The 114,129-nt window shown below is 50.9% G+C and carries 109 protein-coding genes (2 of these 109 only partly in view); 59 read left to right on the top strand and 50 right to left on the bottom strand.

What is annotated here, in order from left to right:
* Positions 1–220, bottom strand: the 5' portion of a protein-coding gene (gene gshA / locus ACR64Q_RS16030) for a glutamate--cysteine ligase (RefSeq protein ID WP_313732436.1). It extends 1,367 nt beyond the left edge of the window; 220 of the gene's 1,587 nt are visible here — the first part of the coding sequence; the start codon lies at positions 218–220; its stop codon lies off the left edge, out of view.
* Positions 221–459: 239 nt separating this feature from the next.
* Between gshA and recQ the strand changes: the two genes are divergently transcribed.
* A complete protein-coding gene (gene recQ, locus ACR64Q_RS16025) occupies positions 460–2,592 on the top strand; it encodes a DNA helicase RecQ (protein ID WP_313732435.1) in 2,133 nt (710 codons plus the stop codon).
* On the opposite strand, the gene ACR64Q_RS16020 is transcribed toward recQ, so the two are convergent.
* The 3 genes from ACR64Q_RS16020 to ACR64Q_RS16010 are packed head-to-tail and all read right to left on the bottom strand — an operon-like array spanning position 2,561 to position 3,768.
* The gene (locus tag ACR64Q_RS16020; protein ID WP_020484958.1) at positions 2,561–3,025 is read right to left on the bottom strand and encodes a DUF1249 domain-containing protein; all 465 of its coding nucleotides are present in this window, start codon (positions 3,023–3,025) and stop codon (positions 2,561–2,563) included. The two genes, recQ and ACR64Q_RS16020, sit on opposite strands and share 32 nt — an antisense overlap.
* A 2-nt stretch (positions 3,026–3,027) precedes the next feature.
* Positions 3,028–3,432, bottom strand: coding sequence for a 6-pyruvoyl trahydropterin synthase family protein (locus tag ACR64Q_RS16015; protein WP_313732434.1), 405 nt, complete (start codon positions 3,430–3,432; stop codon positions 3,028–3,030).
* Between the two features lie 36 nt (positions 3,433–3,468).
* Complete coding sequence (locus tag ACR64Q_RS16010; protein ID WP_020484960.1) at positions 3,469–3,768, bottom strand: PilZ domain-containing protein; 300 nt, start codon at positions 3,766–3,768, stop codon at positions 3,469–3,471.
* Between the two features lie 248 nt (positions 3,769–4,016).
* On the opposite strand from ACR64Q_RS16010, the gene ACR64Q_RS16005 reads away from it, so the two are divergent.
* The 5 genes from ACR64Q_RS16005 to ACR64Q_RS15985 all read left to right on the top strand — a co-directional run bounded on the left by ACR64Q_RS16005 (position 4,017) and on the right by ACR64Q_RS15985 (position 10,293).
* Positions 4,017–5,030 carry a tryptophan--tRNA ligase gene (locus ACR64Q_RS16005; RefSeq protein ID WP_313732433.1) on the top strand — a complete coding sequence of 338 codons (1,014 nt, stop codon included), beginning with the start codon at positions 4,017–4,019 and terminating at the stop codon, positions 5,028–5,030.
* A gap of 107 nt (positions 5,031–5,137) precedes the next feature.
* Positions 5,138–5,896: a YdcF family protein gene (locus tag ACR64Q_RS16000; protein WP_313732432.1), complete on the top strand. Its 759-nt coding sequence runs from the start codon at positions 5,138–5,140 to the stop codon at positions 5,894–5,896.
* Between the two features lie 93 nt (positions 5,897–5,989).
* On the top strand, positions 5,990–7,807 hold the full coding sequence (locus ACR64Q_RS15995; protein WP_313732431.1) for an ABC transporter ATP-binding protein: 1,818 nt from the start codon (positions 5,990–5,992) through the stop codon (positions 7,805–7,807).
* A gap of 342 nt (positions 7,808–8,149) precedes the next feature.
* Entirely contained in the window at positions 8,150–9,193 is a 1,044-nt protein-coding gene (locus ACR64Q_RS15990; RefSeq protein WP_313732430.1) for a hypothetical protein, read from the top strand.
* A 590-nt stretch (positions 9,194–9,783) separates the two neighbouring features.
* A complete protein-coding gene (locus ACR64Q_RS15985) occupies positions 9,784–10,293 on the top strand; it encodes a GNAT family N-acetyltransferase (RefSeq protein WP_026601985.1) in 510 nt (169 codons plus the stop codon).
* Positions 10,294–10,371: 78 nt separating this feature from the next.
* Here ACR64Q_RS15985 and ACR64Q_RS15980 read toward each other — a convergent pair whose 3' ends face one another.
* The 4 genes from ACR64Q_RS15980 to ACR64Q_RS15965 all read right to left on the bottom strand — a co-directional run bounded on the left by ACR64Q_RS15980 (position 10,372) and on the right by ACR64Q_RS15965 (position 15,427).
* On the bottom strand, positions 10,372–10,860 hold the full coding sequence (locus ACR64Q_RS15980; protein ID WP_026601984.1) for a peroxiredoxin: 489 nt from the start codon (positions 10,858–10,860) through the stop codon (positions 10,372–10,374).
* A 364-nt stretch (positions 10,861–11,224) separates the two neighbouring features.
* Positions 11,225–11,902: a ribose-5-phosphate isomerase RpiA gene (rpiA, locus tag ACR64Q_RS15975; protein WP_026601983.1), complete on the bottom strand. Its 678-nt coding sequence runs from the start codon at positions 11,900–11,902 to the stop codon at positions 11,225–11,227.
* A gap of 259 nt (positions 11,903–12,161) precedes the next feature.
* Positions 12,162–13,190 carry a UDP-3-O-(3-hydroxymyristoyl)glucosamine N-acyltransferase gene (gene lpxD, locus ACR64Q_RS15970; protein ID WP_026601982.1) on the bottom strand — a complete coding sequence of 343 codons (1,029 nt, stop codon included), beginning with the start codon at positions 13,188–13,190 and terminating at the stop codon, positions 12,162–12,164.
* An 8-nt stretch (positions 13,191–13,198) separates the two neighbouring features.
* Positions 13,199–15,427: a fused MFS/spermidine synthase gene (locus ACR64Q_RS15965; protein WP_313732429.1), complete on the bottom strand. Its 2,229-nt coding sequence runs from the start codon at positions 15,425–15,427 to the stop codon at positions 13,199–13,201.
* Positions 15,428–15,756: 329 nt separating this feature from the next.
* Here ACR64Q_RS15965 and ACR64Q_RS15960 point away from each other — a divergent pair, with 329 nt between their 5' ends.
* The 3 genes from ACR64Q_RS15960 (at position 15,757) to ACR64Q_RS15950 (ending at position 18,430) form a co-directional block, all read left to right on the top strand.
* Positions 15,757–16,497: a hypothetical protein gene (locus ACR64Q_RS15960; RefSeq protein WP_313732428.1), complete on the top strand. Its 741-nt coding sequence runs from the start codon at positions 15,757–15,759 to the stop codon at positions 16,495–16,497.
* Positions 16,498–16,589: 92 nt separating this feature from the next.
* A complete protein-coding gene (locus tag ACR64Q_RS15955) occupies positions 16,590–17,114 on the top strand; it encodes a hypothetical protein (RefSeq protein WP_026601979.1) in 525 nt (174 codons plus the stop codon).
* A 62-nt stretch (positions 17,115–17,176) separates the two neighbouring features.
* On the top strand, positions 17,177–18,430 hold the full coding sequence (locus tag ACR64Q_RS15950) for a glutamate-5-semialdehyde dehydrogenase (protein ID WP_313732427.1): 1,254 nt from the start codon (positions 17,177–17,179) through the stop codon (positions 18,428–18,430).
* A 269-nt stretch (positions 18,431–18,699) separates the two neighbouring features.
* On the opposite strand, the gene ACR64Q_RS15945 is transcribed toward ACR64Q_RS15950, so the two are convergent.
* Positions 18,700–19,179 carry a hypothetical protein gene (locus tag ACR64Q_RS15945; protein ID WP_036275815.1) on the bottom strand — a complete coding sequence of 160 codons (480 nt, stop codon included), beginning with the start codon at positions 19,177–19,179 and terminating at the stop codon, positions 18,700–18,702.
* A gap of 829 nt (positions 19,180–20,008) precedes the next feature.
* Here ACR64Q_RS15945 and ACR64Q_RS15940 point away from each other — a divergent pair.
* Positions 20,009–20,140, top strand: coding sequence for a hypothetical protein (locus tag ACR64Q_RS15940; protein ID WP_269319474.1), 132 nt, complete (start codon positions 20,009–20,011; stop codon positions 20,138–20,140).
* 116 nt (positions 20,141–20,256) lie between these two features.
* Here the strand turns inward: ACR64Q_RS15940 and ACR64Q_RS15935 are convergent, their stop codons facing one another.
* A complete protein-coding gene (locus tag ACR64Q_RS15935) occupies positions 20,257–21,621 on the bottom strand; it encodes a cytochrome P450 (RefSeq protein WP_313732426.1) in 1,365 nt (454 codons plus the stop codon).
* Positions 21,622–21,685: 64 nt separating this feature from the next.
* Between ACR64Q_RS15935 and ACR64Q_RS15930 the strand changes: the two genes are divergently transcribed.
* The 3 genes from ACR64Q_RS15930 (at position 21,686) to ACR64Q_RS15920 (ending at position 27,598) form a co-directional block, all read left to right on the top strand.
* Positions 21,686–21,817, top strand: coding sequence for a hypothetical protein (locus ACR64Q_RS15930; RefSeq protein WP_269319473.1), 132 nt, complete (start codon positions 21,686–21,688; stop codon positions 21,815–21,817).
* A gap of 325 nt (positions 21,818–22,142) precedes the next feature.
* Positions 22,143–26,039: a PAS domain-containing hybrid sensor histidine kinase/response regulator gene (locus ACR64Q_RS15925; protein ID WP_313732425.1), complete on the top strand. Its 3,897-nt coding sequence runs from the start codon at positions 22,143–22,145 to the stop codon at positions 26,037–26,039.
* A gap of 248 nt (positions 26,040–26,287) precedes the next feature.
* Positions 26,288–27,598, top strand: coding sequence for an alpha/beta hydrolase (locus ACR64Q_RS15920; protein ID WP_155931109.1), 1,311 nt, complete (start codon positions 26,288–26,290; stop codon positions 27,596–27,598).
* A gap of 152 nt (positions 27,599–27,750) precedes the next feature.
* Here the strand turns inward: ACR64Q_RS15920 and ACR64Q_RS15915 are convergent, their stop codons facing one another.
* From ACR64Q_RS15915 to ACR64Q_RS15900, 4 genes are all read right to left on the bottom strand, one after another.
* The gene (locus ACR64Q_RS15915) at positions 27,751–28,488 is read right to left on the bottom strand and encodes a hypothetical protein (RefSeq protein ID WP_313732424.1); all 738 of its coding nucleotides are present in this window, start codon (positions 28,486–28,488) and stop codon (positions 27,751–27,753) included.
* Positions 28,489–28,509: 21 nt separating this feature from the next.
* Complete coding sequence (locus tag ACR64Q_RS15910; protein ID WP_026601972.1) at positions 28,510–30,081, bottom strand: PQQ-dependent sugar dehydrogenase; 1,572 nt, start codon at positions 30,079–30,081, stop codon at positions 28,510–28,512.
* A 336-nt stretch (positions 30,082–30,417) separates the two neighbouring features.
* Positions 30,418–31,026, bottom strand: a complete 609-nt coding sequence (locus tag ACR64Q_RS15905; RefSeq protein WP_026601971.1) for an NUDIX domain-containing protein — start codon at positions 31,024–31,026, stop codon at positions 30,418–30,420.
* Positions 31,023–32,132 (bottom strand): PQQ-dependent sugar dehydrogenase, encoded by a 1,110-nt coding sequence (locus tag ACR64Q_RS15900; RefSeq protein ID WP_020484992.1) that lies wholly within the window; start codon positions 32,130–32,132, stop codon positions 31,023–31,025. The genes ACR64Q_RS15905 and ACR64Q_RS15900 overlap by 4 nt, the downstream gene beginning before the upstream one ends.
* Positions 32,133–32,244: 112 nt before the next feature.
* Between ACR64Q_RS15900 and htpX the strand changes: the two genes are divergently transcribed.
* The 5 genes from htpX to ACR64Q_RS15875 all read left to right on the top strand — a co-directional run bounded on the left by htpX (position 32,245) and on the right by ACR64Q_RS15875 (position 36,652).
* Entirely contained in the window at positions 32,245–33,120 is an 876-nt protein-coding gene (htpX, locus tag ACR64Q_RS15895) for a protease HtpX (protein ID WP_026601970.1), read from the top strand.
* A 43-nt stretch (positions 33,121–33,163) separates the two neighbouring features.
* Positions 33,164–33,391, top strand: a complete 228-nt coding sequence (locus ACR64Q_RS15890; protein WP_313732423.1) for a DUF2835 domain-containing protein — start codon at positions 33,164–33,166, stop codon at positions 33,389–33,391.
* A gap of 197 nt (positions 33,392–33,588) precedes the next feature.
* The gene (locus tag ACR64Q_RS15885) at positions 33,589–34,599 is read left to right on the top strand and encodes a catalase family protein (protein WP_026601967.1); all 1,011 of its coding nucleotides are present in this window, start codon (positions 33,589–33,591) and stop codon (positions 34,597–34,599) included.
* An 85-nt stretch (positions 34,600–34,684) separates the two neighbouring features.
* The gene (locus ACR64Q_RS15880) at positions 34,685–35,977 is read left to right on the top strand and encodes an MFS transporter (protein ID WP_026601966.1); all 1,293 of its coding nucleotides are present in this window, start codon (positions 34,685–34,687) and stop codon (positions 35,975–35,977) included.
* A gap of 531 nt (positions 35,978–36,508) precedes the next feature.
* Entirely contained in the window at positions 36,509–36,652 is a 144-nt protein-coding gene (locus tag ACR64Q_RS15875; protein WP_197026947.1) for a hypothetical protein, read from the top strand.
* Positions 36,653–36,682: 30 nt separating this feature from the next.
* Here ACR64Q_RS15875 and ACR64Q_RS15870 read toward each other — a convergent pair whose 3' ends face one another.
* Positions 36,683–37,900 (bottom strand): MFS transporter, encoded by a 1,218-nt coding sequence (locus tag ACR64Q_RS15870; protein ID WP_026601965.1) that lies wholly within the window; start codon positions 37,898–37,900, stop codon positions 36,683–36,685.
* 196 nt (positions 37,901–38,096) lie between these two features.
* On the bottom strand, positions 38,097–39,209 hold the full coding sequence (locus tag ACR64Q_RS15865; RefSeq protein ID WP_026601964.1) for an NADH:flavin oxidoreductase/NADH oxidase: 1,113 nt from the start codon (positions 39,207–39,209) through the stop codon (positions 38,097–38,099).
* 241 nt (positions 39,210–39,450) lie between these two features.
* Between ACR64Q_RS15865 and ACR64Q_RS15860 the strand changes: the two genes are divergently transcribed.
* From ACR64Q_RS15860 to ACR64Q_RS15840, 5 genes are all read left to right on the top strand, one after another.
* Entirely contained in the window at positions 39,451–40,689 is a 1,239-nt protein-coding gene (locus tag ACR64Q_RS15860; protein ID WP_409521191.1) for a glutamate-5-semialdehyde dehydrogenase, read from the top strand.
* Complete coding sequence (gene nadD / locus ACR64Q_RS15855) at positions 40,689–41,330, top strand: nicotinate-nucleotide adenylyltransferase (protein ID WP_026601962.1); 642 nt, start codon at positions 40,689–40,691, stop codon at positions 41,328–41,330. The genes ACR64Q_RS15860 and nadD overlap by 1 nt, the downstream gene beginning before the upstream one ends.
* Entirely contained in the window at positions 41,331–41,672 is a 342-nt protein-coding gene (gene rsfS, locus ACR64Q_RS15850) for a ribosome silencing factor (protein ID WP_026601961.1), read from the top strand.
* Between the two features lie 114 nt (positions 41,673–41,786).
* On the top strand, positions 41,787–42,473 hold the full coding sequence (locus ACR64Q_RS15845; protein WP_313732422.1) for a hypothetical protein: 687 nt from the start codon (positions 41,787–41,789) through the stop codon (positions 42,471–42,473).
* Positions 42,463–43,644 carry a flagella assembly protein FlgT middle domain-containing protein gene (locus ACR64Q_RS15840; RefSeq protein WP_313732421.1) on the top strand — a complete coding sequence of 394 codons (1,182 nt, stop codon included), beginning with the start codon at positions 42,463–42,465 and terminating at the stop codon, positions 43,642–43,644. Before ACR64Q_RS15845 ends, ACR64Q_RS15840 begins: the two co-directional genes overlap by 11 nt.
* Here ACR64Q_RS15840 and ACR64Q_RS15835 read toward each other — a convergent pair.
* The gene (locus ACR64Q_RS15835) at positions 43,634–44,140 is read right to left on the bottom strand and encodes a glutathione peroxidase (protein WP_026601958.1); all 507 of its coding nucleotides are present in this window, start codon (positions 44,138–44,140) and stop codon (positions 43,634–43,636) included. The two genes, ACR64Q_RS15840 and ACR64Q_RS15835, sit on opposite strands and share 11 nt — an antisense overlap.
* Before the next feature lie 319 nt (positions 44,141–44,459).
* Positions 44,460–45,140 carry a hypothetical protein gene (locus ACR64Q_RS15830; RefSeq protein ID WP_026601957.1) on the bottom strand — a complete coding sequence of 227 codons (681 nt, stop codon included), beginning with the start codon at positions 45,138–45,140 and terminating at the stop codon, positions 44,460–44,462.
* Between the two features lie 742 nt (positions 45,141–45,882).
* On the opposite strand from ACR64Q_RS15830, the gene ACR64Q_RS15825 reads away from it, so the two are divergent.
* The 4 genes from ACR64Q_RS15825 to ACR64Q_RS15810 all read left to right on the top strand — a co-directional run bounded on the left by ACR64Q_RS15825 (position 45,883) and on the right by ACR64Q_RS15810 (position 51,845).
* Positions 45,883–46,590 (top strand): PEP-CTERM sorting domain-containing protein, encoded by a 708-nt coding sequence (locus ACR64Q_RS15825; RefSeq protein WP_026601956.1) that lies wholly within the window; start codon positions 45,883–45,885, stop codon positions 46,588–46,590.
* 282 nt (positions 46,591–46,872) lie between these two features.
* Complete coding sequence (locus tag ACR64Q_RS15820; RefSeq protein WP_313732420.1) at positions 46,873–48,690, top strand: S8 family serine peptidase; 1,818 nt, start codon at positions 46,873–46,875, stop codon at positions 48,688–48,690.
* Between the two features lie 234 nt (positions 48,691–48,924).
* Positions 48,925–50,712, top strand: a complete 1,788-nt coding sequence (locus ACR64Q_RS15815; RefSeq protein ID WP_313732419.1) for a S8 family serine peptidase — start codon at positions 48,925–48,927, stop codon at positions 50,710–50,712.
* A 377-nt stretch (positions 50,713–51,089) separates the two neighbouring features.
* Positions 51,090–51,845, top strand: a complete 756-nt coding sequence (locus ACR64Q_RS15810) for an HAD family hydrolase (RefSeq protein WP_313732418.1) — start codon at positions 51,090–51,092, stop codon at positions 51,843–51,845.
* 25 nt (positions 51,846–51,870) lie between these two features.
* Here the strand turns inward: ACR64Q_RS15810 and ACR64Q_RS15805 are convergent, their stop codons facing one another.
* From ACR64Q_RS15805 to ACR64Q_RS15790, 4 genes are read right to left on the bottom strand one after another with little or no spacing between them, the layout of a single operon-like run.
* Positions 51,871–53,052, bottom strand: coding sequence for a molybdenum ABC transporter ATP-binding protein (locus tag ACR64Q_RS15805; protein ID WP_313732417.1), 1,182 nt, complete (start codon positions 53,050–53,052; stop codon positions 51,871–51,873).
* A gap of 56 nt (positions 53,053–53,108) precedes the next feature.
* On the bottom strand, positions 53,109–53,537 hold the full coding sequence (locus ACR64Q_RS15800; RefSeq protein ID WP_313732416.1) for a TOBE domain-containing protein: 429 nt from the start codon (positions 53,535–53,537) through the stop codon (positions 53,109–53,111).
* Between the two features lie 56 nt (positions 53,538–53,593).
* Positions 53,594–54,361 carry a molybdate ABC transporter substrate-binding protein gene (gene modA, locus ACR64Q_RS15795; RefSeq protein ID WP_313732415.1) on the bottom strand — a complete coding sequence of 256 codons (768 nt, stop codon included), beginning with the start codon at positions 54,359–54,361 and terminating at the stop codon, positions 53,594–53,596.
* Positions 54,362–54,397: 36 nt separating this feature from the next.
* Positions 54,398–55,894 (bottom strand): alginate export family protein, encoded by a 1,497-nt coding sequence (locus ACR64Q_RS15790; RefSeq protein WP_313732414.1) that lies wholly within the window; start codon positions 55,892–55,894, stop codon positions 54,398–54,400.
* 320 nt (positions 55,895–56,214) lie between these two features.
* On the opposite strand from ACR64Q_RS15790, the gene ACR64Q_RS15785 reads away from it, so the two are divergent.
* The 4 genes from ACR64Q_RS15785 (at position 56,215) to ACR64Q_RS15770 (ending at position 58,856) form a co-directional block, all read left to right on the top strand.
* Positions 56,215–56,964, top strand: coding sequence for a TOBE domain-containing protein (locus ACR64Q_RS15785; RefSeq protein ID WP_313732413.1), 750 nt, complete (start codon positions 56,215–56,217; stop codon positions 56,962–56,964).
* A 253-nt stretch (positions 56,965–57,217) separates the two neighbouring features.
* On the top strand, positions 57,218–57,793 hold the full coding sequence (locus ACR64Q_RS15780) for a hypothetical protein (protein WP_313732412.1): 576 nt from the start codon (positions 57,218–57,220) through the stop codon (positions 57,791–57,793).
* Positions 57,794–57,829: 36 nt separating this feature from the next.
* A complete protein-coding gene (locus tag ACR64Q_RS15775; protein WP_020483003.1) occupies positions 57,830–58,138 on the top strand; it encodes a rhodanese-like domain-containing protein in 309 nt (102 codons plus the stop codon).
* Positions 58,139–58,148: 10 nt separating this feature from the next.
* Entirely contained in the window at positions 58,149–58,856 is a 708-nt protein-coding gene (locus tag ACR64Q_RS15770; protein ID WP_020483002.1) for a dinitrogenase iron-molybdenum cofactor biosynthesis protein, read from the top strand.
* Positions 58,857–58,955: 99 nt separating this feature from the next.
* Here ACR64Q_RS15770 and ACR64Q_RS15765 read toward each other — a convergent pair whose 3' ends face one another.
* Positions 58,956–59,603, bottom strand: a complete 648-nt coding sequence (locus ACR64Q_RS15765) for a DUF2959 domain-containing protein (protein ID WP_313732411.1) — start codon at positions 59,601–59,603, stop codon at positions 58,956–58,958.
* A 377-nt stretch (positions 59,604–59,980) separates the two neighbouring features.
* On the opposite strand from ACR64Q_RS15765, the gene ACR64Q_RS15760 reads away from it, so the two are divergent.
* On the top strand, positions 59,981–60,142 hold the full coding sequence (locus ACR64Q_RS15760) for a hypothetical protein (RefSeq protein WP_197491552.1): 162 nt from the start codon (positions 59,981–59,983) through the stop codon (positions 60,140–60,142).
* Between the two features lie 229 nt (positions 60,143–60,371).
* On the opposite strand, the gene ACR64Q_RS15755 is transcribed toward ACR64Q_RS15760, so the two are convergent.
* Positions 60,372–61,682 (bottom strand): replication-associated recombination protein A, encoded by a 1,311-nt coding sequence (locus tag ACR64Q_RS15755; RefSeq protein ID WP_313732410.1) that lies wholly within the window; start codon positions 61,680–61,682, stop codon positions 60,372–60,374.
* 88 nt (positions 61,683–61,770) lie between these two features.
* Here ACR64Q_RS15755 and accA point away from each other — a divergent pair, with 88 nt between their 5' ends.
* From accA to ACR64Q_RS15670, 17 genes are all read left to right on the top strand, one after another.
* Complete coding sequence (accA, locus tag ACR64Q_RS15750; protein ID WP_020482998.1) at positions 61,771–62,745, top strand: acetyl-CoA carboxylase carboxyl transferase subunit alpha; 975 nt, start codon at positions 61,771–61,773, stop codon at positions 62,743–62,745.
* A 66-nt stretch (positions 62,746–62,811) separates the two neighbouring features.
* On the top strand, positions 62,812–64,140 hold the full coding sequence (gene tilS / locus ACR64Q_RS15745; protein ID WP_313732409.1) for a tRNA lysidine(34) synthetase TilS: 1,329 nt from the start codon (positions 62,812–62,814) through the stop codon (positions 64,138–64,140).
* 31 nt (positions 64,141–64,171) lie between these two features.
* Positions 64,172–64,366: a hypothetical protein gene (locus tag ACR64Q_RS15740; RefSeq protein ID WP_020482996.1), complete on the top strand. Its 195-nt coding sequence runs from the start codon at positions 64,172–64,174 to the stop codon at positions 64,364–64,366.
* Between the two features lie 2 nt (positions 64,367–64,368).
* Complete coding sequence (locus tag ACR64Q_RS15735; protein WP_020482995.1) at positions 64,369–64,566, top strand: hypothetical protein; 198 nt, start codon at positions 64,369–64,371, stop codon at positions 64,564–64,566.
* 13 nt (positions 64,567–64,579) lie between these two features.
* Positions 64,580–66,052: a diguanylate cyclase domain-containing protein gene (locus tag ACR64Q_RS15730; RefSeq protein WP_313732408.1), complete on the top strand. Its 1,473-nt coding sequence runs from the start codon at positions 64,580–64,582 to the stop codon at positions 66,050–66,052.
* Between the two features lie 128 nt (positions 66,053–66,180).
* Complete coding sequence (locus ACR64Q_RS15725; protein ID WP_026601941.1) at positions 66,181–67,809, top strand: CTP synthase; 1,629 nt, start codon at positions 66,181–66,183, stop codon at positions 67,807–67,809.
* 2 nt (positions 67,810–67,811) lie between these two features.
* Entirely contained in the window at positions 67,812–68,645 is an 834-nt protein-coding gene (gene kdsA, locus ACR64Q_RS15720) for a 3-deoxy-8-phosphooctulonate synthase (RefSeq protein ID WP_026601940.1), read from the top strand.
* Between the two features lie 9 nt (positions 68,646–68,654).
* Positions 68,655–69,938, top strand: a complete 1,284-nt coding sequence (gene eno / locus ACR64Q_RS15715) for a phosphopyruvate hydratase (protein ID WP_026601939.1) — start codon at positions 68,655–68,657, stop codon at positions 69,936–69,938.
* A 118-nt stretch (positions 69,939–70,056) separates the two neighbouring features.
* Positions 70,057–70,326: a septum formation initiator family protein gene (locus ACR64Q_RS15710; protein ID WP_026146944.1), complete on the top strand. Its 270-nt coding sequence runs from the start codon at positions 70,057–70,059 to the stop codon at positions 70,324–70,326.
* 3 nt (positions 70,327–70,329) lie between these two features.
* Positions 70,330–71,025: a 2-C-methyl-D-erythritol 4-phosphate cytidylyltransferase gene (ispD, locus tag ACR64Q_RS15705; RefSeq protein ID WP_026601938.1), complete on the top strand. Its 696-nt coding sequence runs from the start codon at positions 70,330–70,332 to the stop codon at positions 71,023–71,025.
* A complete protein-coding gene (gene ispF, locus ACR64Q_RS15700) occupies positions 71,022–71,495 on the top strand; it encodes a 2-C-methyl-D-erythritol 2,4-cyclodiphosphate synthase (protein ID WP_026601937.1) in 474 nt (157 codons plus the stop codon). The genes ispD and ispF overlap by 4 nt, the downstream gene beginning before the upstream one ends.
* Positions 71,496–71,615: 120 nt before the next feature.
* On the top strand, positions 71,616–71,927 hold the full coding sequence (locus ACR64Q_RS15695) for a hypothetical protein (protein ID WP_313732407.1): 312 nt from the start codon (positions 71,616–71,618) through the stop codon (positions 71,925–71,927).
* 122 nt (positions 71,928–72,049) lie between these two features.
* Entirely contained in the window at positions 72,050–73,087 is a 1,038-nt protein-coding gene (gene truD / locus ACR64Q_RS15690; protein ID WP_313732406.1) for a tRNA pseudouridine(13) synthase TruD, read from the top strand.
* 110 nt (positions 73,088–73,197) lie between these two features.
* Positions 73,198–75,348: a type I secretion system permease/ATPase gene (locus ACR64Q_RS15685; RefSeq protein WP_313732405.1), complete on the top strand. Its 2,151-nt coding sequence runs from the start codon at positions 73,198–73,200 to the stop codon at positions 75,346–75,348.
* 2 nt (positions 75,349–75,350) lie between these two features.
* Positions 75,351–76,709, top strand: a complete 1,359-nt coding sequence (locus tag ACR64Q_RS15680) for an HlyD family type I secretion periplasmic adaptor subunit (RefSeq protein ID WP_026601933.1) — start codon at positions 75,351–75,353, stop codon at positions 76,707–76,709.
* Between the two features lie 21 nt (positions 76,710–76,730).
* Positions 76,731–77,378 carry a response regulator transcription factor gene (locus tag ACR64Q_RS15675; protein ID WP_313732404.1) on the top strand — a complete coding sequence of 216 codons (648 nt, stop codon included), beginning with the start codon at positions 76,731–76,733 and terminating at the stop codon, positions 77,376–77,378.
* A 32-nt stretch (positions 77,379–77,410) separates the two neighbouring features.
* Entirely contained in the window at positions 77,411–78,703 is a 1,293-nt protein-coding gene (locus ACR64Q_RS15670; protein WP_026601931.1) for a TolC family outer membrane protein, read from the top strand.
* Positions 78,704–78,863: 160 nt separating this feature from the next.
* On the opposite strand, the gene ACR64Q_RS15665 is transcribed toward ACR64Q_RS15670, so the two are convergent.
* The 5 genes from ACR64Q_RS15665 to ACR64Q_RS15645 are packed head-to-tail and all read right to left on the bottom strand — an operon-like array spanning position 78,864 to position 84,829.
* Positions 78,864–79,076 carry a formate dehydrogenase subunit delta gene (locus ACR64Q_RS15665; protein ID WP_020482981.1) on the bottom strand — a complete coding sequence of 71 codons (213 nt, stop codon included), beginning with the start codon at positions 79,074–79,076 and terminating at the stop codon, positions 78,864–78,866.
* Between the two features lie 3 nt (positions 79,077–79,079).
* Positions 79,080–79,919, bottom strand: coding sequence for a formate dehydrogenase accessory sulfurtransferase FdhD (fdhD, locus tag ACR64Q_RS15660; protein ID WP_026601930.1), 840 nt, complete (start codon positions 79,917–79,919; stop codon positions 79,080–79,082).
* Positions 79,920–79,933: 14 nt separating this feature from the next.
* A complete protein-coding gene (gene fdhF / locus ACR64Q_RS15655) occupies positions 79,934–82,786 on the bottom strand; it encodes a formate dehydrogenase subunit alpha (protein ID WP_026601929.1) in 2,853 nt (950 codons plus the stop codon).
* 22 nt (positions 82,787–82,808) lie between these two features.
* Positions 82,809–84,353, bottom strand: coding sequence for a formate dehydrogenase beta subunit (locus ACR64Q_RS15650; protein WP_026601928.1), 1,545 nt, complete (start codon positions 84,351–84,353; stop codon positions 82,809–82,811).
* Positions 84,353–84,829, bottom strand: a complete 477-nt coding sequence (locus tag ACR64Q_RS15645; RefSeq protein ID WP_020482977.1) for a formate dehydrogenase subunit gamma — start codon at positions 84,827–84,829, stop codon at positions 84,353–84,355. The genes ACR64Q_RS15650 and ACR64Q_RS15645 overlap by 1 nt, the downstream gene beginning before the upstream one ends.
* A gap of 238 nt (positions 84,830–85,067) precedes the next feature.
* Here ACR64Q_RS15645 and ACR64Q_RS15640 point away from each other — a divergent pair, with 238 nt between their 5' ends.
* Positions 85,068–85,259 (top strand): (2Fe-2S)-binding protein, encoded by a 192-nt coding sequence (locus ACR64Q_RS15640; protein ID WP_081607912.1) that lies wholly within the window; start codon positions 85,068–85,070, stop codon positions 85,257–85,259.
* Positions 85,260–85,345: 86 nt separating this feature from the next.
* Here the strand turns inward: ACR64Q_RS15640 and ACR64Q_RS15635 are convergent, their stop codons facing one another.
* The 5 genes from ACR64Q_RS15635 to ACR64Q_RS15615 are packed head-to-tail and all read right to left on the bottom strand — an operon-like array spanning position 85,346 to position 87,793.
* On the bottom strand, positions 85,346–86,317 hold the full coding sequence (locus ACR64Q_RS15635) for a peptidylprolyl isomerase (RefSeq protein ID WP_313732403.1): 972 nt from the start codon (positions 86,315–86,317) through the stop codon (positions 85,346–85,348).
* A gap of 14 nt (positions 86,318–86,331) precedes the next feature.
* A complete protein-coding gene (locus ACR64Q_RS15630) occupies positions 86,332–86,595 on the bottom strand; it encodes a BolA family protein (protein WP_020482975.1) in 264 nt (87 codons plus the stop codon).
* Positions 86,592–86,894 carry a YciI family protein gene (locus ACR64Q_RS15625; protein WP_313732402.1) on the bottom strand — a complete coding sequence of 101 codons (303 nt, stop codon included), beginning with the start codon at positions 86,892–86,894 and terminating at the stop codon, positions 86,592–86,594. Before ACR64Q_RS15625 ends, ACR64Q_RS15630 begins: the two co-directional genes overlap by 4 nt.
* Positions 86,894–87,436, bottom strand: coding sequence for a septation protein A (locus ACR64Q_RS15620; RefSeq protein ID WP_026601926.1), 543 nt, complete (start codon positions 87,434–87,436; stop codon positions 86,894–86,896). The genes ACR64Q_RS15625 and ACR64Q_RS15620 overlap by 1 nt, the downstream gene beginning before the upstream one ends.
* Positions 87,437–87,463: 27 nt before the next feature.
* Positions 87,464–87,793 (bottom strand): hypothetical protein, encoded by a 330-nt coding sequence (locus ACR64Q_RS15615; RefSeq protein ID WP_313732401.1) that lies wholly within the window; start codon positions 87,791–87,793, stop codon positions 87,464–87,466.
* Positions 87,794–87,905: 112 nt separating this feature from the next.
* Here ACR64Q_RS15615 and ACR64Q_RS15610 point away from each other — a divergent pair, with 112 nt between their 5' ends.
* From ACR64Q_RS15610 to ACR64Q_RS15595, 4 genes are all read left to right on the top strand, one after another.
* On the top strand, positions 87,906–88,211 hold the full coding sequence (locus ACR64Q_RS15610; protein ID WP_020482971.1) for a DUF1244 domain-containing protein: 306 nt from the start codon (positions 87,906–87,908) through the stop codon (positions 88,209–88,211).
* Positions 88,208–88,939 (top strand): class I SAM-dependent methyltransferase, encoded by a 732-nt coding sequence (locus ACR64Q_RS15605; protein ID WP_313732400.1) that lies wholly within the window; start codon positions 88,208–88,210, stop codon positions 88,937–88,939. The genes ACR64Q_RS15610 and ACR64Q_RS15605 overlap by 4 nt, the downstream gene beginning before the upstream one ends.
* 62 nt (positions 88,940–89,001) lie before the next feature.
* Positions 89,002–90,720, top strand: coding sequence for an SPOR domain-containing protein (locus ACR64Q_RS15600; RefSeq protein WP_313732399.1), 1,719 nt, complete (start codon positions 89,002–89,004; stop codon positions 90,718–90,720).
* A 2-nt stretch (positions 90,721–90,722) separates the two neighbouring features.
* The gene (locus tag ACR64Q_RS15595) at positions 90,723–91,622 is read left to right on the top strand and encodes a 5'-nucleotidase (RefSeq protein ID WP_313732398.1); all 900 of its coding nucleotides are present in this window, start codon (positions 90,723–90,725) and stop codon (positions 91,620–91,622) included.
* On the opposite strand, the gene ACR64Q_RS15590 is transcribed toward ACR64Q_RS15595, so the two are convergent.
* A complete protein-coding gene (locus tag ACR64Q_RS15590) occupies positions 91,600–93,006 on the bottom strand; it encodes a hypothetical protein (RefSeq protein ID WP_483823346.1) in 1,407 nt (468 codons plus the stop codon). The two genes, ACR64Q_RS15595 and ACR64Q_RS15590, sit on opposite strands and share 23 nt — an antisense overlap.
* Positions 93,007–93,243: 237 nt before the next feature.
* Between ACR64Q_RS15590 and lnt the strand changes: the two genes are divergently transcribed.
* Both lnt and ACR64Q_RS15580 read left to right on the top strand, forming a co-directional pair.
* On the top strand, positions 93,244–94,767 hold the full coding sequence (gene lnt, locus ACR64Q_RS15585; protein ID WP_483823345.1) for an apolipoprotein N-acyltransferase: 1,524 nt from the start codon (positions 93,244–93,246) through the stop codon (positions 94,765–94,767).
* Positions 94,768–94,809: 42 nt separating this feature from the next.
* Positions 94,810–96,318, top strand: coding sequence for an alkaline phosphatase (locus tag ACR64Q_RS15580; RefSeq protein WP_313732395.1), 1,509 nt, complete (start codon positions 94,810–94,812; stop codon positions 96,316–96,318).
* A gap of 607 nt (positions 96,319–96,925) precedes the next feature.
* Here the strand turns inward: ACR64Q_RS15580 and ACR64Q_RS15575 are convergent.
* The 13 genes from ACR64Q_RS15575 to ACR64Q_RS15515 all read right to left on the bottom strand — a co-directional run bounded on the left by ACR64Q_RS15575 (position 96,926) and on the right by ACR64Q_RS15515 (position 110,320).
* On the bottom strand, positions 96,926–97,054 hold the full coding sequence (locus tag ACR64Q_RS15575; protein ID WP_020482963.1) for a hypothetical protein: 129 nt from the start codon (positions 97,052–97,054) through the stop codon (positions 96,926–96,928).
* 855 nt (positions 97,055–97,909) lie between these two features.
* A complete protein-coding gene (rimI, locus tag ACR64Q_RS15570) occupies positions 97,910–98,464 on the bottom strand; it encodes a ribosomal protein S18-alanine N-acetyltransferase (RefSeq protein ID WP_020482961.1) in 555 nt (184 codons plus the stop codon).
* Complete coding sequence (locus tag ACR64Q_RS15565) at positions 98,445–99,275, bottom strand: uracil-DNA glycosylase (RefSeq protein ID WP_313732394.1); 831 nt, start codon at positions 99,273–99,275, stop codon at positions 98,445–98,447. Before ACR64Q_RS15565 ends, rimI begins: the two co-directional genes overlap by 20 nt.
* A gap of 13 nt (positions 99,276–99,288) precedes the next feature.
* Positions 99,289–100,833, bottom strand: a complete 1,545-nt coding sequence (locus ACR64Q_RS15560; protein ID WP_026601918.1) for a 2-isopropylmalate synthase — start codon at positions 100,831–100,833, stop codon at positions 99,289–99,291.
* A gap of 279 nt (positions 100,834–101,112) precedes the next feature.
* Positions 101,113–102,084 carry a glycosyltransferase family 2 protein gene (locus tag ACR64Q_RS15555; protein ID WP_026601917.1) on the bottom strand — a complete coding sequence of 324 codons (972 nt, stop codon included), beginning with the start codon at positions 102,082–102,084 and terminating at the stop codon, positions 101,113–101,115.
* A gap of 235 nt (positions 102,085–102,319) precedes the next feature.
* Positions 102,320–103,189 carry a glycosyltransferase family protein gene (locus ACR64Q_RS15550; RefSeq protein WP_026601916.1) on the bottom strand — a complete coding sequence of 290 codons (870 nt, stop codon included), beginning with the start codon at positions 103,187–103,189 and terminating at the stop codon, positions 102,320–102,322.
* Positions 103,190–103,359: 170 nt separating this feature from the next.
* Entirely contained in the window at positions 103,360–104,244 is an 885-nt protein-coding gene (locus tag ACR64Q_RS15545; RefSeq protein ID WP_026601915.1) for a hypothetical protein, read from the bottom strand.
* 272 nt (positions 104,245–104,516) lie between these two features.
* Entirely contained in the window at positions 104,517–105,368 is an 852-nt protein-coding gene (locus ACR64Q_RS15540) for a CHAD domain-containing protein (protein WP_026601914.1), read from the bottom strand.
* 3 nt (positions 105,369–105,371) lie between these two features.
* Positions 105,372–106,112 (bottom strand): CDP-diacylglycerol--serine O-phosphatidyltransferase, encoded by a 741-nt coding sequence (gene pssA / locus ACR64Q_RS15535; protein WP_020482954.1) that lies wholly within the window; start codon positions 106,110–106,112, stop codon positions 105,372–105,374.
* 84 nt (positions 106,113–106,196) lie between these two features.
* The gene (locus ACR64Q_RS15530; protein WP_026601913.1) at positions 106,197–106,976 is read right to left on the bottom strand and encodes an outer membrane protein OmpK; all 780 of its coding nucleotides are present in this window, start codon (positions 106,974–106,976) and stop codon (positions 106,197–106,199) included.
* Between the two features lie 67 nt (positions 106,977–107,043).
* Positions 107,044–108,060 carry a ketol-acid reductoisomerase gene (gene ilvC, locus ACR64Q_RS15525; protein WP_026601912.1) on the bottom strand — a complete coding sequence of 339 codons (1,017 nt, stop codon included), beginning with the start codon at positions 108,058–108,060 and terminating at the stop codon, positions 107,044–107,046.
* A 32-nt stretch (positions 108,061–108,092) separates the two neighbouring features.
* Entirely contained in the window at positions 108,093–108,584 is a 492-nt protein-coding gene (ilvN, locus tag ACR64Q_RS15520) for an acetolactate synthase small subunit (RefSeq protein ID WP_020482951.1), read from the bottom strand.
* Positions 108,584–110,320, bottom strand: a complete 1,737-nt coding sequence (locus ACR64Q_RS15515) for an acetolactate synthase 3 large subunit (protein WP_313732393.1) — start codon at positions 110,318–110,320, stop codon at positions 108,584–108,586. The genes ilvN and ACR64Q_RS15515 overlap by 1 nt, the downstream gene beginning before the upstream one ends.
* 153 nt (positions 110,321–110,473) lie before the next feature.
* Between ACR64Q_RS15515 and ACR64Q_RS15510 the strand changes: the two genes are divergently transcribed.
* Both ACR64Q_RS15510 and ACR64Q_RS15505 read left to right on the top strand, forming a co-directional pair.
* Positions 110,474–111,163 (top strand): 4'-phosphopantetheinyl transferase family protein, encoded by a 690-nt coding sequence (locus ACR64Q_RS15510; protein ID WP_313732392.1) that lies wholly within the window; start codon positions 110,474–110,476, stop codon positions 111,161–111,163.
* Between the two features lie 265 nt (positions 111,164–111,428).
* Positions 111,429–111,845 (top strand): hypothetical protein, encoded by a 417-nt coding sequence (locus ACR64Q_RS15505; protein ID WP_313732391.1) that lies wholly within the window; start codon positions 111,429–111,431, stop codon positions 111,843–111,845.
* Here ACR64Q_RS15505 and ACR64Q_RS15500 read toward each other — a convergent pair.
* Together ACR64Q_RS15500 and ACR64Q_RS15495 are read right to left on the bottom strand one after the other, a co-directional pair.
* Positions 111,842–112,549, bottom strand: coding sequence for a response regulator (locus ACR64Q_RS15500; protein WP_313732390.1), 708 nt, complete (start codon positions 112,547–112,549; stop codon positions 111,842–111,844). The genes ACR64Q_RS15505 and ACR64Q_RS15500 overlap by 4 nt on opposite strands.
* On the bottom strand, positions 112,546–113,898 hold the full coding sequence (locus ACR64Q_RS15495) for a sensor histidine kinase (protein WP_313732389.1): 1,353 nt from the start codon (positions 113,896–113,898) through the stop codon (positions 112,546–112,548). The genes ACR64Q_RS15500 and ACR64Q_RS15495 overlap by 4 nt, the downstream gene beginning before the upstream one ends.
* 193 nt (positions 113,899–114,091) lie before the next feature.
* Here ACR64Q_RS15495 and ACR64Q_RS15490 point away from each other — a divergent pair, with 193 nt between their 5' ends.
* Positions 114,092–114,129: the start of an SRPBCC family protein gene (locus ACR64Q_RS15490; RefSeq protein WP_313732388.1), read on the top strand. The gene runs 379 nt beyond the window's last position; the window shows 38 of its 417 coding nt (coding positions 1–38); the start codon lies at positions 114,092–114,094; the stop codon falls past the right edge of the window.

Genomic DNA, 114,129 nt, shown 5'->3' with positions numbered 1-114,129 from the left:
TAAATTCCAGCAGCGCTTCCGAATAATCGGTGGTGATGTAGGGGTGGATCAACGCCGAACCGAGCGCCGTGGGATGAGGTGTTTGCGCGATCTCGCCATGCTCGGTGATGCGCAGGCTTTCTTTCTCGATGCCTTTCAGGCCTTGTTTTAACAGGTATTGTTGATCGTTATCGATCAGATATTTAAGACGGTCGGGTAAACGGCAGTAAGTAATGAGCATAGAAAATTAGGCGCCTTCCGCGGCTTGGGTAAGCGCGGCATTATATAGGGTGGATTTTGATTTATTGAAATCGGCGTGCTGTAAAGTGAATCAAGGAGATTGGGGATGTGCGTGACTATTTCAAGGCGAAGAAGGCTGTGGCGGATTTAGCTTGTTCGGGCGTTTGCGGATGATGGTCTGATCTATGGTCTAATACCTCAACGATTTTTTGCCGGTTTATATTTAGCAAGTAATGATTTATGACCAATAACGCCGCCCTGCAAACCCTGCATAGCGTGTTCGGCTACGACAGTTTTCGCGGCCAGCAGCAACAGATTATCGAGCAATTGATCGGCGGCCGGGATGTGTTGGTATTGATGCCGACCGGCGGCGGCAAGTCCTTGTGTTATCAGATACCGGCCTTGGTGATGGACGGCGTCGGCATCGTCATTTCGCCGCTGATTGCCTTGATGCAGGATCAGGTCAGCGCCTTGCACCAAGTGGGGGTGCGGGCTGCCTATTTAAATTCGACGCTGGCGTTGGAGCAGGTGCGCGAGATCGAACAGAAGTTGCAAAACGGCGAGTTGGATTTGCTGTACATCGCGCCGGAGCGACTATCCAACGCCAGAACCCAAGCCCTGTTTGCCCGTTGCAAGATTGCTTTGTTCGCGATAGACGAGGCGCATTGTGTGTCGCAATGGGGGCATGATTTTCGTGCCGATTACTTGTTATTGTCGGTGTTGCATGAGCAGTTTCCGCAAGTGCCGCGCATCGCTTTAACCGCCACCGCCGATGAACGCACCCGCCAGGAAATCATTACCCGGCTGGCGCTGGAACAGGCCCAGGTGTTTGTCAGCGGTTTCGACCGGCCGAATATTCGCTATCGGATTATTCAGAAAGACAATGCCAGGCAGCAACTGCTGACATTTATCCGCAGCGAACACCCCGGCGATACCGGTATCGTCTATTGCCTGTCGCGTAAAAAAGTCGAAGAAACCGCGGAATGGTTGAATGACAAAGGCCTGAAAGCCCTGCCGTATCACGCCGGTATGGAGCATCGCGAACGGCAGAAAAATCAGCACCAGTTTTTGATGGAAGACGGCTTGATCATCGTCGCCACCATCGCTTTTGGCATGGGTATCGATAAACCCAACGTGCGCTTCGTGGCGCATCTGGATTTGCCGAAAAGCGTGGAAGCTTATTACCAGGAAACCGGCCGGGCCGGCCGTGATGGTCTGCCGGCCAATGCCTGGATGGCTTACGGCTTACAAGACGTGTTGACCCTGCGGCAAATGCTCAGCACCTCCAATGCCGACGAGGCGCATAAGCGGGTAGAGTTACACAAACTGGATGCGATGCTGGCCTTGTGCGAAATGGTCAGTTGCCGGCGACAGGCGCTGCTGGCTTACTTTGGCGACATACTCGAACAGGGCTGCGGCAATTGCGATACCTGTCTGGAACCGGTGGAAACCTGGGACGGCAGCGTGGCCGCGCAACAGGCCCTGTCGTGTATTTATCGTACCGGCCAGCGTTTCGGCGTGACGTATTTAATCGATGTGCTGCTAGGCAAATCCGACGACCGCATGCGCCAATTCGGCCACGACAAACAATCGACGTTTGGTATCGGCAAAGCGCTGGACGAGAAACAATGGCGCTCGGTGTTTCGGCAATTGGTGGCCAAGTCTTTGGTGGAAATCGACTTTGAAGGCCACGGCAGCCTGAAACTGACCGATGCTTGCCGGCCGGTGTTGCGCGGCGAGCAAACCTTGATGCTGCGCAAGGATGCGCAAATCGCCAAAACCCGGCGCGAAAAAACTGAAAAGCGCCAACCGGGTGGGGCGGCGGACAGTGCCTTGTGGAACGCTTTGCGCGCCAAACGCAAAGAGCTGGCTGATGAGCAGGACGTGCCGCCCTATGTGATTTTTCACGATGCCACTCTGATGGCGATGGTCGATGCCCGGCCGCGCAATCATCAGCAACTGAGCATGTTGTCCGGCATCGGCCAGCGCAAGTTGGAATTGTACGGCGATGAGTTTTTGGCGGTCTTAGCTGAGTTCGACGACGAACCGCCGGTATCGGCGACCGATACCGTTGCGGAAAGTCTGGATTTATTTCGATTGGGTTATAGCGTCGAGCAAGTCGCCAAGCAACGCAGCCTGAGTGAGGACACCATTTACAATCACATGGCCAAAAGTCTGGAGTTGGGGCTGGTGGCGCTGGGCGATGTGTTGAGTTTGTCGCCGGCGGAAGTCAGTGAAATCGAGGCGGTGTTGTTAAGTTTGCCGGAAGAGCAGCGCAACGCCTTGAAGCCGGTTTACGAGCAACTGGGCGGCGCTTATAGCTATGGGGTATTGCGTTGCGTCAGAGCGGCTTTACAGCAGCAACTTGGCTGAATTTGCCGTGGCTGAAACGGTATTCAGTCTTTAGGCAATGGTCCAGCCATTTTTGCAGGAAATAGTTTAAGCGCCATTTGTAATTGCGGATTTCCACCAAGCTGCCGGGGTTTTGATAGACCTTGTCAACCGCCGGCCGGTCGATGTCGCGCAGCACTTCCGCCAATTGCGCATCCAGATAAATCCGAATTTTTACTGCCGGCACGATTTGTTCCGATAGCTGTTGATCGAAGCAATGGCTGAGTTCGATAGTCAAGGTGTAGGGATTACGTTCCAGCACTTCCAGATATAACGCCGGTTTGTTCTGCGTCAGGCCGACGGCGGTTTTATCAAAAGAACGCAGATTCGGAATCAGCCTGAACAGCTTTTGATAGTTGGATTCGCAGATCTTTTCCAGACAAAGCGCCGTGTTGACCGGTTGCACCAAGCTCATCGTCACTCTTCCCGATAGCAGGCATTGGCGCTGGCGGTTTCCCACAACACCACTTGATCGACATTAAAGCCTTGTTGTTTGACGTGTTGGTAGATCATCTTGCTTAGCACTTCGGCGGTGGGATGTTCGTCGATAGCCAAAAACTGCTCGTTGTTGGCGACCAGGGCCGGGATGATAGGGTCGTCTTTATGCAGCAAAAAGTTGTGATCCAGCACCTTGTTTATAAACCCATCCACACAGTCTTTCACGTCGGAAAAATCGCAAACCATACCCTGATCGTTGAGGCTGTCTTGTTTGATGGAGATGCTGGCTTTGACACTGTGGCCGTGCAAGTTGCGGCACTTGCCCGGATGGTTCATCAGGCGGTGGCCGTAGCAAAAATAAACTTCTTTGGTGATGATATACATAGCGTGCTACGTCCTTGTGAGAAACGGGGGCTGTCCTTAATTGCCTTTGATGCTTTTGATCGAGGCGGCTATTTCAAAGCTGCCGTCGCCTTGTTTGACGCTACGCACCACTTCGATGAAGGCCGTCATCGGTGGGGTGATTTGGGTTTTTGGCATGATGCTGACTTCCATGGCCAGACCGATCTCGAATGGCCGTTCGGCAATAAACGATACGCCGGCGCCGCTTAGCGTCGTGCATCTGCCGGTGCTGACCTCGCTGGAATCGGCCAGCTTATAGGTAATGTCACAGTCCACATCCATACGGATGTAATCGCGTTTTTCATCATGATTCAGCATTGGCTTCCCCCGATTCGGATTGGCAGTAGTTGGGTAAAAAATCAGTCGCAGGGAGTTTACTATAAAAAACCGCCGCTCTGGTTAGGAAATAGTGGCTCATATCGCCCGAATCAGCGGATTTTTTGGGTGGGCTGTGACGCAGTTGGCATCCAGGCAAAAGGCAAGTCCGGCGGTTTTATTGCCTGACTATCCCAGGCTATTTGTGTAAAATTCCGCCACTTTTCAATCCAGACAGCGTAGGCAGCAGCATGAGCAAATCCATTGTCCTTACCGGTATCACCACCACCGGCACGCCGCATCTCGGCAATTACGCCGGGGCGATTCGGCCGGCAATCAATGCCAGCAAAGACGAGCACGTCAGACCGTTTTATTTCCTGGCCGATTACCATGCGCTGATCAAATGCAGCGAGCCGGCGCGAGTGAAACAATCCAGTCTGGAAATTGCCGCGACTTGGCTGGCCTTGGGTTTGGACACTTCAAACGCAGTGTTCTATCGCCAATCGGATGTGCCGGAAATCCTGGAGCTGACCTGGATGCTGACTTGCGTTACTGCCAAGGGCTTGATGAACCGCGCCCATGCTTATAAAGCCGCCGTCGCCGAAAATGAAGAAACCGAAGGCAACGATCCGGATAAAGGCATCACCATGGGTTTGTTCAGCTACCCGATCCTGATGGCGGCGGATATTTTGATGTTCAACGCTAACAAGGTGCCGGTGGGCAAGGATCAGATCCAGCACATCGAAATGGCTCGCGACATCGCCAGCCGCTTTAATCATATCTACGGCGAACATTTTGTTTTGCCGGAAGCGGTGCTGGACGACAATGCGGCTACCTTGCTGGGCCTGGATGGCCGCAAGATGAGTAAAAGCTACAACAACACCATCCCCTTGTTCGAGCCGGAAAAGAAACTGCGCAAGCTGATCAACAAAATCAAAACCAATTCCCTGGAACCCGGCGAACCGAAAGACCCAGAAGGCTGCACGCTGTTTGGTATCTACCAGGCATTTGCGAATCAGCACGAGTTGGATGCCGTCCGTCAGCGTTACGCGGAAGGCATCGGTTGGGGCGAGATGAAGCAGGTGTTGTTTGAGAAAATCAACGACGAAATCGCCCCGGCCCGCGAGCGCTATGAAGCCTTAATGGAAGCACCGGAACATATCGAGCAACAATTGCAGGAAGGCGCCGAGAAAGCCCGCGCGATCACTAGGCCGTTTATCAACACCTTGCGGGAAGCGGTGGGGATCTCCAAATTGGCGATGTAAGGGGAGAAAGTCTGTAGAGACGCAAAATCTTGCGTCTCTAGTTCACTCCCAATAGGGCTGGTCTATAGCCCTATCGACTGATACTTGCTCAAGGATGATCGTACCCAATGTCCATCGTCGCGATCTACGTTATCAAGCTACTGTTGTTGCCGCCAACCTCTTTGGCAATGCTGGCGCTGGCCGGCTTGCTGTTGGGCAAGCGTAAAAGGGGAAAGAACATGGCGATAGTCTGTCTGGCACTGTTGTGGTTACTGAGTTTGCCGATTGTCGTTAAGCAATGGGCCTTACTGTGGGAGCGGATTCCGCCGCTCTCTAGCCAAGCCGCTCAGCAATTCAAACCGCAGGCCTTGGTGGTGATAGGCGGTGGCATTGAATACTCGGCGCCGGAATATCCAGAGCAAGTCACTTTACATGTCAGAACCTTGCTGCGCGTGCGCTATGCCGCCAAGTTGGCCGGGGAGTTGGGTTTGCCGATTCTGGCTTCCGGGGGCGGCACGCTGGAACCGGACGATATTCCCGAAGCGGAGTTGATGGCACAAACCCTGGATAATGAGTTTAAAACTCCCGTGGCCTGGCAGGAACCTCGCAGCAGCAATACCGCCGAAAATGCCCGCTTCAGCCGCGAGGTATTAAAGCAGTTCGGCATCAATAAAATCGTCCTGGTTACCCAGGCCTACCATATGCCGCGCGCTGCTTTGGAATTTCGCAAAGCTGGTTTCGAGGTGTTGCCTGCTCCGACGGCGTTTATCGGCCACGCGGGCGAAACCCGTTTATTGGATTGGTTGCCATCACCAAGCTCTTGGGCCAACAGTTTTTTGCTGGCGCACGAAATGATCGGTATGTGGTGGTATCGGATTCGGTACTGATTTAACTGCCGGCTGGGTCTGGCCTGTTCATCAACGGCGCGGCCGCCGGGCAATTGGCTATAATGGCCGGCAGCTTTCTTATTTGATGCCATCATGCCCAAATCGTCCACCAAGGAAGGTCTCCGCCGCGCGGCGGATGCTCCGCCATTACCTGCCAATCCCTGGCGTTTTATTCTATTTTGCCTAAAACCGTTTCGTTGGCTGTTGCTGTTGATGCTGATACTGGAAACCGGTCAGGCCGCCGGCAGCATTCTGGTGCCGTATGCGATTAAAGCCTTGATGGATGCGGTCGCCAATCAGCCTATCCCCGTTGGCGATTGGCTGGAGACTTTCAAACAACCCTTGCTGCTACTCGCCGGTCTGAATCTGGCCGAAATTATATTCAGCCGCAGCAGCGGCGCGGTTCTGATCATCATGGGTCCGCGCTTGCGGCAGGGCACAGCGCGGTCTTTGTTTGCCTATTTGCAAAATCACGCGCCGCGCTACTTTGGCAATCATTTCGCCGGCGCGCTGGCGCATCGCATCAGCGAAACCGCGATGAGCGTCAATCACACCACTTGGTCCATCATCTGCGATTTCTGGCCGATAGCGGTGACATTCACGGTGTCGGTGACGCTATTGCTGGGGGTGCATCAAGGCCTGGGTTTGTTCGTCGCCGCCTGGGTGTTGATGTATGTGCTGATCTCGTATTGGCTGGCGACCCGCTGCCAACCTTACGCGCAAGATTTTGCCGCAACCCGCAGCATGGTCAACGGCAAGATCGTCGATGCTGTCACTAATATTCTAAACGCCAAGCTATTCGCCCGCTTGCAGCACGAACGCGAGTATCTGGATAGCTTTCTGGACACCGAACTAAAAAGCGCCCGCCGCACTTTTTGGTATATGGAGCGGGTACGCTGGTTTCAATTTACCGCCGCTGCCATCCTGAAAATCGGCACCATCGGCTATGCCTTGCAACTGTGGCAAGCCGGGGAAATCAGTGTCGGCGCCTTTGCCATGAGCACCGGCTTGGCAATCTTGGTAATCGGCGATGCCCGCAATTTGAGCCGGCGCTTCCTGGAGTTTTTCGAATACGTCGGCAACGTCGCCAACGGCGTGGACACCATCATCCAAAGCCACGAAATCATCGACGTGCCGGACGCCAAACCCTTGCAAATCAACCAAGGTCGCATCGAATTTAAAGACGTCTGCTTTAGTTACGAACTGGGGCGGCAGGTTTTCGACCATCTGAATGTAGTGATAGAGCCTGGGCAGCGGGTGGGCTTGGTCGGCTTCTCCGGTTCCGGCAAATCCACCTTTGTGAACCTGATTCTGCGCAATTTCGAGCCGCAAGCCGGTCAGATTCTGGTGGATGGCCAAGATATTTTACTGGCGACCCAGGATTCCTTGCATGCGCAAATCAGTCTGATTCCGCAAGATCCCAGCCTGTTTCATCGCAGCCTGAAGGAAAACATCGGCTATGGCAAACTGGACGTCGACGACGCGCAAATCGCCTTCGCCGCCAAACTGGCGCATGCCGAAGAATTTATCGCGGCGATGCCGGAAGGCTACGAATCTCTGGTCGGTGAGCGCGGCGTCAAACTGTCCGGCGGTCAACGCCAACGCATCGCCATCGCCCGGGTGATGTTGAAAGACGCCCCCATCCTGATCCTGGACGAAGCTACCTCCAGCCTGGACTCGGTCACCGAAAAAACCATTCAGGAAAACCTGGACCGCGTCATGGGCCGCAAAACCGTCATCGCCATCGCCCACCGTCTCTCCACCATCGCCCATCTGGACCGGGTGTTGGTATTTGATCAAGGCCGGATAGTCGAGGATGGCAGTCATCAGGAATTGTTGGACAAGCAGGGCTTTTATTACCGGCTGTGGACCATGCAGGCGGGTGGGTTTTTGCCGGATGAGGTGGTTTAGTCGATTGAAATTGGAAATCAAAAGTAGGGTGGGCAATGCTGTTCTGCCCACCGGTTCATCGGCGTAAGTTTAATTCCGCGCGGGCAAAAATGCATGCTCACACTAAAAGGTGTTAACTCCTAGAAGCTGAGTGTTAGGGATGATATAGTTTTTCGCTAAGCTTATGGGTGTCGTATTTTTCATCGCTACTTGGGTGGGGGTGTATTTACTTTTTAATCAAAAATCAATCACTTAAGCGAAAACAACTGGAGTTATACGACAAATGCGTGGGATTATTGGACACCTGATTTCGTATACATTACGTTATGCATCTCGACCTGAGGGTCCTAAGGACCGTATGAAATGAAAGGCAAGACAGTTCCTATTGCGGCGCGGATCCGCTGGTTCGGAAATCAGTCGGGTAAGGTTCTTTCAAGGTTTATCAAAAGTATCTGGGGGCCATCAGTGGCGTTATTGGGGGTAGCGCTAATCTGGCTGTATGTGGCAAATGACATTCCCCTACCAACCGAGCAGACCGTCGAAAAGTATGGTGTCTATGGTGATAGTTTTGGAAGAATCACATCGCTCTTCACGGCCCTAGGTTTTGGCGGCTTAGTCATCACTTTGTTGCTGCAGCAGCGACAGATTCGCGCACAGGAAGAGGATGCCAAGCAAAATCGTCAGAATGACGAAAAGGGTCGTTATGAAGAAATATTGTTCAGGCTTTTAGATATTTATCGCCAGACGCTTTCGGACGTTCGAGTGGGCGACGCATCGGGGCGCAACGTGCTGAGAATGGCCTTGGACAGAGTGGACTCTGCTGTCGTGGAAGAGGGAGTGAACGGTCTGCCGCGTGACATTAAAGGCAGGTGGGACAGTGGCTCGCTTACAGAGAACGATAGGGAACGCATCGACTATCTGCAATTCCGAAATTTCAAGATTGTGGCAACTGAAATTCACCCTCAGGCCCGTCTGGTAGATACTTTTGAAGTTTTACTTGAACATATGCTTCGCGGAGCGCCGGATCACTTGCTTATCGACGCATATAGAGAACTGGTGTTCGCCCAAATCACGTTCCTCGAATGTCGTTACTTCTTTTTGGTGGCGCTCTCTCATCCGAGCAGGGCCCGGCTTAGGGACCTCTTGGGCAAAACTGGATTCTTTAGTCGAATTTCGCGCTCTCAAATCCATCAGCTTCACCGCGATATGTATAAAGAATATTGGGGGCAAATGCTGGAACAACGTGAATTGCCAGCGAGCGTTCCGATGTCGGCCGGACGCATCAAGCGTGCGTTACGGGCACATAAAGCGAGTAGCCTCGATGGAATCGAGGTTTCGAAAGCCAATATCCTTCAATTGCCGATATGTGTATGGTGGTCGGTAAGCCGACGCCCTCGATTCCGCTGACGCTGCATCGAGGCTACAATGGCCGGACTTCAATCGACGTTAGGAATGGAGATGGTGGCGTATCGGCGCAATTTTTGACTGGCTCCCAAGCTCTGGCTTGGGAGCCTTGGTCTCGGAAGCTATTGCTTCCAGTCGAGTCGGGAAGCGGAGCTTCCGAGATAGAGTTCCCAAGCAGGAGCTTGGGAACCAGGCAATCGAAATTCTCCAGCCGAAGCAAGCCTCGATGGAATCGAGGTTTCACAGGCCAGTTCCTTTCAATTGCCGATGTTGATTTGGTGCTTGGAAAGCCGACGCCCTCGATTCCGCTGACGCTGCATCGAAGCTACAATGGCTTGACTTCAATCGACTTAAGGAATAGAGATAGTGGCGTATATGTCCGGCGTGGTTGGTTGTCTTTAAACTGGGCTGGCGAGAGTTTTGCGGATCGGAGTTTCGGTGAACCCTAGGCGTGCGGATGGGCGACTCGGCAGGCCGCCCGGATGCAGTTTCTTCCCAGTGCCTGTCTATGTAGTAGTTCAGATCGAAAACCGTATATCATCTGCATGTACAGATAGTTGGACAAACAAAAAACCTGATTCCTTATTTCGCCTATGTCGATACGTCTAGCAACTCCCACCGATGCCAGTGCAATTGGTCAAATTCGCGTGGATGCTTGGCGAGCCGCTTATCAGCCCTTCATGCCGCTGGAATATTTGGAGTCTTTAGATCCTTCAGCAAACCTGGATTCGCTAGCGGAACGGCTAAGTAAGCCAACAAAGGAATTCATGGTGTTCGTCGCCGAGGACAAAGGCAATACGCTTGGATTTTCAATTATCGGCGCACCGCGTTATTTGACACAGGAACTGACTGTTGAACTTTGGGCGCTTAATGTATCGCCTGCTTATTGGCGTCAGGGATTTGGGAGAAAGCTAGTGGATCATTCGGTTGCGGAATCATCCTGTTTAGGTTTTTCCCGCATCGAACTTTGGTGCATCCAAGGCAATTCTCCAGCCGAAGCTACGTATGCTGGTTGCGGTTTTACACGTACCGACATAAAACGCACATCTTCCGCGTTGACTGGACATCCATTAAACGAAGTTCTTTTCTCAAAGATGCTTTAAGATCGTGTGTAAGCGGTGCGGTTTGTTTACTCACCGCACCATATACGCCCTTAAGCTGGGTAAATCTTTGTCGTCGGGTTATGCCTCAGCCGGCGCACTCAAACCCTTAATAATATCCAACACCGCCTGCGCATGCCCCTCATGGTTAACGCCATACATGGCTTCGATCAGCTTGCCGTCTTTGCCGATGATGAAGGTCGAACGGACGATTTTCCATTTTTTCACGCCTTCTTTTTCCACTTCCTGCCAAACGCCGTAAGCCTCGCAGAGGTCGCCGGAGGTGTCAGCTAGCAGTTGTACGTTCAGGCCGTACTTGGCGATAAAGTCGCGGTGGCTTTGGCAATCGTCTTTGCTGACGCCGATGATCACGGTATCTTGGGCATCGAATTCGCCGGCCAGCGCGGTGAAGTCGTTGGCTTCGATGGTGCAACCGGGGGTGTCGTCTTTGGGGTAGAAGTACAACACGACAATTTTTTCGTCTTTGTAATCGGAAAGATAGATCAATTTGTTGTCTTGATTGGCAGATCTAAAAAAAGGCGCTTCTTGGTTTTTTTCTAATTGTGACATGCGGTTCTCCTCTTGATTTCGACCGGATAAGCTCCGGTGCTTGGGCTGTCGGCGGCGTTTTGCGGCGCCAGGTTTTCACGACGCTGGGTCGTTGAAACTGCGAGACTCATTTGCGTAAAAGCCGAATGCGACGATTATGTACCAACTGTTTAGCCGGCTTCTACCACAAAAGCGGTGGGATAAAGGTGAGTCGATGGGGGCTCAATATGTTGGACGGTTCCGTAAAAAACCTAATCCTGTCGTTCCCGCGAATGCGGGAATCCAGAACAATCAAAAGACTGGATCCCCGCATTCGCGAGGATGACGGGTGTTCTAGGGGCTCTTGAGCGAATGCCTTGATGGGGAGAGGACACTGGCTTTACTCTCAAGCCCATTGTTCGTCCACTTGCCCATCATGTCCGCAAAATACTGCACGGGTCAGGCCGCAAAATATCCCGTGTTCGACAATGCCCGGAATTGCATTCAACTGATCGTTCAGGGTTTTGCCGTCCAGAGTCGATTCGAAGGCCACGTCCAGCACCAGACTGCCGTGCGAGGTAACCACCAGCCCGTCTTGATTGGCCGTTTGCCGCAACGAGCCACGGCCGCCAATCGCTGCAACACTGCGCTGCACCAGTTGCCAGGCAAATGGGCTGACTTCGACGGGAATAGGGAACTTCTCGCCGATGCGATTGACCTTCTTGCTGGCATCGATTAATACCAGAAACTGATCAGCAGCCTTGGCCAGCAGTTTTTCCCGGACCAGATCGTAACCGCGGCCTTTCAGCACAGTCAGGTCGGGAGTCACTTCGTCTGCGCCATCGACATATAAATCCAGGCCGTCGATATGTTCCATACCCAGTAAGGGTAATCCTAGTTGTTTGGCTTTGTTGGCGCTGACTACCGAACTGGAAACTACCTTGAATTTCAAGCCTTCCTGGCTTCGTCGACGCGCCAAGGCTTCGATAAAGAAATTGGCGGTGGAGCCGGTACCCAGCCCCACTATCATGCCCGGTTTGACGTGTTGTACCGCGTGTTCCGCGACCCGTTGTTTGTCGTTCATGATCCGATCCTATTGAGTTAATTAGAAATCTGTCGTGTTGATTATTCAGCGAATCACAAAACTCTACAAATCGCCGCGAAATTGCTCCCTCTCCTGATGGAGAGGGTTGGGGAGAGGAGAATTAAATCAGCAAAATGTCTTGTTTAATCCTCTAACCCTAGTCCTCTAAGCAACTGCTCCAAGCAATGCACTGCCTCCTGCATCCATGCAGTCGTCCAGCAGGAGAGGGTGCGTTGTGCTTCTCGCTGAATAATTACGTTTACTCTTCCAATTTGAGAACCCGAGCTTCCAGCGCTTTAAATTTTTGCATCAGTTCCGGCAATTTGGCCAGCGCTGCCAACTCCTTCCAAGCCACTTTGCGGTCTTTGGCCGGGCTACCGAATACTTGGGCGCCTGGGTCAATGTCGCCGGAGATGCCGCTGCGGGCCATTACTACCGCCCGTGCACCGATTTTGACGTGGTCGGCTACGCCGGTGCTGCCGGCCAGGATGGCGCCGTCTTCAATGACGCAGGAGCCGGAGATACCGGATTGACCGCAGATGATGACGTTGCGGCCGACGATGTTGTTATGCCCCAATTGCACCAGGTTGTCGATCTTGCTGCCCCAACCAATCTTGGTCGCGCCCAGTGCGCCGCGGTCGATGCAGGTATTGGCGCCGATCTCGACGTTATCGTCGATTTCCACATGGCCGACATGCGGCACTTTAACGTGCTGGTTGTCTCGGAATTTATAACCAAAGCCGTCGGCACCGATGACAGCACCGGCGTGGATAATCACATTGTTACCGATGATGCTGTGGTCATAGATGACGGCATTGGGGTGAATATGGCAGTGTTTGCCTATCATCACATGATTGCCGATACGGGCGCCGGCTTCGATGGTGCTGCTGTCGCCGATGCTGCTTTGTTGACCAACCGTGGCGAACGGGCCAACGTGTACGTCATAACCCAGTGTGGAGGTGTCGGCCAAAACCGCATGTTCGGACACCTGGCGTTTAAACACCGGTTCCGGATGTAGCAACTTAACCGCATTTAAAAAGCTGATCTCCGGGTCTTTACAGACTAGCAAGGTCAGGTTTTCCGGGATTTCGCCGTCTACCAGTTGCTCGGCGATAAAACAGGCCGAAGCCTTGGAGTCTTTTAGATATTTTTTGTATTTACCGTCGCTGAGGACGGTGACTTGATGGGGAAGGGCGGACATGATGTCCGCCGCAGAATTAATAAAGGTTGTCGAGTCGCCGCCCTGGGCGGTGGCGTCGCAACGCTGGGCAAGGTCCGTAATGAGCATGTCCTATCCTATTTCCAAATGCCAATAATATGAGTGAAGTCGTCGGTCCACGGTTGCAAACCAAACGTCAGCGGCAGTTTCTGCCAGTGCCCGAGCCGGCTTTGCTGCAAGCGTTGCAGGCGCTCGGGCTGTTTTGCGATCACCACCCAGTCGGTGGCGATGACTAGAGGGACATCGGTTTCCGGTTTAAATTCCTGCAACAAGGCCGCCAGATGCAATTGATTGACATGGTCGGCCATGACTTTTTTCAAGGCCAGATGGCGGTTGGTGATATGAAAAGCCAGTAAACCGTTGTCTTTCAGCTTGTTAAAGTATAGCTGCAAAGCCTCGCGCGTCAGCAGATGCGTGGGTACTGCGTCGGAGCTGAAGGCGTCCATAATCAATAAATCGAAGCTGCCATCGGCTTCCTTCAGCAGCGATTGCCGGGCGTCGCCGACGATCATTTCCGCCTGCTTGTTGCAGCGGCTTAGATAGGTAAACCAGGCCGGGTTTTGCGCCACTTCCACTACCAGCGGGTCGATTTCATAGAATTTCCAAAGCTGGCCTTCCTTGTTATAGCAGGCCAGTGCGCCGGCGCCCAAACCCACCGCGCCGATGTGCCAATGCTGATTTTCCTTGTCAAATTCGGCAAACAGCTGGCCGATGGGGCCGGGGCGGCTGTAATAGGTTAACGGCGTGGTGACGTTGGCGGCGGTCAAGCGTTGCGCACCGTGTTTGGTGGTGCCGTGATATAACTCGCGGACGGTTTCCGGCCGTTGGTTTTCATCGGGGATGACGGTGTCGCGCACCGACATCACGCCAAAAAAGCTGCGCTCCTGGTAAATGGTGTTGGAGGCCATACTGTGCAAGCCCAGCGTGAACAACAAAATCACCCCGGTCAACGCGCCCAAACCGATGGGGCTATGCCGTAGCGAATAACTCACGCCGGCCAACAGAATCAGCGCGCCGCCGATTAAGTCCAAGTAATCGAACAGCTGCTCGGTAGTGAAATAAATCGTCAGGCCGATGATTAATAACAACACCGGAAAAATCGGCTGCAAAAACCATTTGCCGTCGAAAAAGCCGGGACGCAGCAGCAAGGCGGCGACGATCATGATGGGATATTCGTATACCGCATTAAAGATAAACGGCGCGACGAAGGTATTGAACAAACCGCCCAGCATGCCGGCAAACGACATCACCAGATAAAAGCGAGTCAGATATTGCGGATGTGGGCGGCTTTTAGCCAGTTCGCCGTGGCAGACCATCACCGCTAGGAAGAAGGCCAGCAGATGCAAAATCAAATCCAGCCAATAGGGCAAGGTGGCCGGGTTGATGAAGGAATAAGCGATGAATACCGTCAATACTGCCGGTTGTGCAGCCAGCATCCAAGGCCGGATGCGCTCGGCCCAGGTGCTGAACACCAGGATGAAGGTCAGCAAATACAAGGTCAGTGGCACGATCCACAGCAAGGGTACGGCGGCGATATCGGTGCTAATGAACTGCGTCAAGCCCAGCAACAAGCTGGACGGTACGAAAGCCAGCGCCAGCCAGCGCAGTTGTTGCAGCGTCGACGGCGGTTCGATGCCGGCGTCAGTTAAAACGTCCTCGTCTTCCTTATCTGCTTGGCTGCGCCAGAAGCTGACGGCGCAAACGACAATCAACGCGCACAAGCCAATATAGCCGCCGCTCCAGATCAGTTTTTGATTGGCCAAACCCAGGTTAGGCTCGATTAGGAACGGATAGCTCAACAAAGCCAGCAAACTGCCGGCGTTGCTGGCGGCATATAAATAGTAAGGATCGTCGCTACTATGATGACCGCTATGCGAAAACCATTTTTGCAGCAGCGGCGCGGTGGTGGAGACCACGAAAAAGGGCAGGCCGATTGCCAGGAATAAAGTCCACACCAGCCACAAAGTCGGGTCGCCGTCGGTCGGCGGTGCGGAATTAGGCGGCAGCGCTACCGGCAGGGCAATCACGCTGAAAACCAGCAAGGCGGTATGAATCTGAATCTGCCTTTGGCTACCCAGCCGCGAACTCAACCAATGCGCATACAAGTAGCCTAGAAACAGCAGCGTTTGGTAAAACACCATGCAGGTATTCCACACCGCCGGTGTGCCGCCCAACAGCGGCAGCAACAGCTTGCCGAACATCGGCTGCAACACGAACATCAGCGTGGCGCTGATAAACAGGGTGGCGGCGAATAAAATAACGGGAGAAATCAAAGCTTTGGCGGTGGGTTGCGGAGTGTTATTCATTGTAATTATGCGAGTTCCGTACGTGTCCTGGCCCAATGATAAAGCATTTGGCTTTTAAAGTGGTTTTGGATGAGGGTGTGCGGGTGCGGTATCTGGCATTAGACGGGCTGGTGCGTCGGAGAGATTAGCGCTTTTTCTGTCAAATCGGAAAGCGATGTCTATGCTTTTATTTCAGCGTTTTAGATGCGATGTGGTTATCGATCCTTATGTTTCTGAGCGACTGTATTTTTTTGACTCATTTGTTCGGTCTAAATTGTCATATAACATTGGAAGCTGAAAGATAGTCAATAACTATAAAACCGTTTATTAAGATTTATGGAAGACTAAAAATGACCTTGGAATTTAAAATTCAGGCTTGGCCAATTGTTCTGAATGCCCTAAAAACGGCTTGGATAACTAAGAAAGTATTCTTCAATGTAATTACGCTACCGACTTTAATTTTATTAGTTTATTCTGCATTAATATTTAATTACGCTAAAAATATTGGATTTCCATTGGCTTTGTTATTTATGGGCATACTTGGTATCGGTTTGTCCTGGCTTGCAATAATATGTCATCGTCTGGTTCTTGTAAGTGATTTTAAGGTATATAACAACATTGACTTCAGAATGGGTGTGCGATCGGCTAAGTTTTTAGGGATGCTTTTTCAGGTATTTATAGTCGTGAGTCTTGTCGAAGCAATTGTTTTTATGAGTACGTTGTTTATGTTTAACAGGAACTTGCCCTCGATTGGCCTGGAGGATGTAAAGTTTTGGATAAAACTATTTTCTCATGTTTTAGGCGGATATATAACTGCAAGGCTAAGCTTGGTGTTTCCCGCTATCGCAATCGACAAAAAAGTGAGTTTAAAATGGTCTTGGGTTATTACCCGCGGTAATGGTTTTAACATGTTTGCCATAGTCTGTTTGTTTCCGCTATTTTTTAATTTTATTATTACAATGCTTTGGCGTGAAAACGCTACTGACATTGAAAATGCCGTGTTATCAATTGCAATGTTTTTTGTTACGGCCATTGAGGTTATCGCTCTTTCACTTGCTTTCAAGGAATTTGAGAGCTTTTATAGTCAGTAGGATGCGGTAAATAATGTGCACCGCATCGTTCGCGATTGGTGCGGTTAGTAAATTCATCATGCCCTCCGTACCATTTCATTGATTTAAAAGCCATGAACGAAACAACCCTTGTCCTTTGCAAGAAACCAATTATTGGCCTAGCGATGTGGCTTATGTCTATGTGCGTGACAAATCAGGCCCTTAAGGACGCTTTTATTGATATATCCAAGAAGGGGGCTGTCCTCGACCAGAACATCGACGTACCCATGGACGAAAGATATTCCCTAATGCTTCTGTTTAGGTCCACTGAAAAATATGATCTGTCCAATCCCCATAGATCTTTTTTTTCATATTTTTGTGCCTATCCCCAAGAGCAAGTTGAACCGTGGAGAAGAACAAGTCAGAAATTGGCACTGACAGTTGACATCGCAACTATCGATGGGCAATCCATTAGCCACACCGTTTTTGAACCTCTTTGCGAGAGTAATCCTGGTAACGAGAACAATGTTGCTCTTGGCTACATTCAAATGAAGGCAGGTAAGTATAAAATGCAAATAACCAACAATTTCCGCGCTTCTGTTACAGGAGATGGGAAGGTGCAAATTATCCTCCGAGGTGCTGGCGCGGGTTACCCATAATTCCTACACCAGATGAAATCGGGCAAAATCAGCAGCCTCAAAAGCAATCGATCTGAAAAAACATGACTACCAACCCCATCCAAACCATCGCCCAACAAAGTCGCGCTGCATCTCGCCAACTAGCATCAGCCTCCGAATCGACGCGCAATCTGGCGTTGGCGAAAATGGCCGAGGCGCTGGAGTCGGTCAGGCAGCAGGTGTTGGAAGTCAACGCCCGGGAAATCGTCAAGGCCCGTGACGAAGGGCAGTCTGATGCGATGGTCAAGCGGCTGACGATAGACGACAAAACCTTTAATTACATGTTGTCGCGCCTGAAAAAAGTGGCGCAGTTGCCGGACCCGCTGAATCGGATACTGACCGGCCACACCAATCCGGCCGGGCTGCGGGTTTATAAAAAATCGGTGCCGCTCGGCGTGATCGGCATCATTTACGAGTCGCGCCCCAACGTCACCACCGATGCCGCCGGAGTGTGCATCAAAAGCGGTAACGCGGTGATCTTGCGCGGCGGTTCGGAAGCGTTGCAAACCAATACGATACTCACCGATGCGATGATTGCCGGCGCCGTCGCCGCTGGTCTGCCGGAACATGCAATCCAAATCATCCGCACACCCGGCCACGAAGCGGTCGGCGAGCTGTTGAAAATGGACGAGTACATCGACGTGTTAATCCCGCGTGGCGGTAAAGGCTTGATCAAGCGCATCGCCGAAGGCACGCGGATTCCGGTCATCAAGCATTACGACGGCATTTGTCATTTGTATCTTGCTGCCGATGCCGACCCGGAACAAGCCGTTGCCTTGGCCGTGAATTCCAAATGCCAAAGTGTGCAAGTCTGTAACGCACTGGAAACCTTGCTGGTGGACTGCGCATGCGCCGCACAGCTATTGCCACTACTGCAAACCGCATTTGCTGAAAACCATATCGAATTGCGCGGCTGCGAACAAACCCAAAAACTGTTACCCGATGTAGCCCCAGCGACAGAGGAAGATTGGCATAGCGAATACCTGGCGCCCATTCTGTCGGTGAAGGTCGTGGACGGCATTCAACAAGCCATAGACCATATCAACCACTACGGTTCCGGCCACACCGACGGCATTGTCACGCAAAGCCTGAGCCTGGCCCGGCAGTTTGAAGAACAGGTGGATTCGGCGTCGGTGATGATTAACGCTTCGACCCGTTTGTCGGGCGGCGGTGACTACGGTTTGGGCTCGGTGGTGGGTATCAGCACCGACAAACTCCATGTGCGCGGCCCGGTCGGACCGGATGAGCTCACCACCTACAAGTGGGTGGCGTATGGGGATGGGCATTTGCGTGGCTAGGGTGCAAAAGCGGGAGCCCCAATCGCAAGCTCAATACGCCGGTGCTTACTGCTTTTCGTAATATTCGTTGTCTGGCAATAAATACAGGCTTTTGGAGATGGATATTGCCTATTTCTATCCCTTTTATTAACCCGGCCCTATTCATCACTGGTATTCCGTTCCGGCTGAGCACGTCGAAGCCCCGGCTGGTGTGCCATTCGATAAACTCAGTACCCGCAAGGGCATATAGGCGGACGGTATTTAAGGGCCGGGTTAATAATGCCGTGTGTTTAAGGTGCGACGGGTTCCGGCGTTGTTAGTCTGTTATCTACTCTACTGATACTGTGCTGACGCTCAATAGACTCGGTTAAGTTATAGCCGTTGTCGTTAAATAGATCGCCGATAAAAAACAAGCGCATATCGATAATCCAGCCTATTTTTCTTTGTTTATTGTTTTCGACAATAATAGTCGCCAGCTTTTGGTTGTTATCAATAACCTGCGTCACAATTGTCTTTGGATAATCAGGATCTTCTTTTAAAGCCCCGGATACTATGCGCTGAGCTGATTCTATGGATAGTATCTGGGTGGTATTAGGTGTTGCGGTGTTTTTATCGTTTATTAACGATTGCGCTTTAAAATAACCAATATCATAAGCCAGTTTAGAAATCAGGCTAATGACAATAGCCACGCCCCAAACGGACAGGCCAATTTTTAATCGTCTTCTAACGCGAGGATGAGATAGTCTTTGCAGAAAAACTCTAAATTTCATTTTTATTTTGGTTATATGGCTTTATTTGCCACTGTTGATATTAAGGGTTGGTAATTTTGGCAAGAAATCAATCAGAAAATACGGCACCGATCAATTCGATGCATTCTGACGGCTTCTGGCCGGACAAGTTCAAGAGATTGACTACTAAAACAAGCCGGATAGCAAAGCGTTTTGTGCAAGCAGCAGTGTGAACGGCCAGCATGACAATTGCTATCTCCGGATGAAATAGTTTAGCAACATGTACATTCAGGTAATACCGATTAGCTTAATTTGGCGGCCATTTGGTAGCGAGCGGCTGTCAAAAATCCCTAATGTCTTAAGTTTTTTCCTAATCCAAAGTACCGTGCTGCTTGCCGTATTTTAAGTGACGCCTCTCGGAATATTTTGATTTTTCAAAAGCTTATAAGCGTGTGGCACCGCCGGTCTGTTGCGGCTTTTAGCGTTGTTTCGGTCTTTGCGACTGCTGCACACGCTGAATTGCGCCCGGTAATTTAGTTTGCAAATCGGCCAATGGCAGGAGACGGCACCAAAATATTTTAGTGTATTTTCGGAAGATTTTAGATGCCTGCGTGGCCGTGGAATAGGCTTTTGCGTTGAGGCAGGCGGAAGCCCCCTGGGTAATTTTCAAGTCCAATCAAGATAGTGAGCTATGAAAATTCGCCGTTGTCGCGTCTGGAAATCTTGCTTACTGGTTTCTCTGAGTAGCCGTTTTTAAACCGGTGGCGATTGTTGTTACAGAACATGCCATGGTCGAGTCTTGACATTATTTTATCGCATGGAACTCTTTATGCCGTATTGCGAATCTTAATCTAACTCAGGGTAAAAAATCATGAAAATTAATAAAAATATACTAATTGTTTTGGTTGCTCTGTTTCTCGGCGGTTGTGGAGATCAGTGGTGGTGTGGTGATGACGGTTGTAATGCAGCTTCTTCAAAATCAATGGTTAGATCAACAGAATGAAATCAGAATAGTTGGTTTTTATTTTTTGCCGATGCAACTAATTTTATTCTAATAGTTGTTGCTCATTACCAGAGTGCAATGGCAAATATAAAACCCAAAATATTTTTTTTAAAAAATTATTTGTAAGGAATAATTCTGCCAACAACCGGCTGATCAGGCTTTAACGTGATACTAAAGGCTTCTTTAGCGGTAATATTGGTTTCAAAGCTAAATTCTCTGATAAAGCTGGCGATGATCAACAACATTTCCAGCTCAGCAAAATGTTTGCCTATGCAATTATGCACACCGCCGCCGAACGGAAAAAAGGAAAATTTGTGCCGTTCCGGCGCCGCGGTTTCCAGGAATCTATCCGGATTAAACTGTTCCGGTGTCTGCCACAGCCGGGGGTGATGGTGAGTGGTGTGCATGCTCAACAACACCGTAGTGCTTTTTGGAATGCTATAGCCGCTTAGTTCAATGTCCTGCACGGTTTGCGTCGACAGTGCCGACGTCGGTGGATAAAGGCGCAAGGTTTCGTTTAACGCGGCCTTGGTATAGCGCAGTTGGCTCAGGTGGGACGCGCATAGCGGCTCTTCGGGTAACTGGCGGATTTCCGCGGCAATCTTGGTGCGCACATCGGCATGCTTGCCGGTTAAATAAAAAAACCACAACAAGGTGTTGATCGTGGTTTCCTGGCCGGCAAAGAACAGATTAACGGCTTCGTCTTGCAGTAGTTCGTCAGGCATTGTGTAGCCGGTACTTCTGTCGCTAGACTGAATCAACAGCGATATCAGGTCTTGCCCCGGATTGTGCTGTTTTTCCGCAATTTCTTCGCGGATAAAGGCTTTCAGATAATCGACCGCGGCATGATAGCGCTTGGATTTCAACGGAATAAAGCGTTTCAAGCGGCTGCCAAAGATAATTTCGCTACCCAACTGTACCGGTAACTCCCGGCAGATTACTTCGATAACCTTGATCAGCTCCGCGCTATTGCTAATGCTGTCTACCGATTTGCCGAGCAGGGTGCGGATAAAAATTCGCTGAATCAGATTTTTCATCGCCAAGGTCAAATTGACTTGGCCACCGGCCGCGTTTTTCAAGTTGCCCGCCACGGCGGCGGCTTCCTCGATCATAATCGCCTCGTAATGCTTAACCGCCTCTTTGGTAAACAAGGGCTGCATCAAACGGCGCTGCTTGCTCCACACTTCGTTCTGGCTGTTAACCAAACCGTTGCCGAACAGTACCTGTTTGGCGTCGTAAAGAAAGTCCCGGTTCAACAAGCCTTTGCCTTCCAGGTTAAAGATTTGTTCGATGTGTTCAGGGTTACAGACGAACAATATTTTTCTGCCGAAAAGTCGTCCCAGCACCAGATCCCCGTACTGATTGTGGATCCAGGCCAAGGTCGCCAACGGCCGCCAGATCAACTGCATCATCGGTAGAATTACCGAATGTTCCGGTAACGAGGTTTTTTGGGGTTGGGTTTGCGATGTCACGTGTGCCATTGTGTTGAAGCCGTCAATTATCGGGGATTGTAATTGTTCAACGCGAATTACCACAAACCCATCGTTGCTGGCCAAAGCCTTTCGCGGCGAACTGGTCCCGCAAGACCCCAACGACGAACCAGCCAGCGAATTGTTGGCGCGTATTGCCGCCGGCAAAACGGCGGAGCAAGCTAAAACACGTGCCGGTAAAAGGTAGGTCAAACCTTTTTGAAGTGGCGGCGGTAGTCTTCTGCGTGGGTCTAAGATCCAGACCTTGTAGGGCTTGAATGCCTCTGCCCGACGGCATTGCCGAAATTAACGAAAACGCCGTTATTTTGTCGTGCCACCCCGCTTCTTTAACGTATCGCCGGAGTTGAATTGATAGTGTTAAAGGCTTAAATCTAACGCGGTTTTAGCTAGGTGCTATTTTTACATGTACAGATTTTGATCGAGAGCGCCCGCAGCGCATATGCGTTTTTACGCTACTGTGCCCTGGTAGCCGATCATAAATCGCGGAAATAACCTTTACCGAAATTCCTGCCATGAATGAAATTCTAAAGTTTCTGACCGACAATAATTTTATGCCGCATGGCTATTGCCTGAGCTGGTCGCCGGGTTTGTTGTGGACCTTCGTGATTAGCGATGGCTTGATATTTTTGTCCTACTTTTTGCTGCCGGTTGCCTTGGGTTATTTCGCGCGGCATAGGCAGGATTTTCCGTATGTCCGGGTGTTATGGTTGTTTGTGGTGTTCATTCTGGCCTGCGGTACGACTCATCTGATGGATGTCGTGGTGATTTGGGAACCACTTTACGGACTAGATGCTTTTGCCAAAGTGGTGACGGCGATAGTCTCGGTGGTGACGGTGGCGGTGCTGATACCGCTGATTCCCAAAGCGCTGCAATTGCCCAGTCCTGCGCAGTTAAGCGAGGCCAACCAACGTTTGCAACTGGAAGTTGCCGAACGTGAACGGGTCGAACAGGCTTTGAAAGCGGCGAACGTGTTACTTGAGCAGGGTTTGGTGGCAGAACGCACTCAGTTGGCGGCACTAGTAAATTCTTCCGACGATGCGATTATCGGCAAAAATCTGGAGGGTATCGTCACCAGTTGGAATGCTGCGGCCGAACGTATCTTCGGTTACAGTGCCGCTGAGATTGTCGGCCAGCCGATTACGCTGCTGTTTCCAGCCGAACTACTGGCCACCGAAGCCGAGTTGCTACAGCGGATTGTGAACGGCGAGCGGATAAGCAACTACGAAACCCAAAGGTTGCGTAAGGACGGCAGCCGGATCGACGTCGCCGCGACGGTTTCGGCGATTAAGGACAGCGACGGCAAGGTCATCGGCGCGTCGAAGATTGTCCGCGACATCACGGAGCGCAAGCGTATCAAGGCAGCGTTGCAGGAAAGCGAGGCTAATTTTCGTAGGTTGTTCGATGTGGCGCCGGTGCCGATGGCATTGGTCGCCGCCGACGGTACCATGTTGGCTTTGAACCAGTCTATCGCTCGCTCCTTTGGTTATACCTTGTCCGATATCCCAACCGTCGAAGATTGGTGGCGCAAGGCGTATCCCGATCCGGTTTATCGGCAATCGGTTTTCGACAGCTGGCAGAATTTGCAGCGGCGCGCGGCGGAGCAGCAGGCCCCAATCGAGTCCCACGAATATCAGGTGACCTGTAAAAACGGCGAAGTGCGCACCGCCATCATCTCCGGCATTACGATGGGCGACAATTTATTGGCATCGCTGGTGGACATCACCGAGCGTAAGCGTGCGGAAGAGACGCTACGCAAATTATCTCTGGTGGTCGAGCAAAGTCCTGAGAGCATCGTTATCACCGATCTGGACGCGCGCATCGAATACGTCAACGAAGCGGTGATCCAAACCACCGGCTATTCGCGCGCGGAGCTGTTGGGCCAAAAAGCCAGTCTTTTGAAATCGGGCAAGACCAAGCCCGAGTATTTCGTCGAGCTTTGGGATAATTTGACTAACGGCCGGTCCTGGCAGGGTGAATTTATCAATAAGCGCAAGGATGGCCGCGAGTTTGTGGAGTCGGCTATCGTGGCGCCGGTTCGCCAGCAAGACGGGCGGATTAGTCATTACATGGCGATCAAGGACGACATCACTGAGAAGAAACAGATGCTTCAAGAGTTGGAGAACTATCGCGAACATCTGGAAGAATTGGTCGTTGAACGCACCGAACAGTTGGCCGATGCGATGCAAGCGGCGGAAGTGGCTAATGTATCGAAAAGTGCATTTTTGGCGAATATGAGCCATGAAATCCGCACGCCGATGAACGCCATTATCGGTTTGACGCATTTACTGCAAAATACCACGCTGGATGCCAAGCAGCGTGAGCAGCTGGCCAAGATTTCGGTCGCTGCCCAGCATTTACTGGGCATCATCAACGACATTCTGGATTTCTCCAAGATCGAAGCCGGCAAATTGGTTTTGGACATCGGCGATTTCGATCTTGACCAGGTTTTTAAAAATTTGAACGACTTGATTTGCGACCGCGCCGCCGAAAAAGGTTTGGAAGTGATAAACCGTATCGACCCGGCGCTGCCGGCGGTATTGCGGGGCGATGCGCTGCGGCTGGGGCAAATTTTGCTTAATTTTGCCAGTAATGCCGTCAAGTTTACCGATGCAGGGCACATCGTGTTTCGGGCTAAATTGATAGCCAAAAATCCGGTGGGGATTGTGGCACGATTCGAAATCAGCGACACCGGCATCGGTATGAATGCCGAGCAATGCAGCCGGTTATTTCAAGCCTTCGAGCAGGCGGATTCCACCACGTCGCGCCGCTTTGGCGGCACAGGTTTGGGGTTAGCTATCAGCAAACGCCTGATCGAAATGATGGGCGGCACGGTGGGAGTGGCGAGTGAGTTGGGACGCGGCAGTACGTTTTGGTTGGAGTTGCCTTTCGAGTATGCCGTGGGTTCCTCGCAGCAACTACCTAAGCCGGATATTCGTAAAGGTTTAAAAGTATTGGTGGTAGACGATGTGGCCGAGGCCCGCGAAGCCATCGCCCACATGCTGACTCGGTTCGAAGCGCGGGTGAGCGTGGCCGATTCCGGCTTGGCGGCCGTGCAAAATGTTGTCGATGCCCAGCCAACCGATTCACCATTCGATCTGGTATTGATGGACTGGATGATGCCGGGGATGGACGGCATTCAAACCGCGCACCGGATGGGCGAACTGTTTGGCGAGTCTTTACCGAAAATTGTCCTGGTGACTGCCTATAGTTACGACGGTAGCGCCGAGGAGTTGCGCAGCGCCGGGATTGTTGGGCATCTCGCCAAACCGGTGACGCTGTCAGCCTTACACGATACGATTGCCGGCGTACTGTCGGGATGGCGGCAAAAAACGCCTGCTGATACGCGGCGTCCCGACCTGTCTAGCCTGAAAGGCCGGCGGGTGTTGTTGGCCGAAGACAATCTGATCAATCAGGAAGTGGCTTTGGAGTTGTTGCAAGAGGCCGGTTTAGTGGTCGATTTGGCTGAAAATGGCCGGATCGCTTGCGATATGGCCGCTAAACAGCTGTACGACCTGATTCTGCTGGACGTGCAAATGCCGGAGATGGATGGCATCGCCGCCAGTTTGGTGATTCGGCGCATGCCGGGGCGGGAAAAAACACCAATATTGGCCATGACCGCCAATGCGTTCGACGAAGATAGACGTGCTTGCCTGAGCGCCGGGATGAATGATCACATCCCCAAACCGGTCAATCCGGAGGTGCTGTACGACGTGATATTACGCTGGATGCCGCCTTTGCCGCCCACCCAATCGGCCCAAGTTCATAAAACCTCGGATGAGCAAAACGACGGCAACGCGGCCCTGCACGAGCGCTTGGCGAATATCCCGGGCCTGGATTTACAGGCCGGTTTGCACAATCTGCAAAACAAGCTGCCGTTTTATTTGCGCCAGTTACGCCATTTCGTGCAGCGGCATGCGGCCGAAGCCGACAATATCCGGCAGTTATTGACTGTCGGCGATTGGGAATCCGCGCAAAGAGCCGCGCATTCCTTAAAAAGCAGTGCTGCAACCTTGGGGATAACCCACATCCGGCAGACCGCCGAGGGCATCGAAATGGCCTTAAAACAGCAAGCCGCCGCTGCGGTCGATTCTTTGCAGCGTCCGCTCAAACAATTGACTGAGCAACTCGCCTTGTTTATTACGCAGATTCTCGATGTGTTGCCGGCTGAGCGCGCGCTTCAAGAGATTTCGCCGTCCACCTATTCCGAGGAAGCTCTGCGTGCGGTGGTCGAAGGCCTTCGGATATTACTGGAGGAGGGCAATATTCAATCCCAAATTTATGTACAAAACCACCGGGAGCAACTACGGCAAGCTTTCGGCCACGAGGGTGTTGCGTCTTTGATGCGGCATGTCGAGGTGTTTGCTTTCGATCAAGCCTTGGACGTTTTGCAGCGCGATCCGCACCTTTAGCCGGCTCAGACGGGTTTACCCATTTTTACAATTTACCAGCGCCGATTGATACCTCTGTCGGCGATAATGCCGCTCTCGATCACCTGTCGCCGATTTTTTGCCGGAGTTGCAAAGTCATGTCCCAAGCTTATAAATTTTTTATTTCCCAGGCCTTGAAATATTGCCGCTCCCGCGCAGGCGGGAGCCCCGCGGCTATGCTGGATTCCGGCCTGCGCGGGAATGACGAGTCTAGGGAGTTTGAGAGCCGGATGAATAGGTCACGCCGTTTGATTTTTTGTTGCTCGCTTCTGCTGTTTGTCGCCTGTTCCTCCAGACCGCCGCTGCCCAGCCTGGAAGATCAGCAGGAAAAGTTGAGCGAGGTATTGGGCAATGGCGGCTACAAAACCGCACGGAATTTTGCGGTTGATGCTACGCACGATGTCTGGATTTATCAGCAAACGGAACTGGAAGTGGAACTGGTCGGGCCGAGTACGCCGGGAAGCTACCCGTTGATTATTTATCTGCCCAGCTTGGGCGAAGATGCGAAAGCCGGGCGTTTGTGGCGGGAAACCTGGGCCAAGGCCGGCTATCTGGTGTTTAGCATGCAGCCGGTGCCGGTTAGCCAAGCCTTGAAGGCCCTGGAGGCGGAACGGCGTTTCGATGACCCGGAGGAGATGCCGGACGACGAAAACGCGGAGCTGGCTGATGAAAACATGGAGTTGCGACCGGAGCCGGCTGGCGGCGGTTGGTTTGGTGACAAGCCGCGTCGGCAATCGCGAACGGCTCGGGAAAGCGAATTGCGTTACGTCGGCCATCAATACTTTGGCGTGGAGAATTTGAAGACTCGCTTGGCGCAATTATTTTGGGCCTATGCGCAGGTGCAAACTCGCGCCGGCTTACGGCAACCCTTGTATGCGTCCGCCGACTTCAGCAAGGTGATACTGGCTGGCTACGACCTGGGTGCGCAAACCGTGACGGCGGCTTTGGGCGAGAATTTCGGCAGCGGTTTGCCGCGCGCGGACCAACTCAAGCCGGTTGCGGCGATGGTGTTAAGCCCCTCGGTCGATTTGGCGGAAGGCAATGTGCGTAGCCGGTTTCAAGCTTTGCGTCTGCCGATGCTGACGATTACCGGCAGCGAAGATAACGATCCTTACGCGATCAGTTCCGCCGCCGTGCGCACGGCGGTTTGGGAACAGGCCCCGGCCGGCGGCAAATATCTGTTGTTATTACGCGGCGCCGGGCATCGCTTGCTGGCGGGCAATGAACTGGGTGGACGGTTTGGCTTGAGCGGGTCGAGGCGTGGAGAATTCGGCATGGGCGGCATGGATTCGGGTGGCGGTCCCGGTGGGCATGGCGGTGGTGGGCGGCGCGGCTCCGGTGGGGGCAGCCCCAATTTGGGTTTGTTCGGTAAGCCGGAACGCCAAGATCCCAACCTGGGTTATAAACAGGTCGCGGCTATCGCTAGTGTGTCCAGTGCTTTTCTGGATATGGTGATCAAAAAAGACGAGTTTGCTCAGGCTTGGCTAAATGAAAAAGCCGGTAAATGGCTGGAGAGGGCGGGTACTTTACAAACGCGATGAACATATTTAGCTGTTTATCAAATACCGCCGCTCCGGCCTTTGCCGGAATAATTAATTCACGGAGTTTAAGGGCCGGGTTAATAGGGCGAATTTTTGCATCGAAATGTTGGGCTATGTCGAGGCCGGCAAGCCCAACATCCGTCAAGCGATTATCAGACCGAAGCTTCGCGGCGGCGACCCAGCCAAAACAGCCCGGAGAAGCCGGATAAAGCCAACCAAATGGCCGGCGGTAGCGGCACCTGGGAGATGCTGACGTTGTCCACCCCAAAATTGAAAGGGCCGACGTTATCGGTTTCGGCAAAACGCAGGCGTAAGGTCTCGCCTTGATGCGCTTGTAGCAAGGTAGTGATGTCGATCAAGAAGGCGGTGTAGCCGGATTCAAGAGGATCGTCGGTATTGGTTTGAAATAGGTTCTGTAAAACAGTGGTACTAAACGGATCGACCGTGGTGCTCAAAATGTCGACGCGCGCTTGCTGGTTGAGATTAGTCGAGCCTGGCGTGCCGGTTGTTGCCCAATCCAGATGTCCCGGATTGTAATAGTTGTCAGCGGCGTTATTCAGATACAAAGAAAACGCCAGGCTGGTAATGCCCACGCCGGTCGGCACCACAAAGTCCTGATACAAGACATGGCTGCCGCCGACTTGGGCGTCGGTCATTGCCGCAAAACTACCTTCCACGGGTGCTGCTACCGAAAAACCGTTTTCCGGGCTGCTGGTCCCGCTTTGCTGAAAAAAACTACCTTCGCTACCGAGTTGATCGGCGCGGGTCCAGTTATTAAAACCCGACTCGAAACCGCCGTTTACTAACAAATTGGCCTGACTCGGCATGGAAAAGCTGCCGATCAATATCCCCAAGCATGCCACTGACTTTAAGTTGCTGAATGTGTTCATCACATGTTACTCCTGTTAGGTTTAAGGCTTACGGCTGATGCGGTAAATACTGCCGTCGGTTATGGATACAACGTACAAATTGCCGTCCGGGCCTTGCTCTATATCGGTGGTGGTGCCGAAGCCGCTGCCGATTTTTAAGGTTTCGCTTTCTGTGCCGTCGAATTTTTGCGCACGAAACAGATTGTCGGCGACTTTATCCGCCAAGCGCGGGTCGGCGCTGACATCGACATGCAATCTATCGGCCGTGAGCTTGATACGGTACAAGCTGCCGCCATTCGCACCCACTTGCGCGAAGCCTCTGGAAGAACCCATCCATAGCGTGCCGTTGTACTCAGCCCCGAGCGTATCGCCATCGACAAAAGCCGCGCCGGCCGGGCCAATCTCGTATTTCCAGCTCAGTTCGGGGTCGACATAGGTCGAGCCTGGCAGCGAGAACAGCCGCGCTTTGCCGAGCGCCGAGGTATAGGCAATGCGGGTTGGTGGGTAACGCACCTGCTGCATGGCGTTATTGAATTGGGTAGTTTCTATTGCCTTGAATTGCGCGATCCGGCTGGCGGGACCGGCAAACTGGATCCAGCCGCCATTCATGCCGGGAATCACGCGATTCAATTCGCTGAAGGCGTCGTCGGCATTTTCGGTTTCCCATAAATTACCTTTAACAGGATCAAACGCCATGCCAAATCCGTTGCGGTGACCGTAGGAATAAATCTTCTGAATATTGGCGCCCACTTCGCCGCCGATCCCCGCGCCGGTCGCGAAAAACGGATTATCTACCGGCGCATTGCCATTGGTATTGATGCGTAAAATCACGCCGGATAAGTGCTCGTCGTCCGGCTCCGGACCGCTATAGGTATCGTCTACTAACGGTGCTTTCAGGAATGGGCCGTTAGCAAGGTTCTGCATCCAGCCCCGGCGTCCCAGGTCTCCCGTGTAGACATACAGATGGTCGTCCGGGCCGAATTTGATTACCCCGCCGTTATGATTGCCTTGCGGATTGGCGTTGGCGCTGGGCGGTTGTCCGGCGACCTGGATGTTGTCGGTTTGCAGCGCGCGGAGCTTCAATATGTTTTGGTCGAATACCAAGCGTCCGCCGCCTGTAGGGTCCCAGCGAAAGCGGTCGATGCGGTTTCCCGAAAGCGGTACGTCCAAAACCGCCGTGGAATCGGCCCCGGTGCTGCTTTCGGTCCAGCGGATAAAGACTTCCGGCACCTCGGGAAATTGCGGGTGCAAAACCATGCTTAGCAGGCCGCGTTCGGAATTTGAATTGACCGCCAAGTCCAACACCGGTGTTGCTTGCACTGTTCCGTTGATCACCCGCTTGATTTGTCCGGAGGCTTTTTCCAGCACCAGCATATCGCTGGCCGCCAAAAACACCACGCCAATCGGCTGAGTAAGTCCGCTGACCGCCACACCGACCTGTAAATTAGGGTCCAGAACGGTGGCCGGAATCGAGTCGGCGTTGACTGGGCCGGCTAGAGCTGCGGCAATACTGATGGCCGTTGCCAAGGTCTTGAAAGGTAGGGTGTTGCGCTGTCGGGAGATAGATTGATGCGCGATGTTGCCGGGGAGTTGCAGCGATATTATTCGGTTCATAAGTATTGCCCTCGGGAAAGAAGAAGGAATGTGAAACCAATGCGAAGCGGATTGGCAAAACTTGGTTTATGCCTTAGCCAACGCTGTTTGTCGACTTACCTAACTGAAAAGCGTTAGTTTTTTACCCTGATCAACCCATTTGACAGCGAAACGGCACTAGCTTTCACAGTGGGTGAGTTCCGGTTTGTAGCACAAAGGTTCAATGGCGAAATATAAAAACTTACCGTGTCGGCAAGCCGCTTCAGTTGAATGCCCCGTGCCTTCTCGGAATTGTCATATCGGCATGCCTTGGGGGCAGAAGGGGGATGCCGAAATCCTGATTACGGGGCTAACGAGTTAGGTCCTGGCCAACCACTGGTCGCGTAACTTCTGTCGATGAATATACAGCCACTGGATGGCGAGGATGGGAATGCCGGATTCGATTTTGTCGTCTTCCAGCATTTGAAATACCTCATCGAATTTGACGGCTGTGACGCGGATGTCTTCATCTTCCTCGGCCAGGCCGTGAATGCCTCCCACTTTGCTGCTATCGACCCGGCCGCAGAACAGGGTAATCCACTCCGATGAGCCGCCGGGCGTGGTGAAGAACTGTTTTATTTCGATGAGTTCTTCTATCTCGCACCCGGCTTCCTCGCGGGCTTCGCGATAAGCGACTTCTTCAGCGGTTTCACCTGCTTCAATGGCGCCGGCCACAATTTCCAGCTGCCACGCCCGTTCCGGTTGCAGGACCGCGCCGACGCGGAACTGTTCTATCAACACCACTTCGTCGCGGTTCGGATCATACAGCAGCACGGCCACGCAATTGCCGCGGCGGAACAATTCCCGCTTTAAAGGGGGGCTCCAACCGCCGTTAAACAGCGTGTGTTTCAGGGTGTATTGCTCCAGCCGGAAAAAGCCTTCATAAACAACCTGCGTATCCAGTATTTGAAATTGTTTGTCGTTCATCGGCCGTAGGTTACCCGGTAGATGACGCCCAAGCTGTCGTCGCTGATCAACAAGCTGCCGTCCGGCATTTGAATAATGTCGTTCGGCCGTCCTAGTACTTGGCCTTCCGCTGTCAGCCAACCGCTGATGAAGGGTAGTTCATTATAGGCTTGGCCTTCACGGAATTTGACCACATTCACCTGATAACCTTGCGGTACGGTGCGATTCCAAGAGCCATGTTGGGCGACGAACAACTGCCGGAAATAAGTGTCCGGAAATTGTTTGCCGGTATAAAAACGCATGCCGAGCGGGGCAATGTGAGCTTTATATTTCCAGGCCGGGGCCTTGAATTTGTAGCATTGCTTGTCGCCTATATATTCCGGGTCTGGAATGGTTCCGGCATGGCAATACGGGAAGCCGAAATGCTCGCCTTTTTGGTTCCATTCGTTCAGTTCGTCCGGCGGCATGTCATCGCCCAGATAGTCGCGGCCGTTGTCATTGAAAAACAGATGGCCGCTGCGGGTTTCCCAATCGAACCCCACCGTGTTACGGATGCCGCGCGCTAGGATTTCCATATCGCTACCATCCGGGTCCAGGCGAATTAGCGAGCCGTAAATCGGTTTGTCCGGGTCGCAGACGTTACAAGGCGCGCCGACGGCGGTGTATAACTTGCCGTCGGGTCCGAAGCGCAGATATTTCCAGCCATGGTGGCGGTCGGAGGGAAACTGGTCGAATACCGTGACCGCTTTGGGCGGGCTGGCCAAGCGCTGACCAACCTCGTCGAAACGAATGATGCGGTGAATTTCCGCGACATACAACGTGCCGTCTTTGTAAGCCACGCCATTGGGTAGATTGAGCTGTTGAATGATCAGATATTTTTGTTCGGCAACACCGTCGCCATCCTTATCCTGTACCGCATAGACGCTGCCTTGGCGGGAACCGACATAGACCACGCCATTGTCGCCCAGCGCCATTTGCCGGGCATTGGGAACGTCGTCGGCAAATATTCTGATATTAAAACCCGGCGGCAGACGTAATTGTTTTAGCACGGCTTCTTGTTCGGGGGTGGCTGCCAAGCAAACCGGTACGGCGGCAAACAGCATCAACAGCGACTTTATAATTTTCATTTTTATGTCCCTCAAGTAAACTTTGGCAGATGTTAACACTCTATAGTCTTGAATTTAATCTTTCGGCTCCCCAGATTAAACCCACTTTATAACAACACAGGAAAGTTACGCCATGATGAGAATATTGCTGTTTTTGGCCACCAACGTGGCCATCATGATTGCGATCAGCATCATATTTAGTATATTTGGCTTGCAAGGCGCACTGGATGCTCAAGGCGTCAACTTGAACATCGAAGGCTTGCTGGCTATGTCGGCGGTCATCGGTATGACCGGTTCGGTGATTTCATTGTTCATGTCCAAATGGTCGGCTAAAAGTTCGATGGGTGTGCACGTTATCGAGCAGCCGCAAAACCAAACCGAACAATGGTTAATCAGCGTGGTCGAGCGCCAAGCCCGGCAAGCCGGAATCGGTATGCCGGAAGTGGGTATCTTCGATGCTCCGGAAGCCAACGCCTTTGCCACCGGCGCCAACCGTAACAATGCTTTGGTGGCGGTCAGTACCGGTTTGCTGCGCAGCATGAGTGCCGATGAAGTGGAAGCGGTGGTCGGTCACGAGATTAGCCATGTCGCCAACGGCGATATGGTGACGATGGCCCTGATGCAAGGCGTGGTAAATACCTTCGTTTATTTCTTCGCCACCATCATCGGCTACGTGGTGGACCGAGTCGTATTTAAAACCGAACGCGGTTACGGTCCGGCGTATTACGTGACGCAAATGGTCGCGCAAATCGCCTTGTCGATTTTGGCTTCGATGCTGGTGATGTGGTTCTCGCGTTACCGAGAATTCCGCGCCGATGCTGGCGGTGCGAATTTGGCCGGCCGGCAGAAAATGATCGGCGCCTTGCGTGCCTTACAACGTTCGCATGAGCCTGCTGAATTGCCCGGCGAATTGGCGGCATTTGGTATCAACGGTGGTGGCGTACAACGCTTGTTTATGAGCCATCCGCCTTTGGAAGAACGCATCGCCGCCTTGCAAAACATGCGTTAGATTGCTCCCCTGCCGCGCCGGATCTATCGGCGCGGCTTTTTTTATGGCCAATCAATTCATCCGCTTCAAACTTGATTTAAGTTACGACCAATATTTGGCCGTGTATCAAGGTATCGCCAAAACCGTGGTGACCGTCGCCGACGATGGGCGGCGCGTCGTGTTTCCGGCGGGCAATATTCAGCGTTATCTGACCAAAACAGGCATTCAGGGCCATTTTGAAATGGAACTGGCTGCCGGGAATAAATTTGTCGGCATCAAAAAATTGACTTAAACGTTCGGCAATTTACAAGCCTTTGAATCCACAGAGGAATTGTATGTCTTGATCGACCTACAACTCGCAGACTTGTTTTAGATAAATAATTTAGATGCGAGTTGAATCCAAACTGCTTAATATTCTAGCGTTCGAAATACTGGGCTTAGAGTAAGCTCCACAACTGTAAAATAAAACAAGATGGTTAGGAGGCAGTTATGAGTGAAAAACAATTGGCTGAAGAAATTATCCCGCCCAACGAATCCCAAGTGATAGAAGACCTAACGGCGCGGCTAAAAGCCAAAATTATCCAGGACAATCCCACCGGCATCATGCGCCGAGACGCACATCCCAAAATGCACGGTTTGGTCAAGGCTGAGTTTATTGTCGAGGCGGATTTGCCGGAAGAACTGAAAATTGGTCTTTTTAAAGAGCCAAAAACTTATCAAGCCTGGATCCGTTTTTCCAACGCCAGTGGCACGATCAATCCTGACCATGACAATGATATTCGCGGCATGGCCATCAAATTGATGGGCGTGCCCGGCGAGAAACTTCTGGACGCGGAAAAGCACGCGCAAACTCATGACTTGCTGTTGATCAGTGCCAGTCGCTTTGTGACCAAAGATGTTGAAGAGTTTGATGCCCTGGTCAAGGCGCTGACCGGCAGCGTATTGGCAAAAATCGTATTTTTCTTGAGCCATTGGCGGGTGGTATTCAACTTGTTGCGCAGCATGCACAAGTTCGCCAATCCGTTGCAGATTCGCTATTTCAGCGCCACGCCTTATTTGTTGGGTAGCCGGGCGGTTAAATATTCAGCCATTCCGCATGTCGCAGCTCCCGATAGCATTCCGAGCAAGCCGGCGGCCGATTATTTGCGTTTGGCAATGGTTAGACAGTTACAGTCTGGCGATGCGGTGTTTGACTTTGCCGTGCAACTGCAGACCGATCCCGAAGCGATGCCGATTGAAGATCCCGGCGTCGAATGGCCGGAAACGCTTTCGCCATTTCGTAAAGTGGCGACGATCAGGATTTTTCAACAGGTGTTCGACACTGAGGCGCAGAACACGTTTGGCGAGCATTTGTCCTTCACCCCCTGGCATGCCTTGCCGGAACACCGGCCGCTGGGCGGCGTCAATCGGGCGCGCAAAATCATTTATAACGCGATTTCTACGTTTCGGCACGAAGCAAACAAGGTGCCCAGAATGGAGCCAAATAGTTGGGATATTTAACGGCAATTCAAAGAGGCTAACTGGGGCTTTTGGTCTAAACGCTGATATGGGTTAAGGTGGTCAAAAACTCTTCGGTTTAAGCAATATGTCCAAACCCACAGACCAGCATTCGGAACACAGGCGCTTGTTGAATATCTTCAGTGGCTCGGTTGGCAACCTGGTGGAATATTTTGATTGGGCCATTTACGCCGCGTTTGCCTTGTACTTTGCCCCGGCTTTTTTCCCGGAAACCGATCAAACCGCCCAGTTGCTGAACAATGCCGCGATATTTGCGGTGGGCTTTATTTTTCGGCCTTTGGGCGGATGGTTGCTGGGTAGTCTGGCGGACCGGAAGGGTCGCAAAAGCGCTTTGCTGTTTTCGGTCAGCTTGATGTGTTTGGGGTCGTTAATCATCGCCTGCACGCCGGGCTATGCGGTGATCGGCATGTGGGCGCCGGCCTTGTTGCTGTTCGCCCGCATGTTGCAAGGCTTCAGCATCGGCGGCGAATACGGCAGTTCCGCCACTTATTTGAGCGAGATGGCGGCACCACGGCGACGCGGTTACTACTCCAGTTTTCAATATGTCACGATTGTCCTGGGGCAAATTCTGGCTCTGGGTTTATTAATGCTTTTGCAAAAATGCCTATTGAGCAGCGAGCAACTGCACGCTTGGGGTTGGCGTATCGGCTTTATCGTCGGCGGTTTGCTGGCTGTGGTGGCGATGGGCCTGCGCGGCAATATGGCCGAAACCAAGGCCTTCATCGAGCAGCATACATATCCGGCCCGGCACCCCAAACTACGTGAGCTGCTGAACTATCCCAAACCGGTAATGACCGTGGTGGCTTTGACCGCCGGCGGGACCTTGTCGTACTACACCTTCACCGTCTACATGCAAAAGTACCTGGTCAACACCACCGGCTTTAGTAAGGACGATGCCACCACAATCTGCACGCTGGCCTTGATCGTCTTCATGTTGATTCAACCGTTGTTCGGCCTGATCTCTGACTATGTCGGCCGCCGCACGATGTTGATCGCCTTCGGTGTCGGCGCTACCCTGTTTACTGCACCATTGCTTGATCTATTGGGGCACGCGCAAACGATGGAATCCGCGTTGGGATGGTATGTCTGCGCATTGCTGATTGTCTCCGGTTACTCATCGGTGAATGCCATCGTTAAAGCCGAAATGTTTCCGGTGCATATTCGGGCCTTGGGGGTGGGCTTTCCCTATGCGCTGACCGTGGCAATATTCGGCGGCACCGCCGAGTATCTGGCTCTTTGGCTGAAAAGTCTGGGTCACGCGGAATGGTTTGCCTACTACGTCAGCGCGTGCGCGGCCGTGTCGATGCTGGTGGCCTTCACGATGAAAGAGCCTATGCAGGTGTCGTGCTTGGATCATTGATGAATGGATAGCTGGGCTGGCGACTTGTCCATGAGCACAACCAATGAGCCAATTCGGCGCGCTGCTAACCGCAGTAACAGGGAATGTTAGTCGGCTGATTCAGACGCTAAAGCGGCCCTTGACCATTTCCAACAGCAAAGATACGTACTTGTGAAGTTGACGGTGCCTATATGAGAAAGCGCCACAAACAGGACGCTTGATTATTCAAGGGCTAGATTGACCGCAAAGACAGTAAACTTTTTACCGCCCAATAATAATTGAGGCAAAGTAGGCTTAGTGCTTACGGCTTTTTTAATCGAGAAATCCTAATAAGCTTGTTCCAAGTAAGCAGAAGAATAATGTTAATCGCACAGGCGTTTCGTAAGCTTGAGCGCAGTCAACTTGAACGCTTGGTTAGATGCTGAGCGGAAAGAGTGGCGGTTTTGGCAATGTAGACAAAACTCGACAAAGCGAAATTCTAAGGTAAATTTTCTACCCTTAACCAAGCTTTGAGCTAGAGGCTGGCTATTGATTGATACTTTAGGAGGAATCATGGGACCGTATTACAGAGGTACGTCGCAAAGTACCGGCGCGTTTTTTGACATGTTTTATCAGCATCCGATCTTAATGTTGGTTTTGGTAGTAGCCACGATTGGCGCAGGTTTTTTATTGATGCGCGGAAAAAAGTCCGAATAAAGCAGCTGTTTTTAGTTTGTGGAACCAAGCTTACTGGAGCTGATCAAGCTCCAGCCTGCGTAGTTTAGGCGCCCATTTAGCCGTAATCGCCACTACCAACAGGGTCATGCCGCCGCCAAAAACTACTGACGGCACCAAGCCCAGCAGCCGCGCGGCAACCCCTGATTCGAATGCGCCCAGTTCGTTAGACGAGCCTATGAATATGCCGTTGATCGCCGCTACTCTGCCACGCATGGTATCCGGGGTGGCCAATTGCATGATGGTAGTACGCATCACCACCGATACCCCGTCGCAGACGCCGGATAACAGTAAGGCCAGGCCAGCCACCCAAAAATTTGTTGAAAGCGCAAAGCCGATCATGCACAGGCCAAAGCCCGCGACCGCAACCAATAACCAACGTCCGGCGTGCTTATTAAGCGGATACCTGGCCAAGAATAAGCCGGTCATGACTGCGCCGACGGCGGGTGCGGCGCGTAAAATCCCCAGACCTTCCGGGCCATAATGAAATATGTCGTGAATGAAGGCCGGCAGCATGGCGACCGCGCCGCCAAACAACACGGCAAACATATCCAGCGACTGCGCGCCAAGGATGATCTGGTTATTGAATACAAAGCGCAGGCCTTCGGCGATACTGGTAAAAATCGGCGCACTTTGCGCGGCCGGCGGTTCCTTGATGCGCAACGACAGCAAAGCCAGCGCCGCCAGCACGCATAAACCTCCGGATATACCATAAGCTACCGTCTTGCCGGCCCAGCCGACCAGAACGCCACCCAGTGCCGGGCCGGCTACCAGAGCAAATTGAAACACCGAGCTCCCCAGCCCAGCTGCCCGCGCATAGTGTTCGCGTTGCAAAACCAGGGCGAACAGTGCGCTGTAAGATGGGCCGATAAAGGCGCGCGCCACGCCGGTGACGGCTATGGAGCCATACATCAATGCTAACGGGTTGTCGGGGATCCATTGCGCCGCGATGGCGGTCAAGGTCAGGGCATTCAGACATAACAGCATACACGCCGAAATCGCAAACCAGCGCCGTGAGTAATGATCGACGGCGTAACCGGCGAACAGTGCGCTGCAAAAATACGGGATCACTTCGGCCAGACCGATCAGGCCTAGTGCCAGTGGATCGTGCGTCAGTTCGTAGATATGCCAACCCACCACAATCGCCACGATTTGATAGGCCAGCACGATGAGCACGCGAAAAATTAAGAGTTTTAGAAACGCGGGATTTGAAGTGCCTAAAAAACGCATGAATGTCCAGTTTTGAAATACAGCCGGCTCCAGCTGTATGGTCGAATTTACTATAGTTTCCCCACTTCAAGTTTCGGCACATCTGCTCCCTCGCACTTATGGATGGGGCAGGGGTGAGGGAATCGAAAAAGCGAAGTTTGAGGTGTGATGACTATAACGGGTTGATTGATCCCGGCCAAATAGTCTGTGATTTCGCTCAGCGCTGCCGAAATTGAATATCGCCAAATAAAGCCTTTTGCTCGCGCGGTTGGCACCGCCAGTATTGCGGCGGCGCGTTCACTTGCCCGCCCAGCTTGGCGGCGGCATGCCAAGGCCAGCGTGGATCGTACAGAATACCGCGTGCCAAACCCACCATATCGGCCCGGCCGTCGGCGACGATGGCTTCGGCTTCTTCAGCTTCGGTGATCAGACCAACGGCGATGGTAGGCAGGCCGGTTTCAGCGCGGATGCTTGCCGCCAGCGGTACTTGATAATTGGGGCCGACCGGGATTTTTTGCAGTGGCGACAGGCCGCCGCTGGAGACATGGATAAATGCGCAGCCGCGCGTTTGTAAGGCGTTAGCAAAGATCACGCTTTGCGCTAAGTCCCAGCCGCCGTCCACCCAGTCGGTCGCGGAGATCCGCACGCCGATGGGCATTTGGGTTGGCACTGCGTCCCGCATCGCCTCGAACACCGCCAGTGGAAAACGCATGCGGTTTTCCAGCGAGCCGCCGTATTCGTCGTGGCGCTGATTCGACAAGGGCGAGAGAAATTCGTGCAGCAAATAGCCGTGAGCGGCATGAATCTCGATGGCGTCGAGGCCCAGTTTATGCGCGCGCTTTGCAGCCGACGCAAATGCCTGCAGGATGCGTTGCAAACCGGTCGCATCAAGCGCGGTCGGCTTCGAGTCGTCCGGCATAAAGCCCAACGCCGATGGGGCAACCGTCTGCCAGCCGCCCTGTTCGGTATTGACCAGACCGCCGCCGTCCCAAGGCGCGGCGGTGGAAGCCTTGCGACCGGCGTGCGCCAGTTGAATCGCAATGGGTATGTTCGAATATTTTCGCACCGCGCTTAAAACGCGGGCCAGTGCAGCTTCGGTCGCGTCCGACCAGAGGCCGAGATCGGCCGGTGAGATGCGGCCTTCCGGTTCTACGGCGGTGGCTTCAATAATCAACAAGCCAGCGCCAGACATCGCCAAATTGCCTAGATGTATTAAATGCCAATCGTTGGCTTCGCCGTTGACCGCCGAATACTGACACATCGGCGCAATGACGATACGGTTGGGCAGCGTAACCGAGCCGATGGAATATGGAGAAAAAAGCTGACTCATATCAGTGTCCCTGTGGAATGGAGAGTGTCGCAACCGTTGTAATGCAGTCTACGAGGTCGATTCGTACTTGGCAATTGCTAGATTAATCAAGATGAATCGGCGTCTGTAACGAGGCTGGTTGTGACTGACGTTGCCCGGAATCGTAGCGGCTATTGCCGTTTTCGCTGCAACTGAGCCCGGCTTGCTATAATGCCGGCTTTTCCAAATCATCGGGTCGATAATTGTGGACGTTAAACAGTACATGCAGCAATTGGGGCAACAGGCCAGAGCGGCTGGCCGCGAGATCAGCAAGGCCGAAAGCGGGCGGAAAAATAATGCTTTGTTGAAAATCGCCGAGGCTATTGCCGTAGGCAGTGCCGAAATTGCCAGCGAAAATCGCAAAGACTTGGAAGCCGGTAAACAGAATGGTATGGATCCGGCGTCGTTGGACCGTCTGGAACTGACGCCGGCCCGCATCCAGGCGATGATAGAAGGTCTGAAACAGGTTGCCGCGCTGCCCGATCCAGTCGGGGAAATTACCAACCTTAACTACCAGCCCAGCGGTATTCAGGTCGGACAAATGCGGGTGCCTTTGGGAGTGATCGGCATCATTTACGAATCCCGGCCCAACGTCACCGTCGATGCGGCAGCTTTGTGCTTGAAGTCTGGCAATGCCTGTGTTTTGCGTGGTGGTTCCGAGTCGATTCATTCCAATCGGGCGATTGCGGTGTGCATCGCCAGCGGTTTGGCCGCTGCCGGCTTGCCGCAGCAGGCTGTGCAAGTGGTGGAAACCACCGATAGGGCCGCAGTCGGTGAATTGATCACGATGAAGGATTATGTTGATGTGATCGTGCCGCGCGGCGGCAAAAGTCTAATCGAACGTATCAGTGGCGAAGCGACCATCCCGGTCATCAAGCATCTGGACGGCATTTGCCATGTCTATATTGATGGCAAAGCCGACTTGGATAAAGCGGTGGCGATTGCCATGAACGCGAAAACCCATCGTTACGGCGTCTGTAATGCGATGGAAACCTTGCTGGTGGCGGAAAGCATTGCCGCCACGGTGTTGCCGATTTTGGCTGAACAATACACAGAAAAAAACGTGGAACTCCGCGGTTGTTTGAAAACCTGTTCCTTGATCAAAACTGCCGTGCGCGCCACCGAGGAAGATTGGCATACCGAATATTTGGCGCCGATTTTGTCTATCAAGATTGTTGCGGACATCGACGAGGCGATTGCGCATATCAACACCTACAGCTCGGCGCATACTGAGGCCATTGTCACCGAGGATTACACCTTAGCGCGGCGCTTTTTGCGGGAAGTGGATTCTAGTTCGGTGATGGTCAACGCCTCCACTCGGTTTGCCGACGGCTTTGAGTACGGTTTGGGGGCGGAGATTGGCATTAGCACCGACAAATTGCACGCTCGCGGTCCGGTTGGGTTACATGGTTTAACCTCATTGAAATTCATCGTGTTGGGCGACGGCCATATCCGCCAATAATGATTGGGGTATACGGCGGCACGTTTAATCCGGTCCACTACGGCCATTTGCGCACCGCGCTGGAAGTGAAAGAGCTGTTCGAGTTGGAGCAGCTGCGTCTGATTCCCTGCCGCGTGCCTGCGCATCGCCAAGAACCCGACGTGCCGGCGCACTTGCGTTTGCAAATGCTGGAAGCCGCTGTCGCCGATACTCACGGCCTTAGCGTGGATAGACGCGAGTTGGATAGGGAGGGGCCCTCGTATATGGTGGATACGCTGCATTCCTTGCGTAACGAAATAGGCAATACACCGCTGTTGCTGTTTATCGGTGCCGATGCCTTTGCCGGTTTGGAGCGCTGGCACCAATGGCAGCGCTTATTCGATTATGCGCACATCGTGGTCATGACCCGACCTGGCTATGCAGGACTGGAGCTGTCGGCGTTTTTACAGGAGCGAATCGCCGAGGACCGGACGCAGTTTAGTCGGCAGACAGCCGGGCTTTTAACGTTCCAAGAAGTCACTGCGCTGGCGATTTCAGCCACCGCCATCCGCGAACTGGTGGCTGCCGGACGCGATCCACAATTTTTACTGCCGGACCGGGTCATCGAATTGATTCGGCGGCATCGTTTATATCAACCCCCCATTCATCTCACAGGAAATTGAATGCAAACAGAAGCATTACTAAAGCTGGTCGAAACCGAGCTCGACGACCGCAAAGGCCTTAACATCAAGACTATCGATGTGCGCGGCAAAACCAGTATTACCGATTATATGGTCATCGCCACCGGTACTTCGTCCCGGCACGCCAAGTCGCTGTGCGACTATGTGATGGAAAAGGTCAAGGAGCAGGGACAGCAGCCGTTGGGGTTGGAAGGAGACCAAAGTTCAGACTGGATCTTGTTGGACTTGGGCGATGTAATCGTGCATGTGATGACCGGTCAAGCCCGCGAACTGTATCAGCTGGAAAAACTGTGGTCAGTGGCAGGCGACAAGACGCATAGTTAGTTTTCTCCGCGAATTGCCGAAAGAAATTTCCAGCGGACCAAGGGCAGAATTTGTCATCCGCCCTCAAGAAAAAGCCCAAGTAGTCGATGACTTAGGCGAGTAGGAGGTGGGGTTATGAAAGCGTTCAAAACAATCTGTTTGGTGTTGATAATGTCAGTCGCGACGGGGTGCGCGTCCGTGGGCGGTAAAAATGCCGAGGTGCCGACTGCCGGAAAAACCCTGCGCGCTACCGGTTATAGCCGTTTTGACGACAGCGGTAAACTGGCGGTTAATCAGCGCTGGTTACAGGCGCAACAAGCCGCCAAACTGGACGCCTATCGCGGCTTGGCGGATTTGTTGTATCAAGAAAGATTGGGCAATCAAACTACCGTCGGCGCTCAGGTGATGCGCGACGAGGTCTACCGGGTTTATCTGGATAGTTACTTACGCGAAGCGCGCGCCGCCGATTATCGGACTGTTAGAGACAGTTTAAAAACGACTCTGGAATTGCATCTTAGCCCGCGTTTTTACCAGTGTATGTCTGGCGATACTGCTTTGGTAGGGCAGTGTTTACAGGAGGATAACAAGCTGGCGTTTACGCGGTTAGGTTATAAAACTGCGACGGAGACCTCCGCCAACCTGGCTTGCGGTGCTCGGGATTGTAGCGATCAATATTATGTGGCAGGCTTTTCCAAAAAGGCTAATGTCGTGGACGACACCTTGCTGGAAGCTGGTCTTTACGATGTCGAATGGATTGCCAATACCGGTTTGCGAACGATACTTCAGTATTTGTTGATCAACGGATTTTATAGTGCCTTATAGAAACTTGCTAACAGTGGTGCTGATCGCCTTGCTGGCTGCATGCAGCAGCGGCAATAGTAAGCGGCGCGGTGATGAGAATGGCGTTGCCGCGTCCGGTCAGCAGGTTAGCGTGCAAGGTAGTGCGCCAATTGTCGGCGGAGGTGTCGAAGCAGCTCGTCGTGCGGCTATCGACGATGCAGTGAGTAACGCCTCCCTAAAATTAAAACGTAACAATAATTCGGCACTACTGGTCAGCGATATTAAGGTGGTCGACGAGTGGCAGGATGCCGATCTCTACCATGTGCAAGTGCTGGCCGTGTTATCCGATAAACAGCGTTGCGGTTCGCCGTATCGGAAGAAAATCGTCGCCACCGGCTTTCCGGTCATGAATGCCGATCAAATCAGCGGCACCGAAAGCCAGGATTTATACAGCGGCATCCCCAGGGAAATTAATAATCAGTTGATGGAAACCGGCGATTTTATCGGCCGTAATCTGACCAACACCTCTTTATACAGCCGGCCCGATATGGCGCCGGAGATTCGCTTTGCCGAGGGTACAGCCGAATCGGTAATTCTGAATATCGCCAAGCAGCAGAATGCGCAGTTTGTATTGTCCGGCGTGATTCGCGACTTTCGCGTGGAGTCCACCGAATATGTGCGCGGTAGCGGCCCACTGGCGGATCTAAAATCCATGGTCAGGGATTTCGTGGCTCGCCGGAGTGTCGGGATTGACGTATATGTTTACGATGGTTTTAGCGGTGCCTTGCTGTTTCAACATCGTTATACCGATTCCATACTTGGCGACGTCTCGCTGCCGAGCGGCTACACGGTAGGTAGTGACCGCTTCAACTCGACATCCGCCGGTCACGCCATCAGCGAGATTATTCAGGAAGCCAGCGAAGACATTCATAAATTATTTGGCTGTTATCCTTTTACCACCCGGGTAATACAGGCCGGTAATAATCGGATTGTGATTGCGGCCGGCGCTCAGGATAAAATCAAAATCGGCGACAGGCTGATGATATATTCCGCGTCCGCCGGCGGTGTGGCGGGAGCCGGTTTGGGGGAATCGCAGGGTATTTTGACGATAACCGACGTTAGTGCGACGACTGCGGCGGGTACTCTTGATTCAACGGCAGTTGCCGGTGCAGTCAGGCCAGGCGACTGGGTGAAAAGTTTCGCTACGCCTTGACGGGCGCGTCGCTCAAGCCTAGTAAGCGCTCGATGTCCTTGCTCATGCCTGCCGGTGTGTCTATCGGCGCATAGCGTTTAAAAACCTTGCCATCTCGCCCGATAAGAAATTTGCTGAAATTCCATTTGATGGCATTAAATCCCAAAATGCCCGGTGCCGCGTTTTTCAAATACTCGTAGAGCGGATGCGCGTTGTTACCGTTGACATCGATTTTTTCGAACATCGGGAAACTCACGCCATAATTTAATTCGCAAAAACTGGCTATTTCTTGGCTGTCGCCGGGTTCCTGCTGACCGAACTGATTACACGGAAATCCTAGTATCACCAAGCCCCGGCTTTTATAAGTTTGGTACAACGCTTCCAAGCCGCGGTATTGCGGCGTAAAACCGCACTGACTGGCGGTGTTGACGATTAGTAGCACTTTGCCGCGGAAATCTTCTAAAGAAACAGTTTCGCCGTTAATGTTAGTGGCCGAGAATTGGTATATGTCATTCATGCTGATACTGGTCCGTTATGGAATTACTTGCGCTTGTCTTGCATCCCGCTGTCCATCGAGTTGCAATGGCTAAAGCCCCTCTTAGGTCCATGCATCCCGATCAAGATCCATAGACAAATATTCACCGAGCTTACCGTTGTTCATCGGATTGTCAAAAATCTATAGCGTGACAATACCCTTTTTTGCGTGGGGGTTGTCGGAAGGAACTTCAGTATAGTTTGGAAATACGGGGCCTCGGTCATTCTCTCGCGGGAGGACAGGGCCCATAGTTGCCTGGCTGTATGGGCGGCTGTTGAAACCTTCGGCGATTGCCCAGTGCTTATTGTCCTGATAGTCGTTGTTGCAGCTTGGTTTGCAGCAAACTGTCATAGTGGCGTTTCAACACCGAATCGGTGGGCGGTGCCGGCAATTCCGCTGCAATCTCGCGGCGTAATTGGTCAAGGTCATGCGTCGGTACTGAAGATTTTTCAGTAAGATCTGTTTCTGTAACAGTGACTGGCTGCTGGGTTGGTTCCGATAAGTCTGCCGTTTCTGAGTGTTGAGGCGATGTGATTTTATGCAGAGTTTCGTAGTGACGGCGTAGCACGGAGTCGGTGGGATAGGGATTGCTAAGGGCTTCTTTCTCCGCTTGCAATGCAGCCAGATAATGGCGTTTTAATATCGAATCTTCGGGTAGATTGATTGCCGGCGCTTCTACCGCCGGAGTTCTCGGTTCTTCGGTAGCTGCGGTGACGATTGGCGCTTGTGGGGCTGGTTCGGCAATCGACTCAGGCGCTTGGGTTGGGGGCGCTACCAGTGTCTCGAGTTGTTGCGCTATTGGAGCCGTTGGCGAAGGCGTATGGGGTTGCGAAGGGGAATTCGCTGCACGGGAAGCTGCTTGTTGAGGTGGTGTCGCCTGTTTGTTTTCTGGCGTCTTGCCGATTGGTTTGAGTTTTAGTTTGCCTTTCCAGGCCAGCCAACCGACTACTGCCAGCACTACGATTATTAGAAGTTCTATCATGATTTGTCCCCCTCAATATTGTTATTAATCCAAAACAAATTAACACCTACAGCGTTACCGATTGGCTTTCTAGGTATATAGCTTCCGCGGCTTGTATTCTAAAGCATGATGGAAGCGCTACGATTAAATCGCAGCGCTTTATACCATAGATCGTTGAAATAGTTGATTTGTCGAGTTGCAAGGCGCATTGCGCCTGGTAGCTTTTCTGTCTTGAAAAAACTAAGTTTCAATTTTTCGATTGGGTCAATCGATCATGACTTACAAAACATTCAACAGTGCAAGTGTTGTGTCAGTTTTTTTTACAGTCAAGAATGATGGATTCCCAAATGAAATTTTTGGTCGGGAGCAGTGTTAAATTTAATTGACAATGCGTCGGGATTTTTTCCTGAACTTGCTTTGTAAAAGCTCTCTGACATTGGATTTGTAAAAAACAATCTTATGAGAATCGCTGGGACAAAACTGATTAAGTAGATGTCACGACTCAGTTTTTCTTAGTTTATGCCCAAGTAGGTTTGAATTGTAATGCGCGTAATGTAAGCAAATGCTGACATAAAAATTTACAACTCGTGGCGTTTGAAATTGTTTCGAGATGATGATTTTTATTTAAACATCTGTTTTATAAATTTAAATTTTTTTTGGCTTGCTATTTGCTGATTATTTATATGGTTTCGTGCTATGCCTAACGGAAACTTAACCAAAGAAAGCATTCAAAGATTGTGCAGATTTTATATTAGGGGGAATTATGGAAACCAAAACGATTAAACACATATTCTTAGCGGGACTTTTATCGTCAACCGCAATTTTCGGAGGCGGCGTTCAAGCGGCCTCATTTAGCGTAGCGGGTAGCCTAACAGGCGATCCCAGAACTGATAATCCAGATAACCTGTTCATCAACGTTGGCATTAATGTCGTTGACACAGTCGCTACTTGGACAGTGGATATCGCTTCGCCTTTGCATCCAAATGCAAAGCTTGACGAGTTTTATTTCAATCTAGGGTCTTCAGTCATCCCCGGAAATTTGAGTTTTGGTGGGTTTTCGCCAACAGGTTGGGTTATCAGCAATCCAGCGTCGACAGTAGGCGGGGGGAACTTCAATCCCACGTTTCTATTTGAAGCCGTTGATCCGCCAGGCAACGGAAACAACGTCACTAATGCCGTGAATTTGTCGTTTACCGCAACCTTAAACCGTAATTGGACTTTGGATGACTTTTATTCCGCAGCGGCACTACAGAGCTCTGAAGCTACGTTACCTGCCGGTCAATTGGGTGCTCATTTGCAGTCGCTAAGTACGGCAGGTTGTGCTGGTTGTTCCGATAGCGGCTTCCTGATAGGTAACTACACACGCAACGGTGGTGGTGGCGGTCAAGGGAGCGTGCCAGAGCCAAGCGTTGTGGCTTTGCTAGGCATGGGTTTGTTGGGCATGGGTTTGTCACGTAAAAACAAAGTCTGATTGTCCGATTTGTTTACACGCCTTAAAAACGCCGGTTAAACCGGCGTTTTTTTTCCAGAAATTGTCTGGTAGCTATAGCAATAGGTGTTACCCCATTGTTGTTATGGTGATTCTGAAAGTAAAGTCACAGTAATGGTGGCCCAGTTTTTTTAGACTTCCTTCCAAGCAGAAAGCTGATTCGGAAAATTCAAATTAGCTTGCGTTCAGAAAGCCTCATGGCATGAAGCCAAGGATGAGGTGTTTAAGATTTGGACATTCAAAACAAAAACCAGGGGGACAGTCATGAACAAAAAAAATTTGTACATCACTTTAGGTGTTGCACTACTGGCAGTGCCTGTAATCATTTATCTCGATAAATATTTGCTAGACCAGGAAATTTTGCAAATAAATCAGGATATGCAACAGTTACCCGCCTCGGCTGGTAACATCGCTAAGACCTGGAAACCAGGGCAAATTTTAGTTAAGCCCAATGCCGGTTTGGCTGATGCGGAATTTGAGAAAATTCTGCGTGGCAATCAAGGTAAAAGCAGTGAAAAAATCGGTAATTTGTCGGTTCATATCGTTAGCGTACCCGAGCAAGCGGAAGAAGCGGTGGTACGGGCGCTATCAAAAAATCCCCATATCGAATTCGCCGAGTTAGACATGGCTCAGCCAATGAGCGTGACTAATCCAAATGATCCAAACTTTGCCGGTGCTTGGCATCTAGCAAAGATACAAACGCCTGGCGCATGGGACGTTTCCAAAGCTGATGGCATTACGATTGCCATTCTGGATAGTGGTGTTGATGGTTCGCATCCGGATTTGGCAAATCATATGATTCCGGGGTGGAATGCGGTGGATGGAGGCTCCGACACTACCGACATCAATGGTCATGGTACTGCGGTTGCCGGTACAGCAGCTGCTGTCACCGATAACTCGGTAGGGGTTGCTGGCGTGGCGTGGAACGCGAAAGTTATGCCCGTCAGAATTACCAACGATTCAACGGGATACGCTTACTGGAGTGACGTTGCACGTGGCCTGAGTTGGGCGGCTGACAATGGTGCCGATGTCGCAAATATAAGTTATGGGGTGAGTGGTAGCTCGGCGGTGTCATCGGCGGCCCAGTATATGAATTCCAAAGGCGGAATAGTGGTTGTTGCAGGCGCCAACGACGGAGTAGATCCCGGTTATACCGATAACCCCTACATGATTTCTGTTTCAGCAACCGATTGGAATGATGTGAAGGCCAGTTGGTCCAACTATGGCGCCTTTATTGATGTCGCAGCTCCCGGCACTTCTATTGCCACGCTTCTGAGAGGTGGCGGATATGCCAATTGGAACGGGACCTCGTTTTCTAGCCCTGTGACAGCCGGTGTAGTCGCGTTGATTCAAGCCGCAAATCCCAACTTGGTGCCTGCGGATGTCGAAAAGGTGCTAAAAGATTCTGCGGATAAAGTATCCGGTGTTAATTTTGATCCAAACTATGGCTATGGACGTATCAATGCTAACGCCGCTGTGCAATTAGCGCTCAATACAGTGGCTAGAGATACTCTAGCGCCGACCGCTGCCATTTCATCTCCAGCTGCTGGTTCTGTGGTAAGTGGTTTAACCTCTGTCGCCGTTAACGCTAACGATAATGTCGCCGTACGCCAGGTTTCATTTTACGCAGGCGGTAAATTGGTCGGAACAGATGGCACTGCGCCTTACACATTCAGTTGGGATTCCACGACTGTGGCAAACGGCAATATCAATTTAACTGCGGTGGCTACTGACTCTTCCGGAAACCAAGGCTCATCAAGCGCCGTGACTGTGAACGTACAAAATCAAACCACGGTAACCACCACGGATCAAGCGGCTCCAACCGTGACCATTTCTAACCCAACAAATGGTGCGAAAGTGAGTGGAAGCGTAGTGAATATCGCCGCAGCTGCTAATGACGATATTGCTGTCGCTAAGGTACAGCTTTATATCGACAACAAGCTGGTGTCTTCTACAACCAGCAAAACCTTGAGCTATAGCTGGAATGTCAAGAAAGTGGCTGCCGGCAGCCATTCGATCAAAGCGGTTGCCACCGATACCTCCAATAAAACCGGTACCGTCAGCATTCTAGTCAGCAAGTAGCGTTCGTATCTGGAAAACTGCCAACAATATTGTCGGCGGTATTTCAAAGGCAATTAAGACAGGGGCGTATTTCGCCCCTGTTTTTTTGTGTGAGTCGGCATAAACAAAGAAACGGGTTAATCCTGGCTGGGCTATTCGCAAATGATCCCCAGGGGATTTAATGTGTTTTTAATAAAGAAAGTATGCGGCCTGAGCATCTTACAATAAGCCTTTTGTTAGATAGACGGGATTGTCATGCTTAGAGTTAAGGAGATTGTGGTTGTAAGTTTGTTCAGTTTGCCTGCTGGATTCGTTTATGGGCAAGCATTTTCTAATACTGCAACCAATTTGCCGGCCGGCAAAGCTTGGAAATTCGGACAGATATTAGTCCAGCCCAAAGCTGGACTGCCTGACGCCGAGTTTAAAAAAATTCTACGTTTCAATGGCAGTGGTATTGCTGAAAAAATCGGTAGTTCGGCTATTCATATCATTAATGTCCCTGAAAATGCTGAGGCTGCTGTGGTGCGAGCCTTGTCAAAAAATCCCCATATCGAGTTTGCTGAATTGGATATGGCTGTGCCACTAAGTGCGGTTCCCAACGATCCACAGTTTGCCAATGCTTGGCATCTATCAAAAATTCAGAGCCCTAACGCATGGGATGTATCAAAAGCAGATGGAATTACCATTGCCATTCTTGATAGCGGGGTGGATGGTTCACATCCCGATTTAGCGGCACATATGGTGCCTGGCTGGAATGCGGTAGATAGTGGTTCGGTCACTGCTGATGTCAATGGACATGGTACCGCCGTAGCGGGTGCCGCCGCTGCTGTTACCAACAATGCCAGTGGTGTGGCAGGCGTAGCGTGGAACGCCAAAATCATGCCGATCAGAATTACCAATGATGCCAGTGGTTATGCATATTGGAGTGACGTAGCACGAGGCTTGAACTGGGCCGCAGATAATGGTGCCGACGTCGCTAACCTTAGCTACGCCGCAAGCGATAGCGCCACGGTAGCTTCAGCTGCCCAATACATGCGCAGTAAAGGTGGTTTGGTATTGGTGGCTGCCGGCAATGATGGTTTGGACCCTGGGCTTGCAGATAACGTAAATCTGATTGCTGTTTCCGCTACAGATACTAACGATGTGAAAGCAAGCTTCTCGAATTTCGGTAAATACATTGATGTTGCCGCACCGGGCGTATCCATCGCGACGACCAATAAAGGCGGCACTTATGCTGCTTGGTACGGTACTTCGCTCGCCACTCCTGTTGCCGCTGGTGTTGTCGCACTGATTCAGGCGGCCAATCCGAAACTTACGCCTGACAATGTCGAGAAAATATTGAAAAGTTCTGCCCATAAGGTCTCCGGTGTTAATTTTGACTTGAACTACGGCTATGGGCGAATCAACGCGGCTAATGCAATAAAGACAGCTATCAATACCATTTCGGTGGATACTCAGGCACCGACAGCGGTTATTACGTCGCCAAGTGCCGGTAGTGTGGTTAGTGGATTGGCCTCTGTAGCGGTGTCCGCTAGTGATAATGTGTCCGTCAGCCAAGTCTCGCTGTTTGCCAATGGCAAGCTGGTCGGAACCGACGGTGTCGCGCCTTATCAATTTAGTTGGGATACCGGTAGTCTAGCCAGTGGCAACGTTAGCTTAACTGCTGCCGCAATCGATTCGGCTGGAAATACTGGTTCATCTGCTGTCGTGAATGTTAGTGTACAGAATCAAAATGCTACCGGCGGCACTACTGGCAATACAACCACTGCTGATTTGATCGCACCCACAGTTAATATTTCTAACCCAGTGAACGGCGCTAAAGTCAGTGGTTTGGTCGCGGTTTCTGTTTCGGCAAAAGATAATGTCGCAGTCGCCAAGGTGCAGCTTTATATCGATACGAAGTTGGTTGCATCCACGACCAGCAGTAGTTTGAGTTATAACTGGAACGCCAAAAAATCCTCAGCTGGCAGCCACAGTATCAAAGCGATTGCAACGGATACATCGGGTAATTCAGGCGTTGTCAGTATACAAGTGACTAAATAAGCTCAACCGTCAGGGGGCGCATACCTCCCGTGCGATATTTGTCCCAAATGCTGGCAGACAGCAAAATCGACGCTGTCCGGAATTGGATCAGTCAAAGGCAAGCGCTGGTAGTTACACGTCAGAATCACGCGCGGTGTTGACTTTAGTTTTATTAACCAGGCCTATTTGTCACGGGTATTCCGTTCGGGCTGAGCTCGTCTAAGCCCAGGCAGGTGCGTCCTTCGATAAACTCAGAGCGAACGGCCTTTAAGGGCCCGGTTAATAATGATTGCGAGTGGCACGATTACTGGAAAGTTTTGCGATGCAATCCAGATTATCCGCCGCTTCATCCGTTACAATACCGCCCATTTCCCGTGACTCCGGATACCCCTATTTCAATGAACGATTCGATTATTTATGCGCTGGATTTTGATGGCGTTGTCTGCGACAGTGCGATTGAAACCGCTATCACCGGCTGGAAAGCCGGCACTACTATTTGGAAAGACATGCCTGACGCAGTACCTCAGGCTATCGTTGAGCAGTTTCGCGAAGTGCGGCCGATTATAGAGACGGGTTACGAAGCGATTCTGATTATCCGCCTCATGTATCTGGGCAAGAGTACTGCCGCTATTTACGCCAACTACGCGGCTAAAGTGCAAAGGATGCTGGACGAAATCCATTTAAGCATCGACGATTTGAAAAAGCTGTTCGGCGAAACCCGCGACAATTGGATTGCTAGTGATCGCGGCGATTGGATAGCCAAGAATCCCTTGTATCCCGGTGTTGCAGAGAAACTGCGTGACTTGGGACAACGGCATTTTTGGTGTGTGATTACCACCAAACAAGAGCGCTTTGTGAAGGAAATCCTTAGTGCCAATCAGATTGAGTTGGCCGATGAACGGATTTTTGGGATGGACCGCAAGCTCAGCAAACCTGAAATCCTGAAAGGTTTGAAAGCCCGGCATCCCGGCCAGCCGATTTATTTTACCGAGGATCGCCTACCGGCTTTGGAGGGTGTAAAAAAACACCCGGAGTTGGCCGATGTGAAATTATTCTTCGCGCTATGGGGTTATAACCTTGCCGCCGACCACGCCGTTGCAGCCGCGCAAGCAATCGTACTACAGCAGTTAGACACTTTTCTCAGCGGCAGTTAGATCGCCTTATAAGCGGATACCGAGTTCAGTAACGGTATTCCAAAACACTGTTGGTGTCGGCGCCGGCATGGTTCAAATAGTAGTAGCCGTCACCGTGGCTGACGATGCGTTGGTAGGGTAGGGTGTCCAGTTCGGCCAGATAGACGATGGCGTGAGTTTTAATCAGGCAATACACCACGTCGCCTTCCCGCAACGCCATGCTCTGGCAGGCCCCCGGCGTGATTTCCACCAATAAGGTCCCACCACAATCGACTTGCACGATCAGGCTTTCGCCGCTAGGGATGATTGCGCAGATCCGGCCTTTTAGCTGATTCTGAATGGAGATGCCGTCGATGTAGGCCCGGGACAGGGCGATGTCGTTGGCGCGGATCGATACCTGGCTCTGGCTGCCGATTGCAAACTGCGGGCGTAGCGGCAATGCCAGCGGCACACCGAAACTATCCGCCATACTGCAACCCGCCTGGACATCGTGATTGCGAATACTGATCGGCAGGATGTTGTCGATTTGGCGGATACCCAGATAGCGCAAGATACCTTGTTGTTTAGCCACTTCGCGCAAAGAGCCGCTGCGCAGCACCTGGCCGTGTTCCAGCACAATCAACTGGTCGGTCAATTCCAGAATTTCGCCCAGCGACTGACTGGCATACAGCACCGGCAAGCCGAATTCGTCTTGTAGGCGTTTCAAAATCGGCAGCAGTTGCGAACGGTAACTGTGGCCGATGGCGGCGAAAGTCTCGTCAAGCAATAACAACTTCGGCGATTTCAGCAGAGAACGGGCCAGCGCCACGCGCTGGCGTTCGCCAACTGATAACCGTTCGATAGGCTGATCCAGGTTGGCGCCCAGTTCCAGTAAATTGATTAAATAGTCCGGTTTGAACAGACGGCGCTGTTTGAGGGTGCGGTAATAGCTGGCGGTCAAATTGTCACGTACGGTTTCCGTGGCGTCGATGCAGTCGATCTGCAATACCGCGCCTATCGGCCGTTGTTCGCGCGGCATCACGATACCTTTACGGCTATCGAACAAGATTTTGCCGTCCAGCGAAATATGCCCGCTTTGCGGCTGAATGGTACCGGCGATCAAGCCCAGTAAGGTACTTTTACCGGCACCGGATTGTCCGAACAGACCGACGCTGATGTCGCCGACCGATAACTGCGTGCTGAGGTCGAAATGACCGCGACGCAGTTTGACATTCATTTCCAGCAGCATGACCACCTCCGGTGGTTAAAGTCGACCCGGCCTGGTTGGCCGGGGCGATCACGATATTAACCCTGCACGCCGAGAATCACCGCGCCGGCTTTGAATACCGCTGTGGCGGTTTGGCCTTTGCGTAGCCCCAAGGTTTCCACGCTATCGTTAGTAACGGTTGCGGCGATTTTGTCGCCGCCGGGCAGGGCAATGTCCACTTCAGTGTTGACCGCGCCGGGCTTGACTTCAGTGATCGTGCCTTCCAGCTGATTGCGCGCGGAAATCCGGTAGCCGCCAAAATCGGTGACGACGATGACTTGTGGCGCTTTGACTAACGCGATGACATTTTTACCGGTTTCGATGCCCAAGGTTTCGACGGAGTCCTTGGTAATCGAGGCGACGATGGTTTCGCCGCCTTTCAAACCGACATGCACTTCGGCGTTGACTGCGCCGATGATGACTTCTGTGACGGTGCCGGAAAATTGGTTACGTGCGCTTGCTTTCATGATGATTCCTCTTGATTGGATGGGAGCGCCCTTAACATAAAGGGTTTGAATAAACGTTAATTTGTTGCGGGTAAGGCATAGCCATATTTCTCGATGATTACCAAAGCCGGCGGCGATTTCAGAAAAGCCAGCAAAGCTTGCGCGGCCGGATTTTCGGCGCCGGTTTTCAGCAATACCGCGTCTTGCAGGATCGGGCTATGCAGGTTTTCCGGCACGATCCAGCCGGAGCCTGAGCCGATTTTGCCATTCTCGATCACTTGTGATAAGGCAACAAAGCCTAGCTCAGCGTTGCCGGTACTGATGAATTGATGCGTTTGAGCAATGTTTTCGCCTTGCACGAATAAGGCTTGCAGTTTTTCCAATAAACCTTGGTTTTTCAAGACCTCCACTGCCGCTGCCCCGTAAGGTGCCAATTTCGGATCAGCCAAGGCCAGATGCTTGAAGTCGCCCTTGCTCAAGATTTTGCCTTGCTCGTCGACATAGCCGGGGTTGCCGGACCACAGTACCAATTTGCCGATGGCATAGGTAAACCGGCTACCGGCCACGGCCAAACCTGATTGCTCCAGTTTTAACGGGCTTTTATCGTCAGCCGATAAAAACACTTCAAACGGTGCGCCGTTCTCGAATTGGGCGACGAATTTGCCGGACGAACCGAACGACAGCTTGGCACTATGACCGCTAGCTTTCTCGAACGCCTCAGCGATCTCGGTCATGGGTTTGGTAAAGTTGGCGGCGACCGCAACCAGCGTAGTCTCGGCCTGCGCAAACGCGCTCGACAAAAGCGATAAAGCTAAAATTATTCGATTTAAAGCGATAAACGACATGCTATTTCTCCTCAATGATAAGCTGATCGGTAGTGGCTAAAACCGTAATTGGCTCTGCACGTAAACATAATCGACGTCGTCTTTAATAGTCGGTGCCGACGGCGCTCTTTTCGCAAATTCGCCCTTGAACAAATGCGCCCAGCCGGTTTCGAAATTCAAACTGCTGTTGAAATCCCAACGCGCGGTCAATTCCAATTGTTGACCGACGAAATCACCGCTGCGGCCGCTGGTATCTTGCAAACCGGCCGTGGTCCAACTGTCTCTGTCCGATGCCAGCCAATAAAAACGCTGACTCAGTCCAAGCTGCACATCGTTGCGCGGCGCGGCAGTGATGCGGTAGCCGGGCGTACTGATATTGCTGCGGGCGAACGCGCCATACATACCGGTCGCGCCGAACTCGAAGCGTCGGGCACCGTACAAGGTGTCGAAGCGCTGGTCTTGATTGTCGTTAGGGTTTTCATCCCCGCTGGCATAGTCGTATTCCAACGCGAAACGCGGAGACCAAGGGGCGTCGAAGGTATAGCCGACATCGGCGTGCTGGTACCAGGCGGCGTGCTCCAAATCGCGGCCATTGTTGGCGGCAGTACTGGAACGGACGGTACCTAGCTGGCCGATGGTTTCGGTTTGAAAGTCGAAATTGGCCTTCTTGGGTTTCAGATAAAAGCGCACGCCGGGTGTGAAATAGCGGCGATTGCGGGTGGGATTGCGGATGCTGTCGCCTTCGTCAAGATGGTATAGATAAACTTCGCCATTGATATTCCAGGCCAAGTTGTAAAGCTCCAAGAACCCGCCGGAAAACCAAGTGTGGGTATCTTCCTCGTCGAACTCGTGGACCTCGTTCAGAATGTCCGCAGCGGCGGTCGGATAGCGGTTGACCGGCATGGTCACAAAGCCGGTAAATTGCCAGGTATCGTAGTCCAGCAGCCTCAGCTTTATTCCGGTAAAGCTGTTGATATCGTTGCGCATAGCATTGCGGGCAATTAAGCGGCGACTGCCTAGGTTTAGCGTTTGCCGGCCGGCCACAATTTCAGCGCCGATACCGCTGTAAAACAGATTTTGATCTGCCCACGCTGCATAACCTTGAATGAAGTCCGCAGTGTCGGCGTGGGTGTTGTTCACGCCGGAACCGCTATCGGCGCCCAGCGCGCGGGCATCCAGAAACTCGGCACCGAGCCTTAACTTGCCCAGATTGGCTTGCAGCCACAAATCGGTTTGCAAGGCAATCTGCTGATCGCCGCCTCTGCCGTTGGCTTTAAAGCTGCCGTCCATAGTCTCATAGCGGGTGCGCTGTTCCAGTGAGGCGGATAGCCACTTTGGCAAATTCAGCGTGTCATGTAGATTCCAGACCGGCTTTTCGAATTTATCGTTGCCCAGCAGGGCATCCGGCATCTGACTGGAAAAGGCGGCCATGGGGGGCTTGCTGTAGGTTTTATTTTCCGCGGCCTCGCTAGCGTCAATGTAAAGATTATTCGCTGTGATCGCACTCAGTGCCGTGAGAAAAGATGCTTTGCGATAACGGTTTTTGGGGGCCATGTTTCACCTATTAAGCCGGTTAAATGCGCTGGGTTTATGATAATGTCCTGGCTTTTGTCTGATTTTGCTATGGTGTTTCATCCCGGCCAGGGAGTGTTGGCAGTCTACTTTTCGTTATGTACAAAAGTAAATAACGAAAAACAAAAATAACTTATTTCAATTGGGGAAATAATGGTAGTCGGCAGTGTATTTTTTAAATAGGCCATTAAAAAATTAGATAGATAAATTGAATAATGTCTACAGCAGAGAAAAATCCAAACATACCAGAGCCTCCTTGGCTTGAAGGCGAATTACGCCTAGCCGGCATATTGGACAATCGCATGATTAGCTTGCTACGGGCAATAGAGAAAAGCGGTTCGATCAATCAAGCCGCCAAGCAGGCCGGATTAAGTTACAAGGGCGCATGGCAAATGATAGAGCGGGCAAATAATTTGGCTCCCAAGGTTTTAATAGCCACTGCGACGGGTGGCAGCAAGGGCGGGGGGACCACGCTAACAGCGGCGGGTTTATCCTTACTGAAGTTATTCACCCGCCTAGAGGATCAGCATCGCGCCCTTTTGCAGCAACTGAATCAAAGCTTGATCGACGATCCGGATGTAATGCTTTTGTTGAAACGACAGGTGATCAAAACCAGTGCCAGAAACCAGCTGTCCGGAACGATTGCCAGGATCAACTCTGGTTCGGTAAACGCCGAAGTGTTTGTGTCTTTGAAGGGTGGAGAGCAAGTAGTTGCCAGCGTGCCGCTGACAACGCTTGTAAACTTGGAGCTTAAGGTAGGCGGCGACGCAGTGGTGCTGGTCAATGCGCCGGACATTTTGGTATTGGCTGATGATGGTGGATTGCATCTGTTTTCGGCGCGGAATCGTCTGGCTGGCCGCGTGATTCGCATCCATTTTGATGGAGTGGATTCTGAAGTGATCATCCAGCTACCCAGCGGCGAAACTATTGCCGCGACTATTACTCAAGCGAGTGCCGAGGTTCTTGCGCTAAAACCAGGCGTCGATGCGGCAGCGGTATTTAAGAGCAATGCCGTAATCCTGGCTGCACTGATGCCTGCCGGTGACTGTTAGCTAGCCCGATAAAAATTTCGTTATAAATCCTACAAATCTTAAATAAGCATCATTCGATAATTGTCGTGTTTACTACATTGTCGGGCTGTGCCGCTGCCAAACGGCATATTTCTACGAACTATTCTCATCAAAAAACCAAGTAAAAACCTTATCAACCATGGCTTTGATGTGGTTTTAGTCGTCCTGGCAAGTGTTTTGCTTGCAAGCTGTTAACTACTTTTCATTCATTACCTTTCATTGGGGATTTAAGCAAATGCTACTTGAAAAATACGACAGCCAAGGGCTTTTATGGATTACCACCTTAGTCGGCAAAACCAGCACTTCCGGGCTTTCCGCGTTTCGCGGCGACTTGGTGTTAGTGGAAGGTGAGTTGCGTGAAGGGTCGACGAACATCCGTGACCGGAAAACCCCGGAGATGGTGATTAATCAATCAGCGATATTGGCCGATGCCGACAAGATTTTGTTCATCAACGGCCTGTTTTTCCAATTGGAAGACTTGCCGGTATTTGTCGAAAAATATAAAGAAGCGTTGACCCCGGAAACCGTCACCCTGTTTTACGTGCAAAACATCGCTAAGCCGATGCAAATCGTTTTAGATGGCGTGGTTTTCAATTTGTTGCCGCATCAGGAAGGCATGATCTGGAACTTGATGTTGGAAGAGCTTTATATCGAAAAATCCGATCTGAAGGGCCAGTCCGGCGAAGACAAGGTAATTACCGCATACGAGGCGGCTAAGGGCTATAAAATCAAAGCCGAGCCTATTAGTCTGGAGGCTGCTCTGTCGCAAACTATCGAAGTTAAAAAAGATTTAGCCGGTGGGCCGGTTTAGGGTTGGCGTCTTGAGCCTGGTGAGGATGTTAGTGCTATGAAAAATTTCAAAACTATCTCCACGGCCGATTCCGAACAGCTGATTGCGGAGCAGCAACCGATGATTCTGGATTGCCGCGATCTTAAGGATTACCGGGCCGGGCATATCGAAAATGCCATGCATGTCCACGAGCAATTGCGCGATTCGCTGTTGAAAAAAGCCGACAAGGCCAAGCCTTTGCTGATTTATTGCTATTACGGCCATGCCAGCGAACATTTGGCGGAAATGTTCGGCGATTTCGGTTTTCAGCAAGTCTACAGCTTGGCCGGCGGCTATGCCGACTGGAAAGAACAGCACAAACTTTAAGGGTGACGCTATGGAACAATTATCACGAGATCTGGCTTTGCGTATCGCATTGGCTTCGCGGATTTTGCCGGGAGTGGATGTGCCGAAGTTGATCGGTGTGTTGCACGAGAAAGTCGGCTCGCCGCTGGACGACGAGAAACTGAAGTCGATTACTGTCACCAACCTGAAGACCGGCATCGGTAGTCTGGATGGCGAGGAAGACGGCGAAGATATCGGCATCGGTCTGGAAAACATCAAGCTGGCGGTCAGGTATTTGTGGGGCGAGGAAGAGGAAGACGAAGGTCTGCCGGAGATTATGCCTTACAAAGACGGCGATATTCCGGAATCGATTCGGGTGGCGATTGCCTCCAATAGCGGTCAGCTATTGAATGGGCATTTTGGTTCCTGCATTCGCTTTTTGGTCTATCAATTGTCCAAAAGCGATATGCGCTTGATCGACATTCGCTCTACTGTGGAAGCCGATAGTGCGGAAGACAGAAATCTGTTCCGGGCTAATATGATCAAGGATTGCCATGTGCTGTTCGTGCAATCCATCGGCGGACCGGCGGCCGCGAAAGTGATACGTGCGGATATTTATCCGATCAAGGAACCCGATGTTATCGACGCGGTGGAGAAACTCACCGAGTTTCAGAAAGTGTTCGATGCCGCGCCGCCTTGGATGGCGAAAGCCCTCGGTAAAAGTGCCGAGGAGCGGAAGCGGTTTGCTCATCAGGAATAACTTGCAATACTTTTATTCCTTACCCTCTTCTTGGAGAGGGTAAGGATCTCCTCGAAAATCCTTCCCTAAGTTTGATTAGGCTTATTGGATTGTGAAACGCTATTGTTTTTCCATGGTCTTGATAAATGCGTCCGCCTCGTTAATCGATTTCTCCATTTCTAATACCAAAGCCGATACATCGGATTTAACTGAGTCCAACTGGCCTTTTAGCGATGCGATAGCTTGGGCATTCAGGTTGTGTTTCAGATAGAGCACTTGATCGCGAAATACGTTGAGCACTGGCTCGATTTTGGTTTCGGCCTTACGCATGGCGGCTATTAATTGCTGGTAGTGGGCTTTCGTGGCAGTCAGCTTTTGCTGGCTATTTCGTTTGAGTGCAGCGTTGCTGTATTGGACAAGTTCGGTTTCCCATTCGCTGAACAGTGCGCTGGAGACGTCTTCTATGTCGGCGATGCGTTTGTTAACTTCCTCGGCCTTTTTCACGCTGGCCTCATATTCACCGTTAAGTTTGTTGTAGGTGGCTTCCAAATCGCCGCCCTTAAAATTAGTCATCACGGTGAATCGTTCGAGTGCCGATTTAAATTGTTGCTTGGTTTCTTCCTGGGTATCGCGGGCTTTTTCCACGCGATGCACCATCACTTCACGTTTAGGGATGCCGATTTTCTCCAGGCCGCTGTAATACGCGCTGGAACAGGCGGCTAAGCCAAACGTCAACAAAAACAACAAAAAACGCGAACTGTATTTCATAAAAGCTCCTTGGATGGGTGAGCGCATTATAAGCTGGAGTCGGTGTAGTTCAACTTGGCTTGGTCGCTGGGTTCTCAGCAGGTAGACAGCGCGCGAGCATTCGATTGTGAATAGATTCACATATTCGGCATTGGGTTTTAAAACGCAATAAACATAGACAAGCAAACTCCAGAGTTAATCAGGGTTACAGCGGATATCAATAATATCTAAAGTTAAATAATGCGAGTGCTATTCAAAATTTATCTATTGCCAGTGGCGGATGATCCGATTTTGAGTTTTACTTAAGCCACGTTTTCGAACAGGGCTTTGAAGAAGTTTTGGGATGATTTAAAAAATTATTAACAGTTTTAATTATTTTTTTATATAAGGTGGCGCAAATGAACGAATTAAAAAAAGACATGTTTATCGGTTCTGTATCTTTTTTAGGTATAGTCGCTTTTGTTTCAGGACAGTTTATATTGTCAACAATGATGTTTGGGGTTGCGGCAGTATGGAGCACGATTTTATTAAATAATCGTGCGCAAGCAGTTAAGAATTGAAAGTTTTCTCCTATAGTCAGAGACTTGCAAACGATCTTCCATCATACGTTTGCTTCCATACTCCCATAGATTCCTTGATTTATGGGAGTTTTTTTTGCCCGCTACAATAAGCGCAGAGCGAATCAGCTAATTCCGCTATCTATATATTCCAGTTATAATCGAGTTTTTAATGGTGTTTTGCTGTAGTTAAAATTATAGCCGCCAAAAGATTGCATCCAGTTTTCAATTCTTATAATTTCCGCAGGAAATTCAGTTTCTCTTTTATTTTTATTTCCAAACCACGTTCCACCGGAAAATAATACTGCCGGGCTTTTAACGATTCCGGGAAATAGTTTTCGCCGGCGGCATAAGCATTTTTTTCGTCATGGGCGTAGCGATAGTCCGCGCCGTGTCCCAGTTCCTTCATTAATTTGGTTGGCGCATTGCGTAAATGGATGGGCACTTCCAGCGAGCCGCTGTTGCGAGCGTCCGCCATGGCGGCTTTGTAGGCCACGTAAACCGCATTGCTTTTCGGCGCGCAGGCCAGGTAAACGATGGCTTGCGCCAGCGATAGTTCGCCTTCGGGGCTGCCCAGCCGCTCGTAAGCGTTGGTAGCATTCAACGCCAATTCCAGGCCTCTCGGGTCGGCGTTGCCTATGTCTTCGGATGCCATCCGAATAACTCGGCGGGCGATATACAAAGGATCGCAGCCGCCGTCCAGCATTCTGGCAAACCAGTACAGCGCGGCGTCCGGGTCGGTGCCACGTACCGATTTATGTAAGGCAGAGATTTGATCGTAGAAAATATCGCCGCCCTTGTCGAAGCGATTGGCATGGCCCAGCAGCACTTCGTCCAATACTTCGCGATTCACGGTTTCCCGGCCGTCGATGTTTTCCGCCAGATCGGCGGCGATTTGCAGGATGTTTAAACAGCGGCGGGCGTCGCCGTCGGCGGCCTTAGCGATCATGGTCAACACATCCGCGTCGATCTGCAAATTGCGGCTACCCAGTCCGCGTTCTGAGTCAGTCAATGCATTATTTAACAAGGCCTCCAGATCTTCGGTCTCGATGCTGCGCATCACGTAGACCCGCAGTCGGGACAGTAAGGCGTTATTCAACTCGAACGAAGGATTCTCTGTGGTGGCGCCGAATAAAATAATCGCGCCGCTTTCGATGGGCGCCAACAACGAATCTTGCTGGCTTTTGGAAAAGCGGTGAATCTCGTCGATAAACACCACCGTATTCAGATTGCGGCTCTGTTTGACTTCTTCCGCCTCGGCTACCGCCGCCCTGATTTCTTTCACGCCGGCCATCACCGCCGACAATTCGATGAAATGGCAATGCGCGCTGGCGGCGATGATTTTGGCCAAAGTGGTTTTTCCGACTCCGGGTGGCCCCCAAAATACCAGCGAGTGCGGCACGCCTTGTTCGATAGCCACGCGCAGCGATTTGCCTTTGCCGAGCAGATGCTGCTGACCGATGAAATCGTCCAGCGTAGTTGGCCGCATTCTGGCCGCAAGCGGCGCATAGGCGGTATTATCAAAGGCGGTAGCATTCTTCATTTGCAGGGGCTCGGTAAAACAAATAGGCAATGACGGCATTTTTCATTAGAATTGCCGGCCATTTTATTGATTCTAATGCCGGATTGACATGGATTTAAAATTCTTAGATTTCGAACAGCCGATTGCCGAACTCCAGGCCAAGATAGAAGAGCTGCGTAAGGTAGAGCTGGACAACAATTTCGACATTTCCGAAACCTTGAAGCAACTCGAACAGAAATGCGAGAGTTTGACCGAAAGTATTTTCGCGGATTTGTCGGACTGGCAAATATCGCAATTATCCCGCCACCCTGGCCGGCCGTACACCTTGGATTATATTGATCTGATATTCACAGAATTCCACGAGCTGCATGGCGACCGCTCCTATGCCGACGATCCGGCGATAGTCTGCGGGATGGCGCGTTTGCTGGGACAGCCGGTGGTGGTGATCGGGCATCAGAAGGGCCGGGATACCAAGGAAAAAATTTATCGTAATTTCGGCATGCCGCGTCCGGAAGGTTATCGCAAAGCTTTACGCGTGATGAAGTTGGCCGAGCGTTTCAAGCTGCCTATCATCTGTTTGATCGATACTCCGGGCGCTTATCCGGGTATCGGTGCCGAAGAACGCGGTCAAAGTGAGGCTATCGCCCGTAATCTGTTCGAAATGTCCAAACTCCGCACGCCTATTATTTGCACCGTGATCGGCGAGGGTGGTTCTGGTGGGGCGTTGGCTATTGGTGTGGGTGATAGATTATTAATGCTGGAATACAGTACATACGCGGTTATCTCTCCGGAAGGTTGTGCCTCGATTCTATGGAAAAGCGCCGATAAAGCCCAGTTGGCGGCGGAAGCGATGGGGATAACCTCGGACCGCGTACGTGAGCAAGGTTTTCTGGATGAAGTGATTCGCGAGCCAGTGGGTGGCGGTCATCGCAATTTCGAAAAAATTGCCGCCAATTTGCAGGACGCATTGTCCAGGCACCTTAACGATCTTCAGCAACAGGCGGAAAACATGGATTTACTGCTGGAGAGACGCTATCAGCGCATTATGCGTTTTGGTTCGTACATCGAAGAGCCGGTTAAATAAAACTGTCAGTCAAATTAGTTGTTCAATAAAAGGCCGAGTCAAATCGGCCTTTTTTGTGAGTAAACCATGCCCGATCTCAATCCGCAGACTATTGCTGCTCTATTGCCTGCCACGTGCCGGAAAGTGTTCGTCGCCTATAGCGGCGGTTTAGACTCGACTGTGCTGCTGGATTTATGCGTGGGCTTGCCGGCGCTCGCCGGCAAGGTCATCGCCGTTTATGTCGATCACGGCTTGCAAGCTGAGTCAGCGGGATGGGGCGAACATTGTCGCCGGCAAGCAGAAAGCTTAGGTGTGGATTTTGAATTGTTAACGGTAGATGCGCGGGCCTGTAACCGCGAAAGCCCGGAAGCTGTGGCCCGCGAGGCGCGCTATCGGGCGCTGCGGCAACTATTGGCTGTCGACGATATTATCCTGCTGGCCCAGCACCGCGAGGATCAGATGGAAACCTTACTGTTGCAATTGTTTCGAGGCGCCGGCGTGTCAGGCTTGGCCGGCATGCCGATTTCCAGTGCGTTTGGGAGCGGACAACTGCTGCGGCCACTATTGGATGTGGCTAAGGTCGATATCCAGCGCTATGCGCAACAGCGCGGTTTGCAATGGGTGGAAGATCCCAGCAATCAAAGCAGCGATTTCGACCGCAATTATCTGCGTAACGAAATTCTGCCGGTCTTGAAACAGCGCTGGCCGGCGCTGGACAAAACGGTTGCACGTTCGGCTAAGCTCTGCGGCGAAGCGGCGCAGATGATAGAGGCTTGGGAGAAGCAGAACTTGCCGGCGGTTTTTAATCCTGCAGATGGCAGTTTCAATATCGGCAATTTATCCGCTTTCACGGCAACGCAACTAAATTGCCTTTTGCGGCATTGGTTGGGCTGCATGGGTCTGAAGCCGCCGAGCCAGGCAGTATTGCAAACACTGGTCGAGCAGTTAACGGGTGGGCGTGCCGATGCGTTGCCGCAAATTTATATTCAAGGCCATTCCATCCGCAAATATCGGCAAAAATTGTATTGCATCCCCGAGCTCAATCTACGAAAGGACACTGAAGCAAAGCGCTGGGCGCAAGTACAGGAGCAAATACCTTTGAGCAATGGCTATGTGTTGCGTAGAAATTCAGCATCGGTCGGGTTATCTAAAGATTTATGGCAGAATGCAATAGTGACGGTGGAGCCACGGCGCGGCGGCGAAAAGCTTAAATTGCCTGGTCGGGTCGGTCATCATTGTTTAAAAAAACTCTACCAGGAAGCAGGGGTTCCGCCTTGGGAAAGAGACATTAGGCCGTTGATTTATCTGGATGGTTGTCTGGCGGCGGTCGCCGGCTTATGGATTGCCGAATGGGCGTGGCTCAGCGCGGCGGACAGTTGTTACCAATTGGATTGGCGCGCATCCGAAAGCATGTAATGATAGCTAACGAAAACCGATAGGAGGTGTCATGTTGATGTTTCCCGAGATACTCCAGGCCATGATCGTGGGCATGATGATCGCGATTCCGGCGATCTTGATCTATAAAAAAGCCGGTCTAAATCCGGCGTGGGCGGCATTGGTGTTTTTGCCGGTCTTTGGCTTGCTGATCGTGTTTCTGCAACTGGCTTTCCAAGAATGGCCGAATGCAAAAAAGGAGGGCTAGTCATGGAACTATTTTTCGTGTTGTTGCCGGCATTCATGCTGTTTTGCCTTTGGCTGGGTTATCGAATTTTGGAAAAAGCCGGATTCGACGGGCGCTGGACGCTGGTTTTGTTGGTGCCGGTGCTTAATGTCATCATGATTTGGGTGTTTGCATTTAGCTCGTGGCCCAAGTTACAAAATGGCGTAGACCAGGGTTTTTAAGCGGCATCCTGACATGACCGAAAAGACCCGCGGCAAACTTCCGGCGATTTTCATTCCGGTGGTGTTATTCATCGTGTTTGATGCCGTGGCGCTGGGGCTCAATTTTTGGATTTCCGCAAAGCTGGAAAAGAGCGCGGTGGCGATTAACTTATCCGGCCGCCAACGCATGTTGTCGCAACGGATGACCAAATCTTTGCTGATGTTGCATGTCGCGCAAACCGATACGGAAAAGCTCAGCGCTTTTACTGAGTTTTCCAATGCCGTCAACTTGTTCGAAAAAACCTTAAACGGTTTTTTGCAAGGCGGTATGACCAGTAGCGGCGATGGCAAGCCGGTTTATCTGGCCGCCGCCGATGCCCCCAATACGCAAATGATTATCGGCTCGGCGTCCCAGCTTTGGACGCTGATTCACAAACGCCTATCGCCGGTTGAACAGGGCGGTGCCGGGGTTGATGCCGAGGTTTTGCGGCCGGCACTGAATGCTTTGTTGATGCATAACTCGCAATTGCTGGGTTTGATGAATGAACTGACTACCGCATTGGAGCAGAACGCCACCAATGAAGTGTTTTATCTGCGCAGCTTGCAAGCCAGTTTGCTGTTACTGGCATTGCTGAATTTTGCCTTGGTCTGCAAGCGCTTGCTGGCGCAAATCAAGCAATCGCAGGGCAATGTGCAGGCCTTGCGCAATATCATCGATTCCATCGAGACCGGTATCGTGTTGTATGGTCGTGACGAATGTGTGCGTTCCGCCAATAAGACTGCCAATCAGTTGTTCGGATATAGCGATCAGGCTTTGATCGGCAAGCCTTTAAAAGAATTGATTATTGCGGACAATGCCCGAATGCTGGGGTTGCGGCGCGACAACTCCACCTTTGTTGCGAAAATCAACACCCAAACCCTGTTCGAATTTAACGATCAAATCAGTATGTGTACGATTACCGATGTCAGCGAACAGGAGCGCAAGGAAAAGCAGTTAATGTATCTGGCGTTTCACGATCAGCTCACCGGTTTACCCAATCGCGGTTTGTTGGTCGAGCGTTTACGGCAAGACTTACTGCGCGCTAAGCGCGATTCGACATTTTTGGCAGTATTGTTTCTGGATTTGGACGGTTTCAAGATTGTGAACGATGAAATGGGCCACGATGCCGGCGATGAGTTATTGCAAGCCGTGGCCCGGCGTTTCGAGCAATGTTGCCGTGAAGTCGATACCGTTGCGCGCTTGGGCGGCGATGAGTTCGTATTCGTGCTAACGTCGCTGCACTCGGTGTTGGCGGCCAAGCAAGTGGCGCAAAATGTGTTAAAAGCTATCAATCAAGCATTTTTAATTCATGGAAAGACCGTCAAAATTGGGGCCAGTATCGGCATTGCCATGTATCCCACCGATCATTCCGAAACTGAATTGTTGATTAAATGTGCCGACGATGCGATGTATTTGGCCAAGCAACGCGGCAAAAATCAGTTGGTGTTTACTGCCGAATGTCGTTGATGTTTTTCAATTATCAAGATCCCAGCTCAGCTTGCTTTGGCAATTAAAAAGGCAATTGCACCATAAAACTGTTAGAATTTGCCGCTTTTCGACCCCCTTGCTATTGCTTAACAGGGCGCCAAACGTTCATGACAAAATTCATATTCATCACCGGCGGAGTGGTTTCATCTTTGGGAAAAGGGATAGCCGCTTCATCGTTGGCAGCCATCTTGGAAGATCGCGGCCTCAAAGTCACTCTCACCAAACTCGATCCTTACATCAACGTCGATCCCGGCACCATGAGTCCGTTTCAACACGGGGAGGTGTTCGTGACCGAGGATGGTGCGGAAACCGATCTGGATTTAGGCCATTACGAGCGGTTTTTAAAAACCACGATGGCCAAGAAAAACAACTTCACCACCGGCCAGGTTTACGAGCAAGTCTTGCGCAACGAGCGCAAAGGCGAGTATCTGGGCGCGACGGTGCAGGTGATTCCGCATATTACTGACGAAATCAAACGCCGTGTTTATGCCAGTGCCGAAGGCACTGATGTGGCCTTGATCGAAGTCGGCGGTACCGTAGGAGACATCGAATCTTTGCCGTTTCTGGAGTCCATCCGGCAGATGGGCGTGGAGTTGGGCAGAGACCGGGCGGTATTTATCCACCTGACTTTGGTGCCTTACATCAAGTCGGCCGGCGAGATTAAAACCAAACCGACGCAGCATTCGGTAAAAGAACTGCGCACCATCGGTATCCAGCCGGATATTCTGATTTGTCGTTCCGAACAACCGATCCCGGCCAGCGAACGCAAAAAAATCGCCTTGTTTACCAATGTCAACGAAAAAGCGGTTATTTCCGCGATTGACGCCGACACCATTTATCGCATCCCGCTATTGTTGCGCGAGCAAGGTTTGGACGACATCGTCGTAGCCCAGTTACGTTTGGATGTGCCGCCAGCTGACTTGTCGGCTTGGGAGAAAGTGGTCGATGGCCTCACTCACCCGACCGATGAAGTCAATATCGCCATCGTCGGCAAATATGTTGACCACACCGATGCTTACAAATCCTTGAACGAGGCTTTGATTCACGCCGGTATCCACACCCGCCACAAAGTACAGATCACTTATATCGACTCTGAAACCATCGAAGCTGAAGGCACCGCAAAGCTGAAAGACGTCGATGCGATTCTGGTACCCGGTGGTTTTGGCGAGCGCGGTGTGGAAGGCAAAATTTCCACGGTGCGTTTCGCCCGCGAGAACAAAATTCCTTATCTGGGCATTTGCTTGGGCATGCAGTCCGCAGTGATCGAGTTCGCCCGCGATGTGGTCGGTTTGGAAGGCGCGCACAGTACAGAATTTCTGCCGAATAGCCCGCATCCCATTATCGGTTTGATTACGGAATGGATGGATGAAGCAGGACAATTAAACGTGCGTGACGAAGATTCCGACATCGGCGGCACCATGCGCTTGGGCGCGCAAAAATGCCGTTTAAAATCCGATTCGTTGGCATTCGAGTTGTATCAGAAAGACGTGATTACCGAGCGCCATCGTCACCGTTACGAATTCAACAATCAGTATTTGAAACAGTTGGAAGCCGCCGGCATGCGCTTCTCCGGTAAATCACTGGATGGCCGCTTAGTGGAAATTATCGAGCTGCCGGATCACCCCTGGTTTTTGGCTTGCCAGTTCCATCCCGAATTTACCTCGACACCGCGTAACGGTCATCCGTTGTTTTCAGGCTTTGTGGAAGCGGCCGCCAAACACAAGAAACAAGGTTAAACATGCAATTATGTAATTTCGAAGTCGGCCTGGATAAGCCGTTTTTCCTGATCGCCGGCACCTGTGTGATCGAAAGCGAACAAATGACCATGGATACCGCCGGTAAATTGAAAGAAATAGCCGACGAGTTGAATATTCCGTTTATCTACAAATCCTCGTTCGACAAAGCCAACCGTTCTTCATTGGGAAGTTTTCGCGGTCCGGGTCTGGAAAAAGGTTTGCAGATCCTGGAAAAAGTGAAGCAACAATTGCATGTGCCGGTTTTGACCGACGTCCATGAAGATACACCGCTAGAAGAAGTTGCGGCGGTGGTCGATGTGCTGCAAACACCGGCGTTTTTGTGCCGCCAGACCAATTTCATCCAAAGCGTCGCCGCTTTGGGCAAGCCGGTGAATATCAAAAAAGGCCAGTTTTTAGCGCCGTGGGATATGGCCAATGTCGCTGCTAAAGCCAAAGCCACCGGCAATCAGCAAATCATGGTTTGCGAGCGCGGCGTGTCGTTTGGCTATAATAATTTGGTTTCGGATATGCGTTCGTTGGCTGTGATGCGCGACACCGGTTGCCCGGTGGTATTCGACGCCACTCATTCCGTGCAGTTACCGGGCGGGCAAGGCAATGTTTCCGGCGGTCAGCGCGAGCATGTGCCTGTTTTAGCGAGGGCGGCAGTGGCAGTGGGCATTGCCGGACTTTTCATGGAATCGCATCCCAAACCGGAAGAAGCGTTGAGCGACGGCCCCAACTCCTGGCCTTTGCACCGCATGAAAGAATTATTGGAAATGTTAGTAACGATAGACCGGGCTGTTAAATCCACCAGCCTGATTGAAACCACTCTATAGGGCAAAATAATGGCAAGAATAGTAGACGTAAAGGCAAGAGAAGTTCTGGATTCACGCGGTAACCCGACCGTTGAAGCGGAAGTGTATTTGGCATCCGGCATCATCGGTAGTGCGATGGTGCCCTCCGGCGCATCCACCGGCGAACGCGAAGCGATCGAATTACGCGACGGTGACAAAGCTCGGTATTTGGGTAAAGGTGTATTGAACGCCGTTAACTTCGTCAACACCGAAATTCGCGAAGCGGTCGTCGGTATGGATGCCAACAACCAAGCCGCGTTGGACGAAAAAATGATTGCCTTGGACGGCACCCCAAGCAAAAGCCGCATTGGTGCCAATGCCATCTTGGGCGTTTCCATGGCTGCCGCGCGCGCTGCTGCACAAGAAGCCGGTGTACCGTTGTACAAATTCCTGAACAAATCCGGCGAATTTATTTTGCCTGTACCGATGATGAACATCATCAACGGCGGTTCGCATGCTGATAACAGCGTTGATTTGCAAGAGTTCATGATTCTGCCTGTCGGCGCGCCAACCTTTCGCGAAGCGATCCGTTACGGTGCGGAAGTATTCCACAACCTGGCTAAAGTATTGAAAAGCCGCGGTTTAGCGACCACTGTGGGCGACGAAGGCGGCTTTGCGCCTAACTTGTCTTCCAACGAAGAAGCCATCGAAGTGATCCTGGAAGCGATTGAAAAAGCCGGTTACAAAGCGGGCGTTGACATCTATCTGGGTATGGACGCTGCTGCTTCAGAATATTTCGATGACGGTAAATACGTGTTGTCTGCGGAAAATCGCAGTTTCAACTCCACAGAAATGGTCGATTTCCTGGCAGCGTGGGTTGATAAGTACCCCATTATCTCCATCGAAGACGGTCTGGACGAAAACGATTGGGACGGCTGGAAATATCAAACCGAAAAATTGGGCGGCAAAATCCAGTTGGTCGGTGACGATTTGTTCGTGACCAACCCTGCTATCCTGAAAGAAGGTATCGAGAAAGGCATCGCTAACTCCATCCTGATCAAAGTCAACCAAATCGGTACCTTGACCGAAACCCTGGCGGCTATCGATATGGCTGCTGCTGCCGGCTACAGCGCGGTAGTTTCTCACCGTTCCGGCGAAACCGAAGACACCACCATCGCCGACTTGGTGGTCGCGACCGGCACCGGCCAAATCAAAACCGGTTCATTGAGCCGTTCCGATCGTGTTGCCAAATACAACCGTCTGATGAAAATCGAAGACGAGTTGGGCGACAAAGCCAAATACGCCGGCCGCAGCGCGTTTAAAATGCTGAAATAAAAAGCGTAGGTTGGGTTAGCCCTAAGCGGTAGCGAAGGGCGTAACCCAACGCGTTGGCATTAAATGTTGGGTTACGCTCTGATAGAGCTAACCCAACCTACATTGTTGAGAATTCGCTATAAAAACGCTCATCGCCATCATCATCCTATTAATCGTTCACTTCCAGTATCGGTTGTGGCTAGGTGATGCCAGCGTCTCGCAGATTAGCGATTATCGGGAACGTCTCGACACCCTGACCAAGGAAGCCCAGGAAAAAAAGGAACGCAACGATTCCCTGTATGCCGAGGTGCTGGATTTGCGCCGTGGCTTGGAAACCATCGAAGAGCGTGCCCGCTATGAATTGGGCATGATCAAGGAAAACGAAACCTTCTTTCAAGTGCTTGAGTAGAGCATGAATCAAATTCTTAGATGCTGGGCGGTAGTCCCGGCAGCCGGCGTCGGCAAACGTATGCAAGCCGACCGCCCTAAACAATATCTACCGCTGGCCGGCAAAACCGTCATTGAACATACCTTAAATCGCTTATTGCAATCCGGTGCGTTTCAAGCCGTGGCTGTCGCTATATCGATTGAAGATCCGTATTGGCCGGAATTAGACGTATCCAAACATCCTGATGTGATTACCGCACCGGGCGGCAAGGAGCGGGCTGACTCGGTGCTGTCGGCGCTGAAAGCTTTGCAGGGCCAAGCCGCCGAGGACGATTGGGTGCTGGTGCATGACGCCGCACGACCCTGTCTGACGGCTTCTGATATTCATCTGCAAATCGACACGCTCAAAAACGATGAGGTCGGCGGCATTCTGGCGCTGTCTTCACACGACACGCTGAAACACGTCGACGGCGACACCATTACCGCAACGATAGACCGCAAACATGTCTGGCGGGCGTTGACGCCACAAATGTTCAAATACGGCATGCTGCGCGACGCTTTGCAGCAAACCGAAGGCAATCCGGCCGTTACCGACGAGGCCAGTGCATTGGAATTGTTGGGCTACAAACCCAAAATCGTCGAAGGCCGACCCGACAACATCAAAATCACCCGGCCCGAAGATCTGGCGCTGGCGCAATTCTACATGGAGCAACAAGCATGATCCGAGTCGGTCAAGGTTACGACGTCCACCGTTTCAACGACGGCGATCACATCATATTGGGCGGTGTGAAAATCCCCTATGAAAGAGGTTTGGAAGCCCATTCCGACGGCGATGTGGTGCTGCATGCCTTGGCTGATGCAATTCTCGGCGCGGCAGCGTTGGGCGACATCGGCAAGCATTTTCCGGATACCGACCCCGAATTCAAGGGTGCCGACAGCCGGGTATTGCTACGCCACGTCTACAAAATTGTCCAGGAAAAAGGTTACAAGCTGGTTAACGCCGATGTCACTATCATCGCCCAGGCACCGAAAATGCTGCCGCACGTGCCGGCTATGCGTGCCAATATCGCTGCCGACTTGGCCGTGGATGTCGATTTCATCAATGTCAAAGCTACCACGACTGAAAAATTAGGCTTCGAAGGCCGCAAGGAAGGCATCGCGGTGCAGGCGGTGGTGTTGATAGAGAAATAAAAACGTTGCCAGCGTTAGATCACGAGCGATACCGCGATACTCGACCATCTAGTGTAATCTTGAAAATTGCACCATACGGCATCGATTAGGATTACTGTCTTTAGTATTGATGCTCGGTAAATGAATGAATTGACAATGAGTCTAAATGACACAATAAGCGAATTTATCGCCTATGGCTTTGAGCGTCATGGCGTAGGATTCGGAATTGTTCTTTTTGGCACCGCTATGCTTATTAGTTCCGGGATGATTCCTTGGTTAAGCGACAGGCAAAAAAGAGGAGTCAGAGGGTATTTAGACGCTCAAAATGACTCACGCCCGCCAACCAAGGAGGAAGAGTTTTATCACTCGAATTTTCTTACGTTTAAAGCAGGTATTTTCATTGTTGCCTTAGGCGTTTTTTTTATCCTTTTTCAACCGAAGCTAATTTTCTGAACCTATGGATTGAAAGCGATAATCCATGTAGGTCATGGTGCGAGTAGCGTTCCCTGACAAAGCTCTCAGCATTTCACCTAACCTCTATCGCGGCAACACGCCGACGATATTTTACATACCCAATGACAAATTTTAGTTTGCCCGAATGGCCTTACGCTTACGGAGGCCCATCCGGCACCGGCGATATCAAAACCGAGCCCGAGGATTTCGTCGTCGAAGAAGTTCTCTCGTTCGAGCCGGAAGGCAGCGGCGAGCATATATTCCTGCATATCGAAAAAATCGGTGAAAACACCGAGTTTGTCGCGCGACAGTTGGCTCGTCATGCCGGGGTCAGGCAGCGAGATGTCAGCTATGCTGGTCTTAAGGATAGACATGGCCGAACGCGGCAATGGTTTAGTGTGTGGTTGCCGGGTAAGGACGATCCGGATTGGTCAGCTATCGAAACCGAGCATTTGCAAGTGTTGCAAACGGTCCGCCACGCCCGAAAACTAAAGCGCGGTGTTTTGGCGGGCAATCGATTTAACTTGCTGATCCGAAATTGGACGGGCGACCAAGAAAGCACCGAAAAGCAACTGCAGCAGATTAAAGCCCAAGGCTTTCCCAATTACTTCGGACCGCAACGTTTCGGTCATCAAGGCCAAAATATCAATCGCGCGCTGGCCATGTTTGCCGGTGCCAAGGTCAAGCGGGAACAACGCTCTTTGTATTTATCGGCAGCGCGCTCGTATTTGTTCAATCTGATCTTGGCGCAGCGCGTCGAGCAAGCGAATTGGCATCAAGCATTGAATGGCGATGTATTCAAGCTTGACGGCAGTAATAGCTGTTTTACCGGCGATAGCGACGACGCCAGTCTGTCGGCTCGCGTCGAACAGGGTGATATTCATCCCACCGGGACCATGTGGGGCCGTGGCGGTAAGATTGCCACAGCTGAGGCTGGTGCGATAGAAGACGCCGTGATTGCCGCTAATGCATCCATAGCCGACGGATTGCTTGCGTTTGATCTGGAAGCTGATCGACGCGCTTTACGCACATTGCCGCAAGATCTGGAGTGGCAGTGGCTGGATAATCAACTCAAGTTGAGCTTCAATTTGCCCGCCGGTAGCTATGCCACCGCCTTGTTACGGGAAATAATTGGCGGTGCATCTGGTGCCGGTGATTGAATTTGCTTTGATAAAAATGCTTTTTGGGTTGTAATCGCATGTATTTATAATACTTAAGTACAATAGCGCCTAAAGCGTTATAAAAATCATAACTTCTACTTACATCCTACATGCCTGATAGCGGCCAGATATTCGGACCAGCAGATTCCACGTTTGACGATCCTCTATTGTTGGCTTTGCTATCGGTCTGCAAGTTGTTGCATATTCCGCAAACTGCAACGGCCTTGGTAGCCGGATTGCCCTTGGTCGAGAATAGATTGACGCCCGGTTTGTTCGTGCGCGCCGCTGAACGCGCTGGTTTGACCAGCCGCTTGTTGCGCAGACCCTTAGAGAAAATTTCCAATTTGGTATTGCCGGCAGTGTTGTTGCTGAAAGACGGTAATGCCTGCGTTTTGCTTGCCAAGAGCGGTGAAAACTATACGGTAGTGTTGCCGGAAACCGAGAGCGGCGAGAAGAGCGTTAGCGCTGCGGAGTTGCAAGCTAGTTACAGCGGTTCGGCTTTTTTCGTGCAGTTGCAGCACCGCTTTGATGGGCGCACTGCGGAATCGGCTGTGCCGAAGGTCAAACATTGGTTTTGGGATGTACTTTATAAGTCCTGGCCTATCTATGCGGAAGTGCTGGCGGCCTCGTTATTAATCAATCTGTTCGCTTTGGCCGCGCCCTTGTTTTTCATGAATGTTTATGATCGTGTGGTACCGAATCACGCGCTGGAAACGTTGTGGGTACTGACGGTAGGTGTGCTGATCGTGTTTGGTTTCGAATTGGCGATGAAGCTGCTACGAAGCTATTTTATCGATGCAGCCGGCAAACGCGCCGATATTATTTTGTCGGCGAATATTTTCGAAAAGCTAATGAATATTCGCATGGAAGCCCGGCCGCCCTCGGTGGGAGCATTTGCGAACAACTTGAGCGAATTCGAATCCTTTCGTGAATTTTTGACCTCGGCAACGCTGGTGACACTGATCGATTTGCCGTTTTTGTTTTTGTTTTTACTGATCATTTATAGTGTCGGCGGCAATTTGGCTTTGATTCCATTGGCGATTTTACCGTTAGCAATGTTGATTGGTATCGCCTTGCAGGCGCCATTGAAAAACACGATCAACGCCATGTTCAAATTCGGCGGTGAAAAAAATGCCACGCTGGTGGAAGCGTTGTCCAATCTGGAAACGATCAAAACGGCCGGCGCGGAAGGACAATTGCAGCGCCGTTGGGAACAGAATGTCGGCGAAATCGCCCGGCTGGGCTTAAAGTCGCGGTTTTATGCCGGCTTGACCGTCAATTTGACCGCATTTTTGCAGCAATTGGCATCGGTGTTGGTGGTGGTGGCCGGCGTCTACCGGATTACTGATGGTGATTTGACGACAGGCGGCTTGGTGGCTTGCACCATGCTGACCTCGCGGGCCTTAGCTCCGGTCGGGCAGGTCGCGGCACTATTGACCCGTTACCATCAGGCGGTGACCGCCCTGGGGTCGTTTAACCGAATGATGGCTCTACCGGTGGAACGCGAGAACGGCAAGGACTATTTGCATAGACCGCGCTTTAACGGCGAGATTGAGTTCAAGCAGGTTCGCTTCAGCTATCCGCAGCAGCCGGTCAAGGCCTTGGACGGCATATCGTTTAAAATCAAGGCCGGCGAGCGCGTGGGTTTTATCGGCCGAATCGGTTCCGGTAAGAGCACGCTGGAAAAATTGATGCTGGGTTTATATCAGGCTCAAGAAGGTTCGATATTGATAGACGGCACCGATATTCGCCAAATCGATCCTTCCGATTTACGCCGGCAAATCGGCTATGTGCCGCAAGATATTTCCTTAATGTTCGGTAGCGTGAAGGACAATATCGTTTTGGGTTCGCGCTACGCCGATGATGCTGCGGTGTTAAAGGCGGCGGCGATTGCCGGCGTCGATCAGTTCGTCAGTAAACATCCCGCCGGTTTTGATTTGCAAGTGGGCGAGCGCGGCGCATCCTTGTCGGGTGGGCAACGGCAAAGTATTGCACTGGCCAGAGCCTTGTTGTTGTCGCCGTCGATTTTTATTATGGACGAGCCGACTAATGCGATGGACAACAGTAGCGAAGAAGCCTTTAAACAGCGGTTTGCCGCGCAACTGGGGCAGCAGACTCTGATACTGGTCACGCACCGCATGTCGCTGCTTAGTTTGGTGGACAGACTGATCGTGATGGACGGTGGGCATATGGTCGCGGACGGCCCCAAGGAGCATGTGCTGGAAGCGTTGCGCCAAGGTCAGATCAAGGTGGCTATTTAATTATGTTGAAAAAAATAGCTGAGTGGCGAGCCGAGCATCGGTATCGAGCCGAAGATCAGCGTTTTTTAAGCGACGTCAACGCCGCTAATCTTTACGAATTACCCTTGCAAAGTCATTTAATCCTGTGGTTTGCCGCGGCTTTTGTTGCGGCATCCTTGGTTTGGGCCGGGTTTGCCAGCTTGGATGAGGTCACGCGCGGCGAAGGTAAGACCATACCCTCCAGTCAAGTGCAGGTGGTGCAGAACCTGGAGGGCGGTATCGTTTCGGAAATATTGGTGCAAGAAGGTCAATTGGTGGACAAGGATCAGGTTTTGCTGCAACTCGATCAAGTCCGTTTTGCTTCCTCGTTTAAAGAAGCCAAGTTAAAGTATTACGAGTTGTTGGCGAATACCGCGCGTTTGAATGCCGAAATTAACGGTACGCCTTTGGCGATTCCGGAAGAGGTTATGAAGAATGCACCGCAAATCGCCGACAACGTCAGGCAACTGCTGGTTTCCAAACAGAACGAAATAAGGTCGAATAGCGACATTTTTGCCGAGCAGGTGCGGCAGAAAGAGCAGGAAATTATCGAAATTCAGTCGAAAAGCGACCAGTTGGCGCGTAGCTACAAACTATTGCAGGACGAAGTAAAGATGTCCGAACCGCTGGTGGCTGATGGGGCTATGTCGCAGGTGGAATTACTGCGCTTACAACGTGCTGCTAATGATTTGAAAGGCGACTTGAATTCCGCAAACTTAGCGATGCCACGGCTACGTTCGTCATTGGACGAAGCGCGCAACAAATTGGCGGAGATCAAGATTCGCTATAAAACCGAAGCGTTGAAAGAATTGAACGAAGTGAAGGCGGAACTGGATCGCACATCCGAATCTGCTGTAGCTTTGGAAGATAGAGTTAGCCGTACCAGAGTGTTGTCGCCGGTAAAAGGCACGGTAAAGCGCATCAAGGTGGCGACGGTGGGCGGCGTCATTCAACCCGGCATGGATTTGCTGGAAATCGTGCCTTTGGAAGATCAGCTGTTGATTGAAGCGAAAATTCGGCCGGCGGACATTGCTTTTCTTCGCCCTGGGCAGAAAGCTGTGGTAAAACTAAGCGCTTATGATTTTTCGATCTACGGTGGCCTGGAGGCCTCTTTGGAACATATCAGCGCCGACAGCATACCCGGCGAGAAGAAAGATGAGGACAGTTACTATTTGATTCGTTTGCGTACCGCTAAAAACTACCTGGAAAAGGGCGGCGAACGTTTGGAAATTATTGCCGGGATGACCGCGGAAGTTGATATTTTAACCGGAAAAAAAACAGTGCTTGATTACCTCTTGAAGCCGATATTGAAAGCCAGGGATAGGGCTTTAAGAGAACGATAACTCATAACAACAATTACATTTGTGGCTAACATACTGATTTATTCCAATAATCCTCAGCTGACGGCGCAGTGGACTCATGCGCTGATCGCGGGATATAACGTTAGTATGCTGCACAGTATCCGCAGCGAATATACCGCCGATGCAGTGATTTTCGATGCAAAAAAACTGGATGACGATGCCAGTTTGTTAACGGTTTTTGCCAACAAAAAAGTCCGATTTCTGGTCATCGGCTCCGATTGGCCGGAACATAAGCAGATCGAGGTGCTGATTAACGGTGCCGCCGGCTATTGCGAACAATCCGAAGCGTCGGAGCTTTTAATGCGTGCGGTAGCTTGTATTTTGGCGGGTGATATTTGGATTCGTCGGGCCTTGGTGCCCAAGGTCATTGGTGTGTTGACCAGTGCCAGACGTACACAACTTACGCCTAGTACCGTCGATACCGAACTAAAGCTAAAGCAACTGGCCAGTTTATCCGCGCGCGAAGTGGAAGTGGCGGACATGATACGGCAGGGCGAAAGTAATAAGCGTATTGCTTTTGCTATGAATATTTCCGAGCGGACTGTAAAAGCGCATTTATCATCGATTTTTAGGAAACTGCATGTCGATGACCGCTTAAGACTAGCCATATTGTTAAAAGAAATCGACCAATATCAGAGAGGAATGTCATGAGAGTCAGCAGGAGTTTGAGTTTAGGAATAGCCATGCATTTGGCCTGTGTATCAAGCAGTCAGGCGTTGAGTTTGCAAGAATCTATTCAGAAAGTGTTGGATGAAAATCCCAAAATCCAAGCTGCCAAATCAGAACGCCGCGCGGTTGAAGAGGAAATCGGTCAAGCCAAGGCCGGTTATTTTCCAACAGTGGATGTCACAGCCGGCATCGGCTGGGAAGAATCGAATAACCCTACCACCCGTGGCCGCGGTGACGGATCAGTTTTTTATCATAGAGAGGAAGGGGCCATTCTAGCCAGACAAATGTTGTTTGACGGTCTGGCTACTCCGAATGAAGTGGAGAGGCAGGAAGCTCGGACCGACTCTCGGGCATACACCGTATTCGGCCAGTCGGAAATAACCGCGCTCGATGGTGTTGAAGCCTATATTAAGGTGTTGCGGCGTCAGGAGTTGTTGAATCTGGCTAAGGAAAATCTGCAACGCCATCAAGGTACCAACGATCAAATCAAACTGCGTAGCGAACGCGGCGTCGGCAAACGGGCGGATGTCGACCAGTCAATGGGCAGGGTAGCCTTGGCGGAAAAGAACGTGTTGTCCGAAATCGGTAATTTGAAAGATGCGGAGACCAGTTTCTTGCGAGTCATCGGCATATTGCCGGAAGGTATTCAACCGATTCAATCGCCGGGAACCGCGCTACCCCAATCGCTGGATCAAGCGATAGAAGAAGCGTTAGCCGATCATCCCATTCTGAAATCTGCTAATTCAGATATCGATTCGGCATTTGCCCAACATGCTACGGCTATGGCCCCCTATTTTCCGCGTTTTGATATTGAGGCCGGCGCCAGTCATAACTACAACTTAGACGGTATCCGCGGCACCAATTCCGATATGACGGCAATGTTACGTATGCGCTATAACATTTTTAACGGCGGCAAGGATATAGCTCGCCGCGAGCAAACCGCGCAGTTAATCAATCAGGCCAAGGATATTCGCGATAATACGCATAGGCAGGTGATTGAAAGTATGCGTTTGTCTTGGGTCGCTCATCAAACCGTGAAGAGCCAGTTGGAGTTTTTTAAACAACACGTCGATTCCAGCGAAAAGACCATCAGTGCTTATCAGCAGCAGTTCAATATTGGTCAACGGACCTTATTAGATTTGCTGGATACCTTCAACGAGGCTTATATTGCTAAAAGCTCGTATATCAATGCTAAATACGATGAGCTGTTTTCGCAATTTCGAATTTTAGCGAGCAAGGGCCAACTGAATAAATATTTGGGTACGACTTTGCCATCCGAAGTTCAACCGCTTAGTTCCGCTGACTAAGGCGCTCAATCATTAATAGTTAAGGCTATGTAGAGATTTAGACTTCCCCCAAATGGGATCCTATTGGGGGGGAAGTTATCAATTAGGCTGATGACCAGTTTAGAGCGATGGTCGATAAACTGATTCAATAAGTACGAGTAACCGATGCATTAGCCCAGAGTTACTTGGCAATACGCAATACGGCTTCCGACACTATTTCCATTAACTCTTTACCACCTTGTTGCACATATTCGACAATCGCTTTACGCATGCGCGGTTCCCAAAAGTTTCGGATATGTTGTTCAACGCCCTTAATGGCCAATTCCCGGTCGGGTTCGGATTTGAAAAAAGCGCCAATGTTGTTGGCCATTTTAATGAGGTTATGGTTATCCATGTTTTATGCGGCTGATTCTTGGTAATGTTGTAAACGATGAGGGTGAGTGTAGATCATATGATTTTCGTGGCGGGCGAAGCCAACCAGGGTCAGTCCGCACTCTTCCGCCAATTGAATTGCTAACGCGGTAGGTGCCGAGATGGCTGCCAGCAAGGTGATGCCAACACTGGCCGCTTTTTGTACCATTTCATAACTGGCGCGGCTGGTCACCAGCAGCCAGCCATTTTCAAAATCGCAGTTGGCCTTGGCTAATGAACCGATCAGTTTATCCAGTGCATTATGACGGCCGACATCTTCCCTTACAGTAACGATGCCGCGTTCCGGGTGCAGCCACGCTGCCGCATGGACCGCACCGGTCAGCATATTCAGAGATTGCTTTTGCGCCATATCGGCGAAACCGCTGCTTAATAGCGCTGCATTCAGCGCTAAACCTTGCCCCACATGATGGGGACGCCGAATGGCTTGCTCCAGGGTGGTGGCTCCGCACAAACCGCAACCGGTTCTGCCGGTCATGTTTTTTCCCTTGCCGTGCAGTTTCTCAAAACGCTTTTCAGGAATCGTCATTCTAACTTCCACTCCTTTGGAGCGTTGTACGACGCGTACCGACTGCAATTCCGACGTATGGCCGATGATTTCTTCGGTCAGACTGAAGCCCAATGCAAAATCTTCTAGATTGAGAGGGGTCGTCAGCATCACCACGTGCGGAATGGTGTTGTAAACCAACACCACCGGCACTTCTTCAGCGACATAATCCTCTTTCGCGGTGTGAACTGGGCCGCGCCAGCTATCGAACGTACCGGTTCGATAGCTGGTCCAGCCCAGTTCGCTTGAGACTGCATCCATAAGGCGGTTGCTACTTACTCGTTGACCGCGATGCGGTTTTCCAGTAGAGACAACTGATTGTCGGAAAAGTCTTGGTATTCCTGTTGCCATGCCGAAGTTTGTGCAACTTTGGCGACATGTACAGCGGTGACTTTGTATTCCGGACAGTTGGTTGCCCAGTCCGAGTTATCGGTGGTGATGACGTTAGCGCCTGAATGTGGGAAATGGAACGTGGTGTAAACCACGCCAGGCTGCATGCGATCAGTAATCAAAGCGCGCAACACGGTTTCCCCGGAACGGCTTTTCACGCCGCACCAGTCGCCATCGCTAATACCCAGTACTTCAGCATCGTGTGGATGCAATTCCAGACGATCTTCCTCGTGCCAGGCGACGTTTTCCGTGCGGCGAGTTTGGGCACCGACGTTGTATTGCGACAAGATCCGGCCGGTAGTCAGAATCAACGGATATTTGCTGCTGGTACGTTCTTCGGTAGCGACATATTCGGTTAGCATGAACCGGCCTTTACCGCGCACGAAGTGGTCGGCGTGCATAATCGGCGTGCCATCGGGTGTTTCGTCATTGCAAGGCCACTGTATGCTGCCCATTTCGTCGATTTTTTCGTAACTGACACCGGCGAATTGCGGTGTCAGCGCCGCGATTTCGGCCATGATTTCCGAAGGATGGCTGTAATTCATCGGATAACCCAGGGCGTTCGACAAATCCTGGGTTACTTCCCAGTCTTCCTTGCCACCCAGCGGGGTCATCACTTTACGAACCGGCGAAATCCGGCGTTCAGCATTGGTAAACGTGCCGTTCTTTTCCAGGAACGAGGAGCCTGGTAAAAACACGTGAGCAAATTTAGCGGTTTCGTTCAGGAAAATGTCTTGTACGACCAAGCATTCCAATTCACGTAGCGCGTGATGTACGTGGGTGATATCAGGATCGGATTGAGCGATGTCTTCGCCTTGTACGTACAAGCCTTTGAAACTACCGTCGATAGCGGCGGCAAACATATTCGGGATACGTAAGCCGGGTTCTGAGGACAGCGCCACGTTCCAAGCAGTTTCAAACTGAACGCGAGTTTGCGAGTCGGAAACATGGCGGTAGCCGACAAACTCGTGCGGGAACGAACCCATATCGCAAGAGCCTTGGACATTGTTTTGTCCGCGTAGCGGGTTGACGCCAACCCCATCGCGGCCAATGTTACCGGTTGCCATTGCCAGATTAGCGATACCGATAACTGTTGTTGAACCTTGGCTATGTTCGGTCACACCCAAGCCGTAATAGATCGCGCCATTACCGCCCGTTGCGTACAAGCGAGCCGCTGCGCGCATGGTTTCGGCGGGTACGCCGGTTAATTCGGCGACGGCCTCAGGTGAATGTTGGGGCAGCGCAACAAAGGTTTTCCATTTATTGAACGACTCAATATCGCAGCGTTCCAGTGCGAATTTTTCATCCGCCAAGCCTTCGGTGACAATGACGTGAGCCAATGCGGTGACAACCGCAACATTGGTGCCGGGGCGAAGTTTCAGATGGTAGTCGGCTTTCACATGTGGGCTATTGCTAACCAAATCGATACTGCGCGGATCGACCACGATCAGTTTCGCGCCTTGGCGTAAGCGGCGTTTCATCATCGAACCGAAAACCGGGTGGCCGTCAGTCGGATTGGCGCCGATTACCATAATCACATCGGACTGCATCACCGAGTCAAAGGTTTGGGTGCCGGATGATTCGCCAAAAGTGCTTTTCAAGCCGTAGCCGGTCGGCGAATGGCAAACGCGGGCACAGGTATCGACATTGTTGTTACCGAAGCCGGCACGGATTAATTTTTGCACCAGATAGGTTTCTTCGTTAGTGCAACGCGAAGAGGTAATGCCGCCGATTGAGTCTTTGCCGTATTTGGCTTGGATCCCCTTCAATTTGGTGGCGGCAAAACTGATCGCTTCTTCCCAACTGACTTCGCGCCAAGGATCGGAAATGTTTTCCCGTACCATAGGGGTGGTGATACGGTCTTTGTGCGTGGCATAACCGAATGCAAATCGGCCTTTGACGCAAGAGTGGCCGTGATTGGCTTGGCCGTTTTTATCCGGCACCATGCGTACCAGTTGTTCGCCTTTCATTTCGGCTTTGAATGAGCAACCGACACCGCAATAGGCGCAGGTGGTGATGGTGCTATGTTCCGGAACACCGTGGTCGATTACCGATTTTTCCATCAGTGTCGCGGTGGGGCAGGCTTGCACGCAAGCGCCGCAGGATACGCATTCGGATTCCATGAATGGCTGATTTTGCCCTGGAGAGACTTTGGAATCGAAGCCGCGGCCGTCGATGGTCAATGCGAAGGTACCTTGTACCTCTTCGCAGGCACGGACGCATCGTGAACAAACGATACATTTTGCCGGGTCGAAGCTGAAATAGGGGTTGCTGGTGTCTTTTTCGGAATCCAGATGATTCTCGCCGTCGAAACCGTAACGCACTTCGCGCAAGCCGACTTGGCCGACGGTATCCTGCAATTCGCAATCGCCGTTGGCGGCGCAGGTTAAACAGTCTAAAGGATGATCGGAGATGTATAGTTCGGCAATGCCGCGTCTGATGCTGGCAAGCTTGTCGTTCTGGGTACATACCTTCATGCCTTCTGCCACCGGGGTAGTACAGGAAGCCGGATAGCCGCGCGCACCTTCGATTTGCACCAGGCACATCCGACAAGAACCGAACGGATCCAGGCTATCGGTGGCGCACAATTTAGGAATGCTGATCCCCGCTTCGGCGGCGGCGCGCATCACGGAACTGCCGGCATTGACAGTGACCTTGTGGCCGTCGATTTCCAGAGTGACTTGATTTGCAGACGAACTTGCGGGAGTTCCGTAATCTATTTCGTTATTGTCAGACATGTTTATCTCCTGGTAATCGCGATCAGGCTTTGGCGGATTGTAAGCCAAAGTCTTCAGGGAAATGATTCAGCGCGCTTAACACCGGGAAAGGTGTCATGCCGCCCATTGCACACAAAGATCCGTAAGTCATGGTGTCGCATAAATCGCGCAACAACACGGTGTTTTTATCCTTTTGCACGCCCTCGACGATACGGTCTATTACTTCGACGCCACGTGTTGATCCTATCCGGCAAGGTGTGCATTTGCCGCAGGATTCTTCCACACAAAATTCCATTGCATAACGCGCCATGTCGGCCATGTTGACGGTATCGTCATGAACCACTATGCCGCCATGACCCAATACCGCTGAAATGGCCGCGAAGGCTTCGTAATCCAGCGGTGTATCGAACTGGCTCTCATGCAAATAAGCGCCCAGCGGTCCGCCGACCTGTACCGCGCGTATCGGTCGGCCGCTCGCTGAGCCGCCGCCGTAATCGTAAAGCAGCTCGCGCAAGGTCATGCCGAAAGCGACCTCAAACAGACCGGGGTGCTTGATATTTCCAGCCAGTTGCAGAGGTAGCGTACCGCGTGAACGGCCCATGCCGTAGTTTTTATAATATTCGCCGCCTTTGTCCAGAATCACAGGAATCGAGGCCAGCGAAATGACATTGTTGACGATGGTAGGTTTACCGAACAGGCCGACGATAGCGGGGAGTGGTGGCTTAAAACGTACCAATCCACGTTTACCTTCCAGGCTTTCCAACAGGGAAGTTTCTTCGCCGCAAATATAGGCTCCGGCGCCGCTGCGTACTTCCAGGTGGAACGTTTTTCCGCTGTTTTGGATGTTTTCGCCCAAATAACCGTTTTTGTACGCCGCTTCGATAGCTTGATTCAGCGCAATCTTAGCGTGTGGGTATTCGACGCGCAGATAGATATAACCTTGAGTAGCTCCCACCGCGAGGCCGGCTATGGTCATGCCTTCGATCAAAACGAAGGGGTCGCCTTCCATGATCATTCTGTCGGAAAATGTACCAGAGTCGCCTTCATCAGCGTTACAGACAATGTATTTTTGATCTGCCGGGGCGTTTAGCACTGTGTTCCATTTGATGCCGGTCGGAAACGCGGCGCCGCCACGACCACGCAGGCCCGAGTCAGTGACCTGTTTGACGATTTCGGTGGCTTGCAAAGCCAACGCATTTTTCAGGCCACGGTATCCATCGTGAGCCAAGTAGTCGTCGATGTTGACCGGGTCTGTTAGGCCGACGCGGGCGAAGGTAAGACGATTTTGATTTTTGAAATAAGCTATTTCTTCAATGTTGCCTAAATAAAGCGGATGTTGCTTGCCATCCAGCAGCCCGGCATCGAGTAAAGGTGCCACATCTTCCACTTGCACGGGGCCATAGGCAACTCTGCCTTGGCTGGTTTCGACTTCGACGAGGGGCTCCAGCCAGAACAATCCGCGAGAGCCGTTGCGGACGATTTCAGCTGATAAGCCTTTGCTGCTAGCTTGCTGTTCCAATGCCTTGGCAACTTGTTCAGCACCCAGGGAAAGTGCGGTGGAATCACGGGAAATAAATACGCGTGTCATTATTTGGCACCTTTATAAGTGGCTAGCAAACGATCAAATTTTTCAGTTGTGACGCGACCCATCACCTCGTCGTCTATGGTAATTGATGGCGAACAAGCGCAGTTACCTAAACAATAAACAGGTTCTAGTGAAAAAATTCCGTCAGCTGTGGTTTCGTGAAAGTCGATGCCAAGCTGTTGTTTAACATGGGTTTCCAGCGCTTTACCGTTCATTGCTTGGCATGATTCGGCCCGACAAATTCGTATTGTGTGCTCTCCGGGCGGAGTCTCCCGAAAGTAATGATAAAAACTAATAACCCCGTGGACTTCCGCTTGGGAAAGATTGAGCGACTTGGCAATGTCTACTACGGCGGCCGGCGGGATGTAGCCCAGAGTGTCCTGAATACCATGCAAAATAGGCAACAGATTACCCGGCATTGCTTGATGAGTGTTCAGTATTTCCAACACGGTGGGTTTTTGGGTTTGATAGTCTTGCATCATTGGCTCTGTAATAAATGACGAAAAGGTTATCGTCCTATTTAATCATGAACAAACCTGGGTTTGCAATTCGGGTTCGTGCCTGAATCCCGCGTATTTCCTAAGCAAAGCAAGGTAATTGCAACATCCGACTCTGATTAGTTTGGGAAGTTCGCGTGGAAAAAATGTGATGGTGGATGCTTTACTTTTAAATGATAATTGTTATCATTAATGCGCATATGAATTAAGTGAGGGTGTTATGTACGTATGTGTGTGTAAAGCGGTCACCGATAGACAGGTTACGCAGGCAATCAGTCAAGGTGTATGTAATCGCAGACAGCTGATGCAGTGCACGGGTGCGGGTGGTGTATGTGGAAAATGCACGGCCAGTATTAAAGCTTTACTGGATGAAAATACGCAGAATCGGAAGATGCAAGCTCAAGCGGCATAGTTATTTAGTTAGCTGAGCTTATAGGGATATAAGACGTATGTTGCAAAAAAACAGGGCGGTTGGACCGCCCTGTTCTGTATGGCGCGTTATTTAGCTGTAGCCGCTGGTTCGGTGGGTTTTACGTCTGCGTTTGGTGCGGCGCTGGCTGGTTCGGCCGGAGTGGCCTCAGCAGCAGGTGCTGGTGCAGCCTGATCAGCCGGTTGAGCCTCTTCTTGCTTTGGTGGTGTCGGCGGCAGCAAGACTTCAACTTTGGCGTTTTTGCGCAAATTTTCGATCATGGCTTGCGCTTTTTGGCGCTGTAACATAGGGCGAATTTGTTCTTTAACTGAATCAAACGGCGGTGGTGTTAGCGCTCTGGACTCTTCGCGCAGGATCACATGCCAGCCAAACTGAGTTTGCACGGGTTGTTTGCTGAATTTGCCGTTTTCCAGCGCAACCACTGCTTCAGAGAAGGGCGGGACCATGCGATCAGCGGTAAACCAACCTAAATCTCCACCTTCGGAGCCCATCGGGTCGATGGAATGTTTTTTAGCCAGCGCGGTAAAATCGCCGCCTTTTTCCAGTTCTGCGATCAGTTTTTTTGCTTCGTCTTCGGTTTTAACCAAAATGTGGCGGGCCTTGTATTCGCTGCCCATATTAGCCATTTTGGAGTCGTATTCCGCTTTGATTTCTTCGTCGGTGACTGGGTTGGCTTTCAGGTAGTCTTGTAGGGCCGCTTGCGACAATAAGGAGTTTCTAACGGTCGCCATCCGTTCGATGACTTCCGGCGATTTATCCAGTTGTTTTTGTACGGCTTGCTGAATCAACAATTCGCGTTGAATCAGTTCTTCCAATAGCTGTTCTTTTGGGAATGTTTGGCCTTGGCTGCGTTCTGCAATTTCTTTTTCCAAGGTTTCCAAGGTTTTCTTGCTGATATAGGTGCCGTTAACCGAAGCAACCGCGTCCTCTTTGCTGACAGTCGGTGCCGCTGGTGCGGCCGCTTCCTTGGCTTTTTCTTCGAAGCAACCGGGTAACAGTACGCTACTGGCTAGTATCAGGGGAATAAGTTTCAGTTTCATCTTAAGAATTTCCTTTAGCTGTTTTCAGAGGGGGTTAAAGCGTTAATGCCCAGGGCATGGATTTCATCCTTCATCATGTCGCCCAAGGCCTGATAAACCAGCTGATGTCTTTGCACCAGGGATTTACCTTCAAATTGAGTGGATATGAGAGTGACATGGAAATGACCGCCACCTTTGTTACCGGCGTGGCCGGCGTGTGCGGCGCTATGGTCGATGATTTCGATTAATTCTGGCTTAAAAGCTTCTTCCAGCTTCTGTCTGATATGGTCGGCTGTCATTGGGGAAATACTTGTTTGAAAGGTTTAACGGTAACACGAGCATATACGCCCGCGGAGATATAAGGGTCGGCATTGGCCCAGTCTTGGGCGTCCTGCTGACTGGCAAACTCGGCAACAATCAGGCTGCCGCTAAATCCGGCATCGCCGGGGTTTTCGCTATCTATCGCAGGATGCGGCCCGGCCAATACCAAGCGGCCTTGGTTTTGCAATATAGTTAATCGTTCCAGATGCTGCGGACGGGCGGCCAAACGATTGCTCAGGCTGTCCGCGACATCTTCGGCCATGATGGCATACAACATTACTCTTTAGCCTCTGGTGCGGGAATAAACTTATACAAGAACACTATTTGTACGGCAATAAAAATAAGCATCAGGCCGGGAACGCCGAAAGTTTTAAAGCTGACCCAGTCGTCGGTGCTGTAGTTCGCCATCACGTATAAATTTAAACAGCCGACCCCGATAAAAAACATGGACCAGCTCAGGTTAAGGCGTTTCCAGATACGATCCGGCAATTCGAGGTTTGCGCCCATCATGCGTTCTATAAAAGTTTTTTTGCCGACGAATTGGCTGACCAAAAATGCACCGCCGAACAGCCACTCAATAATGGTTAGTTTCCACTTAATGAATTGCTCGTCCTGTAAATATAGTGTCGCACCACCCATGACCAAAATTAATCCCAGAGTAATCCACTGCATGGTTTCCACTTTGCGATAGAGCAGCCAATAGCTGATGACCTGCACAACCGTGGCGGCGATTACGACGGCAGTGGCAATGTAAATGTCGTACAGTTTGTAGGCGACAAAGAATAGAACGATAGGGAAAAACTCTAAAAGCGGTTTCATGATTGACGTTTAAAGATGGGAGGGAGGTTAGACGTAAAGATCGATACCGGAAATGATCTCGGCAACCCGGTTTTGGGCGGGTTGATTGCGGTTTTCTGTGTAGGCGTTCAGTGCTTTCAAGGTACGCGAATTACTTGGTTGGTCGTTATTGCTTACTGTCAACCCGTTGTCCGCCAAAGCGGCCTTGATTTGAGCGGTTGACGAGGTTTTATGTAAATCAGGATTCTGCCGAGGTATCCCGGTCTCGTCGCTATTAGGCTTTTGCTTTTGTTCAAGATTATTATCCGGCCGTACGGCTCTCGGCTGGTTATAGCCGACCGGATAAAAAGCCAAGGATGAACTGTGTATTGTGTTCACAAAGCGCGATTAGAGCCCAAGTATCAATTACTTCATTGTAGAATCTTTGGGTGCAATTGTACATGAGCCTAACGGCTTTGCTGCTAAAATGCCGGTTTTAAAGGAGGATTTCATGATTCAGTCCAATAACGTCGAACTGGAAGCGGCGGCTTTCAGGCAACTACTAGCCCATTTACAACAGCATACCGAAGTGCAGAATATCGAACTGATGGTGCTCGCTGATTTTTGCCGGAATTGCCTGGCTAAATGGTATGCAGCCGCCGCCGCAGAACGTGCAATCGACATTGATTACGAGCAAGCACGGCAGATTGTCTACGGCATGCCTTACAGCGAATGGAAAGATAAATATCAACGCGAAGCCACTCCGGAGCAACTGGCAGCGTACGACGCAAAACAAAAACTGAAAGCGCAATCATGACGGAAGAAAAACCCTTCGATGCGATGTTCTCCAGCGTGATTGGTCAAGAATATCAAATGCTCAACTTGATATGCCCATTTGCGACGGAAATGAGTCGCTTAGTCGGTGAAATGGTTGGCGCTTACTGTGACGAGCGGAACACGCCGCAGACAGTGGTTGAACTTGGGGGCGGTACTGGCATCACCACGTTGGCGATCCTGTCTGCCGCGGATAACCTAAGTATATTAAGTGTCGACAACGAACCCACCATGCAAAACCAGGCGAAGCAGAGTTTGCGGGACTGGGTCGCAGCAGGCAGATTGCGTTTTTCCGGCGAGGACGCCTTGACGGCATTACAAGCATTGGCGAGCGACAGCGTCGATATTTTGGCGTCGGCATATACTTTGCATAATTTCCATAGCGATTACCGGCGGCAAGTGTTGGCAGAAATATATCGGGTGTTAAAGCCAGGTGGAAAATTCGTCAACGGCGACCGTTATGCCTTGGATGATATTAGCGCGCATACCCGCAGCATTCAGCGAGAAGTGGGGGGCTACTTTAAGGTGTTGACCGAAATCAACCGATTGGATTTGCTCGAACATTGGATAGTCCATCTGTTTAACGACGAGTCGCAAAATCACGTTATGCGCCAATCCGTCGCGTTGGCGCAGATGGCTAAGGCCGGTTTTCGGGACATTGATTTGCAGCAACGCATGGAGGTCAATGCCTTGGTAACTGCGCTTAAATGACACCTTACGGTGCTTGCGAATCAGCATTTGCTGAACTATGTGCGGCTTAAACGAGAAAAAACATGGCTGAATCGACTGGTAGTAAAAACAAAAAAACCTTGGATGCGTTCGCCGACGATCTGGATGCCATGCTCAATATTGGCGACCCCTCCGAACAACAGGTTGGCACAATAGATGATGACGAAGCCATTGACCGTTTGCTGGTGGGCGACGAGACATTCGAGCCTGAGGCGCAGCAGGAGATTGACGAGTTCGCGGATATCGATGAATTGCTGAGTGCAAATGAGCCTAAGGCAGTATCGAGTTTAGCCGACGATATTGATGAGTTTGGCGACGATTTCAACGCCGACATCGGCATTAATCCCGGACGCGAGCAGCAAGTTATCGACGATGAGTTTGCCGATATCGTCGATGCCGAAAATCAGGGGAACCCTTTAGATTTGCCGGTTGATGATGTATTTGAAGAAGTAGCAGAGTTAGAGCGGGTCGGTCAAATCGACGATTTCCCCGCAGACACCCCGGTCGCCGCAGTGGGTTTGCCGGAAACCGTGGTGGACGAGCTGGAGAATATGGCCGAAATAGACGAGTTTTCCGATGACGCTGAATTGGCTGGCGGTAATGCCGATTTTCTAATTGCGGATTTCGATATTTCGGCTGATGACGAATATGCACCGTCGGCACCGCCAATCGTCGATGATTTTGCCGATTTGGAAGAACCCGATAACAGCGCCCAAGCAAGTGCGCCGGAACCGGATTTGGATCAGATATTTGCGGCAGCGGGCAGTGAGCAAGATAGTGAGGAAGAATTAGTCGTCGTCCAGAGCAATGAGCCGGAAATAGCGCCGATTGCCGACGCGGTCGAGCAAGTTCAAGCGGCCCCAGTGCCGCTGATACAAGTCATCGATCATAGTAGCGAAATTGCCGCGTTGAATCGGAATATCGTCGACCTCAAAAAGCATCAACAGCAGATTCGTCACGACTTGACCGAGGCAGCGGGTAAAAATGAGCTGCTTGGTTGCCTCGATAGTCTGGAAAGCGTGCAGACCGAACAGAAGAAAACCAAGCGGGCCTTGGATGCCTTGGCGGCTAAAAAGCCGGTAGCTGCCTATGTGGCCAATGGCATCGCAGTGGCGGCGCTGCTGATCGGTACCGGATTAGGAATACAAGGCATGATCGCCAAGTCGCAAGTCGGCGAGTTGGTCACCATTATCGGAAAATTGCAGGAACAAGTGAATGCTGCGCCTGCCAGCGATGCAGCGGACAAGGAAATGTTGCGCAAACAGTTAGACGAGTTGACGGTGAGCAATGGCGTGATGGCCACGCAGATCGCGGAACTAAGTAAGGAGGGGCATGCTGATACTGGTGCGGCAAAAGTGAACGGCGATCAGGCCAAGCCTTCTGCCGAAATCGGCAGCCAGATCATGCAAATCGGCGCTGCCATAGAAACGTTGCAAAACAAGGTGAGCGCCTTGGAAAAAGGTCGAGCGGTAGTTGCCGCGCCGGCCCCTAAGCCGGAGAAGAAAAAGCCGGTACCGGTCGAGGAAAATTGGGCGGTCAATTTAATAGCGTTTAAACAGGATTGGTATGCCAAGAGCAAAGCCCAAGAGTTCGCGGGCAAAGGTGTGCCGGCCAAAGTAATCAAAACCGAATCCAAGGGCGAAAACTGGTATCGTTTGTTTGTGGACGGATTTAAAACCCAGTACGAAGCGGCAGCTTATGCGGCGAAAATCAAGAAAACCCTTAATCTCGATTCGGTCTGGGTTACCCGCAATAAAGAATAGCCATGGATAATCAGAAACTTGTGGTTGCAGTATCGTCCAGGGCCTTATTCAATCTGGATGAATCGCATGCGATTTTCGAAACCCAGGGCAAGGAAGCGTTTTGTCGTTATCAGATTGAGCACGAAAACGAAATTCTGCCGCCGGGTTTTGGATTTTCCTTGGTGAAGAAGTTTCTGGATATTAACAAAGCTTTTCCCGGGGCGCCGTTGGTGGAGATTATCCTGCTGTCGCAAAATAGCGCGGATACCGGTTTGCGTATCTTTAACTCGATTAATCATTACGAACTGGCGATTAGCCGGGCGGCTTTTACCAGTGGCGTCTCGCCTTACGAATATATTCCGGCTTTTGGCGCGCATTTGTTTTTGTCGGCCAATGGCGAGGATGTCAGAAAAGCTCTGGCTGCCGGTTATGCTGCTGCGACCATCGTCTCCGGCGCGGTAGCCAATCCGTCTCCGCAGTTGCGGATTGCTTTTGATGGCGATGCGGTGCTGTTTTCCGATGAATCGGAGCGGATTTATCAACAACACGGTTTGGCGGCTTTTGCCGCCAATGAGCGCAGCGAGGCGCATAAGCCCTTGTCCGACGGACCGTTGAAAGAGTTTTTAAGTGCTTTGCACCGCATTCAAACCCATTTCGATCAAGATTTGTCGCCGATTCGCACCGCGTTGGTCACCGCACGCGCCGCACCTGCTCACGAGCGGGTCGTTAGAACCTTGCGGGCTTGGGGAATTAGAATTGATGAAGCCTTGTTTTTAGGTGGCATGCCCAAGGGGGCGTTTTTAAAAGCGTTCGGGGCCGATATTTTCTTCGATGATCAAAAAGGCCATTGCGATTCCGCAGAGTCACATCAAATCGCTGCCGCCCATGTTCCGCATGGCGTCACAAATCAACACCGACCTTGAAGCGCACTAACCAAGGGGTGCTTTCCACGCAAGCTTTCAAATACAAGGTATTGCCGTACAGCAGATTGATTTTACTGCCTACCGTGTACTTGCCGTTGGCTAACAACACCTCGGGTTGAGCGCTGTCCATTCCGATGACTATCGCTTTTTGACTGTTGCTGTCGCCGGCATTTTCGATGTCGTGGATTGTAATGTTGCCGATAATGGGTTCCAGCAAAATTAGTGTTACATCCTCATATAAAGTTTGCTGGCGAACTATCACCACCTTGGCGGGTTGTTGCTCGCGACACAGCAAGCCAATATCGCCGGTTGAACAATTGGGCGCGGGGCTTTCCGCCACCAGGAATTGTTTGCTGACGTTGCGTAGCAGACTCAGACTAGTGCCGTGTTCGGGGAAACTGACAATGCTGGCATTGAGCGGTTTGTAGAAACTTTTTTCATGTTCCAACGGCACAAGAGACATATCGCGGGCCAAGGACCTACCGCGCGACAATTGCGAGCTAAGGTTCATGATTTTCGATAATTTTTCTTCGCCTTGCAGATGGGCGCTGACCGCAACGAAGCCCTCGAGTAAGTGTGCAGGCATCGGCGGGCCGATTGCCACCGATGCGAAAATATTGCTGTATCCAGTCAAGTGCAAGGCCAGTTTGGTCTGCATGTTTGAATTCAGTTCGGTCTCGATTTCGCCGAGTTGCAAGGCATGGCCGAGTCTCAGGCAGCTGATGTGCACGGAGCCGCGCGGCAATGTAATGTTCGTGCGCGGTATTGGACTTGGTTCGCTGCCCAGATTCCAAAAAAAACCGCTATCCGGATTGGCAGTTTTGCTGAGCTCCAGGCGATCTTGATGCTGATTGACCAACTGAAATAATTGACTGATTTCAGTTGTTGAGTATTGGTTGGGTTTGCTGAGTGCAAACAAGACGTTGCGTTTAACGACTGCTTCAATGGTGCTTTGTAACTTAAACTCCTGAAGTTTGGAAGAGATCGGTTTTTTTAACAGTTGCAGTTCAACAGCTATGGTGTAAAGCAGGCCGCTCTTTTTCCACAAGGTTGTAGACGGCATTTCGTAAAACAGCGCCGTGCTGCGCAGACAGTACCCAACGAGTTGCAAGGCATAAAATATCGCTTGTTGGGTCAGCAATGTATCGAGTTGTTTGGTCTCGACAGTACGACAAAAGGCCAGGCTCAAATGTCTGAGTAACTGGATGGCTAGTTTCGCAATTTTCAGTGCTTTGGCGTTGGTGGCTATGTCTGTTTCGGAACGCGCCGCATTGGTTAATCCATTGGATAAATGCAATGTCAGTGGCGTTAAATTGACTAGTATCGGCAACACGTTTGCGGCTGGGGCGTTGCTGCGAGTCAGTTGTTTAAGGACCAGATTCAACTGATTTGCAGCGTTCGCCGCCGGCAACGCGCTTAATGAATTTATCCATGTGCCGAGGGACTCCGTTGACAGCTCAAAAGGCAGTGATGCGTTATCGGTCATGTACTTGCGAGTTAAGTTGTGTTGAAAACATTACCTCAGTTTAGTTCAGATTGGCGGCTATAGGCAGCTGCCAATTTTACGAAACCCCGGCAGCTGCATAAAATGCCGATTCCATCGAATAAACACAGCAGAGTAATGAAGCGAATATTGAATTGTAAATGGGAACTCGCCGCACCGGTTTTTGGGGCATTGCTCACGATGGCCTTTGCTCCATACGATTATGCCTACGCCGCAATCGGCGCATTAGTTTTCATTTACTGGGTTTGGCAGCGGCAGATGCCGAAGAGGGCGGTGCTTAGTGGTTATTTGTTCGGTTTGGGTTTGTTCGGTTCAGGCATTTGGTGGACGTATATCAGTATTCACGATTTTGGCGGCGGCGACCCGTATAGCTCGATAGCGCTGACGGCTTTGCTGGTAGCGGTTTGGGCGTTATTCCCGGCCTTGACCGGCTGGTTTATCGCCAAAACCTCGGTGTGGTCCGGGGCATGGTTACGAATAATAGCCGCCGCTATTGCTTGGGTAGCGGTAGAGTACTTTCGCGGTTATTGGTTGTTGAATGGTTTTCCGTGGCTGCAAATTGCCTACAGCCAACTGTCTACGCCTTTGGCTGGTTATGCCCCACTGACCGGGGTTTATGGGGTCGGGTTGTTGTTGGCTGTATCGGCTTTTTCGTTAGTCGAGATATTGCGTGGCAAATTGCCGGCATTGCCGGGGCTGCTGGTTTTAGGATTAATTTGGGCGGGCGGTGGCTATTTGCGAACCGTGTCGTGGACTCAAGCCGCTGGCGCGCCCATCAAGGTAACATTGGTGCAAGGCAATATTGGCCAGGATCAGAAATGGCAAAAAAATCAGAAACTCAACACGCTCAGACTTTATCAAGAGCTCACAGAACAGCATTGGGATTCCGATGTGATTATCTGGCCGGAAACCTCGATTCCGGCCTTTCTATCGCAAGTGAAAGAGTTTTACATTGATCCGCTGCAAACTGCCGCGCAAGCGCATGGAGTTGATTTGGTCGTTGGACTGCCCAGCAGCGGGCAGGGCAAGGATTATTACAACAGCGTTATGACCCTGGGCGAAAGGCAAGCCTTGTATCACAAAAATCACCTACTGCCTTTTGGCGAATATTTACCGCTTCAGCCGTTATCGGGCTGGGTATTGGATAAATTGCAAATACCTCTGGGCGATTTCGCCGCCGGTGGCGACCGGCAAACGTTGTTGACGGCGGGCGGCCACGCGTTTGTCACTACTATTTGTTATGAAGATGCCTTCGGCGAGTTGGTTGCCCGACAGATTGCGGATGCCGGCTATATCGTCAACATGACTAACGACGCCTGGTTCGGCAATTCCTCACAGCCGCATCAACACATGCAAATGGCGCAAATGCGGGCGCTGGAAACCGGCCGCTATTTGGCACGAGCCACCAATACTGGTGTGACCGGGTTTGTAGGTCCGGACGGTGCATTACGTAAGCAGGCGCCTTTGTTTACTACGACTACTTTAACCGATTATATAGTGCCGATGCGTGGTCTTACGCCTTACGTCATCTTGGGTGATAAAGGTTTTTTCGGGGTGTTGGCCGTATTGCTGCTGGTGACGTATGTCTGGCATCGCAAGTTCGGTGCGGGTATTTCCAAACAAGGCATTGAAGCCGTTTAGAACTGCGGCGATTGATTTAGAAAACATTCCTCAGAAGTACTTATGATCCCTACGCGCTGTAAATCCGCAATCCTGATTGGCACACTGGCCTTGGCGGTTGGAACATCCCAGGCTGAACCTGCTTTAGAAACGCCTGCATTCTGGTTGGAATCTGGGCAAAACCGCATCAAGGCGGCTGAGCAACTTAAAGCCAATAAAGCATTCGCCAAAAACGTGATTCTATTTGTCGGCGACGGTATGGGCGTCGCGACCATTACCGCGGCGCGTATTCTGGAGGGGCAGCGTAAACCGGGCAATCGTGGCGGCGAGGAGAACTCATTGAGTTTCGAAGCTGCGCCGTATGTGGCGTTATCGAAAACCTACAGCGCCAATCAGCAAACCCCGGATTCCGCGCCGACCATGTCAGCCATCATCACTGGTGTGAAAACCAACGATGGTGAATTGTCGGTGGGGATGCAGGTGGCACGCCGGGAAAAAAGCGCAGATGTCATCAATACCTACAAGGTGAAAACCTTACTGGAACAGGCCGAGGAAAAAGGTCTATCGACTGGCGTGGTTTCTACTGCCAGAGTTACTCATGCCACTCCGGCTGCTTGTTACGCCCATACCTCTGAACGTGATTGGGAGTCTGATACGCAAGTTCCTGCGGGCGCCACAGTTCGCGATATTGCCAAGCAACTCCTGGAGTTCGACTACGGTAACGGCCTGGAAGTGGCTTTGGGTGGCGGGCGTAGCATGTTTTTGCCCGAAACGACGCCGGACCCGGAAGATAGTGACAAGTTTGGTAGCCGCAAAGACGGTGTTGATTTGACCCAGCGTTGGCTAGCCCAATATCCGCAATCGGCTTACGTTTATAACAAAGCCGGCTTCGACGCCATAGACTTTAAGCAAACCGAGCATTTGCTGGGACTGTTCGAACGTTCGCACATGGAATACGAACATGACCGGCTTGGCGACAAGGGTGGAGAGCCGTCTTTGACTGAGATGACCGAAAAAGCCATAGATATATTGTCGAAAAATAAAAAAGGCTATGTGCTGATGGTGGAGGCGGGCCGTATCGATCATGCCCATCACGCCGGTAATGCCTATAGGGCCTTAACGGAAACAATCGAGCTATCTAATGCGGTGCGCAAGGCGCTGGAAAAAACCAATCCTGTAGATACTTTAATCGTCGTTACCGCCGACCATAGCCATACCTTTACTATCGCCGGCTACCCGCAACGCGGCAATCCTATCATGGGCTTGGTAAAACAAACTGGCGAAACCGGTTTTGCCAAGGACAGCAACGGTCTGCCGTACGCTACGCTGGGATATGCCAATGGCCCGGGCTATCGAGGCCAAAACGGCCGCCCGGATCTAAGCGTTGTCGATACTGCACATCCCGATTTTCTGCAGGAAGCCGTCGTCCCGCTGGGTAGCGAAACGCACGGTGCCGAAGATGTGGCGATTTTCGCGTTTGGCCCCAAAGCGCATTTATTTCATGGAGTACAAGAGCAAAGTTACATCTATCAGGTGATGGTGCATGCTTTGAAGTTTAAGGCCGGGCGGTAAAATCTCACCAATTGTGAATATAGGGTTCTCAGCGCAAATCTACGCTACAGATAAGGCATTAAGACCGTGGTACTTGTTAAGCGTACGAACCGAGCTATGTCGGCAAATTTAAAAATTCATGGCAAAGTAGCGTTTGGCCGGATTTGCTTGGGCCATTAATAATGAAATCTTAATTTGCACATAATCTAGATTTAAGGAAGTCTGAATAAAGTAACGACACACAAATCTAGCTTAGACGGTTATAAGGAAAAAATTATGGACAATATAAAATCGATACCAATAGCCAGCCATGCCGACAGCAATTATTGTGACCACCCGACCTTGACCATGGAATTCGCCTACGGGTCGCCAACCGGGAGTTTCATCTGTATGGAATGCGGGCGACTGTTATCTAAATCGACGGTCCGACAGGCAGCATTCGTCCCAAATGCTGTGCCAATAAAAACCATGCCTCCTTTAAGATTACCAGTATTTATAGTTTAGATACGCGCACGAGAAAACCACAATCACAAAAAAGCCGGGTATTGTTCCCGGCTCTGATTATCTAATTGACAATTCAGTGAGTTTTTGGAAGCTAATTATTCTGATATAACTGAATTGAATAGGCTTATCTTCCGATCTCAACGTCACGCCATGCCTCAACGGCGAACTCAGCCAATTCTTTGATTATTCCAAGTATGAATAACGCAAGACCATAAGTAAGTCCGGCGAGTATCAGCACTGCAAGTATTTTCATAAGACCTCCCAAAAGCTATCGGCTGATCCGATTCTGCCACCTTTTTTCTAAAACTCAACAGTGTTATGGTTGCTGTAGTAGACGGGGTGTTTCCAAAAAATTAGACAAAATCTTTCAAAACAGAATCTTGATTCACTTTCTTAAAGTCAATTAAATGTTATCGATTTTGTCATTTGAACTGCCATATCTTGGTGGTGTCTCTGTGTTCGCGCAATCGAAGGATTTGTTCATCAGCTTGAATGGGTTGCCAGATTAGCCCTTTGCAGTGGCGGATCGCCGTATTGGACAAAGATAAGCGATCTTTTCCGTTACTGACCAAAAATGTCAGGTGACTGTCACTTATGGCAATACTGCGCTGACAAAAAATAGTCTTATCTACGCAGATCGTTCGAAGAGGCGAAGGCCATTCCGTGTTCAGAAAATGGTGTGTTATTTGCTTTGTAACTATTGCCAAATGCTAGCGACATACATTCCGGTACAGCCAGATACTCGTTTGACCAGTGTTTGTAAGCTAACGAATTCAATTGTTTATGAGACTTGAACAAGTTTTTGCTTTTATAGATAAACTGCACATTAGGGAATTACGATGATAACTAAATTCGGCAAATCCAACTCGCTTAAAACCCGTGATGCTGGTTTTCAAGCAAACCCAATATATCTTTACGAAATTGACCTAAGGGTCCAAACAGCAAATTGGTTGAAGCAAGGGCCTCAGCAATTGCAAAATAGAGTGAAAAAGTATCCGGTTTTATAACTTGGTAAACGCCCGATGTACTGCTCTAATCGGGTCAGTTACCGTCTCTAAGGAATAGTTGGCGGGATAATTGAGGCCGACAGGGAATAGACATAATCCGGCTACAGCATAGGAACCAGATCCAACGCAAACATAATTGCGTCCTCGCGACCATTTTTCGCCGGATAATAATTCTTACGGGTGCCGATTTCGCGAAAGCCGGTTTGTCGGTACAAATTGATGGCGCCAGGATTGCTGGGGCGCACCTCGAGGAATATTTTCTCGGCGCGAGGCCTGGCGTATTCAATTAAGTGTTCCAACATTTTGCGGCCGGCTCCCTGCCTTTGAAAGACAGGGTTGACGCTGATGTTCATAATGTGTGCTTCGCCAGCCGCAACATTGATGATGCAGTAGCCTACTATGTTGTCATCCGGCGCTTCGCAAACCCAACTGGTGTAAGTCATCGTGCGGAAACAATCTTTAAATATCCCTTCGGACCAAGGGAATTCGTAATTTAACTCTTCGATCTTCAGGACGCTAGCCAAATCGGCATGGTCCATTTTGCGCATGCGCATTAAGTCTTTGCTATCTACCGAATCGGGAAACACCTTGGCGTAAAACTCACGGTCCGCATCGTAAATCACAGCATCTTTCAATTTATGTAACAGTTTCCACATGGTTCAATTTTTCTAGTTTTTGATAGACCGACAGTGCAAATTGCAAGTCGCTCCAGGCCTTGGCTTTTTCCAGCAATGAACGTAATAAGTAAGCCGGGTGGTGAATGACAATTAAAGGGATGTTGTGCAACTGATGCTGGACCCCTCGCAATTTTGCCAGAGGTTGTTGCGTGTCGAGCAAATTTTGTGCGGCAATGCGGCCTACAGCCAAAATAATTTTTGGCTGTATCAATTCAATTTGCTGCTGTAAAAAATTTTTACAAGCGGCAACTTCCTCTGTTTGCGGATCGCGGTTGTTCGGCGGTCGACATTTCAGCATATTGGCGATGTAGACTTCTTCGCGCTTTAAGCCAATTGCCCGCAGCATTTCGGTTAAAAGTTGACCAGCCTTGCCGACGAATGGCTCGCCTTGTAAATCTTCGTTCTGCCCTGGCGCTTCGCCGATCAGCATCCAGGTTGCTTGCTTATTGCCGACACCGAATACGGTTTGGGTGCGGGTTTTACACAGCGAGCAGGCTTGGCACAAAGAAACCTCGTGTTGCAAGTCTCTCCATATTTGATCGTTGGCGTGGGATGATGGCGATGAAACGGAATGTCGCGGAAATTCGGCATTAACGGTTTCGATGACGCTTGATACCGTTTGCTTGGAGGGCACATCTTGCCGGCCTTCAGGTTGTTCAAGCCGTTCTAGGTTTTTGACTGGATTTTCAAGATAAACGGCCGCTCGCGGAATGACGACAGGTTGATGCCTAGGTAGCCAGACATCAATGCCCATCGCTTCCAAATATTGCAAGCGGGTCGCGTTATCCATGGTGGCTCAACAATCAGACATCGCCTTTTTGCGGATGCTGACGTTGGTCGGGTGTTTGCAGTTTGTTAACCGCGTTAATGTAAGCCTTGGCCGAGGCGATCACGATGTCGGTGTCGGCTCCGGAACCATTAACGATACGGCCGGCATTTTCCAGTCTCACTGTTACTTCACCTTGAGCATCCGTGCCGGTGGTGATGTTGTTAACCGAGTACAGCGCCAAAGTCGCTCCGGTTTTCACCAAGCTTTCTATCGCTTTCAGGCTTGCATCCACCGCACCGCCGCCTTGTCCGCTGCCGGTTACTTCTTTACCGTCGACGCGTATCGTGACGGTGGCGTTAGGTACTTCGCCGGTTTCTGAACACACTTTTAAAGCGACCAACTTGATATGCTCGTCTTCCGCTTCGAAACCTTGTTCAGAAATCAAGGCCTGCAAGTCTTCGTCGAAAATATCGTGTTTTTTGTCTGCGAGTTGTTTGAATCTGAAAAATGCGTCGTTCAAATCCGCTTCGCCGGCAAAGTCTACCCCCAGCTCCGCCATCCGGGTTTTGAACGCGTTACGTCCGGAATGTTTGCCCAATACCATGCGGTTGGTGGTCCAACCCACATCCTCGGCGCGCATGATTTCGTAAGTCTCCCGGTTTTTCAACACACCGTCTTGATGAATCCCTGATTCGTGGGCAAAGGCGTTCGCGCCGACGATGGCCTTGTTAGGCTGCACCGGAAAGCCGGTAATGGATGACACGAGCTTTGAGCAGGTGACAATCTCACGCGCATCCAAGCCGGTATCGCAACCAAAGAAATCCTGCCGGGTGCGCACGGCCATCACGATTTCTTCTAAAGAGGCATTGCCGGCGCGTTCGCCTAAACCGTTGATGGTGCATTCCACCTGCCGAGCGCCATTCATTACCGCTGACAAGGAATTGGCGACCGCCAAGCCCAAATCGTTGTGGCAATGCACAGAGAAAATTGCTTTGTCGGAATTGGGGATGCGTTTGATCAAATTGGCAATGGTCGCGCCGAACTGCTGCGGCATGCTGTAGCCGACCGTATCCGGAATGTTCAGCGTAGTCGCTCCGGCATCGATCACTGCTTCTAGGATACGGCACAAGAAATCTTCTTCCGAGCGGCCGGCGTCTTCTGGGGAGAATTCGACGTTGTCGGTGTACTGACGGGCACGCTTCACCGCCCGCACCGCGTATTCGATCACCTGATCAGGCTGCATATTCAACTTCTTTTGCATATGGATCGGCGATGTGGCGATAAACGTATGGATTCGCGAACTTTTCGCGCCTTTCAAGGCTTCGCCGGCTCTGTCGATGTCTTTATCCAGGGCCCGTGCCAAACCGCAAACTGTGCTGTCTTTGATTGCATCCGCCACTGCTTGGACGGCTTCGAAATCGCCTTGGCTGGCTGCCGGGAACCCCGCTTCGATCACATCAACTTTCATCCGCTCCAGTGCTCGGGCGATGCGGACTTTTTCATCGCGGGTCATGGAGGCGCCAGGGCTTTGCTCGCCGTCGCGCAAAGTAGTGTCGAATATAATTAATTTATCTTTCATGAGAACTCCGATCATGAAATGTTCGGCGCTGAGGCCGAGAAACAGAAAAGGGTTGTATTATTTAGATGAGGATAGAGTGTGCCCCTCAGGGCAGCAATCTTAAAGACAGGCCGAACAACCGTGTGCCAATGGCTGGCATGGGAGCTAAATTTTTATGATAAACGATTATCTGATTGTTCATGGCTGGAAACTATACTTGATTGCCGACTGACGCTCAAGTTTGCGATGCTGTGGTGTAAGCTATTTTACCTTTTTGTTTCGTTCAGAGGTCTGAGCAGGTTACTTTTGTTCTTTAGAGCATAAACTTAATCCCCAGCTATATATAGCATGCGCTAAAAACTTAATCTGAAGAAAGTGAATGCCGTATCGGAAACTAGTCAGCATGGTTCTAACCGCTAGTAAACCCTGGTTTTGATTGATGTACTCCCAACTCAAATCTTGAGCGGATTGGATGTAGTTGAGCCTGATCAGTTTAGCTAGATCAGGTCTGACATTCCGCTTAATCAGTTGTTTTTTTATTTCCAGATTGGATAAAGAGTGATCCACCCGGCGGCGGGGCTGAGACGAGTATCCCTGGCCGGCGCTGCGTTGCAGGTACAAACCCTCTGTCACTAATCCGCATTGGCCATTCAGCGCAGCACGCAAAGCCCAATCGCAATCCCAAAGTAGGCAATCTTCTTGATATAGGCCGATTTGCATAACCTGTTCCCTGGCTGCTACCGGTCGTTGAAACGCCATAGGGACCCGTTTTAGTAAAGCTTTGAATAGACGGTCTGCGTCAAATTCCAGCAGGGTTTCCGTAACCTGCGTTCCAGCCAGATCTGCCAATATTTTGTTCATGGCGTCAGTGTAGGATTCGTGCGTCCATTTTGAATTTGGGCCGAACCAGGCGACGCTCATGAACAGCGTGTTAATTTCTGGATGTTTTTGTAAAGTTGAAACAGCTTTTTCTAAATAAGTCGGCGCGTAAAGGTCATCGTCGTCCAGAAACGCAATATATTTGCCAGAAGCGGCTTTGATGCCGGTGTTTTTCGCTGCGGCTCCCCCCAAAGAGCTTGGGTGCCGCAAAACTTTAACCTTCGTTCCGAATTTTTTCTGGAGTTGGGCGGGGTTTACCGGAGGGGTTGAGCAGTCGTCAATGACAATGGCCTCCCAATCCGCTAAAGTCTGATTGACTACGCTGCTTATGGCTTCGTCCAAAAGGTCGGGGCGGTTGTGGGTAGGTATGATAACGGTAACTAAGCAGCTCATAGCGTTGATTAGGCCGATTAAATTACAAAAGGTTTATCGGAGATATTATGATGCATAAGATGAATCAAATTAATGTTGGCAGTTTTGGCTATTGTAACTTTAAGTCGGTGATTCTGTCGCTTATTATGTTTAAGTAGTATCGCATAGTGCCAGTAAGATAAATAGGTTGTTGGAACTAATGGGAGTTAAGAGGTACTTTGTTCGAGAAATGAAAACAGATAGGCACTACGATAAATTAGACGGATTTTTGAGGAAGCTTTATTTTTGAGTAATTTTTAACAATAGTGCAGGCTTCTCGGAAGTTTAGGTGCTGTTTTGTTGAAAGATATTCGTTCATTAGCACGGATTCTTTTGCAGTAGAATACGCAGCGCCCTGCGGTCTTAGGCTATGCTGTACAGGAGTCGCATCGATAATTCCCATGGTTTTTCCCGATGAACTCACCTTTATTGGCCAAACGAGGTCATATCCCCATCCCATTGGGCTTTCAAGATCAAACGGTAGTAATTCATTTACAATTGATTTATGCATGCTAAATAGCGGGCCAATTTCAACAAAATGTGTTTCGCGTGCATTTAGCCAAGGCCTGGAAACAACAAATGTATTATCAGCTGTACTGGTTCTTGTGCGGGCGGGTTGAGCCAAACAAAAGTTTAAATGCTGTTGCCATCCGATAAAAGCATCGAGAAAGTTATCGTCAACAAAAATGTCGTCATCGGTAAAGACAAGATAATCGTATTTGCTTATGTCAACCTCTTCTAGAATTTCATTTAATATCGTAAATTTTGGTTTAAGCTCAAATATCTGCTTAACCAGCATTAGGTTGGCATGGTTTTTATATTCGGTTTCGTTGGCTTTTGGAGAGTTTTTAGGGTTCAATGATACCCAGATTTGATCAACAGCACATGCTGTTGATTGATTAAACGCATTTATCAGGTGATTAAATGTGTTTTCTCTGTATTCTAAATATATTCCTAAAATTAGTACCTTCGGTTTGTTTTTAGGCGCATGTTGTATTTTTAGTGGTTTATGATGGGTAGGGTACCGCATCAATATTTGGGAAATTTTGATTTTTAAATAGCATTTAATTTCGTTTAAATAGTTCACGAATAATTCCTTGGGCCGTCAGCTAGTTGCGAAATGCTATTCTGAAGGAGGTTAGCCGAGCTAAGTTTTCAATTGGAGAAAGGAAAATTATATTCTTATTGAATAAGATCCTTTGCGCTGGTTTGGATAGCCAGCATTTCGCATTATTCCGCCATTGCTGAATTGCGGACTTAAAATATTTTTCGCCTATGAATATCCCAATAAAAGCGCTTCAGGCGCATGAAATAAAAGGGGTAGAACAGAAATGTTTTGCAGCGGATTAACGGAGCTGAGATTAGAGTAAGCCAGTCTTCTAAGGCTTCAGGCCATAATAGTCCCAAGCTTCTGACACCACCCGGCGGCATCTCGATGCCGCGCTCGCGCTTAAATTCCTGCCAAATCTCTATGCCTTTATTGACCGGCTCCACTTGATCTATTTTTCGCGGTTTTTGTTCCAGCCATTCGTCCGGATTTACGCAAGGTACTGAATCAATTACCGCCACTCCGGTTTCGCGCTCTTCATCAGTCAGAAGGTGTAAATACCACCAATCAGTTCCGAAGGCTATTAAACCCGGGTCGTAAGTTGCCATAAAGCGATCCAGAATAGGTTTAGAGAACAATGGCACGCAGTTTTCCACGAAATTGGTAAGCCTCGCAAACCTGAAATGGTTTGCTTTTGTGACTTCATGGCTTATTTTGCCGACGCTCAAGAAACCAGGTTGTAGCAAGACGAGCTTGTAGCGTTCTAAAATTCGGAATAACTGGCTAATTTGGTTGGCGCTTAATTCTATATCGTCGTCAAGTACGAATATTGCCCGATAGTGGTTGAGTAGCTCTCCCCAGCAGTTATATATATCATGTAGATTTGGATATTTGCCGCCTTTTCGCTCGTTGTAAAAATCAGCAACGCTCCGGTGATAATCGCTTTCGCCTTCGTATTGAGTAACCCATAAGTCGAAATTTTTTTTGCCCGTGACCCATTTTTTAATATTGGATCGGTGACCGGCTGAGGTGTAAACCAGATAGGGTGACGACGGAACACCAATTTTTGGTGAGTTTCTATCATCTGATGCCATTGAAACCGCCTCTAATATTTCGTAATGCCACGTTATGAACTTTTTCTTGTTGATTTTGAGTGTTTAAGTTTGACGGAGTTAGTTTTCTCGGCAGCCGCTGATTGTCCTGAGGCAATGATAAAATATAAATCCAATTGATAGTAGATTTAATGGCTCGCACTATTTGTCCAGCCACATTGTCTTTCAATGGCTTACTAGAAAATTCTTTATTTCTGGCAAATCAGCTTGCCATTGGTGCCAATAAGTACATCGACAATGAGTATAGCTAGTTTCTAAGCGGATTCAAAAACCCAGTTTCTGTCATTTTGGGTCGCATGCCGAAACGTCAAAATCTCCGAACAGCATGTCATAAATGAGTCGATCATCTCTTGTTGTTGCCGTCGATAATACTGCTCTATTGCGGTGGGTATCTGATGTTGAAAAAATAGCTCAAGTGTTTGCAACATTACCACAGAGTTTTGAATATCGCCCATGCGATTTAACTGGCTTTTCAGCAGGCTTAAGTCCGTTTCAGTCACGGCGGAATCAATGGATTGCGTTGCGAAAAGCGTGTAGCGCAATTTCTTAACGGCGATGCGTAGATGATGAATACTGGCAGGAATGGCGGGGTCCAGTGCTTCATAGCGATTTATCACCATGCCATAAATATCGTCAATGGCGCTTGATACGGCCAGTTCAAGATCGATGTCGGCGGTTTGAGTTTTGAAGTATTTGCCAGCTTTTTTCAGCTTGCGCCGCAGTTTTGGTTGGTACAAGCTGGCAATGAACGACTGGTTTTCCAGCAATAAGCGCTGTTCGCAGCGATGCATGTGCGCTAAAAACGGCTCTAGCTCGGGAAGGATAGGCAGGGACTTGGCTGATTCGAACAGCATCACCTGAGTGTCGCGCAGTTGGTCGAAGCCGTCGAGCTGTTTTTTCAGGGATTTGCGAATTCTTAGCAGCGTGGTCTGCGGTGCCAGGGTTTGCAGCAATTCGATCAGCGCCAGTAAGCGCCGGGTACTGACACGTAATTCGTGGACGTTATCTTCGTTGGCGCTTTGGCGGCAGGCTTTCAACCGTTTGCGATATTGGCGCCAGTGTCTTTCCAAGGCGTCGAGCAACAGTTTGCCGCCAGTATTTTGCATCCGCTAACTTTTACGACTTTGCAGCTTACGTTTGCGCAAAACCAAGGTGACGATGGGGCCGGATACGGCATAGCCGACCGATAACAGAAACAGCATCCGCTGCGGTTGCGCCAAGATGAAGCTGATGACCAGCATCGCGATGATGGCAACGATGAATGGCACTTTGTTTTTAAAATCGATTTCCTTGAAGCTGGAGTAGCGGAAATTGCTTACCATCAGCAAGCCGGTGCTGATGGTAGTCAGCAATACCAAGTATTTGATATTTTCCACGTCGTAACCATTCTCCACGCAGAACCATAAGCCGCCGGCTAAAATAGCTGCCGCCGCTGGGCTTGGTAGGCCTTGAAAGTAGCGTTTATCGGCCACCTCGACTTGCGTATTAAAGCGTGCCAGCCGCAACGCGCCGCCGGCCATGTGCACAAACGCGGCGAACAGGCCCGCTTGGCCCATGCTGGATAGGGTCCAAAGATACATCACAATAGCCGGAGCGGCGCCAAACGACACCATGTCGGACAAGCTGTCATATTGCACGCCGAATTCGCTTTGGGTGTTAGTCAGGCGGGCAACTCGGCCGTCCAGTCCATCGAGCACCATCGCGATGAACATGGAAATTGCCGCTGTTTCGAAGCGGCCGTTAATCGCTGACGTGATCGCATAAAATCCGGCAAACATGGCGCCTGTGGTGAACAGATTGGGCAGTAGGTAAATGCCACGATGACGCGTAAGCGGTTGCTTCTTGATCATAATGTGTCTACAAAGGTTGAAAAGTTGGCGGCATTGTACATGCTGAATATGACAGCTGCTTAACTAAATACCGGGCAATTGGCATCAAAATTTCCACAAAAGCAAGGCTTGCGGCACGTTGTCGTGCAGGCCTTTAATGCCGTATTTATTGTGCCAGTATTGATATTCGATGCCCAGATACAGATGGCTACGATTGCCCCATAAGTCGCCAATATCGAGTCTTAGCTGCGGTTGAGCCAAAGCTTGGCGAGAGGTACCGTGGTTGCGGCCGATGAAATCGGCAAAGCCTTCGAAACTCCACTTCGTGCCGACGATCTCGAAAGGCAGTTTCCACACTGGCGTGATTTGCCAGGATGTGCCTATGTCTGCTGTTTCGGTAACGCGTTGGCGCAAAAAGTCCACATTGAAATAGTCAAAACCTGGCAGATTGAAATCAAGGGTAATGCCGTACAGCCACGCCCGAAAACCACTGCGTTGGCTGTTCATATTTTCGCCCAGGTTAATGCCGCCAGTAACGCCAAAATCCTTGAATATGCCGTATGACAGGTCCAAGCCGGTGATTTTGCCGAGACTGAAAGTACTATAGGCTTCGCCGTAGAGATTGGTTTGCGCGGCTTGGCCGGATTCGGTAAACAGCGTATCCATGAAGAAGAAGTTGCGGCCGTAAGCCCAGCCGTGGGCGTGGGTGACGGTGGTAATGGACTGGCTGACGTCGTTGGGGTTGAAAGGTTCCTGGTAGTTGCCGCCATGCAGATATTGAATCTCACTGTTGCTCCACTGCAAGAATTCAGCGGAGCAGGGTAGTGCCAAGGTCGCAATTATGATGCCGAGATAAAGCTGGTTGAAGCGAGAATGATCAGGCATTTGGCAAAATCCTACGGGCAAAAAAAAAGCCCATCGTATAGATGGGCTTTAATCCTAGCCGATAAGCTTAGTTTTTGCTTTTATCGACGATTTGATTGGCTTTAATCCAAGGCATCATGCCCCGCAATTTGGCGCCAACGACTTCGATAGGATGCTCTGCATTCAGGCGGCGTCTGGCAGTCATCTCAGGGTAGCCGGTTTGGCCTTCCAGGATAAATTGCTTGGCGTATTTACCTTGTTGAATGTCTTCCAGGGCTTGTTTCATCGCCCAACGGCTTTCTTCGTTGATCACTTTCGGGCCGGTGACGTATTCGCCATATTCCGCGTTGTTGGAGATCGAGTAGTTCATGTTGGCGATGCCGCCTTCGTACATCAAGTCTACGATCAGTTTCAATTCGTGTAAGCACTCGAAATAGGCCATTTCAGGTGGGTAGCCCGCTTCGGTCAGTGTCTCAAAACCGGCTTTGACCAGTTCCACCGCGCCGCCGCACAATACCGCTTGTTCGCCGAACAAATCGGTTTCGGTTTCGTCGCGGAAGGTGGTTTCGATAATGCCGGACCGGCCGCCACCGATAGCCGATGCGTATGACAAGCAGATGGCTTTAGCCATACCGGACGCATCTTGATGAATCGCGATCAAATCGGGAATACCGCCGCCTTTGACGAATTCTGAACGCACGGTGTGGCCTGGCGCTTTGGGGGCGATCATGATCACGTCCAGGTCTTTACGAGGCACGACTTGGTTATACAAAATTGCGAAACCGTGCGCGAATGCTAGAGCAGCGCCTTCTTTGATGTTTGGCTCGATTTCTTCTTTGTACAGTTTGGATTGAAACTCGTCTGGGGTCAGAATCATCACCACGTCGGCGCCGGCGATGGCTTCTGGTACGTCTTTTACAGTCAAGCCGCTGGCTTGAGCTTTGGCGACTGACGCTGAATTGGCACGCAAGCCGACGACGACGTCAACGCCTGAGTCTTTCAGGTTGTTGGCGTGCGCGTGGCCTTGTGAGCCATAGCCGATGATGGCTACTTTTTTGCTTCTGATAACAGAAAGGTCGGCGTCTTTATCGTAATAAACTTGCATAGGTTTTCTCGTTGCTGGGTAAATAATAAATGTTACAGGTGTAAGCCTTTTTCGCCGCGGGAGATGCCGGTCGGGCCGGAGCGCACCACTTCGATGATGCTGCCTTCTTCAAAGCCGTGAATAAAAGCGTCCAGTTTGCTGGATTGGCCGGTCATTTCCACCACATAGCTGTTGGCAGTGACGTCGATAATCTTGCCGCGGAAAATGTCGACCATGCGTTTCACTTCCTCGCGCGTGTCATGGCTGGTTTTGATTTTCACCAGCATCAATTCCCTTTCGATATGCGCCGATTCCGCCAAATCGATCAATTTCACCACGTCGATCAACTTATTCAGCTGCTTGGTGATTTGTTCGATGATCTCGTCGCTGCCGCTGGTGACCAGGGTCATCCGCGACAGACTTGGGTCTTCCGTGGGCGCTACGGTCAAGGACTCGATGTTGTAGCCGCGCGCAGAAAACAAGCCCGCTACCCGTGACAAAGCGCCGGATTCATTCTCGATCAAGATAGAAATGATGTGCCTCATTATGACAACTCCCTGTCTACCGGGGTGCCGGGTGCGACGCGCAATTTCATGTCGTGATGGCCTTTGCCTGCTTCAATCATAGGGTAAACGTTTTCGGTACGGTCGGTGATGAAATCCAGGAATACCGTTCTGTCTTTCAAGGCGAACGCATGTTCCAGGGCGCCGCGCACGTCTTCGGGTTTTTCGATCAGCATGCCGACATGGCCGTAGGCCTCTGCCAGTTTGACGAAGTCGGGGATGGTATCCATATACGATTGCGAATAACGGCTCTCGTAGGAAAACTCCTGCCATTGCCGCACCATACCCATGTAGCGGTTGTTCAGGTTGATGATTTTCACCGGCGCATGGTATTGCAAGGCGGTGGAGAGTTCCTGAATACACATCTGGATGCTGGCTTCGCCGGTAATACAGGCGACATTGGCTTCCGGAAACGCCAATTTCACACCAATTGCAGCCGGCAAGCCAAAGCCCATCGTGCCCAAGCCACCGGAGTTGATCCAGCGCCGAGGTTTATCGAAGTGATAATACTGCGCTGCATACATCTGGTGCTGACCAACGTCTGATGTCACATAGGCTTCGCCATGAGTGACCTGATACAGCTGTTCCACCACATATTGCGGTTTAATTACCTTGCTGTTGCGGTCGTATTCCAGGCAATGTACATCGCGCCAGCTTTGAATCAGCTGCCACCAGGATTCCAATGCCGATTTGGATGGTTTGACTTTGCTGTCTTTGATCAGCTCTATCATTTGTTCCAGTACCGGCTTGACTTCGCCGACGATGGGGACGTCCACTTTAACGGTTTTGGATATCGAGGCTGGGTCGACGTCGATATGGATGATCTTCGCGTACGGGCAAAACTCAGCCAACTTACCGGTCACTCGGTCGTCAAACCGCGCGCCGACCGCCAGAATGACGTCACTCTCGTGCATCGCCATATTGGCTTCGTAAGTACCATGCATGCCCAGCATGCCGACAAATTGTTTGTCGGTAGCTGGATAGCCACCCAAACCCATCAGGGTGTTGGTGATCGGATAACCCAGCAATTGGGTCAATTCGGTCAGCTCTTTATGCGCTTCACCGAGAATCACGCCGCCGCCGGAATAAATCATCGGCCTTTGCGCGGTCAGCAACATTTCTACCGCCCGCTTGATCTGGCCCTTATGACCTGTCACCACGGGGTTATAAGAACGCATGCTGATCTTTTTCGGATACTTATAGGGCACCTTGATGTTCGGATCGGTCATGTCCTTGGGTACGTCGACCAACACCGGGCCAGGACGACCGGTGGTCGCCACGTAAAAGGCCTTTTTCATGGTTTCGGCCAGGTCGTTGACGTCTTTGACCAGGAAGTTGTGTTTCACGCAAGGCCGGGTAATACCCACCGTATCGACTTCCTGGAACGCATCGCTGCCTATCACCGGCGACGGCACTTGTCCCGAGATGATCACCATCGGAATCGAATCCATATAGGCTGTGGCAATGCCGGTGACGGCATTGGTTGCTCCTGGTCCCGAGGTCACCAGCACCACGCCCGGTTTGCCGGTCGCGCGCGCATAGGCGTCAGCTGCATGGGCAGCCGCTTGCTCGTGTCTGACCAAGATATGTTTCACTTCGTCTTGATGGAAAATGGCATCATAGATGTGCAAGACAGAGCCACCCGGATAGCCAAATACAAATTCGACACCTTCATCTTTAAGACATTGGACAAGAATATGTCCGCCACTGAGTTCCAATTTTACGTCCTCAAAAAACTAATCGATCGGGGAAATGCAGATTTTACAAAAAAGGTTGGATAAGCTACTGTTTTTGACCCTTTTCGTCAAGGAAAACCAAGGGTTTTGCTTGGGATTGTTGGTAAATAGATAGGTTTATACAGTAAGAGAGAAATGGTGAAACAGTATTTTGTCGATGTTTGGCATGGGGATATGCGCCTACCGGTGACGGCGTTGCAACAATTGACCGGGCTGTTGACAGATGACGAGAGATGCAAAGCAGAGGTATTCAAGTCAGCCTTATTGCGGGACCGTTACCTTGCGGTGCGCGGTTTATTGCGGCAAATTCTGGCTGGCTATCTTGATGTAGAGCCATCTTCCCTGGTGTTCGAAACAGGGCGTTATGGCAAGCCGGCTTTGATTGGCTGCGCGCTACATTTTAACCTTTCGCATAGTGCCGATACTTTATTATTAGCGGTTGCAGATTTCGGCCATATTGGTGTCGATATCGAGACCTGTAGGTCGCGGCAGCATCTCGATAGGCTGGCGGAGCGTTGTTTTTCCCATCAAGAATATCAGGATTGGTGCCAATTGTCGGTGGATGCTCGGTTGGAGGTGTTTTACCGACTATGGACCAAAAAAGAGGCTTTCGTCAAAGCGGTGGGTAGGGGAATTGCTTTGGGAATAGAACAATGCGAATTTCAATTGGAAAAGGGCGGGCAGTTGCTAGCCATTCCGCCAGAATACGGTTCGGCAAACACTTGGCTGGTTCACGAATTAGACGTTGATGATGCTAGTCGCGCGGCGCTAGTCACGCCGGCATGTTATTACGATTTGCGGCTGTTAGCGCTGCCAATAGATTGAGTTTTTCGCATCAATGAGTGGTCCGGCTTTTGCGTTTAGTCCATTGTCGCGTCTATCGTTGTTGGGTATGCTGATTATGTGGGCTTTACAACAAATACCCGTTCCAACTCTTAATGCCGCCAACTCAATTTTTAGTAACGCATTGCCCTTGATTTGTCATTAACCGTTGATTGTCGGCCTGACTTGAGCTTCTTAACTGTAAAGCTGGATATTGGAATGGTATTTGCTGAGTACACCAAAAAGCAGGTTACTCAGAGAGGTTGATATGACTATACACATTGCATCCATGATGCCGGACCGCGCGCTTGACGAGAGTGTCATCGCTAAAGCTATTACCAAAATCGCCGTCGATTTGGCAAGGTTCCGCGAGGAGCCGATACAAAAACGGGCGCCGATTCTGGATTTGATATTTTTATTACCCAGTCGCCAGGAAAAAGCCGATTTCGAAGGTTTGCGTTTGCATTCGTTCGATAAAGCCTCGCAGACTTTACGGATAGAATGTGCCGTCCCTGAGAAAATGGTGGCATCCACTCACGCTGAGCGCTTTGTGGTCGCGGTGATCATGGATACCATCGACGCCGCTGCCGAATTTTTCACCGAGCAGCGCATATTGTTCGACGCGGCGGGGCATTTGGCGTTGGCGGAAGCGCTGGAGGCACGCGAACAATATGCGATCAATTAATTGATAAGTCGGTTTGCTGCTGGTGCGAGGGTGGCTTGCGCCGGATCCGCCAAATCCAGCAAGCTAAGCACATTGAGTTTTATCGCTAACCGGGTCAACTCGATGTCGCTGTTCACTCCCAGCTTGTTTTTGATCAGGTAATGACAATTGCCGACGGTTTTTGGGCTGATATTCAAGGTTTTGGCAATGGCGTCCTGGGTGTTGGCTTCGACCAGCAGGCGCAGAATTTCGAATTCTCTAGCCGTTAAACTATTCAGAGCGCTGGATTCATTGCCGAGTTTTTCCAGCGCCAACGCTTGGGCGATGTCAGTGCTGAGCATATGCTTGCCAAGGTAGACCTCCCGTATTGCCTGCAGGAGAATGTCCGGTGCACTGCTTTTGCTGACATAACCCAACGCGCCGGCGCGGCAAGCTTGGCGGGCGAAGCTGGGATTTTGATGCATGCTGAATACCAATATCCTGGCTTTGTTGTCGCGCTGTTTGATACGCCCTATCAATTCCAGGCCGCTTAAGCTGGGCATGGTTAAATCGGTAACCACCACGTCGGGTTGGCATTCCTTGTAGAGGCGATAAGCGTCGACGCCGTTCCCAGCTTCAGCAATGACCTTCAGGTCCGCTTGTTTGCTGATTAAGGAACGGTAGCCTTCCCGGACTATGGCGTGATCGTCTACCAGCAAAATATTGATAGTGGTTTGCTTATTCATCGTACGCTCTCCGGCTGCTCGAGCGGCAAGCGGACTTGGATTATCAAGCCATGCGGCTTGGCTAGGTGCAAAGCAAATTGGCCGTTTAAGGCGGCTACGCGTTCGCGCATACCCAGCAAGCCTATGCCATGGTGTGCAGCAAACGGCAAAGCGATGGCGTTGCCGTCGTCTTGTATGGTGATCGATGCCTGGGTGCTGTCGACTATTAGGGTAATATCGGCTTGGCTGGCAGAGGCGTGTTTGGCGATATTGCTGACGGCTTCCTGGGTGATGCGAAACAGACTGATCGCCAGCGGCTCCGTCAGCATTCTGCAATCGCCGCTGATGTGTAGGCTGTAGTGCGTTTTACCTAGACCGTTCCAGCTAGTTATCAGGCTACGCAGGCTGGCGTCCAGGCCTAATTCCTCCAGTTCCGCCGGTCGTAAGCGAGTCAATAAATCCCGCACGCTTTGTTGCATGGCTTGGGTAAAGCGGCTGATTTGTTCAGCTTCTGTGACTAGCTCGGGACAATTTTTCTGCGCCGTTTGGGCGATGGCGGTCGCGACGGCGTGGATTGCAGTCAGACATTGGCCTAATTCGTCGTGCAGTTCCCGCGCCAGATAGCGGCGTTCCTCTTCTTGCAAGTTCATCAACATCACTGCCAGTTTTTGCCGTTCCGCTAAGAGTTGTTGCTGGTTTTCGGCGAGTCGGTTGATTGCTGTCGCGGTTTGCCGCCATTCGAGTAAGTCGAAGTGGGGCAGCCGGAACGCTAAATCGCCCGAGCTGAGTCGGCTTAGTCCTTCCACAATAGCCTGAGCCGGGAGCAGGGCGCGGCTGACGACTAAATAAACCAGCAGGCAAACCGCCGTGATCGTTGCTGTCGACAATGCCAGTAAATTGCGGGCATTATCCCAAGCGCGGGCTATCGACAACTCAGCGCTAACCGAAACCGTTAATACCCCGTAAACCTGGCCGTTGTAGATTATCGGTCGCTGCCAGTCGAAGTCCGGCCCGAAAAGTCGTCGGTATAGCACAGCAAAATGCTTGGGATAGTGATGAGTGGATAGGTCGATGCCTTTGCAGTAGTTACGCATCGTTTCGCCGTCATTGGCGAGATAACTGGCGCAAATGCCCGGCTCACTGCCAGTCTGTTTCCATAAATCAAAATCCGGGAAGGGATTGGCCGGTTTTTCCCCGGCACTTACTTTCAATAATTGAAACTCCAGTTGTTTGCCTAGCGCGGCTAAGGTGCTTTGCGCTTGCGCCGCCGATTGTTGGGCGCTGCGCTGCAATACATACGTCAGCGTGGCCAATAAACACAGTAAGGCTACCGCCGTAATGCGGGTTAACAAATACAGTTTTAGATTCATGATCGGTTCGTCGCGCGCTGAAAAGCCGGTGACGGCAGTTTGGCAGGCATTTTAGATAGTTGAGTTGCTGCTGAATAGCTTGATGGTAAGGGCGGGCAATTTGCCCGAGTTATTCGGGCAAAATTCGGCTTACCGGTGTCGCAGGACTGCTTAAGCTGAGATCGTTTAAAACAGCTTAATTGGGAGATCAAAGATGCTTAAAACAGTGACTATCAGCAAAACCATGTCTAT

The organism is Methylomonas sp. 2F7 (assembly GCF_057126975.1).
Note: the sequence above shows the minus strand (reverse complement) of the source record. Positions and strands in the feature narration are given on the sequence as shown.

Bases quoted from the DNA above. Each gene is read 5' to 3' on its own strand.
- recQ (WP_313732435.1), top strand. From the start codon at position 460: ATGACCAATAACGCCGCCCTGCAAACCCTGCATAGCGTGTTCGGCTAC.
- ACR64Q_RS16020 (WP_020484958.1), bottom strand. From the start codon at position 3,025: ATGAGCTTGGTGCAACCGGTCAACACGGCGCTTTGTCTGGAAAAGATC.
- ACR64Q_RS16015 (WP_313732434.1), bottom strand. From the start codon at position 3,432: ATGTATATCATCACCAAAGAAGTTTATTTTTGCTACGGCCACCGCCTG.
- ACR64Q_RS16010 (WP_020484960.1), bottom strand. From the start codon at position 3,768: ATGCTGAATCATGATGAAAAACGCGATTACATCCGTATGGATGTGGAC.
- ACR64Q_RS16005 (WP_313732433.1), top strand. From the start codon at position 4,017: ATGAGCAAATCCATTGTCCTTACCGGTATCACCACCACCGGCACGCCG.
- ACR64Q_RS16000 (WP_313732432.1), top strand. From the start codon at position 5,138: ATGTCCATCGTCGCGATCTACGTTATCAAGCTACTGTTGTTGCCGCCA.
- ACR64Q_RS15995 (WP_313732431.1), top strand. From the start codon at position 5,990: ATGCCCAAATCGTCCACCAAGGAAGGTCTCCGCCGCGCGGCGGATGCT.
- ACR64Q_RS15990 (WP_313732430.1), top strand. From the start codon at position 8,150: ATGAAAGGCAAGACAGTTCCTATTGCGGCGCGGATCCGCTGGTTCGGA.
- ACR64Q_RS15985 (WP_026601985.1), top strand. From the start codon at position 9,784: ATGTCGATACGTCTAGCAACTCCCACCGATGCCAGTGCAATTGGTCAA.
- ACR64Q_RS15980 (WP_026601984.1), bottom strand. From the start codon at position 10,860: ATGTCACAATTAGAAAAAAACCAAGAAGCGCCTTTTTTTAGATCTGCC.
- rpiA (WP_026601983.1), bottom strand. From the start codon at position 11,902: ATGAACGACAAACAACGGGTCGCGGAACACGCGGTACAACACGTCAAA.
- lpxD (WP_026601982.1), bottom strand. From the start codon at position 13,190: ATGCTCATTACGGACCTTGCCCAGCGTTGCGACGCCACCGCCCAGGGC.
- ACR64Q_RS15965 (WP_313732429.1), bottom strand. From the start codon at position 15,427: ATGAATAACACTCCGCAACCCACCGCCAAAGCTTTGATTTCTCCCGTT.
- ACR64Q_RS15960 (WP_313732428.1), top strand. From the start codon at position 15,757: ATGACCTTGGAATTTAAAATTCAGGCTTGGCCAATTGTTCTGAATGCC.
- ACR64Q_RS15955 (WP_026601979.1), top strand. From the start codon at position 16,590: ATGAACGAAACAACCCTTGTCCTTTGCAAGAAACCAATTATTGGCCTA.
- ACR64Q_RS15950 (WP_313732427.1), top strand. From the start codon at position 17,177: ATGACTACCAACCCCATCCAAACCATCGCCCAACAAAGTCGCGCTGCA.
- ACR64Q_RS15945 (WP_036275815.1), bottom strand. From the start codon at position 19,179: ATGAAATTTAGAGTTTTTCTGCAAAGACTATCTCATCCTCGCGTTAGA.
- ACR64Q_RS15940 (WP_269319474.1), top strand. From the start codon at position 20,009: ATGAAAATTAATAAAAATATACTAATTGTTTTGGTTGCTCTGTTTCTC.
- ACR64Q_RS15935 (WP_313732426.1), bottom strand. From the start codon at position 21,621: ATGGCACACGTGACATCGCAAACCCAACCCCAAAAAACCTCGTTACCG.
- ACR64Q_RS15925 (WP_313732425.1), top strand. From the start codon at position 22,143: ATGAATGAAATTCTAAAGTTTCTGACCGACAATAATTTTATGCCGCAT.
- ACR64Q_RS15920 (WP_155931109.1), top strand. From the start codon at position 26,288: ATGAATAGGTCACGCCGTTTGATTTTTTGTTGCTCGCTTCTGCTGTTT.
- ACR64Q_RS15915 (WP_313732424.1), bottom strand. From the start codon at position 28,488: ATGAACACATTCAGCAACTTAAAGTCAGTGGCATGCTTGGGGATATTG.
- ACR64Q_RS15910 (WP_026601972.1), bottom strand. From the start codon at position 30,081: ATGAACCGAATAATATCGCTGCAACTCCCCGGCAACATCGCGCATCAA.
- ACR64Q_RS15905 (WP_026601971.1), bottom strand. From the start codon at position 31,026: ATGAACGACAAACAATTTCAAATACTGGATACGCAGGTTGTTTATGAA.
- ACR64Q_RS15900 (WP_020484992.1), bottom strand. From the start codon at position 32,132: ATGAAAATTATAAAGTCGCTGTTGATGCTGTTTGCCGCCGTACCGGTT.
- htpX (WP_026601970.1), top strand. From the start codon at position 32,245: ATGATGAGAATATTGCTGTTTTTGGCCACCAACGTGGCCATCATGATT.
- ACR64Q_RS15890 (WP_313732423.1), top strand. From the start codon at position 33,164: ATGGCCAATCAATTCATCCGCTTCAAACTTGATTTAAGTTACGACCAA.
- ACR64Q_RS15885 (WP_026601967.1), top strand. From the start codon at position 33,589: ATGAGTGAAAAACAATTGGCTGAAGAAATTATCCCGCCCAACGAATCC.
- ACR64Q_RS15880 (WP_026601966.1), top strand. From the start codon at position 34,685: ATGTCCAAACCCACAGACCAGCATTCGGAACACAGGCGCTTGTTGAAT.
- ACR64Q_RS15875 (WP_197026947.1), top strand. From the start codon at position 36,509: ATGGGACCGTATTACAGAGGTACGTCGCAAAGTACCGGCGCGTTTTTT.
- ACR64Q_RS15870 (WP_026601965.1), bottom strand. From the start codon at position 37,900: ATGCGTTTTTTAGGCACTTCAAATCCCGCGTTTCTAAAACTCTTAATT.
- ACR64Q_RS15865 (WP_026601964.1), bottom strand. From the start codon at position 39,209: ATGAGTCAGCTTTTTTCTCCATATTCCATCGGCTCGGTTACGCTGCCC.
- ACR64Q_RS15860 (WP_409521191.1), top strand. From the start codon at position 39,451: ATGCAGCAATTGGGGCAACAGGCCAGAGCGGCTGGCCGCGAGATCAGC.
- nadD (WP_026601962.1), top strand. From the start codon at position 40,689: ATGATTGGGGTATACGGCGGCACGTTTAATCCGGTCCACTACGGCCAT.
- rsfS (WP_026601961.1), top strand. From the start codon at position 41,331: ATGCAAACAGAAGCATTACTAAAGCTGGTCGAAACCGAGCTCGACGAC.
- ACR64Q_RS15845 (WP_313732422.1), top strand. From the start codon at position 41,787: ATGAAAGCGTTCAAAACAATCTGTTTGGTGTTGATAATGTCAGTCGCG.
- ACR64Q_RS15835 (WP_026601958.1), bottom strand. From the start codon at position 44,140: ATGAATGACATATACCAATTCTCGGCCACTAACATTAACGGCGAAACT.
- ACR64Q_RS15830 (WP_026601957.1), bottom strand. From the start codon at position 45,140: ATGATAGAACTTCTAATAATCGTAGTGCTGGCAGTAGTCGGTTGGCTG.
- ACR64Q_RS15825 (WP_026601956.1), top strand. From the start codon at position 45,883: ATGGAAACCAAAACGATTAAACACATATTCTTAGCGGGACTTTTATCG.
- ACR64Q_RS15820 (WP_313732420.1), top strand. From the start codon at position 46,873: ATGAACAAAAAAAATTTGTACATCACTTTAGGTGTTGCACTACTGGCA.
- ACR64Q_RS15815 (WP_313732419.1), top strand. From the start codon at position 48,925: ATGCTTAGAGTTAAGGAGATTGTGGTTGTAAGTTTGTTCAGTTTGCCT.
- ACR64Q_RS15810 (WP_313732418.1), top strand. From the start codon at position 51,090: ATGAACGATTCGATTATTTATGCGCTGGATTTTGATGGCGTTGTCTGC.
- ACR64Q_RS15805 (WP_313732417.1), bottom strand. From the start codon at position 53,052: ATGCTGCTGGAAATGAATGTCAAACTGCGTCGCGGTCATTTCGACCTC.
- ACR64Q_RS15800 (WP_313732416.1), bottom strand. From the start codon at position 53,537: ATGAAAGCAAGCGCACGTAACCAATTTTCCGGCACCGTCACAGAAGTC.
- modA (WP_313732415.1), bottom strand. From the start codon at position 54,361: ATGTCGTTTATCGCTTTAAATCGAATAATTTTAGCTTTATCGCTTTTG.
- ACR64Q_RS15790 (WP_313732414.1), bottom strand. From the start codon at position 55,894: ATGGCCCCCAAAAACCGTTATCGCAAAGCATCTTTTCTCACGGCACTG.
- ACR64Q_RS15785 (WP_313732413.1), top strand. From the start codon at position 56,215: ATGATTAGCTTGCTACGGGCAATAGAGAAAAGCGGTTCGATCAATCAA.
- ACR64Q_RS15780 (WP_313732412.1), top strand. From the start codon at position 57,218: ATGCTACTTGAAAAATACGACAGCCAAGGGCTTTTATGGATTACCACC.
- ACR64Q_RS15775 (WP_020483003.1), top strand. From the start codon at position 57,830: ATGAAAAATTTCAAAACTATCTCCACGGCCGATTCCGAACAGCTGATT.
- ACR64Q_RS15770 (WP_020483002.1), top strand. From the start codon at position 58,149: ATGGAACAATTATCACGAGATCTGGCTTTGCGTATCGCATTGGCTTCG.
- ACR64Q_RS15765 (WP_313732411.1), bottom strand. From the start codon at position 59,603: ATGAAATACAGTTCGCGTTTTTTGTTGTTTTTGTTGACGTTTGGCTTA.
- ACR64Q_RS15760 (WP_197491552.1), top strand. From the start codon at position 59,981: ATGAACGAATTAAAAAAAGACATGTTTATCGGTTCTGTATCTTTTTTA.
- ACR64Q_RS15755 (WP_313732410.1), bottom strand. From the start codon at position 61,682: ATGAAGAATGCTACCGCCTTTGATAATACCGCCTATGCGCCGCTTGCG.
- accA (WP_020482998.1), top strand. From the start codon at position 61,771: ATGGATTTAAAATTCTTAGATTTCGAACAGCCGATTGCCGAACTCCAG.
- tilS (WP_313732409.1), top strand. From the start codon at position 62,812: ATGCCCGATCTCAATCCGCAGACTATTGCTGCTCTATTGCCTGCCACG.
- ACR64Q_RS15740 (WP_020482996.1), top strand. From the start codon at position 64,172: ATGTTGATGTTTCCCGAGATACTCCAGGCCATGATCGTGGGCATGATG.
- ACR64Q_RS15735 (WP_020482995.1), top strand. From the start codon at position 64,369: ATGGAACTATTTTTCGTGTTGTTGCCGGCATTCATGCTGTTTTGCCTT.
- ACR64Q_RS15730 (WP_313732408.1), top strand. From the start codon at position 64,580: ATGACCGAAAAGACCCGCGGCAAACTTCCGGCGATTTTCATTCCGGTG.
- ACR64Q_RS15725 (WP_026601941.1), top strand. From the start codon at position 66,181: ATGACAAAATTCATATTCATCACCGGCGGAGTGGTTTCATCTTTGGGA.
- kdsA (WP_026601940.1), top strand. From the start codon at position 67,812: ATGCAATTATGTAATTTCGAAGTCGGCCTGGATAAGCCGTTTTTCCTG.
- eno (WP_026601939.1), top strand. From the start codon at position 68,655: ATGGCAAGAATAGTAGACGTAAAGGCAAGAGAAGTTCTGGATTCACGC.
- ispD (WP_026601938.1), top strand. From the start codon at position 70,330: ATGAATCAAATTCTTAGATGCTGGGCGGTAGTCCCGGCAGCCGGCGTC.
- ispF (WP_026601937.1), top strand. From the start codon at position 71,022: ATGATCCGAGTCGGTCAAGGTTACGACGTCCACCGTTTCAACGACGGC.
- ACR64Q_RS15695 (WP_313732407.1), top strand. From the start codon at position 71,616: ATGAATGAATTGACAATGAGTCTAAATGACACAATAAGCGAATTTATC.
- truD (WP_313732406.1), top strand. From the start codon at position 72,050: ATGACAAATTTTAGTTTGCCCGAATGGCCTTACGCTTACGGAGGCCCA.
- ACR64Q_RS15685 (WP_313732405.1), top strand. From the start codon at position 73,198: ATGCCTGATAGCGGCCAGATATTCGGACCAGCAGATTCCACGTTTGAC.
- ACR64Q_RS15680 (WP_026601933.1), top strand. From the start codon at position 75,351: ATGTTGAAAAAAATAGCTGAGTGGCGAGCCGAGCATCGGTATCGAGCC.
- ACR64Q_RS15670 (WP_026601931.1), top strand. From the start codon at position 77,411: ATGCATTTGGCCTGTGTATCAAGCAGTCAGGCGTTGAGTTTGCAAGAA.
- ACR64Q_RS15665 (WP_020482981.1), bottom strand. From the start codon at position 79,076: ATGGATAACCATAACCTCATTAAAATGGCCAACAACATTGGCGCTTTT.
- fdhD (WP_026601930.1), bottom strand. From the start codon at position 79,919: ATGGATGCAGTCTCAAGCGAACTGGGCTGGACCAGCTATCGAACCGGT.
- fdhF (WP_026601929.1), bottom strand. From the start codon at position 82,786: ATGTCTGACAATAACGAAATAGATTACGGAACTCCCGCAAGTTCGTCT.
- ACR64Q_RS15650 (WP_026601928.1), bottom strand. From the start codon at position 84,353: ATGACACGCGTATTTATTTCCCGTGATTCCACCGCACTTTCCCTGGGT.
- ACR64Q_RS15645 (WP_020482977.1), bottom strand. From the start codon at position 84,829: ATGCAAGACTATCAAACCCAAAAACCCACCGTGTTGGAAATACTGAAC.
- ACR64Q_RS15640 (WP_081607912.1), top strand. From the start codon at position 85,068: ATGTACGTATGTGTGTGTAAAGCGGTCACCGATAGACAGGTTACGCAG.
- ACR64Q_RS15635 (WP_313732403.1), bottom strand. From the start codon at position 86,317: ATGAAACTGAAACTTATTCCCCTGATACTAGCCAGTAGCGTACTGTTA.
- ACR64Q_RS15630 (WP_020482975.1), bottom strand. From the start codon at position 86,595: ATGACAGCCGACCATATCAGACAGAAGCTGGAAGAAGCTTTTAAGCCA.
- ACR64Q_RS15625 (WP_313732402.1), bottom strand. From the start codon at position 86,894: ATGTTGTATGCCATCATGGCCGAAGATGTCGCGGACAGCCTGAGCAAT.
- ACR64Q_RS15620 (WP_026601926.1), bottom strand. From the start codon at position 87,436: ATGAAACCGCTTTTAGAGTTTTTCCCTATCGTTCTATTCTTTGTCGCC.
- ACR64Q_RS15610 (WP_020482971.1), top strand. From the start codon at position 87,906: ATGATTCAGTCCAATAACGTCGAACTGGAAGCGGCGGCTTTCAGGCAA.
- ACR64Q_RS15605 (WP_313732400.1), top strand. From the start codon at position 88,208: ATGACGGAAGAAAAACCCTTCGATGCGATGTTCTCCAGCGTGATTGGT.
- ACR64Q_RS15600 (WP_313732399.1), top strand. From the start codon at position 89,002: ATGGCTGAATCGACTGGTAGTAAAAACAAAAAAACCTTGGATGCGTTC.
- ACR64Q_RS15595 (WP_313732398.1), top strand. From the start codon at position 90,723: ATGGATAATCAGAAACTTGTGGTTGCAGTATCGTCCAGGGCCTTATTC.
- lnt (WP_483823345.1), top strand. From the start codon at position 93,244: ATGAAGCGAATATTGAATTGTAAATGGGAACTCGCCGCACCGGTTTTT.
- ACR64Q_RS15580 (WP_313732395.1), top strand. From the start codon at position 94,810: ATGATCCCTACGCGCTGTAAATCCGCAATCCTGATTGGCACACTGGCC.
- ACR64Q_RS15575 (WP_020482963.1), bottom strand. From the start codon at position 97,054: ATGAAAATACTTGCAGTGCTGATACTCGCCGGACTTACTTATGGTCTT.
- rimI (WP_020482961.1), bottom strand. From the start codon at position 98,464: ATGTGGAAACTGTTACATAAATTGAAAGATGCTGTGATTTACGATGCG.
- ACR64Q_RS15565 (WP_313732394.1), bottom strand. From the start codon at position 99,275: ATGGATAACGCGACCCGCTTGCAATATTTGGAAGCGATGGGCATTGAT.
- ACR64Q_RS15560 (WP_026601918.1), bottom strand. From the start codon at position 100,833: ATGAAAGATAAATTAATTATATTCGACACTACTTTGCGCGACGGCGAG.
- ACR64Q_RS15555 (WP_026601917.1), bottom strand. From the start codon at position 102,084: ATGAGCTGCTTAGTTACCGTTATCATACCTACCCACAACCGCCCCGAC.
- ACR64Q_RS15545 (WP_026601915.1), bottom strand. From the start codon at position 104,244: ATGGCATCAGATGATAGAAACTCACCAAAAATTGGTGTTCCGTCGTCA.
- ACR64Q_RS15540 (WP_026601914.1), bottom strand. From the start codon at position 105,368: ATGCAAAATACTGGCGGCAAACTGTTGCTCGACGCCTTGGAAAGACAC.
- pssA (WP_020482954.1), bottom strand. From the start codon at position 106,112: ATGATCAAGAAGCAACCGCTTACGCGTCATCGTGGCATTTACCTACTG.
- ACR64Q_RS15530 (WP_026601913.1), bottom strand. From the start codon at position 106,976: ATGCCTGATCATTCTCGCTTCAACCAGCTTTATCTCGGCATCATAATT.
- ilvC (WP_026601912.1), bottom strand. From the start codon at position 108,060: ATGCAAGTTTATTACGATAAAGACGCCGACCTTTCTGTTATCAGAAGC.
- ilvN (WP_020482951.1), bottom strand. From the start codon at position 108,584: ATGAGGCACATCATTTCTATCTTGATCGAGAATGAATCCGGCGCTTTG.
- ACR64Q_RS15510 (WP_313732392.1), top strand. From the start codon at position 110,474: ATGGTGAAACAGTATTTTGTCGATGTTTGGCATGGGGATATGCGCCTA.
- ACR64Q_RS15505 (WP_313732391.1), top strand. From the start codon at position 111,429: ATGACTATACACATTGCATCCATGATGCCGGACCGCGCGCTTGACGAG.
- ACR64Q_RS15500 (WP_313732390.1), bottom strand. From the start codon at position 112,549: ATGAATAAGCAAACCACTATCAATATTTTGCTGGTAGACGATCACGCC.
- ACR64Q_RS15495 (WP_313732389.1), bottom strand. From the start codon at position 113,898: ATGAATCTAAAACTGTATTTGTTAACCCGCATTACGGCGGTAGCCTTA.